Origin of the sequence: Streptomyces sp. NPDC050422, from assembly GCF_044458665.1 — a bacterium.
Taxonomy (GTDB): domain Bacteria; phylum Actinomycetota; class Actinomycetes; order Streptomycetales; family Streptomycetaceae; genus Streptomyces.
Map to the genome: position 1 here is coordinate 1 of NZ_JBITIE010000008.1, position 109,004 is coordinate 109,004.

At 71.5% G+C, this 109,004-nt stretch carries 95 protein-coding genes, 1 pseudogene and 1 riboswitch; of the genes and pseudogenes, 58 read left to right on the forward strand and 38 right to left on the reverse strand.

The window, feature by feature from the left end; all coding sequences use genetic code 11:
• Positions 1-409: 409 nt before the first annotated feature.
• From rplM to glmM, 3 genes are all read left to right on the forward strand, one after another.
• A complete protein-coding gene (gene rplM / locus ACIBJG_RS13560; RefSeq protein ID WP_136328420.1) occupies positions 410-853 on the forward strand; it encodes a 50S ribosomal protein L13 in 444 nt (147 codons plus the stop codon).
• A gap of 45 nt (positions 854-898) precedes the next feature.
• Positions 899-1,435 (forward strand): 30S ribosomal protein S9, encoded by a 537-nt coding sequence (gene rpsI / locus ACIBJG_RS13565; RefSeq protein ID WP_359078373.1) that lies wholly within the window; start codon positions 899-901, stop codon positions 1,433-1,435.
• Positions 1,436-1,610: 175 nt separating this feature from the next.
• A complete protein-coding gene (gene glmM / locus ACIBJG_RS13570; protein ID WP_399307656.1) occupies positions 1,611-2,969 on the forward strand; it encodes a phosphoglucosamine mutase in 1,359 nt (452 codons plus the stop codon).
• A 146-nt stretch (positions 2,970-3,115) separates the two neighbouring features.
• Here glmM and ACIBJG_RS13575 read toward each other — a convergent pair whose 3' ends face one another.
• The 4 genes from ACIBJG_RS13575 to ACIBJG_RS13590 form a co-directional block, all read right to left on the reverse strand.
• Positions 3,116-3,268 (reverse strand): hypothetical protein, encoded by a 153-nt coding sequence (locus ACIBJG_RS13575; RefSeq protein WP_399307657.1) that lies wholly within the window; start codon positions 3,266-3,268, stop codon positions 3,116-3,118.
• A gap of 113 nt (positions 3,269-3,381) precedes the next feature.
• Positions 3,382-4,356 carry a DUF389 domain-containing protein gene (locus ACIBJG_RS13580; RefSeq protein ID WP_399307658.1) on the reverse strand — a complete coding sequence of 325 codons (975 nt, stop codon included), beginning with the start codon at positions 4,354-4,356 and terminating at the stop codon, positions 3,382-3,384.
• Positions 4,357-4,374: 18 nt separating this feature from the next.
• Entirely contained in the window at positions 4,375-5,370 is a 996-nt protein-coding gene (gene coaA / locus ACIBJG_RS13585; RefSeq protein WP_219573703.1) for a type I pantothenate kinase, read from the reverse strand.
• A 107-nt stretch (positions 5,371-5,477) separates the two neighbouring features.
• Positions 5,478-6,941 (reverse strand): MFS transporter, encoded by a 1,464-nt coding sequence (locus ACIBJG_RS13590; RefSeq protein ID WP_399307659.1) that lies wholly within the window; start codon positions 6,939-6,941, stop codon positions 5,478-5,480.
• 179 nt (positions 6,942-7,120) lie between these two features.
• On the opposite strand from ACIBJG_RS13590, the gene ACIBJG_RS13595 reads away from it, so the two are divergent.
• Positions 7,121-7,768, forward strand: coding sequence for a TetR/AcrR family transcriptional regulator (locus ACIBJG_RS13595; protein WP_399307952.1), 648 nt, complete (start codon positions 7,121-7,123; stop codon positions 7,766-7,768).
• 235 nt (positions 7,769-8,003) lie between these two features.
• Here ACIBJG_RS13595 and argG read toward each other — a convergent pair whose 3' ends face one another.
• From argG to ACIBJG_RS13620, 5 genes are all read right to left on the reverse strand, one after another.
• A complete protein-coding gene (gene argG, locus ACIBJG_RS13600; RefSeq protein WP_327709375.1) occupies positions 8,004-9,449 on the reverse strand; it encodes an argininosuccinate synthase in 1,446 nt (481 codons plus the stop codon).
• A gap of 156 nt (positions 9,450-9,605) precedes the next feature.
• Positions 9,606-10,529: an RNA polymerase sigma-70 factor gene (locus ACIBJG_RS13605; RefSeq protein WP_399307660.1), complete on the reverse strand. Its 924-nt coding sequence runs from the start codon at positions 10,527-10,529 to the stop codon at positions 9,606-9,608.
• Between the two features lie 65 nt (positions 10,530-10,594).
• The gene (locus ACIBJG_RS13610; protein ID WP_399307661.1) at positions 10,595-11,068 is read right to left on the reverse strand and encodes a carboxymuconolactone decarboxylase family protein; all 474 of its coding nucleotides are present in this window, start codon (positions 11,066-11,068) and stop codon (positions 10,595-10,597) included.
• A gap of 224 nt (positions 11,069-11,292) precedes the next feature.
• The gene (locus ACIBJG_RS13615) at positions 11,293-12,219 is read right to left on the reverse strand and encodes a zinc-binding dehydrogenase (protein WP_399307662.1); all 927 of its coding nucleotides are present in this window, start codon (positions 12,217-12,219) and stop codon (positions 11,293-11,295) included.
• Positions 12,220-12,233: 14 nt separating this feature from the next.
• Positions 12,234-12,644, reverse strand: coding sequence for a nuclear transport factor 2 family protein (locus ACIBJG_RS13620; RefSeq protein WP_399307663.1), 411 nt, complete (start codon positions 12,642-12,644; stop codon positions 12,234-12,236).
• Between the two features lie 154 nt (positions 12,645-12,798).
• On the opposite strand from ACIBJG_RS13620, the gene ACIBJG_RS13625 reads away from it, so the two are divergent.
• Positions 12,799-13,722 (forward strand): LysR family transcriptional regulator, encoded by a 924-nt coding sequence (locus ACIBJG_RS13625; protein WP_399307664.1) that lies wholly within the window; start codon positions 12,799-12,801, stop codon positions 13,720-13,722.
• Here the strand turns inward: ACIBJG_RS13625 and ACIBJG_RS13630 are convergent.
• Together ACIBJG_RS13630 and ACIBJG_RS13635 are read right to left on the reverse strand one after the other, a co-directional pair.
• Complete coding sequence (locus ACIBJG_RS13630) at positions 13,712-14,674, reverse strand: helix-turn-helix domain-containing protein (protein ID WP_399307665.1); 963 nt, start codon at positions 14,672-14,674, stop codon at positions 13,712-13,714. The two genes, ACIBJG_RS13625 and ACIBJG_RS13630, sit on opposite strands and share 11 nt — an antisense overlap.
• Before the next feature lie 332 nt (positions 14,675-15,006).
• Positions 15,007-15,429 carry an ATP-binding protein gene (locus ACIBJG_RS13635; RefSeq protein WP_399307666.1) on the reverse strand — a complete coding sequence of 141 codons (423 nt, stop codon included), beginning with the start codon at positions 15,427-15,429 and terminating at the stop codon, positions 15,007-15,009.
• Between the two features lie 135 nt (positions 15,430-15,564).
• Between ACIBJG_RS13635 and ACIBJG_RS13640 the strand changes: the two genes are divergently transcribed.
• The 3 genes from ACIBJG_RS13640 (at position 15,565) to ACIBJG_RS13650 (ending at position 18,823) form a co-directional block, all read left to right on the forward strand.
• Entirely contained in the window at positions 15,565-16,416 is an 852-nt protein-coding gene (locus ACIBJG_RS13640) for a helix-turn-helix domain-containing protein (RefSeq protein WP_399307667.1), read from the forward strand.
• Positions 16,413-16,619, forward strand: a complete 207-nt coding sequence (locus ACIBJG_RS13645) for a DUF397 domain-containing protein (RefSeq protein ID WP_399307668.1) — start codon at positions 16,413-16,415, stop codon at positions 16,617-16,619. Before ACIBJG_RS13640 ends, ACIBJG_RS13645 begins: the two co-directional genes overlap by 4 nt.
• Before the next feature lie 320 nt (positions 16,620-16,939).
• A complete protein-coding gene (locus ACIBJG_RS13650) occupies positions 16,940-18,823 on the forward strand; it encodes an ATP-binding cassette domain-containing protein (RefSeq protein WP_399307953.1) in 1,884 nt (627 codons plus the stop codon).
• Between the two features lie 97 nt (positions 18,824-18,920).
• On the opposite strand, the gene ACIBJG_RS13655 is transcribed toward ACIBJG_RS13650, so the two are convergent.
• From ACIBJG_RS13655 to ACIBJG_RS13675, 5 genes and pseudogenes are all read right to left on the reverse strand, one after another.
• Positions 18,921-20,375, reverse strand: coding sequence for an ATP-binding protein (locus ACIBJG_RS13655; protein ID WP_399307669.1), 1,455 nt, complete (start codon positions 20,373-20,375; stop codon positions 18,921-18,923).
• Between the two features lie 67 nt (positions 20,376-20,442).
• Positions 20,443-20,592 (reverse strand): annotated as a pseudogene (locus tag ACIBJG_RS13660) (AsnC family protein); the annotation flags it as partial.
• Between the two features lie 105 nt (positions 20,593-20,697).
• Positions 20,698-21,057 (reverse strand): hypothetical protein, encoded by a 360-nt coding sequence (locus tag ACIBJG_RS13665; protein ID WP_399307670.1) that lies wholly within the window; start codon positions 21,055-21,057, stop codon positions 20,698-20,700.
• A complete protein-coding gene (locus tag ACIBJG_RS13670; RefSeq protein WP_399307671.1) occupies positions 21,054-21,728 on the reverse strand; it encodes a hypothetical protein in 675 nt (224 codons plus the stop codon). Before ACIBJG_RS13670 ends, ACIBJG_RS13665 begins: the two co-directional genes overlap by 4 nt.
• Positions 21,725-22,327, reverse strand: a complete 603-nt coding sequence (locus ACIBJG_RS13675) for an RNA polymerase sigma factor (protein ID WP_399307672.1) — start codon at positions 22,325-22,327, stop codon at positions 21,725-21,727. The genes ACIBJG_RS13670 and ACIBJG_RS13675 overlap by 4 nt, the downstream gene beginning before the upstream one ends.
• A 498-nt stretch (positions 22,328-22,825) precedes the next feature.
• Here ACIBJG_RS13675 and glmS point away from each other — a divergent pair, with 498 nt between their 5' ends.
• The 8 genes from glmS to ACIBJG_RS13715 all read left to right on the forward strand — a co-directional run bounded on the left by glmS (position 22,826) and on the right by ACIBJG_RS13715 (position 30,547).
• On the forward strand, positions 22,826-24,673 hold the full coding sequence (gene glmS, locus ACIBJG_RS13680) for a glutamine--fructose-6-phosphate transaminase (isomerizing) (protein ID WP_399307673.1): 1,848 nt from the start codon (positions 22,826-22,828) through the stop codon (positions 24,671-24,673).
• A gap of 28 nt (positions 24,674-24,701) precedes the next feature.
• The gene (locus ACIBJG_RS13685) at positions 24,702-25,070 is read left to right on the forward strand and encodes a holo-ACP synthase (RefSeq protein WP_399307674.1); all 369 of its coding nucleotides are present in this window, start codon (positions 24,702-24,704) and stop codon (positions 25,068-25,070) included.
• 29 nt (positions 25,071-25,099) lie between these two features.
• Positions 25,100-26,566 (forward strand): NAD(P)H-hydrate dehydratase, encoded by a 1,467-nt coding sequence (locus ACIBJG_RS13690; RefSeq protein WP_399307675.1) that lies wholly within the window; start codon positions 25,100-25,102, stop codon positions 26,564-26,566.
• A gap of 32 nt (positions 26,567-26,598) precedes the next feature.
• Complete coding sequence (locus ACIBJG_RS13695) at positions 26,599-26,985, forward strand: DUF488 domain-containing protein (RefSeq protein WP_399307676.1); 387 nt, start codon at positions 26,599-26,601, stop codon at positions 26,983-26,985.
• A gap of 82 nt (positions 26,986-27,067) precedes the next feature.
• A complete protein-coding gene (alr, locus tag ACIBJG_RS13700) occupies positions 27,068-28,237 on the forward strand; it encodes an alanine racemase (RefSeq protein ID WP_399307677.1) in 1,170 nt (389 codons plus the stop codon).
• Between the two features lie 135 nt (positions 28,238-28,372).
• Positions 28,373-29,593 (forward strand): alpha/beta fold hydrolase, encoded by a 1,221-nt coding sequence (locus ACIBJG_RS13705; RefSeq protein WP_399307678.1) that lies wholly within the window; start codon positions 28,373-28,375, stop codon positions 29,591-29,593.
• An 84-nt stretch (positions 29,594-29,677) separates the two neighbouring features.
• Positions 29,678-30,238: a tRNA (adenosine(37)-N6)-threonylcarbamoyltransferase complex ATPase subunit type 1 TsaE gene (gene tsaE, locus ACIBJG_RS13710; RefSeq protein ID WP_399307679.1), complete on the forward strand. Its 561-nt coding sequence runs from the start codon at positions 29,678-29,680 to the stop codon at positions 30,236-30,238.
• 141 nt (positions 30,239-30,379) lie between these two features.
• Positions 30,380-30,547, forward strand: coding sequence for a hypothetical protein (locus ACIBJG_RS13715; protein ID WP_399307680.1), 168 nt, complete (start codon positions 30,380-30,382; stop codon positions 30,545-30,547).
• Between the two features lie 155 nt (positions 30,548-30,702).
• Here ACIBJG_RS13715 and ACIBJG_RS13720 read toward each other — a convergent pair whose 3' ends face one another.
• Positions 30,703-31,245 carry a hypothetical protein gene (locus ACIBJG_RS13720; protein WP_399307954.1) on the reverse strand — a complete coding sequence of 181 codons (543 nt, stop codon included), beginning with the start codon at positions 31,243-31,245 and terminating at the stop codon, positions 30,703-30,705.
• A 183-nt stretch (positions 31,246-31,428) separates the two neighbouring features.
• On the opposite strand from ACIBJG_RS13720, the gene tsaB reads away from it, so the two are divergent.
• The 9 genes from tsaB (at position 31,429) to ACIBJG_RS13765 (ending at position 37,433) form a co-directional block, all read left to right on the forward strand.
• The gene (tsaB, locus tag ACIBJG_RS13725; RefSeq protein WP_399307955.1) at positions 31,429-32,076 is read left to right on the forward strand and encodes a tRNA (adenosine(37)-N6)-threonylcarbamoyltransferase complex dimerization subunit type 1 TsaB; all 648 of its coding nucleotides are present in this window, start codon (positions 31,429-31,431) and stop codon (positions 32,074-32,076) included.
• The gene (rimI, locus tag ACIBJG_RS13730; protein ID WP_399307681.1) at positions 32,073-32,576 is read left to right on the forward strand and encodes a ribosomal protein S18-alanine N-acetyltransferase; all 504 of its coding nucleotides are present in this window, start codon (positions 32,073-32,075) and stop codon (positions 32,574-32,576) included. Before tsaB ends, rimI begins: the two co-directional genes overlap by 4 nt.
• A complete protein-coding gene (gene tsaD / locus ACIBJG_RS13735) occupies positions 32,576-33,679 on the forward strand; it encodes a tRNA (adenosine(37)-N6)-threonylcarbamoyltransferase complex transferase subunit TsaD (RefSeq protein WP_399307682.1) in 1,104 nt (367 codons plus the stop codon). The genes rimI and tsaD overlap by 1 nt, the downstream gene beginning before the upstream one ends.
• Entirely contained in the window at positions 33,676-33,960 is a 285-nt protein-coding gene (locus ACIBJG_RS13740) for a hypothetical protein (RefSeq protein ID WP_399307683.1), read from the forward strand. The genes tsaD and ACIBJG_RS13740 overlap by 4 nt, the downstream gene beginning before the upstream one ends.
• Before the next feature lie 136 nt (positions 33,961-34,096).
• Positions 34,097-34,459 carry a YciI family protein gene (locus ACIBJG_RS13745; RefSeq protein WP_399307684.1) on the forward strand — a complete coding sequence of 121 codons (363 nt, stop codon included), beginning with the start codon at positions 34,097-34,099 and terminating at the stop codon, positions 34,457-34,459.
• Positions 34,460-34,510: 51 nt separating this feature from the next.
• Complete coding sequence (locus ACIBJG_RS13750; RefSeq protein ID WP_399307685.1) at positions 34,511-35,761, forward strand: RNA polymerase sigma factor; 1,251 nt, start codon at positions 34,511-34,513, stop codon at positions 35,759-35,761.
• A gap of 63 nt (positions 35,762-35,824) precedes the next feature.
• Entirely contained in the window at positions 35,825-36,295 is a 471-nt protein-coding gene (locus tag ACIBJG_RS13755; RefSeq protein ID WP_399307686.1) for a VOC family protein, read from the forward strand.
• 53 nt (positions 36,296-36,348) lie between these two features.
• The gene (locus tag ACIBJG_RS13760) at positions 36,349-37,014 is read left to right on the forward strand and encodes a hypothetical protein (RefSeq protein WP_399307687.1); all 666 of its coding nucleotides are present in this window, start codon (positions 36,349-36,351) and stop codon (positions 37,012-37,014) included.
• A gap of 53 nt (positions 37,015-37,067) precedes the next feature.
• Positions 37,068-37,433, forward strand: coding sequence for a hypothetical protein (locus ACIBJG_RS13765; RefSeq protein ID WP_399307688.1), 366 nt, complete (start codon positions 37,068-37,070; stop codon positions 37,431-37,433).
• 12 nt (positions 37,434-37,445) lie between these two features.
• On the opposite strand, the gene ACIBJG_RS13770 is transcribed toward ACIBJG_RS13765, so the two are convergent.
• Complete coding sequence (locus ACIBJG_RS13770) at positions 37,446-38,693, reverse strand: methyltransferase domain-containing protein (RefSeq protein WP_399307689.1); 1,248 nt, start codon at positions 38,691-38,693, stop codon at positions 37,446-37,448.
• 96 nt (positions 38,694-38,789) lie between these two features.
• On the opposite strand from ACIBJG_RS13770, the gene ACIBJG_RS13775 reads away from it, so the two are divergent.
• From ACIBJG_RS13775 to groL, 4 genes are all read left to right on the forward strand, one after another.
• Entirely contained in the window at positions 38,790-39,806 is a 1,017-nt protein-coding gene (locus ACIBJG_RS13775; protein WP_399307690.1) for a polysaccharide deacetylase family protein, read from the forward strand.
• On the forward strand, positions 39,803-40,135 hold the full coding sequence (locus ACIBJG_RS13780; protein ID WP_399307691.1) for a hypothetical protein: 333 nt from the start codon (positions 39,803-39,805) through the stop codon (positions 40,133-40,135). The genes ACIBJG_RS13775 and ACIBJG_RS13780 overlap by 4 nt, the downstream gene beginning before the upstream one ends.
• A 208-nt stretch (positions 40,136-40,343) precedes the next feature.
• Positions 40,344-40,652, forward strand: coding sequence for a co-chaperone GroES (groES, locus tag ACIBJG_RS13785; protein ID WP_024490209.1), 309 nt, complete (start codon positions 40,344-40,346; stop codon positions 40,650-40,652).
• A 104-nt stretch (positions 40,653-40,756) separates the two neighbouring features.
• The gene (groL, locus tag ACIBJG_RS13790; RefSeq protein WP_399307692.1) at positions 40,757-42,379 is read left to right on the forward strand and encodes a chaperonin GroEL; all 1,623 of its coding nucleotides are present in this window, start codon (positions 40,757-40,759) and stop codon (positions 42,377-42,379) included.
• Between the two features lie 83 nt (positions 42,380-42,462).
• Here the strand turns inward: groL and ACIBJG_RS13795 are convergent, their stop codons facing one another.
• The 5 genes from ACIBJG_RS13795 to ACIBJG_RS13815 form a co-directional block, all read right to left on the reverse strand.
• Positions 42,463-43,491: a hydroxyacid dehydrogenase gene (locus ACIBJG_RS13795; protein ID WP_399307693.1), complete on the reverse strand. Its 1,029-nt coding sequence runs from the start codon at positions 43,489-43,491 to the stop codon at positions 42,463-42,465.
• Between the two features lie 36 nt (positions 43,492-43,527).
• Complete coding sequence (locus tag ACIBJG_RS13800; RefSeq protein WP_399307694.1) at positions 43,528-44,382, reverse strand: carbohydrate ABC transporter permease; 855 nt, start codon at positions 44,380-44,382, stop codon at positions 43,528-43,530.
• The gene (locus ACIBJG_RS13805; RefSeq protein ID WP_399307695.1) at positions 44,379-45,272 is read right to left on the reverse strand and encodes a carbohydrate ABC transporter permease; all 894 of its coding nucleotides are present in this window, start codon (positions 45,270-45,272) and stop codon (positions 44,379-44,381) included. Before ACIBJG_RS13805 ends, ACIBJG_RS13800 begins: the two co-directional genes overlap by 4 nt.
• A complete protein-coding gene (locus ACIBJG_RS13810) occupies positions 45,272-46,600 on the reverse strand; it encodes an ABC transporter substrate-binding protein (RefSeq protein WP_399307696.1) in 1,329 nt (442 codons plus the stop codon). The genes ACIBJG_RS13805 and ACIBJG_RS13810 overlap by 1 nt, the downstream gene beginning before the upstream one ends.
• A 145-nt stretch (positions 46,601-46,745) precedes the next feature.
• Positions 46,746-47,834 (reverse strand): LacI family DNA-binding transcriptional regulator, encoded by a 1,089-nt coding sequence (locus ACIBJG_RS13815; RefSeq protein ID WP_399307697.1) that lies wholly within the window; start codon positions 47,832-47,834, stop codon positions 46,746-46,748.
• 230 nt (positions 47,835-48,064) lie between these two features.
• Here ACIBJG_RS13815 and ACIBJG_RS13820 point away from each other — a divergent pair, with 230 nt between their 5' ends.
• On the forward strand, positions 48,065-49,594 hold the full coding sequence (locus tag ACIBJG_RS13820) for a right-handed parallel beta-helix repeat-containing protein (RefSeq protein WP_399307698.1): 1,530 nt from the start codon (positions 48,065-48,067) through the stop codon (positions 49,592-49,594).
• Positions 49,595-49,618: 24 nt separating this feature from the next.
• Here ACIBJG_RS13820 and ACIBJG_RS13825 read toward each other — a convergent pair whose 3' ends face one another.
• The 3 genes from ACIBJG_RS13825 to ACIBJG_RS13835 all read right to left on the reverse strand — a co-directional run bounded on the left by ACIBJG_RS13825 (position 49,619) and on the right by ACIBJG_RS13835 (position 52,700).
• The gene (locus ACIBJG_RS13825) at positions 49,619-50,392 is read right to left on the reverse strand and encodes an SDR family NAD(P)-dependent oxidoreductase (RefSeq protein ID WP_399307699.1); all 774 of its coding nucleotides are present in this window, start codon (positions 50,390-50,392) and stop codon (positions 49,619-49,621) included.
• A 10-nt stretch (positions 50,393-50,402) separates the two neighbouring features.
• A complete protein-coding gene (locus tag ACIBJG_RS13830; RefSeq protein ID WP_399307700.1) occupies positions 50,403-51,923 on the reverse strand; it encodes a multicopper oxidase family protein in 1,521 nt (506 codons plus the stop codon).
• Between the two features lie 105 nt (positions 51,924-52,028).
• Positions 52,029-52,700: an MOSC domain-containing protein gene (locus ACIBJG_RS13835; RefSeq protein WP_399307956.1), complete on the reverse strand. Its 672-nt coding sequence runs from the start codon at positions 52,698-52,700 to the stop codon at positions 52,029-52,031.
• A gap of 116 nt (positions 52,701-52,816) precedes the next feature.
• Between ACIBJG_RS13835 and ACIBJG_RS13840 the strand changes: the two genes are divergently transcribed.
• Positions 52,817-53,707: a LysR family transcriptional regulator gene (locus tag ACIBJG_RS13840; RefSeq protein WP_359078427.1), complete on the forward strand. Its 891-nt coding sequence runs from the start codon at positions 52,817-52,819 to the stop codon at positions 53,705-53,707.
• 66 nt (positions 53,708-53,773) lie between these two features.
• On the opposite strand, the gene ACIBJG_RS13845 is transcribed toward ACIBJG_RS13840, so the two are convergent.
• Entirely contained in the window at positions 53,774-54,100 is a 327-nt protein-coding gene (locus ACIBJG_RS13845) for a WhiB family transcriptional regulator (RefSeq protein WP_018550557.1), read from the reverse strand.
• Between the two features lie 410 nt (positions 54,101-54,510).
• Between ACIBJG_RS13845 and ACIBJG_RS13850 the strand changes: the two genes are divergently transcribed.
• From ACIBJG_RS13850 to ACIBJG_RS13865, 4 genes are all read left to right on the forward strand, one after another.
• Entirely contained in the window at positions 54,511-55,122 is a 612-nt protein-coding gene (locus ACIBJG_RS13850; RefSeq protein WP_003948568.1) for a response regulator transcription factor, read from the forward strand.
• A gap of 316 nt (positions 55,123-55,438) precedes the next feature.
• Positions 55,439-56,014: a sigma-70 family RNA polymerase sigma factor gene (locus tag ACIBJG_RS13855; RefSeq protein ID WP_399307701.1), complete on the forward strand. Its 576-nt coding sequence runs from the start codon at positions 55,439-55,441 to the stop codon at positions 56,012-56,014.
• Between the two features lie 127 nt (positions 56,015-56,141).
• Entirely contained in the window at positions 56,142-57,644 is a 1,503-nt protein-coding gene (gene guaB / locus ACIBJG_RS13860; protein WP_399307702.1) for an IMP dehydrogenase, read from the forward strand.
• 104 nt (positions 57,645-57,748) lie between these two features.
• Positions 57,749-58,873 (forward strand): GuaB3 family IMP dehydrogenase-related protein, encoded by a 1,125-nt coding sequence (locus ACIBJG_RS13865; protein ID WP_173315126.1) that lies wholly within the window; start codon positions 57,749-57,751, stop codon positions 58,871-58,873.
• Positions 58,874-58,959: 86 nt separating this feature from the next.
• Here ACIBJG_RS13865 and ACIBJG_RS13870 read toward each other — a convergent pair whose 3' ends face one another.
• Together ACIBJG_RS13870 and ACIBJG_RS13875 are read right to left on the reverse strand one after the other, a co-directional pair.
• Positions 58,960-59,553 carry a hypothetical protein gene (locus ACIBJG_RS13870; protein WP_399307703.1) on the reverse strand — a complete coding sequence of 198 codons (594 nt, stop codon included), beginning with the start codon at positions 59,551-59,553 and terminating at the stop codon, positions 58,960-58,962.
• Positions 59,554-59,659: 106 nt separating this feature from the next.
• Complete coding sequence (locus ACIBJG_RS13875) at positions 59,660-60,922, reverse strand: nucleotide sugar dehydrogenase (protein WP_399307704.1); 1,263 nt, start codon at positions 60,920-60,922, stop codon at positions 59,660-59,662.
• A gap of 284 nt (positions 60,923-61,206) precedes the next feature.
• On the opposite strand from ACIBJG_RS13875, the gene ACIBJG_RS13880 reads away from it, so the two are divergent.
• The 7 genes from ACIBJG_RS13880 to ACIBJG_RS13910 all read left to right on the forward strand — a co-directional run bounded on the left by ACIBJG_RS13880 (position 61,207) and on the right by ACIBJG_RS13910 (position 75,636).
• Complete coding sequence (locus ACIBJG_RS13880) at positions 61,207-62,913, forward strand: glycerol-3-phosphate dehydrogenase/oxidase (protein ID WP_399307705.1); 1,707 nt, start codon at positions 61,207-61,209, stop codon at positions 62,911-62,913.
• Positions 62,914-63,244: 331 nt separating this feature from the next.
• On the forward strand, positions 63,245-65,194 hold the full coding sequence (locus ACIBJG_RS13885) for a protein kinase (protein WP_399307706.1): 1,950 nt from the start codon (positions 63,245-63,247) through the stop codon (positions 65,192-65,194).
• A gap of 179 nt (positions 65,195-65,373) precedes the next feature.
• Positions 65,374-68,082, forward strand: coding sequence for a protein kinase (locus ACIBJG_RS13890; RefSeq protein WP_399307707.1), 2,709 nt, complete (start codon positions 65,374-65,376; stop codon positions 68,080-68,082).
• Between the two features lie 134 nt (positions 68,083-68,216).
• Positions 68,217-69,890, forward strand: a complete 1,674-nt coding sequence (locus tag ACIBJG_RS13895) for a serine/threonine-protein kinase (RefSeq protein WP_399307708.1) — start codon at positions 68,217-68,219, stop codon at positions 69,888-69,890.
• A gap of 186 nt (positions 69,891-70,076) precedes the next feature.
• Positions 70,077-71,705 carry a succinic semialdehyde dehydrogenase gene (locus ACIBJG_RS13900; protein ID WP_399307709.1) on the forward strand — a complete coding sequence of 543 codons (1,629 nt, stop codon included), beginning with the start codon at positions 70,077-70,079 and terminating at the stop codon, positions 71,703-71,705.
• 48 nt (positions 71,706-71,753) lie between these two features.
• The gene (locus ACIBJG_RS13905) at positions 71,754-73,589 is read left to right on the forward strand and encodes a GMC oxidoreductase (RefSeq protein WP_399307710.1); all 1,836 of its coding nucleotides are present in this window, start codon (positions 71,754-71,756) and stop codon (positions 73,587-73,589) included.
• A 310-nt stretch (positions 73,590-73,899) separates the two neighbouring features.
• Positions 73,900-75,636, forward strand: coding sequence for a peptidase (locus ACIBJG_RS13910; protein WP_399307711.1), 1,737 nt, complete (start codon positions 73,900-73,902; stop codon positions 75,634-75,636).
• 396 nt (positions 75,637-76,032) lie between these two features.
• Here the strand turns inward: ACIBJG_RS13910 and ACIBJG_RS13915 are convergent, their stop codons facing one another.
• Positions 76,033-76,350: a chorismate mutase gene (locus tag ACIBJG_RS13915; protein WP_399307712.1), complete on the reverse strand. Its 318-nt coding sequence runs from the start codon at positions 76,348-76,350 to the stop codon at positions 76,033-76,035.
• Positions 76,351-76,682: 332 nt separating this feature from the next.
• Between ACIBJG_RS13915 and guaA the strand changes: the two genes are divergently transcribed.
• The 4 genes from guaA to ACIBJG_RS13935 all read left to right on the forward strand — a co-directional run bounded on the left by guaA (position 76,683) and on the right by ACIBJG_RS13935 (position 81,444).
• Positions 76,683-78,269: a glutamine-hydrolyzing GMP synthase gene (guaA, locus tag ACIBJG_RS13920; RefSeq protein WP_399307713.1), complete on the forward strand. Its 1,587-nt coding sequence runs from the start codon at positions 76,683-76,685 to the stop codon at positions 78,267-78,269.
• Positions 78,270-78,608: 339 nt separating this feature from the next.
• A complete protein-coding gene (locus ACIBJG_RS13925) occupies positions 78,609-79,391 on the forward strand; it encodes a class II aldolase/adducin family protein (protein WP_399307714.1) in 783 nt (260 codons plus the stop codon).
• 127 nt (positions 79,392-79,518) lie between these two features.
• Positions 79,519-80,784 carry a hypothetical protein gene (locus tag ACIBJG_RS13930; RefSeq protein WP_399307715.1) on the forward strand — a complete coding sequence of 422 codons (1,266 nt, stop codon included), beginning with the start codon at positions 79,519-79,521 and terminating at the stop codon, positions 80,782-80,784.
• A gap of 150 nt (positions 80,785-80,934) precedes the next feature.
• Positions 80,935-81,444, forward strand: a complete 510-nt coding sequence (locus ACIBJG_RS13935; protein ID WP_399307716.1) for a DoxX family protein — start codon at positions 80,935-80,937, stop codon at positions 81,442-81,444.
• Between the two features lie 156 nt (positions 81,445-81,600).
• Here the strand turns inward: ACIBJG_RS13935 and ACIBJG_RS13940 are convergent, their stop codons facing one another.
• Positions 81,601-82,920: a PspC domain-containing protein gene (locus ACIBJG_RS13940; RefSeq protein ID WP_399307717.1), complete on the reverse strand. Its 1,320-nt coding sequence runs from the start codon at positions 82,918-82,920 to the stop codon at positions 81,601-81,603.
• 339 nt (positions 82,921-83,259) lie between these two features.
• Here ACIBJG_RS13940 and ACIBJG_RS13945 point away from each other — a divergent pair, with 339 nt between their 5' ends.
• Entirely contained in the window at positions 83,260-84,558 is a 1,299-nt protein-coding gene (locus ACIBJG_RS13945; RefSeq protein ID WP_399307718.1) for a PspC domain-containing protein, read from the forward strand.
• Positions 84,542-85,246: a LuxR C-terminal-related transcriptional regulator gene (locus tag ACIBJG_RS13950; RefSeq protein WP_399307719.1), complete on the forward strand. Its 705-nt coding sequence runs from the start codon at positions 84,542-84,544 to the stop codon at positions 85,244-85,246. Before ACIBJG_RS13945 ends, ACIBJG_RS13950 begins: the two co-directional genes overlap by 17 nt.
• Positions 85,247-85,276: 30 nt before the next feature.
• Here ACIBJG_RS13950 and ACIBJG_RS13955 read toward each other — a convergent pair whose 3' ends face one another.
• Positions 85,277-86,056: a GNAT family N-acetyltransferase gene (locus tag ACIBJG_RS13955; protein ID WP_399307720.1), complete on the reverse strand. Its 780-nt coding sequence runs from the start codon at positions 86,054-86,056 to the stop codon at positions 85,277-85,279.
• 41 nt (positions 86,057-86,097) lie between these two features.
• Positions 86,098-87,144 carry an NlpC/P60 family protein gene (locus tag ACIBJG_RS13960; protein ID WP_399307721.1) on the reverse strand — a complete coding sequence of 349 codons (1,047 nt, stop codon included), beginning with the start codon at positions 87,142-87,144 and terminating at the stop codon, positions 86,098-86,100.
• Positions 87,145-87,498: 354 nt separating this feature from the next.
• On the opposite strand from ACIBJG_RS13960, the gene ACIBJG_RS13965 reads away from it, so the two are divergent.
• On the forward strand, positions 87,499-87,852 hold the full coding sequence (locus ACIBJG_RS13965) for a hypothetical protein (RefSeq protein ID WP_399307722.1): 354 nt from the start codon (positions 87,499-87,501) through the stop codon (positions 87,850-87,852).
• A 71-nt stretch (positions 87,853-87,923) separates the two neighbouring features.
• On the opposite strand, the gene ACIBJG_RS13970 is transcribed toward ACIBJG_RS13965, so the two are convergent.
• Entirely contained in the window at positions 87,924-89,093 is a 1,170-nt protein-coding gene (locus ACIBJG_RS13970) for an NlpC/P60 family protein (RefSeq protein ID WP_399307723.1), read from the reverse strand.
• A riboswitch (cyclic di-AMP (ydaO/yuaA leader) is annotated at positions 89,092-89,255 on the reverse strand. It overlaps the preceding gene by 2 nt.
• Positions 89,256-89,513: 258 nt before the next feature.
• Here ACIBJG_RS13970 and pcrA point away from each other — a divergent pair.
• Entirely contained in the window at positions 89,514-91,952 is a 2,439-nt protein-coding gene (gene pcrA / locus ACIBJG_RS13975) for a DNA helicase PcrA (protein ID WP_399307724.1), read from the forward strand.
• Between the two features lie 43 nt (positions 91,953-91,995).
• Here the strand turns inward: pcrA and ACIBJG_RS13980 are convergent, their stop codons facing one another.
• Both ACIBJG_RS13980 and ACIBJG_RS13985 read right to left on the reverse strand, forming a co-directional pair.
• Positions 91,996-93,648, reverse strand: coding sequence for a peptidoglycan DD-metalloendopeptidase family protein (locus ACIBJG_RS13980; RefSeq protein ID WP_399307725.1), 1,653 nt, complete (start codon positions 93,646-93,648; stop codon positions 91,996-91,998).
• Between the two features lie 295 nt (positions 93,649-93,943).
• Positions 93,944-94,879, reverse strand: coding sequence for an esterase/lipase family protein (locus ACIBJG_RS13985; protein ID WP_399307957.1), 936 nt, complete (start codon positions 94,877-94,879; stop codon positions 93,944-93,946).
• 540 nt (positions 94,880-95,419) lie between these two features.
• Between ACIBJG_RS13985 and ACIBJG_RS13990 the strand changes: the two genes are divergently transcribed.
• Positions 95,420-95,833 (forward strand): cobalamin B12-binding domain-containing protein, encoded by a 414-nt coding sequence (locus tag ACIBJG_RS13990; protein ID WP_399307726.1) that lies wholly within the window; start codon positions 95,420-95,422, stop codon positions 95,831-95,833.
• A gap of 82 nt (positions 95,834-95,915) precedes the next feature.
• Here the strand turns inward: ACIBJG_RS13990 and ACIBJG_RS13995 are convergent, their stop codons facing one another.
• Positions 95,916-97,655 (reverse strand): DUF5691 domain-containing protein, encoded by a 1,740-nt coding sequence (locus ACIBJG_RS13995; protein ID WP_399307727.1) that lies wholly within the window; start codon positions 97,653-97,655, stop codon positions 95,916-95,918.
• A gap of 16 nt (positions 97,656-97,671) precedes the next feature.
• Positions 97,672-99,111 carry an SWIM zinc finger family protein gene (locus tag ACIBJG_RS14000; RefSeq protein ID WP_399307728.1) on the reverse strand — a complete coding sequence of 480 codons (1,440 nt, stop codon included), beginning with the start codon at positions 99,109-99,111 and terminating at the stop codon, positions 97,672-97,674.
• 117 nt (positions 99,112-99,228) lie between these two features.
• Here ACIBJG_RS14000 and ACIBJG_RS14005 point away from each other — a divergent pair, with 117 nt between their 5' ends.
• From ACIBJG_RS14005 to sucD, 7 genes are all read left to right on the forward strand, one after another.
• Entirely contained in the window at positions 99,229-100,341 is a 1,113-nt protein-coding gene (locus ACIBJG_RS14005; RefSeq protein WP_399307729.1) for an AAA family ATPase, read from the forward strand.
• A complete protein-coding gene (locus ACIBJG_RS14010; RefSeq protein WP_399307730.1) occupies positions 100,338-102,734 on the forward strand; it encodes a DUF5682 family protein in 2,397 nt (798 codons plus the stop codon). Before ACIBJG_RS14005 ends, ACIBJG_RS14010 begins: the two co-directional genes overlap by 4 nt.
• A gap of 104 nt (positions 102,735-102,838) precedes the next feature.
• Positions 102,839-103,981 (forward strand): vWA domain-containing protein, encoded by a 1,143-nt coding sequence (locus ACIBJG_RS14015; protein WP_399307958.1) that lies wholly within the window; start codon positions 102,839-102,841, stop codon positions 103,979-103,981.
• A 103-nt stretch (positions 103,982-104,084) separates the two neighbouring features.
• The gene (locus ACIBJG_RS14020; RefSeq protein WP_399307731.1) at positions 104,085-105,014 is read left to right on the forward strand and encodes a hypothetical protein; all 930 of its coding nucleotides are present in this window, start codon (positions 104,085-104,087) and stop codon (positions 105,012-105,014) included.
• A gap of 108 nt (positions 105,015-105,122) precedes the next feature.
• Positions 105,123-106,409 carry a hypothetical protein gene (locus ACIBJG_RS14025; RefSeq protein ID WP_399307732.1) on the forward strand — a complete coding sequence of 429 codons (1,287 nt, stop codon included), beginning with the start codon at positions 105,123-105,125 and terminating at the stop codon, positions 106,407-106,409.
• A gap of 326 nt (positions 106,410-106,735) precedes the next feature.
• Positions 106,736-107,917, forward strand: a complete 1,182-nt coding sequence (sucC, locus tag ACIBJG_RS14030) for an ADP-forming succinate--CoA ligase subunit beta (RefSeq protein WP_399307733.1) — start codon at positions 106,736-106,738, stop codon at positions 107,915-107,917.
• Positions 107,918-107,938: 21 nt separating this feature from the next.
• On the forward strand, positions 107,939-108,823 hold the full coding sequence (sucD, locus tag ACIBJG_RS14035) for a succinate--CoA ligase subunit alpha (protein ID WP_399307734.1): 885 nt from the start codon (positions 107,939-107,941) through the stop codon (positions 108,821-108,823).
• The last annotated feature ends 181 nt before the right edge of the window (positions 108,824-109,004 follow it).

Sequence of the window (109,004 nt, forward strand, 5' to 3'; positions counted from 1 at the left end):
GAGTCCCCGCAGGACGACGAACACCGACCCGGGTCCGCTGCGTACCCGCCGAACGTTCGTCGTCCGAGGAGACGCCCCGGAGGGACCCCGGACCCGCACCCACCGGGGTAAGGCGCATCAGCAACGCGGAGCACCCGCACCAACCAGCCCGTCCGGCGCTTGAGGACGGAACCCCGCACCACGGACGACCCGTTTTGACCCGTCCGGGGCCAGGCGGGTAGTGTCGGGACCTGTTATACGTATTGGCTTCGTCGTTCTCACGCGAAGGGCCCTTACGTAGGTTCTCTGGAGCAGTTACCAGTGGCTCGCATACGGGCAGCGTCCCCGGCATTGTGAAGCCCCAGCTGCATATCGCTTCAGAGGTGCCATGTGTCTGGACCCCATCCACTGAAGAAGCGAAGGCGACAAGGTGCGTACGTACAGCCCCAAGCCCGGCGATGTCACTCGCCAGTGGCACATCATCGACGCCGAGGACATCGTCCTGGGCCGTCTGGCCACCACGGCTGCGAACCTCCTCCGAGGCAAGCACAAGGCGATCTACGCCCCCCACATGGACATGGGCGACTTCGTCATCATCATCAACGCCGACAAGGTTCACCTGTCCGGCAACAAGAAGACCCAGAAGATGGCGTACCGCCACTCCGGCTTCCCGGGTGGTCTCCGCTCGGTTCGTTACGACGAGCTGCTCGCGAAGAACCCCGAGAAGGCCGTCGAGAAGGCCATCAAGGGCATGATCCCCAAGAACACCCTGGGCCGTCAGATGATTTCGAAGCTGAAGGTCTACGCGGGTGACCAGCACCCGCACGCTGCGCAGCAGCCGGTCCCGTTCGAGATCACCCAGGTCGCGCAGTAGTTCCGGCCTCCCCCCAAAGACGTAAAGAAAGATCTGAGGAGAATCGTGGCCGAGACCACTGCAGAGACGCCCGTCGAGGGCACCGAGGTCACCGAGGGCGAAGAGACCTTCGCCGAGGTGACCACCTTCGAGTCGGAGGTCCCCGTCGAGGGTGAGTACACCTCCGAGTCGCTCGCGGGCCGCTTCGGCGACCCGCAGCCGGCGGCCGGCCTGGGTCGTCGCAAGAACGCCATCGCCCGCGTCCGGATCGTCCCGGGCACCGGCAAGTGGAAGATCAACGGTCGCACCCTTGAGGACTACTTCCCCAACAAGGTGCACCAGCAGGAAGTCAACGAGCCCTTCAAGATTCTCGAGCTCGACGGTCGCTACGACGTCGTGGCCCGCATCTCGGGTGGCGGTGTCTCCGGTCAGGCCGGTGCCCTGCGCCTCGGTGTGGCCCGCTCGCTGAACGAGGCGGACGTGGACAACAACCGCGCCACGCTGAAGAAGGCCGGCTTCCTCTCCCGCGACGACCGTGCGGTCGAGCGCAAGAAGGCCGGTCTGAAGAAGGCCCGTAAGGCCCCGCAGTACAGCAAGCGCTAAACCGCCTGCTCAACCGCGTTACTCGTTCGCCCCGGCGGCACACCTCGTGCTGCCGGGGCGTTCGTTTATTGACAGCCTCGGGCATATAACGGCATAAGGCGTTCATAGGCTTGATGTGCTTGTTGCTTGCTTAGTCTGATTTTTTTGCGTTTCGGAGCACCTTCGGAGGACACCAGTGGGACGACTCTTCGGCACGGACGGCGTGCGCGGTGTCGCCAATGCGGACCTGACGGCCGAGCTCGCGCTCGGTCTCTCGGTCGCGGCGGCACACGTACTGGCCGAGGCAGGCACCTTCGAGGGCCATCGGCCGACGGCCGTGGTCGGCCGCGACCCCCGCGCCTCCGGAGAGTTCCTGGAGGCGGCCGTGGTGGCCGGCCTGGCCAGCGCGGGCGTCGACGTCCTGCGCGTCGGCGTGCTGCCGACCCCGGCCGTGGCCTACCTCACCGGCTCCCTGGGCGCCGACATCGGTGTGATGCTCTCCGCCAGCCACAACGCCATGCCGGACAACGGTGTCAAGTTCTTCGCCCGCGGCGGCCACAAGCTCGCCGACGAGCTGGAGGACCGCATCGAGACGGTCTACGAGCAGCACCGCACGGGCGAGCCGTGGGCCCGTCCCACCGGTGCCGGAGTGGGCCGGATCAGCGACTACGCCGAGGGCTTCGACCGGTACGTCGCCCACCTCATCGGAGTGCTCCCCAACCGCCTCGACGGCCTGAAGGTCGTCCTGGACGAGGCGCACGGCGCCGCGGCCCACGTCTCGCCCGAGGCGTTCGCCCGGGCAGGGGCCGAGGTCATCACGATCGGTGCCGAGCCGGACGGCCTGAACATCAACGACGGCTGCGGCTCCACGCACCTGTCGCTGCTGCGCGCCGCCGTCGTCGAGCACGGGGCCGACCTCGGCATCGCGCACGACGGCGACGCCGACCGCTGCCTCGCGGTCGACGCCGCGGGCGAGGAGATCGACGGCGACCAGATCCTGGCCGTGCTGGCCCTCGCGATGCGCGAGGCCGGCCAGCTGCGCAAGGACACCGTGGTCGGCACCGTGATGTCGAACCTCGGCTTCAAGATCGCCATGGAGCGCGAGGGCATCCAGCTCGTCCAGACGGCCGTGGGCGACCGCTACGTCCTGGAGTCGATGAAGGCCGAGGGCTACGCGCTCGGCGGCGAGCAGTCCGGACACGTCATCGTCCTGGACCACGCCACGACCGGCGACGGCACGCTGACCGGCCTGATGCTGGCGGCCCGCGTCGCCGCCACGGGCCGCTCGCTCGCCGAGCTGGCCGGTGTGATGGAGCGCCTTCCGCAGGTCCTCGTCAACGTCCCGGACGTCGACAAGTCCCGCGTGAGCACCTCCCCGGAGCTGGCCGCGGCCGTCGCCGAGGCCGAGCGCGAACTGGGTGCCACCGGCCGGGTGCTGCTGCGCCAGTCGGGTACGGAGCCGCTGGTACGGGTCATGGTCGAGGCCGCCGACATCGAGCAGGCCCGCGCGGTGGCCGGACGGCTGGCCGATGTGGTGAAGTCCGCACTGGGCTGACCTGCCCTTGGTTTCCGTACGGGCCCGGCCTCACGGCCGGGCCCGTACGGCGTCCGTCGTCCGGCGGTCGCGCTCCAGCGCGTCGATGGGCACGAACCACGCGGCCAGGCCCGCGCCCGCTAGCAGCAGCACGCACAGGATCCAGGTCACGGCAGGAAAGCGCCCGGCGGAGCCGTACGCGATGACGGGGGTGTGGACCGCACCGCGGTCAGTCCCGCCCCGGCCACGCCGAGCGCGACGAGCCACCACAGGGTGCGCTTCCCCGCGGCGCGGCACGTCACTTCCCGGGCATCGGTCATGCCCGGAACCGTTGCACGGACAGGGCGGTTCCCGCATGTGCACTGTGCGGCAGCCTTCGAGCTCCGGCACTGCCGGACCGTCACCCGTCAGCGGGCCCGGAGCCGGGACCTTCCTACCGGTCGCCCTGCGCGTCCGCCGCCGGCGGCTTCGCACGGGCCCGCTGACGGTGGATGGCCGTCCGCCACAGGGCCTTCTGGCTCAGCAGCGTCAGCGTCCCCGCCAGGACGATCCCGCCGAGGTTCGCCAGCAGCTGCTGGATGGATCCCGTCATCTGGTTGAAGTCGTTGTAGCTGAACGCCACCGCCGCGTTGGCCGCGGCCGGCACCGTCGTCACAGAGATCGCGACACCGATGAGGGCGCCGGACTTCGCCGAGGTGAGCGAGAGCGTCCCGGCGATGCCTGCGAGAAGGGCCACCACGAAGGACATCCAGTCCGGCTGCCAGACGAATGCCGTGTTCGGCCGGGGTGCCTCGATCATCGAGGCGTTGAACAGGCCGAGGGCGTCCATCAGCCAGGCGAAGCCGGCCGTCAGCACCATGGCCACGGCGAAACCGCCGACCAGCGCCCACAGGGACCGCCACACCAGGCGCGGGGCGCGCTGCACCAGGGCCGTGGAGATCCCGGCCAGCGGCCCGAACTCCGGGCCCACCGCCATCGCGCCCACGATCAGGATCGCGTTGTCGAGCATCACACCGCAGGCGGCGAGCATCGTCGCGACCGCGAGGAACGCCACATAGGTGATGCTGAACGTCGACTCCTCGTGGGTGACGTCCGTCAGCTCCTCCCACAGCACCGCGTCCGCGCCCTCGCCCGGCGCCTCCTCCTCGGCCCGGTCGGCCCGGGCGGAGAGCGTCAGGTCCATGTTCTCGACGGTGATCGCCCCGTACTCAGCGACCCCGAGCTGCCGCAGCGCCCCGATCAGCTCGTCGCCCGCCTCGCGCGCCACGTCGCACAGCACCACGTCACCGACCGGGTCGCGCGCGACTCCCGGCAGCACCGCGAGATGGGCGGTGCCGACGGTCCCCTCCAGCAGGTCCGTCACCTCGCCCGTGCGGTCGGCCGGGACGATCAGGCGTAGATGCAGCACGGTGCACCCTTTCCGGAGTCAGAGCTTGCGCAGGGACAGCCGCTGGACCTTGTGGTCGGGGCCCTTGCGCAGCACCAGCGTGGCACGGCCACGGGTCGGCGCCACATTCTCCACCAGGTTGGGCTTGTTGATGGTCCGCCACATCGTGGCGGCGTACTCCATCGCCTCCGCCTCGGAGACCTGCGTGTACTTGCGGAAGTACGAGGACGGGTCCTGGAACGCGGTGGCGCGCAGCTTGCGGAAGCGGTTGAGGTACCAGGTCTCGATGTCCTCGGGCCGCGCGTCCACGTACACGCTGAAGTCGAAGTAGTCCGCGAGCCCGACCCTGGTCCGGCCGTCCTTGCCGGGCAGTGCGGGCTGCAGCACGTTCAGCCCCTCGACGATGAGGATGTCCGGCCGCCGTACGGTGAGCCGCTCGCCCGGCACGATGTCGTAGATCAGGTGCGAGTAGACGGGGGCCGTCACCTCGTCCTTGCCCGCCTTGATGTCGGCGACGAAGCGGGTCAGGGCGCGCCGGTCGTACGACTCCGGGAAGCCCTTGCGCGACATCAGGCCGCGCGCGTGGAGCTCCTTCATCGGCAGCAGGAACCCGTCCGTGGTCACCAGCTCCACCCGCGGGTGCTCCGGCCAGCGGGCAAGCAGCGCCTGGAGGATGCGGGCGCTGGTGGACTTGCCCACCGCGACACTGCCCGCGACCCCTATGACGAACGGCGTCCCGCGCTGTTCGCCGTGCCCGTTGCCCGCGTCGCCGAGGAAGGTGTTCAGTGCGCCGCGGAGGCCGGAGGTGGCCTGGACGTACAGATTCAGGAGGCGTGAGAGCGGCAGGTAGACGTCCCGCACCTCGTCGAGGTCGATGACGTCCCCGAGCCCCCGCAGCCGCTCCACCTCGTCGGCGGTCAGCGGCAGCGGCGTCTTGTCGCGCAGGGCGCTCCACTCCGCGCGGGAGAGGTCGACGTACGGCGTCGCGGCGGGCTCGGCGCGTCGGTTCGTGCTCCGTGTCGGCGAAGTGATCACGGGTTCATTGTTGCGGGAGTTCGACGTGAGTTCGAACGGAGTGGGGGGTGGGCTCGGTCACGTGGGGGACGGAGCCCGGCCCGCCCTTCGACCCTGCTGCGGACGTCCTAGGCGTGTTCTTCGGTGGCGTGGGAGTTGGTGAGGGTGAGTGCACCGCCTGCCGTGACCAGGCCGACGACGACCGCCAGCACGGCGTAGGTGATCCGCTCGCCGTGGAAGAACGACGCCACCAGAGCGTCGCTCCAGGTTCCTGCGGGCAGCTGTGTCGTGACCAGCGCGGCGATCAGGGTGCCGACCACGGCGGTGCCGATGCTGCTTCCGACCTCCTGGGCGGTGTCGTTGAGCGCCGTGCCGATCGAGGTGCGGTTGGCGGGCATCGCCTCGACAAGCGCGATGGCGCAGATCGTCATGACGGTGCGCAGGCCGACGGTCATCAGGACCATGCAGGCCGCGATCACGGCATACCCGTGGTCGACGCCCCAGGACAGACCGGCCAGCGAGCCGGCCATGCAGGCCGCGCCGACCAGGCAGGCGATGCGGTGGCCGAACTTCTTCACGAGCCACTCGGACAGGGGGGTCGCGGCGATCATGGTCAGGATGAGCGGCAGGTTCGCCAGTCCGGCCCGGACGGGGCTCCATCCGTAGGCGTACTGGAAGTGGAGGATCAGCCCGAACATCACGGCGGCCATCGCGATGGCCGTGCCGATCTGCGCGATGGCGGCGCCGCGGACGGTGCCGCTGGAGAAGAGGCGCAGGTCCAGCATGGGCGAGGGGCTGCGGCGCTCGTGCAGCACGAACGCGATGCCCGCGGCGATGGCGCCGAGCAGCGAGGTGAGAGTGATCGCGGAGAGCCAGCCGTGCTCGACGCCGCTCGTCAGCACGTAGCAGGCGAGGCCGATGGTGATGACGCTCAGCGCGGCGCCCGGCAGATCGAGCTTGTCCCGGGTCAGGTCCTGCGGCCGGTCGGCCGGGACACCGAGACGCACGCCGGTGGCGGCGATCAGGGCGATCGGGGCGTTGGCGATCAGGAGCCACTGCCACGACACGTGGGCCAGGGCGGTGCCGCCCAGCAGCGGGCCGAGGATGAAGCCGGACATGCCGACGACGATCATCAGGGTCATCGCGCGCATCCGTAGCGCCTGGTCGTCGAACAGCCGGAAGACCAGTGCGTTGGTGATGGGGGCCATCGCCGCTGCGGCTATGCCGAGGCCGGCCCGCAAGGTGATGAGCTCCCCTGCGGTGCTGACCGCGACGACGCCCAGGCTCAGCAGGCCGAACACCGCCAGGCCGACCAGCAGTACACGTCGGCGCCCGAGCCGGTCGGCCATCGATCCTGCCGTCAGCAGCAGCCCGCCGAACGTCAGTGAGTACGCGCCGGTGACCCACTGCAGCGAGGTCGTGCCGCTGCCGAGGTCCCGGCCGATCGTGGGCAGCGCGATCGAGAGCAGTGTGTTGTCGACCATCTCGACGAAGAAGGCCAGGCAGAGCGCGGCCAGGGGAATCCATGCGGCGCGCAGGGACGGATAGGTACGCGATGCGGCGGGCTCGGTGGAAGACGTGGTCGTGGTCATGGCGGGCCTCCTCTCGGAACGTTGCCGAACATCGAACGACGTTCGACAATGGAACGTGGTTCGACCATAGAACGTGGTTCGATAAATGCGCAAGCTGTGATTGGATGAGTGGCATGACAGGCCCGCGACCACGACCCGCCGATCGTCCTTCCCGGGGGCGTCAACGTGCCTCGCACTCCATCGAGGCCGTTCTCACCGCGGCCGTGGCGTTGCTCGACGAGGCGGGCGAGCAGGCGCTGACCCTCCGCGCCCTCGCGGCCCGGCTCGGTACCGGCGTCGGCAGCATCTACTGGTACGTCTCGGGCAAGGACGAGCTGCTCGAACGCGCCATCGACCATGTGCTCGGCGGGGTGCTGACCGCGGTCGAAGGGCAGGCCAGGAGCGACGACCCGATCGATGACCTGCGCTTGATGGCCGTCGCGCTGTTCGACGCGATCGTGGACCGGCCGTGGCTGGGTGCGCACTTCATGCGCAACATCGCCGAGTGGGGCAACGCGTTGCGGCTCTACGAGCAGCTGGGACAGCAGACGCTTCGGCTCGACCTCACTCCGCGGCAGCGGTTCCATGCCGTGTCGGCGGTCGTCGGTGTGGTGGTCGGGAGCGCCGCCGACCTGGGGCAGGAGCCGCCCGAGGAGGTGCTCGACGGCTCGGTGGGCCGCGAGGAGTTCCTCGGCCGCTACGCCCAGATGTGGCGTGAGCTCGACGCCGAGGAGTTTCCGTTCATGCATGACGTCGTCGACGAGTTCGACGGACACGACGACAAGGAGCAGTTCCTCGCCGCGCTGGAGCTGACTCTGACGGGCCTGCGCCTTCAGGCCGGGGCCTGAGGCCCGCGACCACCCGTGCCGGCCGGGTTCGTACGGTGCGCGCGGTGCCACACGCGATGAGGAGACCGCGGAGGGCCGAGGTCGTCGCCCTTCGCTCGAAGTCCCCGGTGGGACACCACGGGAAGCGCCGCGTCCGGCGACTACGTCGACGTGCGCTGGCCGGACAGCCGGTAGCGCGCAACGAAAAGGCCGGCCCGGCGCACAGGGCGCCGGGCCGGCCTTCCGCTCGCTGTACCTAGTCCGTGCCGGACTCCATCGCGGCGCGGTCCAGCATCTCGTCGGCCTCGGAGACCTCGCCGCGGGAGGCGATGGCCTGGGCGCCGCCCTCGGGCAGGGAGCCGATCAGGCCGGTCGCGGCGGCCTGGGCCGCGCCGATGGCCGGGTTGGCGGTGCCGATCAGGCCGAGGCCCGCGTACTGCTCCAGCTTGGCGCGGGAGTCGGCGATGTCGAGGTTGCGCATCGTGAGCTGGCCGATCCGGTCGACCGGGCCGAACGCGGAGTCCTCGGTGCGCTCCATGGACAGCTTGTCCGGGTGGTAGCTGAACGCCGGGCCCGTGGTGTCGAGGATCGAGTAGTCCTCGCCGCGCCGCAGCCGCAGCGTCACCTCGCCGGTGACGGCGGTGCCGACCCAGCGCTGGATCGACTCACGCACCATGAGCGCCTGCGGGTCCAGCCAGCGGCCCTCGTACATCAGACGGCCCAGGCGCCGGCCCTCGTTGTGGTACTGGGCGAGGGTGTCCTCGTTGTGGATCGCGTTGACCAGGCGCTCGTACGCGGCGTGCAGCAGGGCCATGCCGGGGGCCTCGTAGATGCCGCGGCTCTTGGCCTCGATGATCCGGTTCTCGATCTGGTCCGACATGCCCATGCCGTGACGGCCACCGATGGTGTTCGCCTTCATCACCAGGTCGACGGCGGAGTCGAACTTCTCGCCGTTGATCGTCACCGGGCGGCCCTGGTCGAAGCCGATCGTGACGTCCTCGGTCTCGATCTCGACCGACGGGTCCCAGAACTTCACGCCCATGATCGGGTCGACGGTCTCCACACCGGTGTTCAGGTGCTCCAGGGTCTTCGCCTCGTGGGTGGCGCCCCAGATGTTGGCGTCGGTGGAGTACGCCTTCTCCGTGCTGTCGCGGTACGGCAGGTCATGGGCGACCAGCCACTCCGACATCTCCTTGCGGCCGCCGAGCTCGGTCACGAAGTCCGCGTCGAGCCAGGGCTTGTAGATCCGCAGGTGCGGGTTGGCGAGCAGGCCGTAGCGGTAGAACCGCTCGATGTCGTTGCCCTTGTACGTGGAGCCGTCGCCCCAGATCTGTACGTCGTCCTCGAGCATCGCCCGCACCAGGAGCGTGCCGGTGACGGCGCGGCCGAGCGGCGTGGTGTTGAAGTACGCCCGCCCGCCCGAGCGGATGTGGAACGCCCCGCAGGTGAGCGCGGCCAGCCCCTCCTCGACGAGCGCCGCACGGCAGTCGACCAGACGCGCGAGCTCGGCGCCGTAGGCCTTGGCGCGGCCGGGCACGGAGGCGATGTCGGGCTCGTCGTACTGGCCGATGTCGGCGGTGTAGGTGCACGGGACAGCGCCCTTGTCGCGCATCCACGCGACCGCGACCGAGGTGTCGAGGCCGCCCGAGAAGGCGATGCCGACGCGCTCGCCGGTGGGCAGGGAGGTGAGGACCTTAGACATAGGAAGATTATGCATCACCTCGCATGATCATGCAACATGGGACGGATTCTGCGCTTCCGGCCCCGGGAGACCGTCATGCCCGGACCGCCCCGGAGTGGCCCGGGAGACCGTCATGCCCGGACCGCCCCGGAGTGGCAGGTCGGACCGGCCCGGCGGTCACTTCATCTGCCGGCGGGCCTCTTTCACCTCGGCATTGATGCTCCAGGCGTCGGCAACCTGGCCGAGATGGCCGAGCTTGTCGGGGTTGGACACCGAGCGGATGGCCTGGATCTGCCCGTCGAGCACGTCGAGGGCCAGGGTGTGGAGGATCCTGCCGTCCCTGTCCCGGAACACGGCACCGGGCTGCGCGTTGACCTGGTGCGGCTCGAACGTCACGGAGATCCGGGTCAGCAGCGGGTAGACGGACGCCAGCAGCCGGGCCACGTTCTCGGCGCCTACGACGGCCCTGGCCAGCTGCGGAGCCTTGCCGCCGCTGTCCCCGACCATCTGTACATCGGCGGCCAGCAGATCCCGCAGGCCGACGACGTCGCCCTCGCGGAGGGCGTCGAAGAACCGACTCGCCAGCTCCTCACGCTCCCGACGGTCCGCTTCGAACCGTGGCCGCCCGGCCTCCATGTGCCGCCGCGCCCGTACGAGCAGCTGCCGGCACGCCGCCTCCGAACGCCCCACCGTCGAGGCGATGTCGTCGAACCCGAAGCCGAACACCTCCCGCAGCACGAACACCGACCGTTCCAGCGGGCTGAGGCGCTCCAGCAGCAGCAACGCGGCCATCGAGACCGAGTCGGCCAGCTCCGCCGAGCGCGCCGGATCCTGATACGGGTCGCTCAGCAGCGGCTCGGGAAACCACGGGCCCACGTACTCCTCCCGCCGCACCCGGGCGGAGCGCAGCACATCGATCGAGATCCGCGTCACCGTGGTGGACAGAAACGCCTTGACCGACGTGGGAGAGGTCGCCGAGCCGTCGAAGCGCAGCCATGTCTCCTGCACCGCGTCCTCGGCCTCGCTCACGCTGCCCAGGATCCGGTAGGCGATCGAGAACAGCAGGGGGCGCAGCTCCTCGAACTCTCCGACCTTGTTCACGCCGTATCTCCCTCGATGTCTTCCGCCGCACCGGCCGTTGCCGGTGCGGGGTCATCTGCGTCCACTCAGTGGAACTGTCCTGCCTTGTAGTCGCCGGCCGGCTGCTGGGCGATGATGTTCAGCCGGTTCGCCGCGTTCATGAAGGAGATCATCAACGCCAGGGCGGTGAGCTGCTCCTCGTCGTAGTGCTTCGCGGCCCGCGCCCACACCTCGTCGCTGACCCCGTCGGCCGCGTCCGCGACCCTGGTCCCCTGCTCCGCCAGCTCCAGCGCGGCACGCTCGGCCTCGGTGAAGACGGTGGCCTCGCGCCACGCCGCCACCAGGTGCAGCCGCACCGGGGTCTCACCGGCGGCGGTGGCCTCCTTGGTGTGCATGTCGATGCACATGGCGCAGCCATTGATCTGACTCACCCGCAGCGCCACCAGCTCCTGCGTCGCGGCCGCCACCGGCGACTCCTTGAGCGCCTGGCCCGCGGCCATGAGGTGCTTGAGGGCCTTGGCGGCGGTGGGGTCGGCGAAGTAGTTCAGTCGCGCGTTCATGGTGTGCTCCTCCGTGCTCGTCGGTGGGTACATCCCTTAGGACGAGACAGCCCGACGCCCTGTGACACGGACAGGGGTGTTCCATGTCCTCCGGTCCCGGCATCCGGAGCGTTCCTGGCCGCTCCGGTCCCGGCATCCGGAGCGTTCCTGGCCGCTCCGGTCCCGGCATCCGGAGCGTTCCTGGCCGCGCCCGGCCCGGTCCTGCTGCTCGAAGGCGCGCACCCTCACCCCACCGTCAGTACCGCGTTGCCCCGCACCCGCCGCCCCCGGATGTCCGCGATGACCTCGGCCGTCCGGGACCAGTCCCGCACCGAGCCGATCTCCGGGTGCAGCCGCCCGCCCGCCACCAGCCGGACCAGCGTGGCGAGGTCGTCGGCGTACGTGGTGTCCGCGCGGGTGTAGTCGAAGTGGGCGATACGGGCCTGGGCCGGGCCCTTGAAGAAGTCGAAGAAGTCGAGCGTCACCGGGGTGCGGCTCGCCTGTCCGAACCAGACCAGCAGCCCGCCCGGGGCGAGCCGGGACAGGGCGGCGGGCAGGGAGTCTCCGCCCACCGACTCCAGGACGATGTCGTACGGGCCCCGCGCCTCCTCCGGTGACGTCACGACGGCGAAAGCGCCGAGGTCCAGCAGCCGGGCGCCCCGTTCCGGCGTCGCGCTGACCGCCGTCACGGCCGCGCCCGACGACGCCGCCAGTTCCGTGACGTAGTGGCCGACGCCCCCGCTCGCCCCGGTGATCAGCAGCCGCTTCCCCGCCACCGGGCCCGCCGCCCGGAGCAGGCGCAGCGCGGTGATGCCCGCCAGGGGGAGCGCGGCCGCCGTCACCGTGTCGACGCTGTCCGGGAGTTCGGCCACGCTGTGGACGGGGACCGCGACGCGCTCGGCCCAGCCGTACGCGGGCGGGTGCGCCACCACCCGGGTGCCCGCCGCCGGGCCCGTACCGTCGGCCGCTGCCCGTACGACCGTGCCCGCGACGTCCTTGCCCGGCCGCCAGCCCGCCCACCGCCGGTCCAGCTGCCCGTCGAGCTGGAACGTCTCGCCCCGGTTGACGGAGTACGCCTCCACCGCGATCAGCGTTTCGTCGGCAGCGGGGTCGGGCTCCGGTGCCTCGCCCAGGAGGACCAGGCCATCGGTCGTGGGGGTCACTGCTCTCATCGGATTCCCCTTCCTCACGCGAAGAAGACGGTCTGCGCGTGCAGCGTGTCGAAGTGCTCGCGGACGGAGGCGATGCGGCCGCCCCGAACCGTGAACACGGCCAGGCAGTGCTGGTCGTACCTGGCCCCCTTCCGGGTCAGCCCCCGCGTGTTCCACTCCGCCAGGACCCGCTCGCCCTCCGCGATCACACCCTCGAACTCGATCTCCACCGACTCCGGCACCAGCCGGGCGGTCATCTGCGCCACGAACTCGTCGAAGATCTCGTCCGGCCCGGTCCACGTGCCCAACGCCGGCAGGTCCCCGGCGAGCGTCCAGGTGACGTCGGCGTCGAAGAACGTGCGCAGCCGGTCCATGTCACCCGCGACGAGCGTGCGCATGTAGTCGAGGACGACGTCCTTGGGGGTGGGGGTGGGGGTGGTTTCCATGATCACGGGGGCCCTTCCTGAGGCTTCTGTGCTCTGACTCCTGAAGGTTAGGAAGAGGAGGCCCGGGGAGGGAAAGACCTGTTCTCGATCGGTCCAGAACCGACCGGCATCACCGCTGGTCGGCGCGGATCGCCCACCTCGTATGCTGCTGCGCATGTCAGAACTGCGGCGCCTGCGCTACTTCCTGGCCGTGGCCGGGGAACGCAACTTCACCCGCGCCGCCGAGCGCCTCCACATCGCCCAGCCCGCCCTCAGCCGGCAGATACGCGAACTGGAGAAGGAGTTGGGCGTCCAGCTCCTCGACCGCACCACCCACTCCGTCGAACCGACCGAAGCCGGACGGGTGTTGATGGAGCGGGGCGCCGCCCTGTGCGAGGACGCTGACCGGCTCTGGCGCGACGTACGGGGCTTCGCCGGGGGCGAGCACGGCACGCTGACCTTCGGGTACAGCACGAGTACGAGTTACGAGACGGCCCCCGCCCTCCTCGCCGCCCTGGCCGAACGGCTGCCGGGCCTCACCGCCACCACCCGGCTCCTCCCCACCGCCGAGATCCTCACCGGTGTCGCCGACGGCACCCTCGACGCGGGCCTCGTCCGCTGCCCGCCGCCCACGCCCGAGCTCGTGCGGACGCTCGTACGGCTGGAGCCGCAGGGAGTCCTCATGGCCGCCGGGCACCGCCTCGCCGCCCTCTCCGTCGTCGACCCCACCGCCCTCGCCGCCGAAACCCTCCTCGTTCACCCGCGCGAGGCCAACCCCGGCCACTACGACGCGATCATCGGCATCCTGGAGCGGGTGGGCGTCAGCCCGGCACTGATGCTGCGCCCGCTGTCGTTCGACGCCGGACACACCCCCGTGGCGCGCGGTGACGCCGTCTCCGTCGTCGGCCGGTCGGCCGCGTCGAGCCTGCCCGCAGGGCTGGTGTGGAGGCCGCTGGCCGGGGGAGCCGCCATCGAGCTGCACCTGCTGACGCGGGGGCGGGGCGCGCGGCCCGTCGTGGCCCAACTCCTGCGTACGGCAGGTGAGACCGCCCGGGCCGGTGGGTGGCTGCGAGCGCCGGACGCGGCGGTCACGCCGTAGCGGCGAGCTCCCGGCAGCACTCGGCGCAGTTGCCGGGTTCGGGTGCCCTGAACGCGCGGTCGCAGCCGTCACAGTTCTGCAGCGGGTCGTAGAGCGGGGGCCGGTCGGTGGGCGGGAGGGGCGGCGGGAGCCGTTTGGTCAGCCGACTCTCCAGGAACTTCACCGGGTACTTCAGGGGGACGGGCAGGTCCGTCGTGAGCGCGCGCCTGATGGCGGCGGGGGTGGCCTTGCGTTCGAGCCAGGCGGCGACGGCGGGGGTGAGGGCTTGGATGTCGTCCTCGGAGAGGTCGAACTCGGGAGCCCGTTCCGCGAGGTCGAGCAGAAGGACGGAAGCCGTACGGTCGAGTTCGGGGCGCGGCGTCTTTGGCCGGGGCGGCGTCGCCTTCGGTACGGGCGTCGTGTGCGGCCCTGCCGTCGGAGCAGGCTCGGCCTTCGCTGTCGCTGTCGCCGTCGCCACGGGCGTCGGAGCCGCCACGGGCGTCGCCTTCGGCCCGGTCGACGGCGGGTTGCGAGTGATGTGGGCGGTTTTCGGGGCGTGTTCCGGTGCCGAGGGTGCCCGATTCGCTCTCAACTCCCGGGCCGGAGCCTCCCGGTCCACGGTGCAGGGCTGGTTGTACGAGGTCGTGCGGGTGACGACGCGGCCGGACGGGAGGCGTTCGCGGGTGCGGTGGAGGTAGCCGTGCTTCTCCAGTTCCCGCAGGGCCCCTGCGATGCGGGCCTCGCTCTCCGGGAAGCGCTCGACCAGGCACTTGATGCCGACCTTCGCCCCGGTGGGCAGCGACTGGATGTGCGTGGCGAGGCCGATCGCGATGAGCGAGAGCTCGTGGTGCTGGGCGAGGTGGTTGCCGATGACCGTGAAGTGGCTGCTGTGGCGCACCTTCACGTGGACGACGCCGCCGGACGGGGCCCGGGAGGGCGCGCGGGAGGGGGAGATAACCTGCTGGGTATCCATCGGGAAGGGCTTCTTCTTCCTCGGCGGTCAGGCCCTCGCTCGGGATTGCCATCCCGGCGGGGGCCGTCACAGTTCTGAAGTTTGGTTTCGTGAGCATATGCCAGGCAACCAGGGCGAAACCTAGCCCACTTGGCGAACCTCACCCGTGCGAGTGACGGGCACTCGCGACGCGCTCGCGGGCGCGCGGCGGGCCTGCTGAGGTCCACCCGGGTGGGTCGGGTTTGGTTAATTTCTTCTTCCCAAAGGACTTAAAAGCCTTTTACGTCGTGGACTGCCGCGTCGTGGCCCACCGCGTCGTACTCCATCGCGTCGCGGCCCACCGGGTCGTGGTTTCAGGAACCGGTCAGCGCGAGCTCCGCCCAGACGGTCTTGCGCGGGAACGGTCCGTGCTCGACACCCCAGCGGGTGGCGAGCGCCTCGACGAGCAGCAGCCCGCGACCGGACTCGGACGGGGCGGTCCGGAGGTCCTGTACGCGGGGCAGCCGATCGCCGCGTGCGTCCGCGACCTCGATACGCAGCGTGTCCCCGTCAACCGTCAGCAGGACGCGGAAGTCCCGCCCGGATACGTATCCGTGGAGCGCCGCGTTGGCCGCCAGTTCGGCGACGACGTGGCTCGCGTCTTCCAGCGGAAGTCCCCAGGAACGGAGCTGCTCGGTGGCCAGCAGCCGGGCGAGCCGGGCGCCCCGGCGGGTGGCGGAGAGCTGTACGGCGAACTGGCCGGTCCGGGCACGCGGTTGGGTGATTTCTCGGTTCACGTCACTCAGCGTGGCCGCCCGTGGCTACGCTGAACAGCATCGACGCGTGTACGGACGGTGACTGTCCAGCGGTTGTCCGGACCTGTCCCACGCGTACACGGTCAGGGGCCGTTCACGGGTGGAGGCGGGTGGCGTATGGGAGTCAACGACGGTACGGACGGGCCCGAATGGGACGTCGAACCCGAGGACGATTCGGGTGCGGTGATCGCGGCGGTCGGCCGGCAGATCCGGCTCTGGCGCGAGGCGGCGGGGTTACGTGCGGCGGAGTTGGGTGAGGTGATCGGGTACGGGGAGAACCTCGTCTACAAGGTGGAGGCCGGGACACGGATCCCGAAGCCGGAGTTCCTGGACCGTACGGACGAGGCGGTCGGCGCGGGCGGCAAGATCGCCGCGATGAAACAGGATGTGGCGGAGGCGCGGTACCCGCGCAAAGTCCGCGACCTGGCCAAGTTGGAAGCCGATGCGGTGGAGCTCGGTTCGTATGCCGGTGTCGTCATTGACGGATTGCTTCAGACGGAGGCGTATGCGCGGGCGCTGTACGGGGAACGTCGCCCGGCGTACACGGAAGAGCAGGTCGACCGGCTCGTCGCCGCCCGCATGGCCCGCCAGTCCATCTTCGAGCGGCGGCCTGCGCCCCTGCTGACGTTCGTCCAGGAGGAGGCGACGCTCCGGAGGCCTACGGGCGGGAAAAACGTGTTGCGGGGGCAGCTCGAACACCTGCTAGAACTGAGCTCGTTGAGGCACGTCGAAATCCAGGTGATGCCGACGGAGACAGAGGAGCACGCAGGCTTGGGCGGCTCGCACGAGGTGCTCAAGTTGAGTGACGGCTCGGCTGTGGGACATAACGAGGTCCAGCTCATCAGCCGACTGATCAGTGATCCCAAGGAAGTCCAGATCCTTGAGATGCGGTACGGCATGATCAGGGCACAAGCGCTCACGCCTCGGCTGTCGCGGACCTTCATCGAAAAACTGCTGGGAGAGACATGAGTGCCAAGCCCTCGGCCGGAAACCCTTCAGACCTGAGCTGGTTCAAGAGCAGCTACAGCACCAATGACGGCCCACAGTGCGTCGAGGTAGCCACCGCCCCCACCACCATCCACGTCCGCGACTCGAAGAACATCCCCGGCCCCGAACTCGGCTTCACCCCGGCCGCCTGGGCAGACTTCGTCTCGTACGCATCGGCCAACTGACCGCTCGATACGTAGCCTCCGCACGCCCCCGAGGACCTGCCGCGCCCGCCCGCGCCGCAGGTCCTCGTCGCGTGACGGGTCCTGCCGGTCCGCGCCGGGAAACCCACCCGTCACAGCCGTTTCAAGCGTCGGCGATTCGGCCATGATCCGTCGCTTCACGACTTGCCCCAGCACACGGAACGAGCCCGCGACCCCTTGCCGTTGCTGAGGTCGCACACGTCCGGAATCGAGCGCGTTCGATTCTCCATGGGCGTCGTTATGCCGTGCACCGCCGAGCCATCCAGGTGCGGCACCGAGTCCCAGGAGGGACGCAGGTGACTGTGACTGACGCCTTGACCGCGCACTCGGATACACCGCCACCCCCACCCCCGGCCGTCCTCGACTTCCAGGGCAAGCATGGCAAGAACCCGCTGGCAGAGGCCGGTTTCCGCACCATGTGCGGGCGCCTTCCCGCCGTCCTGAAGCACACGGTCCGACTTGCCTGGGCGGTGGACCGGACCGCCGTCCTGGTTCTTCTGCTCTGCCAGCTCCTCACCGGCACCGCAGCTGCCCTCACGCTCGCCTTCACCGCCAGGGCGATGACGTACCTGTTTGCTGCAGGTCCCGTCTCCGAACGCCTGCACGGCGCCCTGCCCGCCCTCGTCGTGGTGACCGTGGCCGCCGGTGCGGGCCGCCTCGGCATGGCGCTCGCCTCGTACGCCGAACGCCGCGTCACGCCGCTGCTGATGACCGAGGCGGACGTGGCGCTGGTCGCCGCCGTGTGCCGGGTCGAGGTGGCCGCGTACGGCGAGGACGGTTTCGCGGACCGGCAGGAAGCCGCCGAAGTGGGGGTCACCCGCACCACGACCCTGGTCAACGACGCACAGCGGTTCATGGCCGCCGGTGTCCGGATGGTTGCCGCGGGCGGCGTCATCACCGTCCTGCACTGGGCCATGCTCCCCGCCCTGCTGCTCGCCGTCCTCCCGGCCGGGCTCGGGGCGATCCTCCGGGCCCGCGTGGACTACGAGACCCACTACCTCAACGTCGGCGACCGCAACGTGCGCGGCATGACGCGCTGGTGGGCCACCTCCGCCCGGTACGGCGACGAGGTCCGCGCCAACGGCATGACCGGCTACCTCCTGTACTGGTACCGGGCGCTGTCCGAGCGCATCGACCGGCGCACCCTGACGGCCGCGCCCCGGCAACTGCGCATCGACGTGTCCACCAGCGCGGTGAGCGGTGTCTTCCTGACGGGCACCTGGGCCCTCCTCGCCTGGCTCGCCACCACGGGCGCCGTCCCGCTGCCGGTCGCGGCGACCGCCGTCCTCGCCGTGCAGACCACCCTTGCCGCGCTCTCCCAACTCGTGATCCAGGGCGCCGCGCTGTTTCACACCTCGCTCTATCTCGTCGACATGCGCGCGTTCCTCTACATGGCCGACGCGCGCGCCCCGAAGCGCGGCGAGCTGACGATTCCGGAGCAGGTGGACGAGATCCGGCTCGACGAGGTGGTCTACCGGTACCCGGGGAAGGAACAGCCGGCCGTGAACGGCGTCTCCCTGAGCCTGCGGCGGGGCGAGATCCTGGCCGTGGTCGGTGAGAACGGCTCCGGCAAGTCCACGCTCACCAAGCTCATCACCGGCCTCCTCCTCGCCGACAAGGGCCGCGTGCTGTGGGACGGCACCGACCTGGCGCAGGCCGACGCCGAGGCCGTGTGGAAGCGGACCGCGCTCGTACCGCAGAACTTCGCCACCTGGCCGCTGCGGGCCCGGGAGAACATCACCCTCGGCCAGCCCAAGTCGTGGGACGACGAGCTGGTGTGGAAGGCCGTCGACGCCGTGGGCATGCGCGAGGCCGTCGAGGAACTGCCGAACCGGCTCGACACCCTGCTGGCGCGTGAACTGTTCGGCGGAGCGGAGCTTTCCGGCGGGCAGTGGCAGCGGCTCGCGTGCGGCCGTGCGCTGTACCGGCGGACCCCGCTGCTGATCCTGGACGAGCCGACCTCACAGATGGACGCCCGCGGCGAGCACCAGATCTTCCTGGAGATCAAGCGGCTGGCCGCCGACTGCATGACGATCGTCGTGACGCATCAGCTGGAGAACACGCGTCTGGCCGACCGGATCATCGTCATGGAACACGGCCGGGTGACCGAGCACGGTACGTACGACGACCTGATCCACGCCGGGGGTCTGTTCGCCGAACTCGTCGCCCTGGCCCAGGACCGGTGACGGCCGGCCCGGTCCGCTGACGGAGCCGGAGCGAGCCCCGAGGGCCTGCCGGGTGCACCGCCCGCAGGACCTCGACGGGATGGTGGGCCGGAGGGCGTCAGCGCCACGCGGCGATGACGTCCTCCGGCCCCCAGTGCGCCGCCAGCCCCTCAGCAGCCGCACCCGTCGGGGGGCGGCGGCTGACCGCGACCAGAGCCGCGCCCTCCGCTCCCGGCACGTGCTGTGCGGAGGTGACGAGTTCGGCGAGGTCACGTGCCCCGAACGGGGTCTCGTCGCGCCACTTCACCGATCCCACGAAGGTGACGTGACGTGCCACGGGATGGGTGTCCGCGCCGATGAGGTCGACCTCGGGGTTGTTCTGCCGGTTCCACCAGCCGCCGACCTCGACGGCCTCGGGGAAGAGGCCGTCGGGGATCCGGCGGGCGAGTGACTCCCTGATCACCGGCTCCACCGCGCGTCCCCGCCACGACGGCCAGGAACGCTGAATGCGGGCGGCCGAGATCTCGCCCCTGCCCCTCTCCGCCTGCGCGACCGCGTCCTCCAGATGTGCGAGCCAGAAGCGCAGATAGGTGTCCGCGATGCGGTAGCGCTTGAGCTTGGGGGCCGCCTGTGTGGACAGGGGGAGATCGGCGGCCACGATCCGTTTCGCCTCGGTGAGTTCGGTCAGTATCGGGGCGAGCGTGCCGTGTGCCAGGGCGCGCCCGTCGGCGCCCCCCGTGCTTGCCGCGATGCCGGAGAACGTCCGCTCGCCGGAGCCGATCGCCCGGAGCACCCGGCCTGCCTGGAGGCGAGCGGGAAACTCCGCCGCGAGGGATCGCTCACCCGTCGTGAGCAGGACCGATGAGGGGTCCTCCACCTGGCGGTCCAGATATCCGGCGACTGATTCCCCGGTCCGCCAGCCGGTCACGACTTCGGGGAAGCCCCCGGTGACGAGATAGGCGTCGAGTGCTGCCGCGGCATCCAGCCCCGTGGAGTCCTGTACGTCGGCAGGACTGAGCGGCCCCACCGTGTACTGGCCGGCCCGACCGTAGAACGGATGGTCGTACGACGTCAGCCGGTCCATCATCGCCATATCGGATCCGAGCAGCAGCAGGAGCACCGGTTTCGTGGACAGGTGCATGTCCCACGCCGTCTTGAGTGCCGCGTCGAACCCCGGGTCCGACTCCGACAGCCAGGGGACTTCGTCCAGTACGAGAATCACCGGCTCGTCCGCGGGCAGGGCGGCTGCGACGGCAGCCAGCGTCCGGACCCAGTCCTCGGGGGCGGCGGCGTGTTCCAGCGCCGACCCGTGGTCCCGCATCCCCTGGCCACCGGCGACGGCGTCGAACAGTGCACGCCGTGCGAGGGGAGCAGGCTGACTTCGGGTCGCCTGGAAGAAGACGTACGGCTGCCCGGACCGTGCGCAGAACTCCTGTACGAGCCGTGTCTTGCCGATCCGCCGTCGGCCCTTGATCACCAGCGCCTGCCCGGCGCTGCCGCCGGTCGCCGAGACGACGCGCTCCAGCCATGCTCCGAGGATGCGCAGCTCACGGGTGCGTCCGGTGAAGGCCACGGGCTCTCCTGAAGTAGGAATGGCTCAAAGTATGAGCCATTCCTACTTTACTGCTCGACGCGTCGGACTACCCCCGGAACGGCTGGTACGTCAGCTGTTTCACGCGTCGCAGGAACGGCATCGATTCCACGTGCTCCACGCCCTCCAGCTGCCCCAGGTGCTCGCTCGGGTAGCGGTACAGGTGGCCCGGGTCGCGGGTGATCACCACCGCCACGAGGGGTGGCCAGGAAGCGTCGGACAGAGGGGGCCCGCGTCCAGGACCGTGATCCAGGACGCGGCCCAAGCCGGGTTCGGAATCAAGCGGCGGGTGAGGCGGCGATCCTCATCCGCCGTTGCCGCGGACCAGGCCGTAGATCGTGCTGCCGAGCATCACGATCGCCAGGGTCGTTTCGGCTCCCAGCTTGATCCACGTCAGCCACGATGTGGCACCGCGATCGGGCTCCTCCGGCCTGTCCGGACCCGAATCGATATGGTCCTGGACCGCGCCGCCCGTGGTACCGACCGGGTTGTGCGGATCCGGAACCTCCTCGTTCCGTCCCTTCGGCCATGCGGAGTCGGCCATCCGAATCGTGCTCCCTTCCGTGAAGAGTCCGGCGTACTTGAAAGGCAACTGCTCACAACCCCTGCCGATATGGCCGCACTTGGGCCATTGGCCTGCGATCCTCCGTGCCGCGATCGTCACGAGCGTTCCGTGAACTCATGCAGCTGCTTCACCAGCTGCCGGTCGGGCCGACGCACTATTCCGCCGCTACAGGTGTGACTGGACGCGAGGCGGTCGACCTCGCTCTCCAATCGGCCGGTTGGAGCGCTGGCTCCGGACCCCGTGGTACGGACGTAGCGGGCGAAGATCTCCAGCCCCTCGATGAACGTGGCGTCAGGAGGAGCTGTCTCGGAGGTGGACTCCATCAACTGGTGGTACCAGTGCCGTGCTTCGCGGGCTTCCCCGAGACGGAGGTGATGGAGGTGCAGGCAGTACATCGAGGCGCGGCTGCCCGCACCGGCGGCAAGCTGCCACCAGAACTGGGCCGACTCGGGATGCCCGGTCAGATGGAGCAGGCAGGCGAATACGAGTGCCCCGTCGACGTCGAGGTGCGCGGCGGTCTCGAAGGCGCCGTGGTCGGAATCCTCCGCGATCCGCCCCATCCGCTCGGGGGCGTCCGGTTCGTTGAGTACCCATTGCGAGATCACGCTCAGCCGCTGGCCGGCCTGTGCACTGCGGGTGATCTCGGGAGTCGGGGCCGTCTGTGCGGCGTCCGCGGCCAGGCGGCACAGCGCGGCTGCGACGTCGAAGTCGCGCGAGCCGGAGAGGGGCATGGCCGCGTTGGCCAGCATGGTGTCGATGGCGGAGGTCACGTGCCTGTTCCCTTTCTGCGGGGTTCGGCGGGAAGTCCGAGCTTGACCCTGAGCCGCTCCCGTCCCCGTCTGATGTGATGGTCGACGGTGCGTTCGTCGAGCCCGACGAACCAGGCGACCTTCGTCGTGGGATATCCGAGTATGTAGCGGAGCACGATCACCTCGAACTGGCGGCCGGGCAGCTCCGCGATCTCCGCGTACAGACCGGAGGCGCTCTCCATGATCTGCAGCTTGTCCCGGGCCGAACGCAGTGTCTGGGCGATCGGCCCGTTGATGACGAACGCGGGCGCCCGGTCGTCCTTGTCCAGCTGCGCGCTCACCGCCCGGCGCACGATGGCCCAGGCGCCCTGGTCCACGTTCCCGGTCCGCAACAGCTGGTCCCAGCCGCCCAGGATCTCCAGGAACACGTTGTGTACGACATCCTCGGCGGCCTTGCGGCTGCCGAAGTGGACCTCGGCGTAGGCGTGGAAGGACTCCTGGTGTCCCAGATAGAACGCTTCGAAGTCGAGCGGGAGATCAAGCGGCACATGGGTCATCGCCCCAGCTCGTTCATGACCCCTCTCGGGGGACGCGCCCTCGCGGACGTCCTTGTCGCTCACACGGGTCTCCCGGTCTCGCGGGCCATCGCAGTTCCTCGTCATTGAGGGAGGCTCAACTTTCCTACGGGGAGGGCCGGTTGCCCTCAAGAGCCACCTAAGCGATCTGACGCGCGAATCACTCACGCATTTTCGAAGAAAATCACGCTGTGCATATATCCAGCCACGAACGGCAAGATCGTCGGGTTGTGGACGCATCTGTTCCGCCGCTGTGAACTGCATTGATCCGGTGCGGTCGGCGCATCGCGCCGACCTCGACGGGCAAGGGGGGTGCCGCAGGTCACATGCGCCCCGCACGGCGGGGTTGCCGCCTGCCTGCCGGTGGGCCGCCCCCCTGTGGTCCTCGCCCCGGCCCGTATCCGCCGGACAGCGACCGGCACGTCTGGGCACCCGCGCTTTTGCCCGCACGGGCGGGCCTGCCCGGCGCCGTCCTTCCTGACACCTCCCGCACCTTCTGCGACTATGCGAAGAACAGGGGCTGGTGACCAGGAAAGGACCACTATGTGCGGAATCGTGGGTTACGTCGGTGGGCAGTCGGCGCAGGACGTCGTCGTCGCCGGTCTCAAGCGGCTGGAGTACCGGGGGTACGACTCCGCCGGCATCGCGGTCCTCGCCGACGGGGGACTGGCCGCCGCCAAGAAGGCCGGGAAGCTCGTCAACCTGGAGAAGGTGCTGGTCGAGAAGCCGCTGCCGGCCGGCAGCGCCGGGATCGGGCACACCCGGTGGGCCACCCACGGAGGCCCCACCGACGTCAACGCCCACCCGCACCTCGACAACGCCGGACGCGTCGCCGTCGTCCACAACGGGATCATCGAGAACTTCGCCGCCCTGCGCGCCGAGCTCGGCAAGCGCGGCCACGACCTGGTCTCGGAGACCGACACCGAGGTCGTCGCCCACCTCCTCGCCGAGGCGTTCTCGCAGAGCGCGGACCCGGCGGAGGCGATGCGGCAGGTGTGCCGGCGCCTCGAAGGGGCGTTCACGCTCGTCGCCGTGTTCGCGGACGCGCCCGACGTGGTGGTCGGGGCCCGGCGGAACTCGCCGCTCGTCGTCGGGGTGGGGGACGGGGAGGCCTTCCTCGCCTCCGACGTCGCCGCGTTCATCGCCCACACCCGCTCCGCGATCGAGCTCGGCCAGGACCAGGTGGTCGAGCTGCGGCGGGAGGGGGTCGTCGTCACCGGGTTCGACGGGGAGCCCGCCGAGGTGCGCTCGTACCACGTGGACTGGGACGCCTCCGCCGCCGAGAAGGGCGGCTACGCCTCCTTCATGCTCAAGGAGATCGCCGAGCAGCCCAAGGCCGTCACCGACACCCTGCTCGGCCGGATCGACCGGGAGGGCACGCTCCACCTCGACGAGGTGCGGATCACCCGGGGTGAGCTGCGCGAGGTCGACAAGGTGGTGATCGTCGCCTGCGGGACCGCGTTCCACGCCGGGATGATCGCCAAGTACGCCATCGAGCACTGGACCCGGATCCCGTGCGAGACCGAGCTCGCCAGCGAGTTCCGCTACCGTGACCCGATCCTTGACCCGCACACCCTCGTCATCGCCATCTCGCAGTCCGGCGAGACGATGGACACCCTGATGGCGGTGCGGCACGCCCGCGAGCAGGGCGCGAAGGTCCTCGCCATCTGCAACACGAACGGGTCGACCATCCCCCGCGAGTCCGACGCCGTGCTCTACACGCACGCCGGTCCCGAGGTCGCCGTCGCCTCCACCAAGGCGTTCCTGACCCAGCTCGTCGCCTGCTATCTCGTCGCCCTCTACCTCGGCCAGGTGCGCGGGACCAAGTGGGGCGACGAGATCCGTACCGTCATCCGACAGCTCTCCGAGATCTCCGGCTCCGTCGACCGGGTCCTGTCGACCATGGAGCCGGTCCGGGAGCTGGCCCGGTCGCTCGCCTCGCACGACACCGTGCTCTTCCTCGGCCGGCACGTCGGTTATCCGGTCGCCCTGGAAGGCGCGTTGAAGCTCAAGGAGCTCGCGTACATGCACGCCGAGGGGTTCGCCGCCGGTGAGCTCAAGCACGGGCCGATCGCGCTGATCGAGGAGGGCCTGCCGGTGGTCGTCGTGGTGCCGTCACCCGCCGGCCGCTCGGTCCTGCACGGCAAGGTCGTGTCGAACATCCAGGAGATCCGGGCCCGCGGCGCGCTCACCGTCGTCATCGCGGAGGAAGGCGACGAGGAGGTCGTCCCGTACGCCGACCACCTCATCCGGATTCCCGCAACGCCTACGCTGCTTCAGCCGCTGGTCGCGACGGTGCCGTTGCAGGTCTTCGCCTGCGAGCTGGCGACGGCCCGCGGCAACGAGGTGGACCAGCCGCGCAACCTGGCGAAGTCCGTCACGGTGGAGTGAGCCATCAGCCAACAGTGAGGGTGCGTACGTGATCATCGGGGTCGGGATCGATGTGGCGGAGATCGAGCGGTTCGACGCGGCGCTGGAGCGTACGCCGCAGCTCGCCCAACGCCTTTTCATCGAAAGTGAGTTGCTGCTTCCCGGTGGTGAGCGGCGCGGGATCGCCTCGCTGGCGGCCCGGTTCGCCGCCAAGGAGGCCCTCGCCAAGGCGCTCGGTGCGCCCGGCGGGCTGCTCTGGACGGACGCCGAGGTGTACGTCGAGGAGAGCGGGCAGCCCCGGCTGCGGGTCCGGGGCACCGTCGCCGCACGCGCGGCCGAGCTGGGCGTGCGGCACTGGCACGTGTCGCTCAGCCATGACGCGGGGATTGCCTCGGCGGTCGTGATCGCGGAGGGGTAGGATCGGCCGATCCTGCGTACGTTGGAGCCATGCGTACCGCTTACAGCGTCTCGACCGTACGGGCCGCCGAACAGGCCCTCATGGCACGGCTCCCGGAGGGCACGCTGATGCAGCGCGCCGCCGCCGGGCTTGCCGCCGCCTGCGCCGATCTGCTGCGGCGTGGCGGCCGCGTCTACGGTTCCCGGGTCGTCCTCCTCGTCGGCAGCGGCGACAACGGCGGCGACGCGCTGTACGCGGGGGCCCGGCTGGCCCGGCGGGGCGCGGGTGTCGTGGCCGTGCGCGTGTCACCCGGCCGGGCCCACGAGGGCGGCGTCGCGGCCCTGCTGGCGGCCGGCGGGCGTGTGATGGACGGCGGCGATGTGGCCCCGCACCGCGACTGGGGCGGGCACATCGACCTCGTCGTCGACGGCATCACCGGCATCGGCGGGCGCGGCGGACTGCGGCCGGACACCGCCGCCGTGGTGGAGCACTACGCGGCCCACGGGGTGCCCGTGGTCGCCGTCGATCTGCCGAGCGGCGTCGAGGCCGACACCGGCGAGGTGCGGGGGGCCGCCGTGCGAGCCGACGCCACCGTCACCTTCGGGGCGTACAAAGCGGGACTGCTCGTCGATCCGGCCGCCGAACGGGCCGGTGCCCTGCTCCTCGTCGACATCGGGCTCGGCGCCGAACTCCCCGACGTACCCGACCTGGAGGCGCTCCAGTACGCGGATGTCGCCGCCCTGCTGCCCGTGCCCGCCGCGGAGAGCGACAAGTACCGGCGCGGTGTCGTCGGCATCGTCGCCGGATCGGCGCGCTACCCGGGGGCCGCGGTGCTCGCCGTCTCCGGGGCGCTGCGCGGCGGTGCGGGGGCCGTGCGCTACGTCGGGCCGGGCGGCGACGCCGTGATCGCGCGGCATCCGGAGACCCTGGTCCACGCCGGTCCGCCGTCGAAGGCCGGGCGCGTGCAGGCCTGGGTGGTCGGGCCGGGGCTCGGCGACGGCACGGACGCCGTCGAAGCCGTCTCCGACGTGCTGGCAACGGACGTGCCGGTGCTCGTCGACGCGGACGGGCTGCGGCTGCTGGACGCCGACGTCGTACGGGCACGCACCGCGCCCACCGTCCTGACCCCGCACGCCGGGGAGGCCGCGGCGCTGCTCGGCGTACCGCGCGAGGAGGTCGAGGCGGGGCGGCTCGCCGCCGTACGCGAACTCGCCTCCCGGTTCAGCGCCACGGTCCTGCTCAAGGGCTCGACGACTCTGATCGCCACCGACGCCCCGCACTCGCCCGTGCGGGTCAATCCGACCGGCACCTCGTGGCTCGCCACGGCCGGCAGCGGCGACGTGCTCTCCGGGCTGACCGGTTCACTGCTCGCCGCGGGTCTCGCCCCGCGCGACGCCGCGTCCGTCGGCGCCCACCTCCACGGGCTCGCCGCCCGGCACGCCTCCGACGGCTCCCCGGTCGCCGCGCAGGACGTCGCGGAGGCGATCGCGGAGGCATGGCGGGACGTACGGGCCTGAGTGATGCTGGGAGCGGCGAGAGGAGAATGCCAGTGACCGCCGACAGTGACCTGCGCGTACGCAGGGTGTACGACCCCGAGGAGGACGGCGACGGGACCCGCGTCCTCGTCGACCGGCTGTGGCCGCGCGGTGTCTCCAAGGAGCGGGCCGCGATCGACAAGTGGCTCAAGGACGTCACCCCGTCGGACGAACTGCGCTCCTGGTACCACGAGGACCGTTCCGAGAACCGGTACGACACCTTCGTGGACCGCTACCGGGCCGAGCTCGCCGACCCCGTGCACACGCCGGCCGTGGACGAGCTGAAGGCGCTGGTCCGCGAGGGCGGCCCGGTGACGCTCGTCACGGCCGTCAAGGACGTCCCGCACAGCCACGTCCCGGTCCTCGTCGACCACGTGGAACACGAGTTGCACCGCCGCTGACGTGCGCGTCCACCGGCGCGCCGCGCCCTGCCACGGCCGACGCCCCGGGGCCCCGTCGTGCGCCAGTGAGACACTGGGCGCGATGAACGAGACAGCGTCCTTGAGAGCCCGTGCCGAGATCGACCTCGCCGCACTCCGCGCCAACGTGCGCGTTCTGCGTGCCCGGGCGGCGGGCGCGCAACTCATGGCCGTCGTCAAATCCGACGCCTACGGGCACGGGGCGGAGCGCTGCGCCCGCGCCGCGCTCGAAGCGGGCGCCACCTGGCTGGGCACCGCCACCCCGCACGAGGCGCTCGCCCTGCGCGCGGCCGGGCTCGGCGGCCGGGTGATGTGCTGGCTGTGGACGCCGGGCGGGCCCTGGCGCGAGGCGATCGAGGCCGACATCGACGTGTCGGTGAGCGGCATGTGGGCGCTGCGCGAGGTCACCGCGGCGGCGACGGAGGCGGGCCGGCCCGCCCGAGTCCAGCTCAAGGCCGACACGGGCCTCGGCCGCAACGGCTGCCAGCCCGCCGACTGGGCCGAACTGGTCTCCGCCGCCCGCACCGCCGAACAGGCGGGCACCGTCCGTGTCACCGGCCTCTGGTCCCACTTCGCCTGCGCCGACGAACCCGGACACCCTTCGATCGCCGCCCAGCTCGACACCTTCCGCGACATGGTGGCCTACGCGGAGAAGGCCGGTGTCGAGCCCGAGGTGCGGCACATCGCGAACTCCCCGGCGACGCTGACGGTCCCCGAGTCGCACTTCGACCTCGTACGCACCGGGATCGCCATGTACGGCATCTCGCCCAGCCCCGAGCTCGGCACCCCCGCCGACTTCGGGCTGCGGCCCGTGATGACGCTCGCCGCGTCCATCGCCCTGGTCAAGCGGGTGCCGGCCGGTCACGGCATCAGCTACGGGCACCACTACACGACGTCCGGGGAGACCACGCTCGGCCTGGTGCCGGTGGGGTACGCGGACGGCATCCCGCGCCACGCGTCGGGCCGCGGCCCGGTCCTCGTCGGCGGCGTCCGGCGGACGATCGCGGGACGAATCGCCATGGACCAGTTCGTCGTCGACCTCCACGGGGACGAGCCGGCGGTGGGCAGCGACGCCGTGCTGTTCGGCCCGGGGGACCGGGGCGAGCCGAGCGCCGAGGACTGGGCGCGGGCGGCCGACACGATCGCGTACGAGATCGTCACCCGGATCGGCGGCCGGGTGCCGCGCGTCTACCGGGACGACGAAACGCCGGAGGACCCCTCGGCCGGGTCCTGACCGAACAGGCGCCTCTGACCAGGCACGATCTGAGCATGTCCTGGGACGGCCGGACGAGATCGCAGGGATCGCGGGAGACCGGCCGGCCCTGACCGACCCGACGGACACGACACGACCGACGAGGAGCGCGGCACGGTGAGCGAGATCAGCGCGGGGGACGCGGTGGTGACGGCCGCTTCGGCGGCCGGCTGGCGCCGGGCGGGGATCGCCGGGGCCGCCATAGGTGTGATCGCCGCAGGTGCGGCGGCCGGGGTCGCGGTCGAGCGGCTGACGGTCGGCCGCGGCATGCGCAAGCGGGCCAGGCTGGCACTGGACGCCACCGGACCGTACGGCTCGCTGCGCGGGCTGCCGGGCCGGGCCACGGCCGACGACGGCACCGAGCTGTACTACGAGATCGACGAGGTCGACCCGGGCAGCGGAACGGGGACGGACGGCACGCCCACCGGCTCCGCCGCCGGTCCGCGCAGGCTCCGTCTCTTCGGACGCAAGGCGCCCGCCCCGGTGACGGTCGTCTTCAGCCACGGCTACTGCCTCAGCCAGGACTCCTGGCACTTCCAGCGGGCGGCCCTGCGCGGCCTCGTGCGCACCGTCCACTGGGACCAGCGCAGCCACGGCCGCTCCGAGCGCGGCCGGGCGCAGGCACAGGGCGTGCACGTCGGCATCGACCAGCTCGGCCGCGACCTCAAGGCCGTGATCGACGCGGCCGCCCCCGAGGGGCCCCTGGTGCTGGTCGGGCACTCGATGGGCGGCATGACGATGATGGCGTTCGCCGACCAGTACCCGGCCCTGATGCGGGACCGGGTCGCCGCCGTCGCCTTCGTCGGCACGTCGAGCGGGAAGCTCGGCGAGGTCAACTTCGGGCTGCCCGTGGCGGGAGTGAACGCGGTGCGGCGGGTGCTGCCCGGCGTACTGAAGGCGCTCGGCTCGCAGGCGGAGCTGGTGGAGCGGGGGAGGCGGGCGACCGCGGACCTGTTCGCCGGGCTGATCAAGCGGTACTCGTTCGGCTCGCGGGACGTGGACCCGGCGGTCGAGCGATTCGCCGAGCGGCTCATCGAGTCCACGCCGATCGACGTCGTCGCGGAGTTCTACCCCGCCTTCGCCGAGCACGACAAGAGCAACGCCCTGCCGCTGTTCCGGGACGTCCCGGTACTGATCCTGGCGGGCGACAAGGACCTGGTGACGCCCAGTTCGCACAGCGAGGCGATCGCGGACGAGCTGCCCGACGCGGAGCTGGTGATCGTCCCGGACGCCGGACACCTGGTGATGCTGGAGCACCCGGAGACGGTGACGGACCGGCTGGCGGACCTGCTGGTGCGGGCCGGGGCCGTACCGGAGTCCTCCGAGGCCCGTGGGTGAGGGCGGCAGTTCCTCGTACCGGAGCCTCCGAGGACCGTGGGTGAGGGCCGGGGCCGAACCGGAAATCCTCTAACGTTGGCGGGCATGGAAGCACCGCAGAACAGCCCGGCGGCCGAGCGCGCCGGAGCCACCCCGACGGGCGCCGTCACCGTGACGCTGGCCGTCGAGTCCCCCGAACAGATGCAGGCCCTGGGCCGCCGGATCTCCGGTGTGCTGCGCCCCGGCGACCTGGTGATGCTCAGCGGCGAGCTCGGCGCCGGGAAGACGACACTGACCCGCGGTCTCGGCGAGGGCCTCGGCGTACGCGGCGCCGTCACCTCCCCCACCTTCGTGATCGCCCGCGTCCACCCCCCGCTCGGCGCCGGCCCGGCGCTGGTCCACGTCGACGCGTACCGCCTGGGCGGCGGGCTCGACGAGATGGAGGACCTGGACCTCGACGTGTCGCTGCCGGACTCGGTGGTCGTCGTCGAATGGGGCGACGGCAAGGTCGAGGAGCTCTCCGAGGACCGGCTCCAGGTGCTGATCGACCGCGCGGTCGGCGACACGGACGACGAACGGCGCGAGGTGACGCTCGTGGGCGTCGGCGCACGCTGGGCGGGGCTGCGGGTGGAGTCCTGGGCCCCGTGGGACACGGCCGGGGCCTGAGAGACGTCACCCCCGGGGCTTGTTTCCGACATGGTGTCGGCAAATTGTTGCGCGGGGCGGTGCGGGCGTGGTGACATGGAGGGCGAGAGCAGGTTAGGTCTGCCTAACCGTGCCTTCCACCGGAGCTCAAGGAGGCGTCCCATGCCGACATCCGAGCGTGACGTGCAGCCGCCGCGGGCGGTATCGATGAGAGACCTGCTCGCCGCCGGGGCGGCCGCCGACGCGGTCTCCACCCCGCCCGGCCCGCGCCCGCACGGTGCGGCGCCCGTGCCGCGCGAGGGCTCGGGAGCGAACGCGAAGCGGGCCTGAGCCCCACGGACGGGGGCTCGGCAGGGCTGACGGGCTCGGCGGAGCTACGGGACGACCGTTTCGGCAGGACTGCGGGACGGCGTTCCCGGCAGGGCTGTCGAAAGAGTTGTCGGCAGAACCAGCAGAGTTGTCGGCAGAACTGAGAGACGACGTTACTAAGAGACGACGTTGACCTTCACGCCCACCGCGGCGAACGTCCACACCGCGTTCCCGTCCTCGCGGGACATCCGTACGCCGCCCGCCTTCAGCGTCGGGTCCGGGCTCTCCATCGAGCCGTCCTGCGCGGCGCTGAAGCCGATGGCCACGTCGTTGTTCGTCGCGAACCGGACCACGTGCTCGATCGGCACCCCGTCGGAGCCCGTGACGCTGCCGGAGCGCGAGGTCACCTGGTAGACGCCAGGAGCGGCCTGCACCGCGCTCGGCATCACCTTGAAGGTCCGCGTCGACTTGTTCTTCGCGTCCACCAGCCACACCCGGCGGTCGCCCAGCGCGTACACCACGCGCATGCCGGAACCGGACGCCAGGGGAACGGCCAGAGGGTCCTTCTTCGGCTTCGGCTTCGGCTTGGCGTGGCCGCCCGTGGCCGGTGCGCTGCTGGACGCCTTCGGCTTGGCGGCGAGGTTGTCCGGGACGTCCGCCGATGCCTGGTAGGCCAGGAAGCCGACCGCGGCGACGGCCGCCGCGGTGAGCGCGGCCACGATTCCCGAGCTGCCCCTAGCCACCGTGCGCCTCTTTCGCCGTCGTATGTCGTACAAGCGTTTACACGTACTCCGCGTATACCCGGTGACGGTAGCACCGGAGCACCCCCGTCCCGGGACGCCGTACGGGGCGCCGTACCGCCCGCGGCGGAGCCGTAGGCTGTTTGCGTGCTCTTGCTCGCTATGGATACCGCCACCCCCGCTGTCACCGTCGCTCTGCACGACGGGACCCGCGTCGTCGCCGAGTCCGGTCAGGTCGACGCCCGACGGCACGGGGAGCTGCTGCTGCCCGCCGTCGACCGGGTCCTCACCGAGGCCGGCGTGACGCTCGACGCCGTGACGGACGTGGCCGTGGGCGTCGGCCCCGGCCCGTACACCGGACTGCGGGTCGGTCTGGTGACGGCCGCGACCTTCGGCTCGGCCCTGTCCGTGCCCGTGCACGGGGTCTGCACCCTGGACGCCCTCGCGTACGCCGCGGGGCAGGCCGGGGTGGAGGGCCCGTTCGCCGTCGCGACGGACGCCCGCCGCAAGGAGGTCTACTGGGCGCGGTACGAGGACGCCCTCACCCGGACCGGTGAACCTGCCGTGGACCGGCCCGCCGACATCGCGGAGCAGCTCGCCGGCCTCCCAGTCGTCGGGGCGGGCGCGGTGCTCTACCCCGACGCGTTCCCGGTCGCGCGCGGGCCCGAGCACGTCGCGGCCGGCGCGCTGGCCGCCCTCGCCGCCGCACGCCTCGCCGCGGGGGCGGAGCTGCTGCCGCCGCAGCCGCTCTACCTGCGCAGGCCCGACGCGCAGGTCCCGAAGAACTACAAGGTGGTCACCCCCAAGTGACCGCCACGACCGCAGTGCTGCGCGAGATGCGCTGGTGGGACATCGACCCCGTGCTCGACCTGGAGCACGAGCTGTTCCCGGACGACGCCTGGTCGGCCGGCATGTTCTGGTCCGAACTGGCGCACGCCCGCGGCCCGCAGGCCACCCGCCGCTACGTGGTCGCCGAGGACCCGGTCTCCGGCCGGATCGTCGGATACGCGGGCCTCGCGGCGGCCGGTGACCTCGCCGACGTACAGACGATCGGCGTCAGCCGCGGCCACTGGGGCGGCGGGCTCGGCTCCGAGCTCCTGACCGACCTGCTGAAGCACGCCACGGCCTTCGAGTGCGCCGAGGTGCTGCTGGAGGTCCGGGTCGACAACACCCGGGCGCAGAAGCTGTACGAGCGCTTCGGCTTCGAACCGATCGGCTTCCGCCGCGGCTACTACCAGCCGGGCAACATCGACGCACTCGTCATGCGCCTCCACGTACAAGAGCACGTACAAGAAAACGAGACTGACTGATGGCTGACGAACCGCTCGTACTCGGCATCGAGACCTCCTGCGACGAGACCGGCGTCGGCATCGTCCGCGGGACGACGCTGCTCGCCGACGCCGTCGCGTCCAGCGTCGACACACACGCCCGCTTCGGCGGCGTCGTCCCCGAGATCGCCTCCCGTGCGCACCTGGAGGCGATGGTCCCCACGATCGAGCGCGCGCTGAAGGAAGCCGGCGTCACCGGCCGCGACCTCGACGGCATCTCCGTCACCGCGGGCCCCGGACTCGCCGGCGCCCTGCTCGTCGGCGTCTCGGCGGCCAAGGCGTACGCGTACGCGCTGAACAAGCCGCTGTACGGCGTGAACCACCTCGCCTCGCACATCTGCGTCGACCAGCTGGAGCACGGCCCGCTGCCCGAGCCGACGATGGCGCTGCTGGTCAGCGGCGGCCACTCCTCGCTGCTGCTCGCCCCCGACATCACCAACGACGTACGGCCGCTCGGCGCGACCATCGACGACGCGGCGGGCGAGGCCTTCGACAAGATCGCCCGCGTGCTGCACCTCGGCTTCCCCGGCGGCCCGGTCATCGACCGCCTCGCCAAGGAGGGCGACCCGAAGGCCATCGCGTTCCCGCGCGGCCTCAGCGGCTCGCGCGACCCCGCGTACGACTTCTCCTTCTCCGGCCTGAAGACCTCCGTCGCCCGCTGGATCGAGGCGAAGCGCGCCGCCGGCGAGGAGGTGCCGGTACGGGACGTGGCCGCGTCCTTCCAGGAGGCCGTGGTGGACGTGCTCACGCGCAAGGCCGTCCGGGCCTGCAAGGACGAGGGCGTCGACCACCTGATGATCGGCGGCGGCGTCGCGGCCAACTCGCGGCTGCGGGCGCTCGCCCAGGAGCGGTGCGAGCGGGCCGGCATCCGGCTGCGCGTGCCCCGCCCCGGCCTGTGCACCGACAACGGGGCCATGGTCGCCGCGCTGGGCGCGGAGATGGTGGCCCGCAACCGCCCCGCCTCCGACCTGGAGCTCTCGGCCGACTCCTCGCTGCCGGTCACCGAGACCCACGTACCGGGCGCGGACCACACCCACACGCACGATCACGTGCACGAGATCAGCAAGGACAACCTGTACTCATGAGCGGGCACGGCGGGACCGTCGCGCTGATGTGGGAGGCCCGGGCCGCCGAGGGCCGGGGCGCGGAACTCCTGGAGTGGGCCCGCGCCCGCGCCGGCGAGCTGGCCCGGCCCCCGCTGCGCAGCGAACTGCTGCGGGCCCCACAGGACCGCGTCCTGGTCCTCACGTGGTGGGACGGCGCGTACGGCGACGAGCTGCCCGAGCTGCCCGAGCCGGACGCGGGGATCGTCACCCGGCCGGTGCACCGCTGGCGCTTCGAGTCCCTCGGGCCGGCGGACCGCTGACGAGCGTGACCACCCCGGTGGCCGGTCCGGAGATTTCTCAGAAGAATACCGGGGGAGCTGTCGATCCGGCCGTGTCCCGTTCGACGCAGAGGTGAGAGGCAGGGAAAGCCCCCGCCCTCCCGACCGAGGAGTCACCATGCCGCGCTTCATGTCGCTCATCCGCATCGACGAGCAGGCCGCCGCCGCTTTCGAGCCCGACCCCGACTTCGAGAAGCGCATGGGCGCCCTGTTCGAGGAGATCAACAAGGCGGGCGTGATGCTGGAGACGGCCGGCCTCACCCCGACCGCTCAGGCCACCCGGGTCCACTGGTCCGGCGGAAAGCTCAGCTACACCGACGGGCCCTTCACCGAGACCAAGGAGGTTGTCGGTGGGTACGCCATCCTCCAGTGCAAGGACAAGGAGGAGGCCCTGGAGTGGACCAGGCGGTTCCTGCAGTGCCACCCGGAGAGCTGGAGCGTCACCTCCGAGCTCCGGGCCATCGACGAAGCGACCGGCTGACCGGCCTGCCGCGCTTGCCCGGGTCCCGCACGGCTGCTCTGATGGGTGGCCGTGACGGAAGCGAGCGCGGTCGAGACGGTGTTCAGGATCGAGTCCGCGCGGATCATCGCCGGTGTCGCCCGGATCGTACGGGACGTGGGCATCGCCGAGGAGCTCGCGCAGGACGCCCTGGTCGCCGCGCTGGAGCAGTGGCCCGAGTCGGGCGTCCCGGACAACCCGGGTGCCTGGCTCATGGCCACGGCCAGGAACCGCGCCATCGATCTCGTACGCCGCCGCGAGACGTACGCCCGCAAGCTGGCCGAGATGGGCCGCGACCTGGACACCCTCTCCGGCGAACCGGATCCCGGCGACGCGGACCCCGACGCCATCGACGACGACCTGCTGCGGCTGATCTTCACCTCCTGCCATCCGGTGCTCTCCACCGACGCCCGGATCGCGCTCACCCTGCGGCTCCTGGGCGGCCTCACCACCGGGGAGATCGCCCGCGCCTTCCTCACCACCGAGCCGGCCGTCGCCCAGAGGATCGTCCGGGCCAAGCGGGTGCTCGGCCGGGCCCAGGTCCCCTTCGAGGTGCCGTACGGCCCCGAGCGCGCCGCCCGGCTCGGATCGGTGCTCGAAGTCATCTACCTGGTCTTCAACGAGGGCTACGCCGCGACCGCCGGCGACGACTGGCTGCGCCCGGCGCTCTGCGAGGACGCGCTGCGCCTGGCCCGGGTGCTGGCCGGGCTGGTGCCGGACGAACCCGAGGTGCACGGGCTGGCCGCCCTGCTGGAGCTCCAGGCCTCGCGCACCGCCGCCAGGACCGGGCCGGAGGGTGCCGTGGTGCTGCTCGCCGACCAGAACCGGGCCCGCTGGGACCGGCTGCTGATCCGCCGCGGCTTCGCCGCCCTCATCCGGGCGAGCGAGACGGCTACGGAGGCGGGGCAGGCGCTGGGGCCGTACGCCCTCCAGGGCGCCATCGCCGCCTGCCACGCGCGGGCGGCGCACTACGAGGACACGGACTGGGCCGCCATCACCGCGCTGTACGACCGGCTCGCCGCACTGACCCCGTCCCCGGTCGTCGAGCTCAACCGTGCCGTCGCCGTCTCCATGTCGGAGGGCCCGGCCGCCGGTCTCGTCCTGGTCGACGCGCTGGCCGCCGACCCCGCGCTCAAGGCGTACCACTTGCTCCCGAGCGTCCGCGGGGATCTGCTGGAGCGGATGGGGCGTACGGACGAGGCGCGTGCCGAGTTCGTACGGGCGGCGGAGCTCACCCGCAACGAACGGGAACGGGCCCTGCTCCTGGGCCGGGCGGGCCGATGAGTTCCGGGCCCGCGACCGGTCTACCTTGCACGGCATCCAGTACTACCGCGTGAGGAGAAGACCATGCAGAAGGTCACCACGTTCCTGTGGTTCGACAACAACCAGGCCGAGGAGGCGGCGGACCACTACATCTCCGTCATCGGCGGCGACTCGCGCGTCCTGGACGTGACCCGCTGGACCGCGGCGTCGCCGGGCGAGGGAGGAGCGGTGATGACGGTCCGCTTCCAGCTGGAGGGCGCCGAGTACATCGCGTTCAACGGCGGACCCGAGTTCCCCTTCAGCCCGGCGGTCTCCCTCTCCGTCGAGTGCGCCTCGCAGGAGGAGGCGGACGAGCTGTGGGACAAGCTCACCGCGGACGGCGGACAGGAGAGCCAGTGCGGCTGGCTCAAGGACAGGTTCGGTGTCTCGTGGCAGATCATCCCGCCCGGCCTCGGCGAGGCACTGACCGACCCGGACCCGGACAAGGCGGCCCGCGCCATGAAGGCGATGCTCGGTATGAAGCGCCTCGACATCGAGGCGCTGCGCAACGCCTGACGTGTGATCACTCCGGCGTCGGACGGTGACCCGCGCTCGGTAGGGTCTGGCCCATGTTCGCCCGCTCGGCGCTGCCGCCGCCCCCGCCGCCCGTGGAGATACGCACCTGGCCCGACCGGGGGGCGCTGCTCGCCGACCGGGCCTTCATCCTGGGCGCGTTGGTGAAGACGCACATCGGCCCCGGCCGGCTCGGACTGCTGTGGATGTGGGGCGCGGTCGGTGCGCTCGGCTGGGCGCTGATCGGCACCGCGTTCGTCACCTTCGAGCAGTCGTCCGACGTCTTCAGCGCCGGGGTCGGCATGATCATGCTGGTCATGGGCGCCTGCTGTCTGGTGCCGGCCGTCATCCTCGTCGTCATCGGCCTGCGCCGGGACCGGGAACTGCGCCGACTCCTCGCGCAGTGGGGGGCGTTGGACCGTGACCCGGCGAGCGAGGCGGCGTACCGGCTGCCGGGCGTGAGCCTGGCCTGGCTCCTCGGCTCCTTCGCGCTCTGCGCCTGCGGGCTGTACGCCTGCTTCGCGGTCCCGGCGGGCGCCGTCAGGGGCGACGACACCTACGGCCTGATGGCCCTGGTCATGGGCCTCGGGTTCATCGCCTGGCTGATCGGCCTCATCGGCATCACCAAGGCCTTCTGGCACCGGCGTTGGGTTTTGCGGACCGTGCTCGGCGCACCCGCCCCCCAGCCCCTGATCTCCTCAGGCGGTGGCGCCCACCGCTGACCCCGCCCCTATCCTTGTCGCATGCACGGGCGACTCAGGGGGAGGGCGTTCTCATGGAGTGGTACTGGTGGGTGCTGATCATCTTCTGGACGGGCGGATTCGGCTGGGTGGTCGACAACGTCCGTACGGCGATGCGCAATCGGCACACCCGCAAGCTGGAACTGCTGGAGGCCGGCAAGCAGGAGCGGCTGGCGGTCGAGGCGGCGAACCGGCCGCCGGAACCGGTCTGCGGCTGTACGCACCACCTCGCCAAGCACGACAAGCAGGGCAAGTGCCACGAGCGGGTCGAGGTGCCGACCGCGTGGGACGAGCAGAAGAAGCCGGTACGCTTCGAGTCGGGGCAGTGCAACTGCCAGCAGTACGTGGGTCCGCAGCCGCTCTCGCAGGTGTACGCGGAGGACCTGACCGACCTCGCCTGAGGCCGGCCGCGGTCACCCGAGACCGGCCTCCGGGCCGGTCACGGGACGGCCGATCAGCATCGTCGGCGCGTCCGCGACCCTGGTCAGGAAGACCGTGGCCGCGTTCGGGCCCCGGAGCTTCATCTTCCTTCGCAGTTCCTCCGGTTCGACCGGCGAGCCGCGCTTCTTGACCGTCAGGACGCCGACCTCCCGCTCCCGCAGCAGCGCCTTCAGCCGCTTCATGTTGAAGGGAAGCCGATCGGTGATCTCGTAGCCGGCGGTGTACGGGGAGTCGTACAGCTCGTCGCTCGTGACGTACGCGATCATCTCGTCGAACAGCCGGCCGTGGCACCGCTCCACGATCGAGGCGACCAGATGCGCCCGGATCACCGCGCCGTCCGGCTCGTACAGATAGCGCCCCACCGGGCCGACCGGCGGGGCGGCTAGCGCGGCCGGGGCGGACAGGGTGGCGCCCGACGGGAGCAGGGTCGCGCGGAAGGAGCCCGCCTCGAAGCCCTCGCCGAACCAGAGCACCGCCTCCTTCACGTCGCCGCCGTCCGAGATCCACTCGGCCTCGGCCTGCGGCCCGATCGCCTCGTGCGGGACACCCGGGGCGATCTTGAGTGCGGCCCTGGGCGCCTTCAGCGCGGCCTCGGTCGCCCAGGACAGGGGCGGGGAGTACGCCTCCGGGTCGAAGATCCGGCCGCGCCCGCCCCGGCGGGCCGGGTCGACGAACACCGCGTCGTAGGGCGAGGTGTCGATCTCCGTGACGTCGGCGCACCGCACCTCGATCAGTGCGTCCAGGCCGAGCGCGGCGGCGTTGGCCCGGGCCACCTCGGCGGTCAGCGGGTCGCGGTCCACGGCGAGGACGGAGATCCCGGCCCGGGCCAGGGCGATCGCGTCGCCGCCGATCCCGCAGCAGAGGTCGGCGACGCTGCGCACCCCGGCGTCCGCGAACCGCCGGGCGCGGTAGCCGGCCACCGAGGTGCGGGTCGCCTGCTCGACCCCGTTCGGCGTGAAGAACATCCGGTGCGCGTCCTCGGCGCCGAACTTCGCCACCGCCCGCTGCCGCAGCCGGGCCTGGCCCAGCGCCGCCGAGACGAGGGCGGCCGGGTGGGTGCGGCGCAAGCGGGTGGCGGTGGCCAGTTCCGTGGCGGGGTCGTACGACCGCAGCCCGGCCAGCAGTGCGGCGCCCTCGGGGGTGCGCAGGGCCAGGAAGTCGGCGAGGGGGCCGGGGACGTCGGACGGGCCGGTCGGGGCGAGAGCGTTCACCCGCCCCATTGTGGGCCAGTCGGCTGCGCGCCAGCCGGGGGACCGTGCGGGGCGGGCGCTGTGTCGGCCCGGATGCCCGGTTCCGGGCTGGCAGGATGCGGCGCCATGCAGCCAGTACGACAAAAGGAAGAATTCATCATGAAGCGGCGCAGACCAGGTGCGGAGTCGGGCGGGCAGGGCGGCGGGAAGCGCGGGCGGGGCCACCTGCGGCGCCGGCCGGGCTACGCGGTCCTCGCCGCTCTCCTGGTGGCCGCGGTCGGCTCGGGCTGCGCGGCCGAGACCGGCGACCGGGCCCCGGCCGACCCCGGACGCGCGGCCGCGGCGCAGGCGGGAGCGCCGGGCGGCCCCCCGGCGGGAGCGGCGGGTTCCGTCGCGGGGCAGGCCGAGAAGGCGCGCCGCGCCCAGGCCGCACGCGTCGTCGCCGCCAAGAAGTGGGGCCTCGCGAACACCCCGCTGGCCCCGCCGGCGCCGCCCGCCGTGAAGCCGCACATCACCACCCGCAAGGGCTTCGAGGTCGAGGGCGGTGACGCCTCGCTGCCGCCGGTCTTCACCACGGTCCCCACCAAGGACAAGATCGTCTTCCTGACGATGGACGACGGGGACGACAAGGACCCCGAGCTGCTGCGGATGATGTCGGACCTGAACATCCCGTACAGCGCCTTCCTCAGCGACTACCTGGTGCGCGACGACTACGCGTACTTCAAGGAGGCCCAGGTCCGCGGTGTCGTCCTCGGCAACCACACGCTGAACCACCGCTACATGCCCGGTCTTTCCCGCGACGAGCAGAAGCACGAGATCTGCGACCAGCAGGACATCCTCGAGAAGGAGTACGGCGAGCGCCCCCGGCTCTTCCGGCCGCCGTACGGCAACTACAACGGTGACACCCTGCGGATCGCCAAGTCCTGCGGCATCACGGCCGTGCCGCTGTGGGCGGCGGAGGCGTTCCCCGACCACATGGAGTGGCGCGAGGAGGACCAGGACCTGCATCCCGGCGACATCATCCTCACGCACTTCCGGGGCAAGAAGGACTGGAAGGGCAGCATGCCCGACCTGATCCGGTCCGTCATGAAGGTCATCACGGACAAGGGTTACGCCGTGGCCCGCCTGGAGGACTACGTATGAGAAGGGCGCACCGGCTGCTGGCCGGGCTGCTGACCGCCGGTGCGCTCCTGACCGTCACCGCCGGCTGCGCGCAGTCGGTGGACCCGATCGAGCGGCTGGGCCGGAAGGCGGCGCGGCGGGTGAACCCGCCGCCGGGCGATCACGAGGCGCGGCCCGCGGCAGTGCGCGGTGACCACGGGGCGCCGGGGACGATGGTCGTCGTCGCCTGCGGCCGCCCCGCGGCGGCCGGGGGCTCCCGGGGCCGCCCTCCGGTCCACTGGTGGCCGGATCGGCCGGGGCCGCGCGACGGTACGGCCGCGGCCGGAGCCGCGGGGTGCGCGAGGTCGTAGCCCCGCCCCTTCCGACGCCACGAGGAGCTGAATTGGCACTCCGCTTGACCGAGTGCTAATCGCGGTCATAGTCTCAGTGCTGGCACTCCCCACTGGAGAGTGCCAGCAGTACTGTGCGACCGGCAGGTCCGGCACCCGCGACGACGGGCCCACCTGGTCGCCACCCAAAGACTGATAACCCCGTGAGATCTCCGAAGGGGGAGACCGGATCGTGTCGACCAGCACCAAGGTTGCGATCAAGCCGCTCGAGGACCGCATTGTGGTCCAGCCGCTCGACGCCGAGCAGACCACGGCCTCCGGCCTGGTCATTCCCGACACCGCCAAGGAGAAGCCCCAGGAGGGCGTCGTCCTGGCCGTGGGCCCGGGCCGCTTCGAGAACGGCGAGCGCCTTCCGCTCGACGTCAAGACCGGCGATGTCGTGCTGTACAGCAAGTACGGCGGCACCGAGGTGAAGTACAACGGCGAGGAGTACCTCGTCCTCTCGGCTCGCGACGTGCTCGCGATCATCGAGAAGTAATTCACCCCACGCTTGCTTCTGTTCTGCGCCCCTGGCCCCCTGCGAAATAACTAGCCGGGCGGCGAGGGGCGCAGTTCTTGTTTTTGAGAGGACAGTTCAGCTCCATGGCGAAGATCCTGAAGTTCGACGAGGACGCCCGTCGCGCCCTCGAGCGCGGCGTCAACAAGCTTGCCGACACGGTGAAGGTGACGATCGGTCCGAAGGGCCGCAACGTCGTCATCGACAAGAAGTTCGGTGCGCCCACCATCACCAACGACGGTGTCACCATCGCGCGCGAGGTCGAGCTCGACGACCCGTACGAGAACCTCGGTGCCCAGCTGGTGAAGGAGGTGGCGACCAAGACCAACGACGTAGCCGGTGACGGTACGACCACCGCCACCGTCCTGGCCCAGGCGCTCGTCCGCGAGGGCCTGCGCAACGTGGCCGCGGGCGCGTCCCCGGCCGCCCTGAAGAAGGGCATCGACGCCGCGGTCAAGGCCGTGTCCGAGGAGCTCCTCGCGACCGCCCGCCCGATCGAGGACAAGTCCGACATCGCCGCCGTGGCCGCGCTCTCCGCGCAGGACGCCCAGGTCGGCGACCTCATCGCGGACGCGATGGACAAGGTCGGCAAGGACGGTGTCATCACTGTCGAGGAGTCCAACACCTTCGGTCTGGACCTCGAGTTCACCGAGGGCATGGCCTTCGACAAGGGCTACCTGTCCCCGTACATGGTGACCGACCAGGAGCGTATGGAGGCCGTCCTCGACGACCCGTACATCCTGATCCACCAGGGCAAGATCGGCTCGATCCAGGAGCTGCTGCCGCTCCTGGAGAAGGTCATCCAGGCCGGTGCCTCCAAGCCGCTGCTGATCATCGCCGAGGACGTCGAGGGCGAGGCCCTGTCGACCCTGGTCGTCAACAAGATCCGTGGCACCTTCAACGCCGTCGCGGTGAAGGCCCCGGGCTTCGGTGACCGCCGCAAGGCCATGCTCGGCGACATCGCCACCCTCACCGGTGCGACCGTCATCGCCGAGGAGGTCGGCCTCAAGCTCGACCAGGCCGGCCTGGACGTGCTGGGCACCGCCCGCCGCGTGACCGTCTCCAAGGACGACACCACCATCGTCGACGGTGGCGGCAAGTCCGACGAGGTCTCCGGCCGCGTCAACCAGATCAAGGCCGAGATCGAGTCCACGGACTCCGACTGGGACCGCGAGAAGCTCCAGGAGCGCCTGGCGAAGCTGGCCGGCGGTGTCTGCGTGATCCGCGTCGGTGCGGCCACCGAGGTGGAGCTCAAGGAGAAGAAGCACCGTCTGGAGGACGCCATCTCCGCGACCCGCGCCGCGGTCGAGGAGGGCATCGTCTCCGGTGGTGGCTCCGCTCTGGTCCACGCCGTCAAGGTCCTCGAGGGCAACCTCGGCAAGACCGGCGACGAGGCCACCGGTGTCGCGGTCGTGCGCCGCGCCGCCGTCGAGCCGCTCCGCTGGATCGCGGAGAACGCCGGCCTCGAGGGCTACGTCATCACCTCGAAGGTCTCCGAGCTCGACAAGGGTCAGGGCTTCAACGCCGCGACCGGCGAGTACGGCGACCTGGTGAAGGCCGGCGTCATCGACCCGGTCAAGGTCACCCGCTCCGCCCTGGAGAACGCCGCGTCCATCGCGTCGCTGCTGCTCACGACCGAGACCCTGGTCGTCGAGAAGCCGGCCGAGGAAGAGGCCGACGCCGGTCACGGCCACGGTCACTCGCACTAGCGTGTAGCTGCCCGCGCAAGCGGTGAGGCCCGGTACTCCGCGAGGGGTGCCGGGCCTTTTGCGTGTCCGGGCTCCGAGGAGGGTCACGCCGAGCGGGACAGCCCCTCCCCGTACACCGGGTCCGCGAACGGCCGGCCGGCCGCGAAGCGTTCAAGTTCGTCCAGCGCGTGGTCCGCCATCCGGTGCAACTCGTTGCCCAGTGATCCGGCGATGTGCGGCGTCAGCAGGACGTTCGGCAGGTCGTAGAGCGGCGAGGCCGCCCGGGGGAGGTCGGGTTCCGTCACATCCAGGACCGCGTGCAGCCGGCCGCTCGTCAGCTCGGGAAGCAGCGCGTCCTCGTCGACCAGCGACCCGCGCGCCGTGTTGATCAGCGTCGCGCCCGCCGGCATCGCCGCCAGCTGGGCGGCACCGATGAGATGGTGCGTCTCGGGCAGTTGCGGGGCGTGCACCGAGACGACGGAGCTGCTCGCGCACAGGTCGTCCAGCGTGGTGAGACGGACACCCAGCCGCGCCGCCTCCTCCTCGCCGGCATACGGGTCGTACAGCAGGACGTCCAGGTCGAAGGGGCGCAGCAGATCGATGACGCGCCGGCCGATACGGGAAGCGCCGACGATGCCCACCGTGCGGCGGTAGTTGCCGGTGCCGTCCAGGTCGTCGAGCCAGTCGTGGCCGGTGCGCAGGACGCGGTAGCGCTGGGCGGAACGCAGGACCTGCTTGCCCGCAAAGAGGATCGCGGCCACGGTGAACTCGGCGACCGGCAGCGCGTTGGCGCCGGCCGCGGAGGTGACGGCGATGCCCCGTTCCCAGCAGGCGTCGGTGATGTGGTGCTTCACGGACCCGGCCGCGTGCACCACCGCGCGCAGCCGTGGGGCGGCGGCCAGCACCGGCTCGGTGAGCGGCGTCGCGCCCCAGCAGGTGAAGAGCACCTCGGCCTCGGCGAGTGCGGCCGCCACCTCGGGTGACGGGTCGGCCAGGTCGTGGGCGACGAGCCGGGTGTCCGTGCGGGTGAGGGCGGCCAGCCGGATGTGGTGGCGTTCGGCGAGGAGTCGTCCGGCGATGCCGGGAGCCATCGCGAGCAGGGCCCGGGGCCGGTTGTCAGTGGCGTGCTGCATGGTGGAACTCGTACTCCTCGGGGCTCGCGTGGACGGTCACTTGACGCTTCCGGCGGTCAGTCCCGCCTTCCAGTGCCGTTGCAGGGAGACGAAGGCGACGATCAGCGGGATGACGGCCAGGAGGGAGCCGGTGACCACGAGGGGGTAGAAGCTCGGCTCGCCATGGGTGTTGGTGTTCCACGAGTACAGACCGAGGCTCAGGGGGAAGAGCTTGCGGTCCGAGAGCATCACGAGGGGGAGGAAGAAGTTGTTCCAGATCGCGGTGAACTGGAAGAGGAAGACGGTCACGAAGCCCGGCATCACCATGGGCAGACCGACGGACCAGAAGATGCGCAGCTCGCCCGCCCCGTCGATACGGGCTGCCTCCAGGGCCTCGTCCGGTATGTAGCCCGAGCTGAACACCCGGGCGAGATACACGCCGAACGGGTTGACCAGCACCGGGATCAGCACCGACCAGTAGGTGTTCACCAGACCGACCTCGGACGCCAGCAGATACATCGGCAGGGCGAGCGCGGTGGTGGGGACGAGCACACCCATCAGCACCAGGCCGAACAGCTGGTCCTTGCCGCGGAACGCGTACTTGTCGAAGGCGTACCCCGCGGCGACACAGATCAGCGAGCAGACGATCGCCCCGCCGCCCGCGTACAGCAGGCTGTTGAGGTACCAGCGGAAGTAAATGCCGTCGCCGTAGGCGGCCAGGTTCGAGAGGTTCTCGCCGAGGTTGAAGCCGTCGAAGGAGAACGCGTTGCCCGCGAGCAGGCCACCGGTGTCCTTCGTGGCCGCGGTGACCAGCCAGACGAGCGGGAAGAGCATGTAGACGACGGCGAGCAGCAGGAAGCCGTTGACCGCGGTCTTCGACATCCAGCGGCCGCGGGAGGCGGGGGAACTCATGCTTTCTTGCCCTTCCGGCCGGTGAAGCGGGTGATGACGAAGGACAACAGCGCGGCAGTGAGCGCCAGCAGGATGGAGGCGGCCGCGGCGAGCCCGTAGTCGTTGCGCTCGAAGGCCGCGGTGTACGCGTACATGTTCGGCGTCCAGGTGGAGGAGACGGCGGAGCCGGTCCCCTTGTTGAGGATCAGCGGCTCGGTGAACAGTTGGAGCGAGCCGATGACGGTGAACAGCGCGACCATCACGACGGACGCGCGGATCAGCGGGACCTTGATGCCGATCGCGATCCGCCAGGCGCCGGCCCCGTCGACGGTGGCCGCTTCGAGTACGGAGCGGTCGATGGCCTGCAACGCGGCGTAGAAGATCACCATGTTGTAGCCGAGCCACTCCCACAGGGCGATGTTGACGACCGAGGGCAGGGCCCCGTCGGGGGAGAAGAAGTCGAAGCCGATGCCGCCGGACTCCATGGCGCTGACCACCGGGCTGAGCTGCGGTGTGTAGAGGTACACCCAGATCAGCGCGGCGATGATGCCGGGCACGGCATGCGGCAGGAACAGTGCGAGCTGGAAGAACCGGCGGGCGCGGGCCAGCGTGGAGTCCAGCAGCAGGGCGAGGGCGAGGGCTCCGACGAGGAGCAGCGGGATGTAGAAGAGGCAGTATCCGAGGAGTACGCCGAAGCCCTCGCGGAACGCCCGGTCGCCCAGGGCCGCCGTGTAGTTGTCGAGTCCGCTGAAGACGGTCTCGGTGCCGCCGAAGCCCAGGCCGGACTGCTTCTCGGTGAACAGGCTGAGCCAGACCGCGTAGCCGATCGGCAGCACCATCGCCAGCGTGAACAGTACGAAGAAGGGCCCCAGCAGGATGGCGGCGGCTCTGGTCGTCCGGGCGCGCTTCATCAGCCTGCGTCCTCGACCTTCAGACCGCGCTTCTTCAGCTCGGCGACCGTGGCGTCGTGCCCGGCCTTCACAGCCTCCTTGACGGTGGTTCCGCCGCTCGCGACCTTGCCGAACTGGTCCTTCATCGTGGTGTTCGTGGTGCCGGTCGTCGGGCCCCAGGTCCAGTTGGGTCCGATGGACGTCGCGGCGTCCCCGAAGACCTGGTAGATGTCCTCGCCGCCGTAGAAGTCGGCGTCGAAGGCCTTCTTCGCGACCGGGCGCAGGGATGCCGCGGCCGGGAAGGCGCTCGACGTGCCGGACTCGATGCGGGCCTTGATGCCTTCCTCCGTGGTCGACATCCAGGTGGCGAACTCGACCGCGGCCTCGGCCTTCTTGCTGTCCTTCGTCACCGCGAAGGTCGAGCCGCCGAGCATGCCGCTGGCCGGCTTCCCGTCCCAGCTGGGCAGCGGGGCGACGGCCCACTTTCCGCTCTGCTCGGGCAGGGTGCCCTTGAGGACACCCGCGCCCCAGGCCGCGCCGAGGTATCCGACGGTGCCGCCGTTCTTCAGGGAGTTGGTCCACTCCGGGCTGAAGGAGGCGTTGGCGCGGATCAGGTCGTCGTCGAGCAGCCCCTGCCAGTAGTCGGCGACCTTGTTGGTGGCCGCGTCGGTGGTGTTCACCTTCCAGGTGTCGCCCTCGGGCTTGTACCACTGGGCGCCGGCCTGCCAGGCCATCGCCTGGAAGGTGGTCGGGTCGTCCGGGAAGAACGTGCCGATCCGGGCCTTCTTGTCGGCCTTCTTGACCTTCTCCGCGGCCTTGCGGAAGTCGTCCCAGGTCTTGGGGACCTCGACGCCGTACTTCTCGAACAGGTCCTTGCGGTAGTAGAACGACTGCGGCGAGGCGTCGAAGGGGACGGCCCAGTTCTTGCCGCCGAGCGTCGTCAGCTCCACCGCCTGGGGCAGCAGCTTCTTCCTGATGTCCTCGGTGAAGTACTGGCCGATGTCCTGGAGCGCGCCCTGGCTGACGTACTCCGGGAGCTGCGGGTACTCGATGGACACGAGATCGGGGGCGTTGCCCGCCTTCACGGCGTTGGAGATCTTGGCGTAGCCGCCCGCGTTGCCGGACGGGATCTCCTCGTACACCACCTTGATGTCCGTGTGTGAGGCGTTGAACGCGTCAACGACCTCCTTGGACCCCTTGGCCCAGCCCCAGAAAGTGATGCTGACGGGCTTGCCGTCACTTCCGGCGGCGGATGTGCCGTCACCGCTGCCGCCACAGGCCGTGAGAACGGCGAGGGCGGTGGCGGTGCCGATTACGGCGAGGGACGTTCTGCTCGAACTGCGGCTCACAGCGAGGCTCCTGAACAGGCGGCGACATTGGCGTTGGCCGTGATCCTTGGACCAGCCGTGACCGAAGTCAAGAGCGAAAGAGCGATTGATCGAAAAAAGATCAGAAGAGTTGCGTACGGAACCCGAAGGAGCGTCCGGATGGCGTCTACGGAAGCGGTGCTCCACAGGAGTCCCTGACCCGCAGCTGGGGGAGCAGCGTCAGGTGCCGGCGTGGGGTGTCGGTGCCGCCCCGGCCTAGCCGTTCCACCAGCAGTTCCGTCGCATGGCGGCCCACCTCGCGCTTGGGCGGGGCCACGGCGGTGAGCGGGGTGTCCGCGAGCGCCGCCACCTCGTCGTCGTACGCGATCAGCGCAAGGTCCTCGGGTACCCGGACGCCCAGCTCGGCCAGGCGTTGGACCACCTGGATCGCGTCCACGTCGTTGTGGATCAGGGCCGCCGTCGCCACCCCTGTCAGGACCGCGTCGCGCAGCGCCTGCACGGCCTCCTCGAACGCCTCCGGGGCCAGTTCCGCCGGTACGGAATCGATCACGTCCTGCGGTGCGCGCAGCCCGAGCACGGTCAGCGCCTCCGCGTATCCGGAGCGCACCGCGAGCGCGGTCGGGGAGTCGGCGCGGGCCATCAGCAGCGGCGCCCCGTGCCCGAGGTCCACCAGGTGGCGCACGGCCAGCAGTACCCCGTGCGCATGGTCCGAGCAGACCCGGTCCAGGCCGTCCAGGGGTGACCCGGCGGTGGGCCTTCGCTCCAGCAGGACCGTCGGTACGGGCAGCGAGCCGATCCAGTCACCGAATGCGGAAGGGTCGCCCGGATGCTGCCAGCCGGGCGCGACCAGCAGCCCCTCGGCCCCCGCGGACAGCAGCCCCTCGGTGCGGGCCTGGTCCTCCTGCGGCCGGTAGTCGGAGATCCGCAGGATCAGCCGGGCGCCCGCCCGGGCGGCAGCCTCGTGAGCGCCGCGGATGACTTCGGCGAAGTAGTAGGTCGCCGAGGGCGCGAGCATGCCGAGCACCAGACCGTGGCCGGCGGAGGCGGGCCCTGTCGCGGGAGCTGTGTCCTCGGGCCAGGACACCGAACCGTGGACCCGTTCGAGCAGGCCGCGGCCGGCCAGGTCCTCGACGTCCCGGCGCACCGTGACGGGTGACACCCCCAGCTGCGACGCCAGGTCCGACACCCGGGCGGAGCCCCGGTCGCGTACCAGCCCGAGCAGGCGGTCATGACGTTCAGCAGCACTTTCGCGCACGGCGGCAGTCCCCTCGCAGTGTGTGGCCCGGCTCCCGGGCCCGACCGTTTCCGGAGTCGATGTCCGACCCTAGACCAACGTGATCGAACGATGGGAGTTTCGATCATTCAAACGCAATCCATTGACGTTCGATCAATCCGAGTCCAGGATTCCCGGCGATGCCGACCCGGCCGTTCCCGGCCCGTTACGCCCCTGACTGTTCCGACCCTGACTGTTCGTACGGAGGAATTGTGAGACATCGCGTCACCGCAGCGGCGCTCGCGGCCCTGGCCGCTGCCGCCGGTCTGACCGTCGCAGGCCCGAACGCCGCCCAGGCCGCACCCGCCGGCCGCACCCTTCACGTCGACTGCTCCGCCGACCCGGACGGGGCCACCGGCAGCAGACAGCACCCCTGGACCACGCTCGCCGAGGCCAACGCGCACACCTACGGGCCCGGCGACCGGCTCCTCTTCAAGCGCGGCGCCACCTGCACCGGGACCCTCGCCCCCACGGGCACCGGCTCCGCCCGGGCGCCGTTCACCATCGCCGACTACGGCAACGGTCCGGACCGCGCCCGGCTCGACGGCGCGGGCGCGCACGACACCGTCCTGCTCTCCAACACGCAGTATGTGCACCTCAGGGACCTGGAGATCACCAACGCCGACAACCCGGGCAGCGAACGCAACGGCGTCCGCCTCCGCCTCACCGACTACGGCGTCGCCCGCGGCTTCGACATCAGCGGCCTCTACATCCACGACGTCCGCGGCGGCGACTACAAGACCGTGTCCGGCTCCAGCGCCATCCACATCGCGGTCGAGGGCACGGCGAAGGCCAGTTGGTACGACGGCCTGGACATCGGCCACAACCGCATCGAGGACGTCGACCGCGAAGGCGTCTACTTCAAGTCGACCTTCTCCAAGCGCGACCTGGTCGGTGGCCAGCAGGACCCGAACGTCTATCCGGGGGAGTGGGCGCCCAGCACCGGCGTCCGCATCCACCACAACACGCTGAAGTCCCTGGCCGGCGACGGCATGAAGCTCGACACCACCAGCGGCGCCCGCGTCGACCACAACCGGGTCGACGGCTTCCAGCTCCGCTCGCCCTCCGCCAACGCGGGCATCTGGACGTTCAACACCGACGACACGACCGTCGAGTACAACGAGGCCTCCGGCGGCGGCAACACCCACGACGGCATGTCCTTCGACGCCGACGGCGCCTCGCAGAACACCGTCTTCCAGTACAACCACAGCCACGACAACAAGGGCGGCTTCCTGCTGATCTGCCCCTACAGCGGCGCGAAGACCATCGGGACGGTCGCCCGCTACAACGTCAGCCGCAACGACGGCGCCCGCCTGATCCAGAACTGCTGGGGTCCGATCCTCGGCACCGAGATCTACAACAACACCTTCCACAACAAGGAGCAGATCCCCGGCTTCCTCGTCCAGGACGACGCCGGCAGCCCCGCCACGACCCAGCACGAACTGTCCATCCGCAACAACGTCTTCGTGAGCGAGGGCACCGGCGGCTATGCCTTCAAGAACCCGACCCCCGGGCTCTCCTTCGACCACAACGCCTTCTACGGCATCGGCATGACGCGCCCGGACCCCGGCGGCATCACGGCCGACCCGAAGCTCCGGGACGACTTCCGGCTCGGCGCGGGCTCGCCCGCCCTCGCCGCCGGAGCCGTCGTCGAGGACAACGGCGGCAAGGACTACTTCGGCAACCGTCTCAAGCCCGGCGCCCCCAATATCGGCGCCTACGCGGGCCGCGGCGTGCGGTAACGAGCTCACCCGCGCAACCACCTCTCACTGAGGTCCGTACTTGCGGCCTGTCTTGGAGGTGACCCCTCCGAGCAGGCCGCGCGGCGTCACCTTCACCAGCCCCATCAACGCCTTGTACCGGGGGTCGGGGATCGAGAGCGACTTCCCGCGCGCCAGGTCCGCCAGCGCCGTCGCCACCAGCTTGTCGGCGTCGAGCCACATCCAGCCCGGGATGTTGCCGGTGCCCATCCCGGCCCGCTGATGGAACTCCGTCCGTACGAAGCCGGGGCAGAGCGCCATCATCCGCACCCCCGAACCGGCCAGGTCCTTCGCCGCGCCCTGGGTGAACTGCACGACCCACGCCTTGGACGCCCCGTACGTACCGCGCGGCACGAACGCGGCCACGGAGGCCACGTTCACGATGCCGCCCCTGCCCCGCTCCTTCATGCCGGCCGCGGCCGCCGAGGTCAGCCGCAGGACCGCCTCGCAGTGCACCTTCAGCATCGCCAGTTCGTCGGCCATGGGGACGTCGAGAAAATGCCCCTTGTTGCCGAACCCGGCGTTGTTGACCAGCAGATCGACCGACTGCTTACGGTCGGCCAGCCTGCTCTCGACCGCTGCGATCCCGCCGTCCGCGGACAGGTCCGCCGTCAGCACCTCGGCCTCGATGCCGTGCCGGTCGTGCAGTTCGGTGGCCTGTTCCCGCAGCCGGTCGGTGTCGCGGGCCACCAGCACGAGGTTGTGCCCCTCGGCCGCGAGCCGCCGCGCGAAGGCGGCGCCGATGCCCGCGGTCGCGCCCGTAATCAGTGCAGTCGTCATACGCGGCACGTTAGTGCCCCGCGTGGGCCTTCGGACGACCCGCCCGCTGCCCCGGCTCCACCACCACGAACTGCCCCATCATTCCGTGGTCCTCATGGGCCAGCAGATGGCAGTGGTACATGTACGGAGTGTCCGGTTCGGCGGGCCCGTCGAACCGGAGCGCGATCTTCATCGTGGTGCCCACCGGGATCGCGACGGTGTCCTTCCGGCCCCGCAGAGCGGGCTCCGGCTCCCGCCCGTTCACCTCCAGCACCCTGAACTGCACGTCGTGGACATGGAAGTTGTGCGTCATGTCGCCGCCGTTGCGGAGCGTCCACGTCCCCGTCGTGCCCCGTACCACCGTCTCGTCGATCCGGTCCATGGCCATCGGCGTTCCGTTGATGCCCGACTTGCGCAGCTCGAAGAAGCGCCCGTGCACCGCGTCCGTGCCGTCGGGCAGCTCCAGTTCGCCCAGCTTCGCGGGAAGCGCGGGCGACGGGCGCAGCCGGTGCGCCGCGCGCAGTTCCAGTACGTCGAAGGAGTCGTCTCCCCCGTCGAACCGCTTCTCCCAGCCGTTGCCGCTGCGCCACGGGTAGCTGCGCAGCACGGTCCGCTCGTCCGGCCGCATCCGGACGACGACCTCGGCGCGCTCGCCGGGGGAGAGCTGGATCCGGTTCATCGCCGCCGGCCTTTCCAACAGTCCGCCGTCGGTCCCGATCAGGTCGAACGCGCGGTCGTCGTCGAAGCCGAAGGTGTAGATGCGGGCGGTGGACGCGTTCAGCAGCCGCAGCCGGACGAGTTCGTCGCCGACCTCCCGGTACGGGTCGAGCGTGCCGTTCACCATCGTCCGCTTGCCGAGGAAACCGGTTTTGGCCAGGAAGGAGTGGCCGTGGTCGAACCGTGCCCCGTCGAAGGTCACGTCCTGCACGATGACCGGAAGGTCGTCCACGCCGTACTTCTTCGGCAGCGCCAGCTGCCGCGAGCGCGCGTCGTCGAGCAGGAACATCCCGGCCAGGCCGCGCTGCACGTGCTGTTCGGTCGCCCCGTGCGGGTGCGGGTGGTACCAGAGCGTGGCGGCCGGCTGATCGACCTTCCAGTGCGGGGCCCACTCGCCGCCCGCCGCCACCATCTGGTGCGGGCCGCCGTCCATCGCGGCGGGCAGGTGCATGCCGTGCCAGTGCACGGTGGAGGCCTCGTCGAGGGCGTTGCGCACCCGCACCTTCACCTGCTCGCCCCGCTCCGCGCGCAGCGTCGGGCCCAGATAGCTGCCGTTGAAGCCCCAGGTGGGCGTCGGCCGGCCGTCCTGGAACTCCGTCTCGCCCGACTGCATCCGCAGATCGAAGACCCTGGTGCCGTCCTTGTCCACGGTGGACTCAGCCAACGGCGGCACGGCCATCCGATGGCTGAACCCGGCCTTCCCCACGGTGCTGACATCGGCCCCGGTCCACAGCCAGGCGAACCCGCCGCCGATCGCCGCCACCAGCACGCCCAGCACCACTGCCGACGTGATGAGCACCCGCCTCAACCGCCGCCGTCCCCTGTTCTTCTCCATGCCCACCAGGGTTTAGCCGGGGACGGGCCCGGCACATGGGGCGGATCCCTGACGGGCCCTGACCGTTTCCCTAGGCGGTCGGAGGATCGTCAGTACGCCGCACGGTCAGGACGCCGTGAGCTTCTCGTCGTACGCACGCGCCTTCCGCAACGCCGAGGGGTGCAGGGCCTCGCCTGCCGCGAGCAGTCGCGGGAGCAGCTCGCGCCGGGTCGTCACGGCGCGGAACTGCAGTTCCACCGTCACCTCGTGGTCCGGCCGGTGGACGATCTCGATGGGGTCGCCGGCCCGGATGCTGCCCGGCGTGATCACCCGGAAGTACGCCCCGGGGGCCGCGGCCTGCGTGAACCGCTTGACCCAGCGCGCCTCGTCGAGGTGGCCCGCGAACGTACGGCACGGAATCCGGCCGGAGGTGACCTCCAGGACCAGTTCGCCGCCGATCCGCCAGCGCTCGCCGATCAGCGCGCCGCTGACCGCGATCCCGCTCGTGGTCAGGTTCTCGCCGAACGAGCCGTTGGCCAGCGGGCGCCCCAGCTCCCGCTCCCAGCCGTCGAGCTCCTCGCGGGCGAAGGCGTAGACGGCCTGGTGCGAGCCCCCGTGGTAGCGCAGGTCGCAGACCGCGTCCCCGGCCACGCCGCTGGCGCCCTCACCCTCGGGACCGGGGTCGCAGACCCGTATCAGCCCCTCGACGGGGCGCTTGTCGATCCCGGTCACGCCGCTCGGGGCGTCGGTGTAGGAAGCCGCCTCGGGACGCCCGGCGTTCACGGTCAGCACATGCATGGAAGTCACCGAAGCCATCGAGGTCGTCGCAGTCATGCCCGAACGCTAGCGAGTCCCGGCCCAAAGGTGCACGCCAATAATTCGCAGGTGGCCCAAGAATCCCTTATATTCGAAGGGTGATCGAAGCCCGTCATCTCCGAGTCCTGCGCGCCGTGGCCGGTACCGGCTCCTTCTCCGCCGCCGCCCGCGAGCTGGGCTGCACCCAGCCCGCCGTGAGTCAGCAGATGAAGGCCCTGGAGTCCTCGGCGGGTACCACGCTGCTCATCCGCACCGGACGCGAGATGCGGCTGACGCAGGCCGGTGAGGCGCTCGTGCGCCACGCCTCGGGCATCCTCGCCGGGCTCACCGCCGCGGAGGAGGAGGTCGCCGCGATCGCCGGGCTGCGGGCGGGCCGGGTCCGGCTGGTCTCCTTCCCCAGCGGCAGCTCCACCCTGGTCCCTGGAGCCCTCGCGGCGCTCCGGGCCGCCCATCCCGGCACCCGGGTCTCCCTCGTCGAGGCCGAGCCGCCCCGCTCGGTGGAGATGCTGCGCGACGGCGACTGCGACATCGCCCTGGCCTTCCGGTACGGCACGCAGGGCGCCGAGTGGGACGACCTGGTGGTGCGGCCCCTGCTCACCGACCGGCTGATCGGGCTGGTCCCCGAGGGCCACGGGCTCGCGGACCGGGACGAGGTGGGCATCGGCGAACTCGCCGGGGAGCCGTGGATCGCCGGCTGCCCGCGCTGCCGCCGGCAGCTGGTGGAGGTCTGCGAGGCGTCCGGCTTCACCCCGCGGATCGACTTCGCCACCGACGACTACCCGGCGGTGATCGGCCTGGTCGGCGCGGGTCTCGGGGTGGCCGTGCTGCCGGCTCTGGCGATCGAGTCGGTACGCCCCAGGGGAGCCAGGACCGTCACGGTGGAGCCGGCCATCGAGCGCGAGATCGTCGCGCTGACCCTGCCCGACCTGGCGCAGGTGCCGGCCGTGGCGGCCACCCTGGACCAGCTGTCGCTTGCGGCCGCCCGCTGAGCGGTCGGCCCCAGGGGCTCCGGCCTTGAGTGAAGAAACGTTTCTGCCCTGATGGGGCGGGCGGGGTCAGCCGTGCCCGGGCGGGGACGAGGGTGCTGCCGCGCTGATCAGCCGGTTGCGGGCCCGTCCCATGAGCTCTTCGCGCTCGTCCTCGGTCAGTCCTCCCCACACCCCGTAGGGCTCGCGTACCGCCAGCGCGTGGGCCGCGCACTCGGCGCGTACCGGGCATCGCATGCAGACCTCTTTCGCGGAGGTCTCGCGGGCGCTCCTGGCGGCTCCGCGTTCCCCCTCGGGGTGGAAGAACAGTGAGCTGTCGACCCCTCGGCAGGCCGCCAGCAGCTGCCAGTCCCACAGATCGGCGTTGGGTCCGGGAAGGCGGGAGAAATCTGCCATTGCTTGTCCCCTCGAAACCATGCTGAGTCGGAAACGTCGTGGTCGTCCGTCGTACCGTGCCCATGACCGTACATCTACGGTGTTAGTAGATGTAAATATGACTGATTGCGAATCTAGTCACAGACACCAGCAAAAGGGAAGAAAACCCGCTAAATGGGGCATAAGTTCACGACAAGTTTCGGTTGACGGCTGGACGACCCGCGGCGCTCTCCTCCGTGCTCGGCCCCTCACGTAGAGTGCCGAACTCGGTTGTCCGACCCGTAACTCTTTCGAGTGACCATCGTTGAGAGTGCGGAGGCGGTTGACAGAGAAAGTGATCGGGCAGATGTCCGAGAGCGTCAACCGCACAGGTGACGACTTGTAACAGCCTGGAGGCACAAGGTGACGCGCATTAGCTGCGGAGGGCGGTCATGACATCCGTTCTCGTCTGCGACGATTCCCCGCTTGCCCGAGAAGCGCTCCGCCGCGCGGTCGCGACCGTGCCCGGCGTCGAGCGTGTGACGACGGCGGCCAACGGGGAGGAAGTCCTCCGCCGCTGGGGTGCCGACCGTTCGGATCTGATTCTGATGGACGTACGCATGCCCGGTCTGGGGGGTGTGGAGACCGTCCGGCGGCTGCTCTCCGCCGACCCCGGGGCGCGGATCATCATGCTGACCGTCGCCGAGGACCTGGACGGGGTCGCTCTCGCGGTCGCCGCCGGGGCCCGCGGGTATCTGCACAAGGACGCCTCCCGGGCGGAGCTCCGGGCGACCGTCACCCAGGCCCTGGCCGATCCGACGTGGCGGCTCGCCCCGCGCCGGCTGCGGTCGGCGGAGATGGGTGCGGCGCCCACGCTCACGGCGCGGGAGATCCAGGTGCTCGAAGGGATGAGCCACGGCCGCTCCAACGCGGAGATCGGCCGTGAGCTGTTCCTCTCCGAGGACACGGTGAAGACGCACGCCAGGCGCCTGTTCAAGAAGCTCGGCGCCTCGGACCGCGCGCACGCGGTGGCGCTCGGTTTCCGCTGGGGGCTGGTCCGCTGAGAGTCGGCCGTGACCGGCCGCCGATCGATTCCCCGTCCGCTCACGGGCGGACGGGGCGACCCCAGGGGTGCGGAGCCGGGTCGTTTCCCCGGATGCGACCCGTCCGCACCCCGCCCGTGCAGCCCGCCGCCCGGCGGCATGTGACGCTTCCCGGCCGATGACGCATCCTTGAGACGTGGAGTTCCTCGGGAACGATTCGGTCGAGCGGAAGGGGAGGGCGCAGGACATGACTTCCGGCGCACCCGCTCATAACGCTTCAGTGCACAACTACGGACGCGGTGCCGCGGATGACGCGGCGCCGGGGCACCATGGTTCGATGCGCGAGGACGGAACGACGGTGATCGGTGCTCTGGTGCATCGCGCCGTCGAGGGCGACGCGCAGGCCACCCATGATCTGCTGGCCCACGTCCACCCCCTCGCGCTGCGCTACTGCAGGTCCCGGCTCAACCGGCTGCCCGGTGATGCCCGTCACTTCGTGGAGGACCTGGCGCAGGAGGTCTGTGTCGCGGTGCTGATGGCGCTGCCGCGCTACAAGGACACCGGCAGGCCCTTCGAAGCCTTCGTCTTCGCCATCGCCGGCCACAAGGTGGCCGACCTCCAGCGGGCGGCGATGCGGCACCCGGGATCGACGGCGGTGCCCTCCGACGAGATGCCGGAGCGGCCGGACGACTCGCTCGGACCCGAGGAGCGGGCGCTGCTCAGCAGCGATGCCGCCTGGGCCAAGAAGCTCCTCGCCAACCTTCCGGAGAACCAGCGCGAGCTGCTGGTCCTGCGGGTCGCCGTCGGGCTCACCGCCGAGGAGACCGGACAGATGCTCGGCATGTCACCGGGTGCCGTCCGGGTCGCCCAGCATCGTGCGCTGAGCCGGCTGCGGGCGCTCGCGGGACAGTGACCACGAGCCCTGCCCGGGCCGTAGAAAGCTACAGAACCTGTTGGTGATCTTGCCCGTGGAATGAGACACCTCCAGAGGCCGTTAGCATGGACATCCGCACCGATCAAGGCCATTTGGGGAAGGTGTCATGACTGCAAACGTCGACGGAGTGCCCGAGAAGTTCGCGACGCTCGGGCTGACATACGACGACGTGCTGCTGCTGCCGGGCGCGTCCGAGGTGCTGCCGAACGCGGTCGACACCTCGACGCTCATCTCGCGGAACGTACGCGTGAACATCCCGCTGCTCTCCGCCGCGATGGACAAGGTGACCGAGGCCCGCATGGCCATCGCCATGGCCCGTCAGGGCGGCGTCGGCGTACTGCACCGCAACCTCTCGGTCGAGGACCAGGTCAACCAGGTCGACCTGGTGAAGCGGTCCGAGTCCGGCATGGTCACCGACCCGATCACGGTCAGCCCGGACGCCACGCTCGGCGAGGCCGACGCGCTCTGTGCCAAGTTCCGCATCAGCGGCGTCCCGGTCACCGACCCGGCGGGCAAGCTGCTCGGCATCGTCACCAACCGTGACATGGCCTTCGAGTCGGACCGCTCGCGCCAGGTGCGCGAGGTCATGACGCCGATGCCGCTGGTCACGGGCCGCGTCGGTATCTCCGGCGTGGACGCCATGGAGCTGCTGCGCCGCCACAAGATCGAGAAGCTGCCGCTGGTCGACGAGGCGGGCATCCTCAAGGGCCTCATCACGGTCAAGGACTTCAAGAAGGCCGAGCAGTACCCGGGTGCGGCCAAGGATGCCGAGGGCCGTCTGCTCGTCGGCGCAGCCGTCGGTGCCAGCCCGGAGGCGCTGGACCGCGCCCAGGCGCTGGCCGGTGCCGGGGTGGACTTCCTGATCGTCGACACCTCGCACGGCCACAACAGCAACGCCCTCAACTGGATGGCGAAGATCAAGTCGGCCGTGAACGTGGACGTCATCGGCGGCAACGTCGCGACCCGCGACGGCGCCCAAGCCCTGATCGACGCCGGCGTGGACGGCGTGAAGGTGGGCGTCGGACCCGGTTCGATCTGCACCACCCGGGTGGTCGCCGGCATCGGCGTCCCGCAGGTCACCGCGATCTACGAGGCCGCGCTGGCCGCCCGTGCCGCGGGCATCCCGGTCATCGGCGACGGCGGCCTCCAGTACTCCGGCGACATCGGCAAGGCGCTCGCCGCCGGCGCCGACAGTGTGATGCTGGGCTCCCTGCTCGCCGGCTGCGAGGAGTCGCCGGGCGAGCTGCTCTTCATCAACGGCAAGCAGTTCAAGTCGTACCGCGGCATGGGTTCGCTGGGCGCGATGCAGTCACGCGGACAGGGCCGCTCCTACTCGAAGGACCGCTACTTCCAGGCCGAGGTGTCCTCCGACGAGAAGCTGATCGCCGAGGGCATCGAGGGCCAGGTGCCCTACCGCGGCCCGCTGGCCAACGTGCTGCACCAGCTCATCGGCGGTCTCCGCCAGACGATGGGGTACGTGGGCGCGGTGTCCATCGACGAGATGGAGAGCAAGGGCCGTTTCGTGCGGATCACCTCCGCGGGTCTCAAGGAGAGCCACCCGCACGACATCCAGATGACGGTCGAAGCACCGAACTACAGCAAGAAGTAACGCGACAGCGCAGGTGAGGGGCGGTCCAGGGTTCCCGGGACCGCCCCTCACCCATGTGTCGGGGATACTGGACACGCAGACGTAGAGGGAAAGGCCACACCATCGTGACTGAGATCGAGATCGGGCGCGGCAAGCGCGGCCGCCGGGCATACGCATTCGACGACATCGCCGTCGTCCCGAGCCGCCGGACCCGCGACCCGAAGGAGGTCTCGATCGCCTGGCAGATCGACGCCTACCGCTTCGAGCTGCCGTTCCTGGCCGCTCCCATGGACTCCGTGGTCTCCCCGCAGCACGCCATCCGCATCGGTGAGCTCGGCGGCCTCGGCGTGCTCAACCTGGAAGGCCTGTGGACCCGGCACGCCGACCCGCAGCCGCTCCTCGACGAGATCGCCGAGATGCCCGTCGAGTCCGCGACCCGCCGGCTCCAGGAGATCTACTCCGCCCCCATCCAGGAGGAGCTGATCGGGCAGCGCATCAAGGAGGTGCGTGACTCCGGTGTCGTCACCGCCGCCGCGCTCTCCCCGCAGCGCACCGCCCAGTTCTCCAAGGCCGTCGTCGACGCGGGCGTGGACATCTTCGTCATCCGCGGTACGACGGTCTCCGCCGAGCACGTCTCGGGTGCGGCCGAGCCGCTCAACCTGAAGCAGTTCATCTACGAGCTGGACGTTCCGGTGATCGTCGGCGGCTGTGCCACGTACACCGCGGCCCTGCACCTCATGCGTACGGGCGCGGCCGGTGTCCTCGTCGGCTTCGGCGGCGGCGCCGCGCACACCACGCGCAACGTCTTCGGCATCCAGGTCCCGATGGCGACCGCGGTCGCGGACGTGGCCGGTGCCCGCCGTGACTACATGGACGAGTCCGGCGGCCGCTACGTGCACGTGATCGCGGACGGCGGGGTCGGCTGGTCCGGCGACATCCCGAAGGCCGTCGCCTGTGGCGCGGACGCCGTGATGATGGGCTCCCCGCTCGCCCGCGCGACGGACGCGCCGGGCCGCGGCCGTCACTGGGGCATGGAGGCCGTCCACGAGGACGTGCCGCGCGGCAAGCTGGTCGACCTCGGCTCCGTCGGCACGACGGAGGAGGTCCTCACCGGTCCTTCGCACACGCCCGACGGCTCGATGAACATCTTCGGCGCCCTGCGCCGGGCGATGGCGACGACGGGGTACAGCGACCTCAAGGAGTTCCAGCGCGTCGAGGTGACGGTGGCGGACTCGCAGCACCGCCGCTGAGCGCCAGGAGTATGACGGGAGGGCCCGGACCGCGATCGTGTGATCGCCGTCCGGGCCCTCCCGTGTGTCCTGCGTGCGGGCCGCGACTAGTCGGACGTCTTCTTGGCCGTGGAGAACGCCACCGCGGCGGCGACCAGGAAGAAGATGACGCTGATGAAGTCGGAGTCGGCCTTCCACACCGTGTTCAGGTCGCTGAAGTGCTCCAGGAAGATCTCCGAGACGGAGTACGGGGCCTGCTTGCTGATGATGATCGCCTCACCGAGCAGCTGCCCGCCGTAGACACCGATCAGCGCGAAGAGACCACTGATGACCGGCAGTGCGGGGTTGCGGCCGCCGAGCTTGCCCGCGGCGAAGCCGACGATGGCGCCGACGCCCACGGCCGCGTAGCCGATCTCGTGCTTCGTGGCGCCGATGATCGCACCGTAGATGCCGGCGGCGACGATGGCGGCGACGAACGCCACGAGTATGCCGAGACCCACGTTGTTGCGCGCCGGTGCCACCGGGGCGAACGGCGCGCCGCCGCCGAAGGGGGCGCCGACGGGCTGCTGGCCCGCGAACGGGTTGCCGGTCGGGGCGCCGGGCTGCGGCTGCCCGGGGTGGGCGGCGTACGGGTTGCCCGGCTGCGGCTGACCGGGCTGGGCGTCGTACGGCTGGTTCGGCGGTGGTACGGGCGTGCTCATGGTGGGTTCCCCCTGGGACGGCTGCGCACGAGTGTGCGATGAGTGACGCCGCAGGCTAGCAGCCGGTTCCGACAATGACCCACCGGAATCCTTGGGAGAACTGCGATCAGAGCCGGTGCGCGGCCCCCGCCGGAGTCGCGCCACGGGTGTCGAGGAGGAGCTGCGCCTTCACCGCCAGGCCCTGGAGGTCGTAGGTGCGGTGATGCTGGAGCAGCACCGTCAGATCGGCGCTGGAGGCCGCCTCGTACAGCGAATCGGCACGCGGGACCGGGAGTTCGCGTACGCGCCAGTCCAGGACGTGCGGATCGTGGTAGCCGATCTGGGCCCCCATGTCCATGAGCCGGGTGGCGATCTCGCGGGCGGGGGAGGCCTCCTGGTCGGCGAGGTCGGGCTTGTAGGTGACGCCGAGGAGGAGGATCCGGGCGCCCCGCACGGACTTCCCGTGCTCGTTGAGGAGGGTGGCGCAGCGCTGGATCACGTACTGCGGCATCCGGTCGTTGATCTCCTGGGCGAGCGAGACCATCCGCAGCGGGTGTCCTGGGGTGCGGCTGTTGTACGGGAGGTAGCCCGGGTCGACCGGGGCGCCGTGGCCGCCGACGCCGGGGCCGGGGCGGAAGGGCTGGAAGCCGAAGGGCTTGGTCTCGGCGCACCGGATGACGTCCCACAGGTCGACGCCGAGGTCGTGGCAGAGCACGGCCATCTCGTTGACCAGCGCGATGTTGACGTGTCGGAAGTTGGTCTCCAGGACCTTTGTCATCTCGGCCTCGCGCGGGCCGCGGGCGCGGACGACCTTGTCGGTGAGCCGGCTGTAGAAGGCGGCGGCCGATTCGGTGCAGGCGGGGGTGAGGCCGCCGATGACCTTGGGGGTGTTGGCGTAGACGTGGGCGCGGTTGCCGGGGTCGAGGCGGCTGGGGGAGTGGGCGAGGTGGAAGTCGCGTCCGCCGCGCAGCCCGGAGCCCTCTTCGAGCAGGGGGAGCAGGTAGTTCTCGGTGGTGCCCGGGGGTACGGCCGATTCCAGCAGCACGGTGGTGTGCGGGCGCAGCCGGGCCGCCAGGGCGCGGGCCGCGTCGCCCACGCCGGTGAGGTCGAGGGCGCGGTCGGGGCCCAGGGGGGTGGGCGCGCAGATCACGGCGGTACGGACCCGGCCCAGCTCGGCCTGGTTGGTGGTGGGGCGGAATCCGCCCGAGAGCATCCGGCGGACGTCGGAGGCGGTGAGCGAACCCTCGACGGGGGTACGGCCCGCGGAGAGCTCCGCGAAGGCCCGGGGGTCGGTGTCGTAGCCGATGGTCTGGATACCGGCGGCGACTGCGGCTTGGGCGAGGGGCAGGCCGAGGTGACCGAGTCCGATGACGGCGAGGTCTGCAGGCACGTGGGTGGCCGTCCTTCCCTGAGACCGACCGGCACATGAGGGGTGGCGGTCGGCCTATGACCATGAGGAGAGAAAGCGCAACTGCTGGGGACAGCGCAATGTCAGACTAGGCGTAAATATGACCTATATGTCGCATTGTGGGGCCGTGATCGTCCGGGTGTTGTCCACAGGCGGTGGCTGAAGTCGCCGAGCGCGGACAGAATCGAGAGGTGGGCACGGGCATCCGACCCCGCGGTCGGACCGCATCCCCGTGCCGGACCACCCCGATCTACCGGGAGGCAGCAGTGAGGACAGCGACACTGGGACCTGCGGAGCGCGCTCAGGCGCTCGCCGCGATGGCCGAGCGCGAACTGGACGTGCTGGTCGTGGGGGCGGGCGTGGTCGGCGCCGGGACGGCGCTGGACGCGGTGACGAGAGGGCTCTCGACCGGCCTGGTCGAGGCGCGCGACTGGGCGTCCGGCACGTCGAGCCGGTCGAGCAAGCTGATCCATGGCGGGCTGCGCTATCTGGAGATGCTCGACTTCGCGCTCGTCCGCGAGGCACTGAAGGAGCGCGGGCTGCTGCTGGAGCGGCTCGCCCCGCACCTGGTGAAGCCGGTGCCGTTCCTCTACCCGTTGCAGCACAAGGGCTGGGAGCGGCTGTACGCCGGTTCGGGCGTCGCGCTGTACGACGCGATGTCGGTGTCGTCCGGGCACGGCAGGGGGTTGCCCACACACCGGCACCTCTCCCGCCGCCACGCCCTGCGGGTCGCGCCCGCGCTGAAGAAGGACGCCCTGGTGGGGGCCCTGCAGTACTACGACGCCCAGATGGACGATGCCCGCTATGTCGCCACGCTGGTGCGCACCGCCGCCGGGTACGGCGCGCAGGTGGCGAACCACGCACGGGTGACCGGCTTCCTCCGGGAGGGCGAGCGCGTCGTCGGCGCCCGGGTGGAGGACGTCGAGGGGGGCGGCGAGTACGAGGTCAGGGCCAAACAGGTGGTCAATGCCACGGGAGTCTGGACGGATGACACCCAGGCGCTGATCGGCGAGCGCGGCCAGTTCCACGTACGGGCCTCCAAGGGCATCCACCTGGTCGTCCCGAAGGACCGCATCCACTCCTCCACGGGCCTGATCCTGCGGACGGAGAAGTCCGTGCTCTTCGTCATCCCGTGGGGACGGCACTGGATCGTCGGGACGACGGACACGGACTGGGACCTGGACAAGGCGCACCCTGCCGCGTCCAGTGCGGACATCGACTATCTGCTCGAACACGTCAACTCGGTCCTGTCCACCCCGCTGACCAGGGACGACGTCCAGGGCGTCTACGCGGGGCTGCGCCCGCTGCTGGCCGGTGAGTCGGACGCGACCAGCAAGCTGTCGCGCGAGCACACGGTGGCGCACCCGGTGCCGGGCCTCGTCGTCGTCGCGGGCGGGAAGTACACGACGTACCGGGTGATGGCCAAGGACGCCGTCGACGAGGCGGTGCACGGCCTCGACCAGCGCGTCGCGGAGTGCGTCACGGAGGACATCCCGCTGCTGGGCGCCGAGGGCTACCGGGCCCTGTGGAACGCACGGGCCAGGATCGCCGCCCGGACCGGCCTCCACGTCGCCCGGGTGGAGCATCTGCTGAACCGGTACGGCTCCATGACCGAGGAGATCCTGGAGCTGATCGTCGCCGACCCGGTACTGGGCGAACCACTGCCGGCAGCCGACGACTACCTGAAGGCCGAGATCGTGTACGCGGCCTCGCACGAGGGGGCCCGCCATCTCGACGACGTACTGACCCGGCGCACCCGGATCTCCATCGAGACCTTCGACCGGGGCACACGCTCCGCACGGCTGTGCGCGGAGCTGATGGCGCAGGTCCTCGGCTGGGACAAGGGCAGGATCGAGCGCGAGGTCGCGTACTACGAGAAGCGGGTGGAGGCGGAACGGGAGTCGCAGCGTCAGCCCGACGACCTGACGGCGGACGCGGCACGGCTGGGAGCGCCGGACATCGTGCCGATCTAGGGGCGTGCGGAAATCGCAGAGGGGGGGCGTCCAACTGCCCTCCGTCGTGCGACAGGCCGGCGGATCGCCCCGGGAATACAGCGGTTCGGAACGTCGCTGTGCACGACGAGCCGTGGTAGGCAGGGGGATGCCCGCGTGAGATGTGGTTCGCTGGGCAGGGGTTCGCAGGGGTTCGCGTGCGTGGCGCGGCAGCGGTCCGCCCGGTACGGGCAGGCCGCGAATCCCTTCCGCCGGCCCTGTCATGACGGTCCCCGGACCCGGCACCAGGACCGGTCCCGGGGTGAGGGACAATGAACGCTCTGCCAGGGCGGGTTGATCGCAGAGGGGACGCATGTCGGAGGCGGAGCAGGCACGGGAGCCCCAACGGGACAAGGACGGACGTCTTCTCGCGGGGCGGTACCGGCTCGGAGAGGTGCTCGGCCGGGGTGGAATGGGCACGGTCCACCGAGCCGTCGACGAGACGCTGGGCCGCACGGTCGCGGTCAAGGAACTGCGGTTCCCCTCGGCCATCGACGACGACGAGAAGCGCCGGCTCATCACGCGCACACTGCGCGAGGCGAAGGCGATCGCCCGGATCCGCAACAACGGCGCGGTCACCGTCTACGACGTGGTCGACGAGGACGACCGGCCGTGGATCGTCATGGAACTCATCGAGGGCAAGTCGCTGGCCGAGGCGGTGCGCGAGGACGGCGTCCTGACGCCGAAGCGGGCGGCCGAGGTCGGCCTCGCCATCCTCGACGTGCTGCGCTCGGCGCACCGCGAGGGCATCCTGCACCGCGACGTGAAGCCGTCCAACGTGCTCATCGCCGAGGACGGCCGGGTCGTGCTGACGGACTTCGGCATCGCCCAGGTCGAGGGCGACCCGTCGGTCACCTCCACCGGCATGCTCGTCGGGGCTCCCTCGTACATCTCGCCGGAGCGGGCCCGTGGGCACAAGCCCGGCCCGCCCGCCGACCTGTGGTCGCTCGGCGGACTGCTGTACGCGAGCGTCGAGGGCTGCCCGCCGTACGACAAGGGGTCCGCGATCGCGACCCTGACCGCTGTGATGACCGAGCCGCTGGACCCGCCGAAGAACGCGGGACCGCTGGAGGAGGTCATCTACGGGCTGCTGGCCCGGGACCCCGAGCAGCGGCTCGACGACGCGGGCGCGCGCGCCCTGCTCAACGACGTGATCGACGCCCCGGAGCAGCCGAAGGTCCCGGTGCCGCCGCCGGCCGACGCCACCCAGGTGATGGCGCTCCCCAAGAACGTGGCCGACGCCCCGCCCAAGGCGGCGCAGAAGTCCGGTGAGACGGGTGAGGGAGCCAGGGACCGGCTGCGCGGGGCACTGCGCTCCGCACGGAACGCGAAGGCGGCACCCGTCGCGGCCGCCGGTGCCGGCGCCGTGGCCTCCGTTCCGGCCCGGCCGGCCACGGCCCCCGTGACCGCCACGGCCTCCCCCTCGGGGGCCGTACCGCCGCCGCGTCCGGCCACCTCGCCGGTCACCCCGCCCCGCGCGTCCCTCACGGACGTGGTGCCGCGCCGCACGCTGGCGATCATCGCGGCCGTCATCGTGCTCGCCGTGCTCGGCACGGTCCTCGCGCTCACGCTCGGCGGGGACGACAAGGGCTCCGACAACGCCGGCAAGGCCAAGGGCGGTGCGTCCGCCTCGGCCGGATCCTCCGCGGGCAGCGGCTCCGGCGGATCGGCCGGCACGGAACAGGGCAGCGGCAAGGAGCAGGACAAGGGCACGGACGACGGCGGGAAGAGCGGCACTCAGGGTACGGACGACGACCCGGGCACGGGATCGGACGGCTCGAAGGGTGACGAGGCCGGTGACGCCGTGCCCGCCGGGTTCCGGCTGGTGGAGAACAAGAAGTACCACTTCTCCATGGCGATGCCCGAGGACTTCCGCTTCGACCAGACGGCGGGCGCCAACTCCGGTGCCATCTACAACGCCGGCGGCGGCTTCCCCCGGATTCAGGTCGACTACACCGGCTCGCCCGGCGGCGACGCCGCCGCTGCGTGGAACGCCGCCAGGGCCGCTGTCGCGGGCACCAGCAACAACTACCACCACGTCGGCATAAACAAGGTGCAGTACAACGGCTACCCGACCGTCGCCGACTGGCAGTTCGAGCGTACGCAGCAGGGACAGCGGGTCCGGGTGCTCAACCGGGGATTCAAGGTCGACGTCGGTCATGGGTACGCGATCATGATCAGTTGCAAGGCCGGTGAGTGGGACAGCGCGGAGTGCCGGACCATGCGCAAGACGGCGTTCGACACGTTCAAGCCGCTCGACTGAGGGAAGCCGTGCGGCCGGGTTGCGCCGACCCTGCCGCGCGGTCGCCTCTTGCCACGTATTGTGAGAGCTCGAAGACCGTGCGCAGCCGAAGCCGCAAGTCAATTGCACAGTAAGTGACCGCAATTGACGGTTTCGTGCGGTCTACGTGACCGGGGGACAGCGCGCTCTGGGGAGGCGTCGTGGACGACTATGCGGGTCGGGTACTTGCCGACCGCTACCGCCTTCCGCTGCCTCCGTCCGACGAGTACGAACTGGTCGAGACCCGGGCGTTCGACACGTACAGCGGCCAGGAGGTACTGGTCCGTCAGGTGCCGTTGCCCGAGGTCGTGGACGCCGAGGTGCTCGACGCGGACGGGCTGCCCACGGCGGCGCGGCGCGCCGGCGGGCGCACGGTGCGGCGGTCCAGCGATCCGGCGGTGCGGCGCGCCATCGAGGCCGCCCAGGCGGCGGCCCAGGTGCCCGACCACCCACGCCTGGACCAGGTCTTCGACGTGTTCGCCGAGGCGGGTTCGCTCTGGATAGTGAGCGAACTGGTCGCGGCCCGGCCGCTGGCGGCCCTTCTTGCGGAGCGCCCGCTCAATCCGTACCGGGCCGCCGAGATCGGCTCCGACGTCCTGACCGCGCTGCGCGTCCTGCACGCGCACGGCTGGACCCACCGCAACATCACCGTGCGCACGGTGCTCATCTGCGACGACGGACGCGTCGTGCTGACCGGCCTGGCGGCCGGGGCGGCCGAGGAGGCGCTCTGTGGATACGTACCGGTGCCGCGTGCCGACGACGACGGCGACGGTGAGGGCGGCTACGGCGGCCCCGCGGTCGAGTCGGGCGGCACCGATCCGTACGGCCCTCCCGCCGTTGAGTCCGAGCCCGACGATCCGTACGGCCCGCCCGCCGTCGAGCCCGGGCGCGACGATCCGTACGGCCCGCCCGCCGTGCCCGGTTCCCGTGGGCCCGCGGCCATCGAGGCGGGGGCCGGGGACGGTCCCGCGCAGCCCTACGGAGCCGACGAGCCGGCATCCGTGCGGCAGCCGTCGCTCACGCCGCCCGCCACCGTGCCCGTCCCCGCCTCCGAGGCCGCAGGCAGCGCTCAGGCGCGGGCCGCGCGGGCGGGTGCCATCGCCGCGTACCGTGCGGGCGCCCGCGCTGCCGCCCGCCTCGGCGAGGAGCGCCGGGCCGCTTCGGGCGAGGCCCAGGACACCGGCACCCTTCCGGTCCAGCGCCCCGCCCACCCGCACCAGCCTCTCAGCCGCCCCGGCGCCCCGGACGCGTACGACGAGGACCTGTACGACGACGAGGATCCGTACGACGACGAGGGTGACGACGGCCCGCCGCCCCGGCGGCTCCATCTGACCGGTTCCTGGGACGACGGCCCCGGCCGTGGGCGCCCGGTGCCCGCCGGGGGCTCCAACGAGGACGCCCTGCGCGCCGACTCCCGGCGCCTCGGCGCCACCCCGGACGTCCACCCGCGGCTGCCGGCCACCACCAGGGAGGCCTCCCCGGGCCGCTGGGACGAGATCGTCGCCGGAAGCCGTGACACGTCCGCCTACCGCGGCCCCGCCACCACCCTCGCCGCCGAGCGCGCCCGGCAGGCCCGGATCGCCGTCGTCGGCGCGGTCACCGAGCGCTGGGCGCCCGAGCAGGCAGGACCGGTCCACGAGAACTGGCAGCTGGCACCGCCCATCGGCCCGTCCACCGACCTCTGGGCGCTGGGCGCGCTGCTCTACCGCGCCGTACAGGGCCACGCCCCGTACCCGGAGGAGAACGCCGCCGAGCTCGTCCAGATGGTCTGCGGTGAGCCGCCCGCCTTCGCCGAGGAGTGCGGCGCGCTGCGGCCCGTAGTCGAGTCGCTGCTGCGCCAGGACCCCTCCGAGCGACCGGACTTCGAGGAACTGCGCGGCTGGCTGCGCTCCCTCGTGCGGTCGGCGCCCGAGCCGGAGGCCGGTCTCGACGTCGTGACGCTGCCCTCCGCCGACGCCACCCGGCTGCCCGTCGTCCGCCGCCGTGGTGAACTCGTCCGCAAGCGCCGCGGCCGCCGGGGCGGGGCCGCGCACGGCCGGCACCGCCACACCAAGGAACGGCTGGAACCCGCGGAGCGGCCCACGCTCCAGCCGCACGAGCCCAGGGTGCCCAGGCCGCCCCGTGAGCCCAAGGGCCCCAAGGCGCTGCGCACCCCGCCCCGCCCGCAGCAGGGCGGGGAACGCGCACCGCGCAGGCTGGGCCGGCTGCTGCTCGTCCTGGTCCTGCTGCTCCTGGTCGCGGCGGTCGCGTACGCGGTGATGTTCATGCCCAAGTCCGGTACGGAGTCCGGGACAGGCGCCACGCCCTCCCGCACCGCGTCCGGAGCGCCGGAGCCGGGCGGCCAGGACTCCGGGGAGCCGTCCCCCTCGGGCTCCTCCGGCGCGCAGCAGCCGCAGACCAGCCGTTCCGCCGTCGCACTCGCACCCGGCTACGCCCTGCGCAAGGACGCCGAGGGCTTCGAGGTCGGGGCGCCCAAGGGCTGGCAGCGCAGCCCCGCCAACGCGGACCGTCAGATCCGTTACGGCAGCGACGGCTTCAGCCTCCTCGTCGTCCCGGGACGCGACACGGTGAAGGAGAACGGCGGCGACCCGCTCGACTACCAGCGGAACAAGGAGCCGGAGTTGAAGCAGTTCCGCGACTCCAGCTGGGCGTCGGCGAGCGGGCTGCGCCGGATCGACGTCGGCCGGCAGGCCATGGCGGAGGGCCAGTTCACCTGGCAGGAGGCCGGCGGCCGCGAGGTCTACGTGCGCAACCTCGTGATGATCGTCAAGGGTCGCTACCACATTCTCCAGGTCGTCGGCCCGGAGGACCAGCGCGACAAGGTGACCGAGATCTACCAACAGGCCACCGCCTCCTACCGTGTGACGTAGTGAAGTGCGGCGGTTGCACAGGGGCGCGGTCCGGGAGCGACAAGCATCACAGTGCGATCTCGTGAGCGGTGCGAGGTTCCGTGGCCGTACTTCCCCTCCGTAACCTGTCATCCGAAGGAACGGGGCGGGGACACGTGGATCGATCACAGGGCACGGAAGCGGGACTGCTGCTGGCCGGGAGGTACCGGCTCGGCGAAGTCCTGGGACGCGGCGGCATGGGCAAGGTCTGGCGCGCCCACGACGAGGTGCTGCACCGCACCGTCGCGGTCAAGGAGCTGACCGCCGGGCTGTACGTGGCCGAGGCCGACCGGATCGTGCTGCACGCGCGTACCCAGAAGGAGGCCCGCGCCGCCGCCCGCATCACGCACCCCGCCGTGGTCACCGTCCATGACGTGATCGAGTACGACCACCGGCCGTGGATCGTCATGCAGTACGTCGACGGCCCGTCACTTGCCGACCAGGCCAAGGAATCCGGCGAGATCGACCCGCGCGAGGCCGCCAGGATCGGACTCCACGTGCTGGGCGCCCTGCGCGCCGCGCACAGTGCCGGGGTGCTGCACCGCGATGTGAAGCCGGGCAACGTCCTGCTCGCCCGGGACGGCCGGGTGCTGCTCACCGACTTCGGGATCGCGGCGATAGAAGGCGACTCGACCATCACCAGGACCGGTGAACTGGTCGGCTCCATCGACTACCTGGCACCGGAACGGGTCCGCGGCGGCGACCCGGGCCCCGCATCCGACCTGTGGTCGCTGGGCGCCACGCTGTACACCGCGGTCGAGGGACGCTCGCCGTTCCGCCGCACCTCGCCGATCTCCACGATGCAGGCCGTCGTCACCGAGGAACCGCCGCTGCCTGCCCGGGCCGGGGCGCTCGCCCACGTCATCACGGCGCTGCTCCGCAAGGAACCCGAGGAGCGGCCCTCGGCCGCTGAGGCCGAGCGGATGCTGCTGGAGGCCATGGAGGGGCGGGAGCCCCGGTCGGCCCAGGCATACGTCCCCACCCAGCGGGTCCCCGAGGAGGCCCTGCACGCGATGGGCGCCGACGGCGCCTCCGGTGGCGGGATACCGAACGGCGGCACGGCCCGGCTGCCCTACCCCGGGCCCCTCCCCGCCCCCGGCTCCGCGCCGGTGGCCCGGCGCAGCCGCTGGCGCACCACGGTCGTGGTCATCGCGCTGGCGGCCCTGGTGGGCGGCGGCGCGGGCATCGCCGCGATGATGTACGCGAACCGTACGGACGAGGGCAGCGGCGGCAAGGCATCGCACGGCACCCGGTCGCCGGGCCCGGTCACCCCCAGTACCAAGCCGACGCCCACGCCCACTCCCACCACCGAGTCGGACCCGGCGAAGGAGGGCGTACCGGACGGCTGGCGGCGGGTGCAGGACCCCGCCGGGTTCAGCATCCTCATGCCGATCGGATGGGAGCGCCGGGTGGAGGGCACCAACATCGACTACACCCCGGACGACGGCGTGCACTACCTCCGCGTCAGCGTGGACCCGGCGCCCGACTTCGAGGACTCGTACACGCACATGCAGAACCTGGAGACGAGCCTGAGCAAGCGGCTGCCGGAGTACCGGAGCGTGGAGATGAACTCCAACGTCTACCGGGACTGCCCCGGATCCATCTGGGAGTTCACCTGGACCGAGAAGGACGGCTCCCAGCGGCACGCCATCGACCAGATGTACTACGCGCAGGAGGGCGGCCCGGAGTACGCGCTGTACATGACGGGGCCGGAGGCCGACTGGGACATCACCCGGGACCGGTTCGCCACGATGCTGCGCAGCTGGCGCGCGCCGGCCGATTCCGACTGAGAGGGTCCGGCTCCGGCGGGGCCTTCCCGGCCGGTGATACCGAGGGAGATACCACCTGATCAGCGGTTATGCCGCCAGTGATCACTGGCTCGATCGGTGGGCGGTCGTCGAGGGGTGTTGTGGGGAGTGTGAAAAGCTGTTACCCACGGGTACCCAAAGCATCCGGCTCGACGTACTCTCGCCCTCATGACGGACTCGCAGGCCTCCACGCCCACCTCCGCCGCGGTTGCCGGCACCAACCCGGTGGCCGTCGCGCCCGCGGGCGTGCGCACGGCCGCCGATGTCGTGACGCCCGAGGTGATCGCCCAGCTGACCCGCGGCGTCGTCGGCTCCGGCCGTACGGCCAACCACACCCCCTTCACCGGCGAGAAGCTGGCCGACCTGCCCGAGTCCACCCCCGAGGACGTGGCCACCGCCTTCGAGCGTGCCCGCGCCGCCCAGCCCGCCTGGGCCGCGATGCCCGTGCGCGCCAGGGCCGCCGTGCTGCTGCGCTTCCACGACCTCGTCCTCGACCGCCAGTCGGAGGTCCTCGACCTCATCCAGCTGGAGACCGGCAAGGCCCGGCTGCACGCCCACGAGGAGGTGCTGGCCGTCTCCGTCGCCGCCCGGCACTACGGCCGCAGGGCGAGCGCCTATCTGAAGCCGAAGCGGCACACCGGAGTCGTACCGACCCTCACCAAGGTCACCGAGCTGCGCCAGCCGCGCGGCGTCATCGGCCAGATCGCACCGTGGAACTACCCCCTCGAACTCTCCGTCGGCGACGCGCTGCCCGCCTTCGTCGCCGGCAACGCCGTCGTGATGAAGCCCGACACGGAGACCGCGCTGACCGCGCTGTGGGCCCGTGACCTGCTCATCGAGGCCGGGCTTCCGGCCGAGGTGTTCCAGGTCGTCCTCGGTGACGGCCCCGTCGTCGGCCCCGAGGTCGTCAAGCACGCCGACTACGTCTCGTTCACCGGCTCCACCCGCACCGGCCGCGAGGTCGCCCAGGGCGCCGCGGCCCGGCTCGTCGGCGTCTCGCTGGAGCTCGGCGGCAAGAACGCCATGCTCGTCCTGAAGGACGCCGACGTGGAGAAGGCCGCCGCCGGCGCCGTCCGCGCCTGCTTCTCCTCCGCCGGCCAGCTCTGCATCTCCATCGAGCGGCTGTACGTCCACGAGTCCGTCGCCGACGACTTCGTGGCCCGGTTCGCCGCCCGTACGAAGGCGATGCGGCTCGGCAACTCCCTCGCGTACGGCGCCGACATGGGCTCGCTCGTCGGCGAGCGCCAGCTGGAGACCGTCAGCCGGCACGTCGCCGAGGCCGTCGAGAAGGGCGCCAAGCTCGTCGCGGGCGGTGTCGCCCGCCCCGACATCGGCCCGCTGTTCTACGAGCCGACCATCCTCGACGGCGTCGAGGCCCCGATGGCCGTCTGCACCGAGGAGACCTTCGGACCGGTCGTGTCCGTCTACCGCTTCAGCGACGAGGACGAAGTCGTCGCCCTGGCCAACGCCACCCCGTACGGCCTCAACTCGAGCGTCTGGACCAAGGACGGCAGGCGCGGCCACCAGGTCGCCGCCCGGCTGCGGACCGGCACGGTCAACATCAACGAGGGGTACGCCCCCGCGTACGGCAGCGTGCAGTCCCCGATGGGCGGCATGAAGGACTCCGGCCTCGGCCGCCGTCACGGCTCCGAGGGCATCCTCAAGTACACCGAGGCCCAGACGGTCGCCCAGCAGCGGCTGATCCCGCTGGCCCCGTCCTTCGGAATGGACGACGCGAAGTACGCGGCGTTCATGAGCACCAGTCTCAAGGCGATGAAGGCCTTCCGCCTGCGCTGAGCCCAGCACCACCGCAGCATTCCTGTCCTTTTCGTACCGAGGAGAGCCATGTCCCAGGACAGCCCTGCCCAGAATCAGGCCGGACCGGCCGGCTCGGCCGACGACGACGCCGCGTACGACTACGACGTCCTGATCGTCGGTTCGGGCTTCGGTGGCGCGGTGTCGGCGCTGCGGCTTTCCGAGAAGGGATACCGGGTCGGCGTCCTGGAAGCGGGCCGCCGCTTCACCCCCGGCACGCTGCCCAAGAACTCCTGGGACCTGAAGAACTACCTCTGGGCCCCCGCCCTCGGCCTCTTCGGCATCCAGCGCGTGCACCTGCTCGGCAGCGTGATGGTGCTGGCCGGCGCCGGTGTCGGCGGCGGCTCGCTCAACTACGCCAACACGCTGTACGTGCCCCCGGCACCGTTCTTCGAGGACCGGCAGTGGGCGCACATCACCGACTGGCAGGACGAGCTGAAGCCGTACTACGACCAGGCCACGCGGATGCTCGGGGTCCGGCTCAACCCGACGATGACACCCTCGGACGTCCACCTGAAGGCGACCGCCGAGGCCATGGGTGTCGGCGACACCTTCCACCTCGCCCCGGTCGGCGTCTTCTTCGGCGACGGCAAGGACGCCGACGGCACGGCGAAGGCGAAGCCCGGCGGCACCGTCGCCGACCCGTACTTCGGCGGCGCGGGACCGGCCCGCAAGGCCTGCACCGAATGCGGCGAGTGCATGACCGGCTGCCGGCACGGTGCGAAGAACACCCTCAACGAGAACTACCTCCACCTCGCGGAGAAGGCCGGGGCGGTCATCCACCCGATGACGTCCGTCGTCGCGATCAGGGACGACCCCGAGGGCGGCTACCACGTCTCCACCGTCCCGACCGACCGGCGCAGGAAGGCGAAGCCCACCCTGCTGCGCGCACGCAAGGTGGTCGTGGCGGCGGGCACGTACGGCACCCAGACCCTGCTGCACACCATGAAGGACCAGGGACTGCTGCCCCTGATCTCGGCCCGCCTCGGCGAGCTGACCCGGACCAACTCCGAAGGCCTCGTCGGCGCGCAGACCTCCGACCGCCGCTACCGCAAGAAGCACGGCACCAAGGCCGACTTCACCAAGGGCGTCGCCATCACCTCGTCGATCCACCCCGACGAGAGCACCCACATCGAACCGGTCCGCTACGGCAAGGGATCGAACGCGATGGGCGGCCTGACCATCCTCCAGGTCCCCTACAGCACCCATCGGGTGCTGGCCTGGCTCGGCAACATCGCCAAGCACCCGACGCTCGCCGTGCGCTCGCTCTCCAACCGGCACTGGTCGGAGCGGACCATCATCGGCCTCGTCATGCAGTCGCTGGACAACTCCCTGACCGCGTACCGCAAGCCCGGCGGTATCGGGAAGGGGCTACTCACCGCCCGTCAGGGCCACGGAGCGCCCAACCCGACGCAGATCGCCGAGGCGACGCAGAGCGCGTCGCTGCTCGCCGACGAGATCAACGGCTTCCCGGGCTCCAACATCGGCGAGCTGATGGGCACCCCGCTCACCGCGCACTTCCTCGGCGGCTGCGCGATCGGCGCGAGTGCCGAGGAGGGCGTCATCGACCCGTACCACCGGCTGTTCGGCCACCCGGGCATCTCGGTCGTCGACGGGTCGGCGGTCTCCGCCAACCTCGGCGTCAACCCGTCGCTGACGATCACCGCGCAGGCGGAGCGGGCCATGTCCTTCTGGCCCAACAAGGGGGAGCAGGACCCGCGCCCGGCACAGGGTGAGGGGTACGAACGGCTGGCGGCGGTCGAGCCCCAGGCGCCGGCCGTCCCGAAGGAGGCGTTCGGCGCGCTCAGGCTGCCGTTCCTGGGGATGCCGGCGGTGCCGCCGAAGAAGGCCACGAAGAGGGAGTAGGGGGCGGATCCGGACAGCAGAAGGGGCTGCACCCCCCTCCGAGTGCAGCCCCTCACGCTCTACCGGTGAAGCCGAGTTACGGATGTGACCGGTGGTTCCGCATGCATGACCTGCAAGGTGCCTTGATGGTTGTCCCCGGATTCACATATTCCTTATGTGACGCCCCTCACATGCGACCCGGAGCCTGTCCCTGACGTGCTCAATCCGTGACCTGGACCCGCGCAACTGTTCGTATGGTCCCGGGGTCGAACTCGTGTCGCTGCCACGGCAGCCGCGCAGTTCCCACCGACCCCCCCCAGAAGGTCCCGCGATGAGAAGCACGACTCCGAGAGCCGCTCTGCGCCGCGCCGTGGGCACTCTCGCCGCCGCCGGTCTGCTGGCCGCCGGATCGCTCGCATTGAGCGTCCCGGCCCGCGCCGCCGGTCCGGTCATGGGCTTCGGTGGCCCGGCCGAGACCGCGCTGTATCCGTACCCGTACCCGGCGAGCGGCGGCCCGCGGCAGGCCTCCGTCGCGATCACCGTCGACAACCCGTCCCGGGACGAGGAGCACGGCCGCTTCGAGGGCGAGTACACCGTGACCTTCGACCTCGGCGGGATCGCGGGCGTCGCCGATGCCGCCTTCGCCACGGAGGGCGGGGCGGACTGCGAGATCACCGGCACGACCGGCGTCTGCCGCGGTGCGGGCCTCTCGCCCGGGACGAACCCGCTGCCCGAACTCCGCGTCGGCGCCGCCGCGGGCAGCGAGGACGGGGACTCCGGCACGATCCGGATCACCGGTACGGCGGACGGCGCGGCGTTCACCCCGTTCACCACCAGGATCGCGATCGGCGGCCCCGACCTGGTGATGGAGCGGGCCCCGCTGGAGCAGGAGCTCGTACCCGGCCGGGCCCAGCCGTTCCCGCTCGCCTTCGCCAACCACGGCACCCGCGCAGCCGACGGTGTCGTGCTCACGCTGATGTACACGCGCGGCATCGAGTTCACCGAGCGGTACGAGAACTGCGTGTACAGCGAGGGCGACGCCGGCCAGGGCGTCCCCGTGTGGACCACCGCGCTCTGCTCCGTCGAGGGCAGCTACGAGGCGGGGGCCGTCTACGAGCCGGCCGAGCCCCTGATGCTCAGGGCCACGCAGCGCGCCTACCGCGACACCCTGGTCTACCGCATCAACGAGGCCGGGCCGGCGGTACGCGGCACCGAGGGGGCGCCCGGAACGCGGTCCACCCCGGGCAGCAGGGGGAACGTGCTCACGCTCAAGGAGACCCCCGCCGTCCGCTCCGGTGATCTCAACCCCGGGGACAACCAGCAGGAGATCGACTTCCGCACCGCGAACACCGCCGACTTCGCCGCGTACGGGGACACGGCATCCGGCCCCCCGGGCAGCACGGTCGGCGCCGACATCGGCTTCCGTAACGAAGGACCGGCCTGGATCGGCAACCTCCGCTCGGGCGAGCCCGTCGCCACGGTCGACTTCACCGTCCCCGAGGGCGCCTCGGCCACCGCATGGCCCGGCAGGTGCCGGGGTGTGACGGCCGACGGGCAGTACCGCGAGGAGCAGGCGGGCGCACCCCGCTATGTGTGCGACACGTCGATGGCCGTCCGCGAGGACGCCGACGTCGCACTGCACTTCGACCTGGAGATCGTCGAGGCCGTGACGGGGGCCTCCGGGGCGGTCGAGGTGCGGAACGCGCGGTCGCGGGACCCGCTGCTGCCGTTCGACCCGGACCGGGGCAACAACACCGCCGCCCTCGTTCTGAACCCGGCCGGCACCGGGGACTCCGGTGCCACCGCCTCGGGCTCCACGGCGGGCTCGTCCACCGGCAGCGGCTCGGCGGGCGGCAGCGGCTCGGCGGGCGGCTCCACGGACGGTGGTGCCGCGTCGGGCGGCTCCGGCTCCACGGGCGCCACCGGCCCGACGGGCCCGCAGCACGGCACCGGCGGCCGTCTCGCCGCCACCGGGACCGGCGCCCGGACCGCCGCGGGTGCCGCGGCGGCCGCGCTGCTGGCGGGCGGTGTGCTGTACGTGACGGCCAGGCGGCGACTCGGTCACTGAGGGCGCTGCCGCCACCGGTGTACCGGTGTCACTGAGGTCACGGACCGGGAACGCACAAGGGCCCGTGGACCGGAAGTCCGGTCCACGGGCCCTTGGACACGGCAGGCTTCAGGCGTCCCCGAAGCCTGCCGCTTTCTGAGGTGACCGGGCTGCTGTCCCCTGCCGACCGGTCACGCACGCCGGTGCGCGGTCCCACGGCGTACGTGCAGTACGCCACACGCCCCGGCGGAGCCACGCGTGGTTTCTTCTTACCGAAGCCGCCCCTGGCTGGCGCGGACACCGGGACCAACGAAGCCGCGTGGGGCCCGGTCACGCGCCGTACGGGTGAGAGTCCGCCCGAACTGGGATACGCCCGTACAGCCCTGCCGGCCCTTGGGGCGCCTGACCTGCGGCGTGTCACACACGGCCGCGGCACAGCTCCAGCAGTGTCATCGCGAGGGAGGTGCCGGGCTTGCCCAGCGCGTCCCGGTACTGGCCGAGGATCTCCATCTCGCGGGAGAGGCTGACCCGGCGGCCCCCCGAGGTGATCCGGGCCTCCTGGATGACCGTGGAGACGGCCATCCGTTCCTGGACGAGGCCGATGATCCGGTCGTCGAGGGCGTCGATGCGCGTCCGGGCGTCCGCGATCAGGGACGCTGCCTCGTCGGTGTGCGCGCCGGTCACCTCGGCGGCGGTCCTGGCGGGGGCGGTCCTGGCGGTTGCGGTGCTGCTCATGGCGGGTCTCCCGGTGGGGTGCGGCTCCCCGGGGCCGACCGGGCCCGGAACGCCAGAGCGCCCCGGGCCTGTCGGCCCGGGGCGCCTGGAACGTTGCTTGTCAGTTGCTCAAGCAGCACGACCATGGCAGCCGGCGGGCCGGGTGCCATAGGTAAAGACGAAGATCGTGTGCTGACGCATGGCAGACAGTATGGGCCCACCGGCGGGCCCGGCCCAACGCCCGGCCCGGATGGTGAGACGGCCGCGCCCCTCCCCGTGCGACGAGGCTCGCTCCCGGCCGCCGGTAGAATCGGAAGAACCGACCCCCTCTCCACCGCCGGAAGGCCGCCCCCGTGCCAGCAGCACCCCCCGCCGCCCCCGACACCACCACCGACGTGGTCCTCGTTGTCGACTTCGGCGCGCAGTACGCCCAGCTCATCGCCCGACGCGTCCGTGAGGCCCGGGTCTACAGCGAGATCGTGCCGTCCACGATGCCGGTGGCCGAGATGCTGGCCAAGAACCCCCGGGCGATCATCCTGTCCGGCGGACCCTCCTCGGTGTACGCCGAGGGCGCGCCCTCGCTCGACCGCGCGCTGTTCGAGGCCGGGGTCCCCGTCTTCGGCATGTGCTACGGCTTCCAGCTGATGGCCACCACGCTCGGCGGCACCGTCGACGACAACGGTGCCCGCGAGTACGGCCGTACCGCGCTCGCCGTCTCCAAGACCGGCTCGACCCTCTTCGAGGGCACCCCGGCCGACCAGTCGGTGTGGATGTCGCACGGCGACGCCTGCTCCGCCGCCCCCGAGGGCTTCACCGTCACCGCGTCCACGGACGTCGTCCCGGTCGCCGCCTTCGAGAACGACGAGAAGAAGCTCTACGGCGTCCAGTACCACCCGGAGGTCCTGCACTCCACGCACGGCCAGCAGGTCCTGGAGCACTTCCTCTACCGCGGCGCCGGCATCGAGCCGAGCTGGACGACGACCAACGTCGTCGAGGAGCAGATCGCCCTCATCCGCGAGCAGGTCGGTGACAAGCGCGCCATCTGCGGTCTGTCCGGCGGGGTGGACTCGGCGGTCGCCGCGGCCCTCGTACAGAAGGCCATCGGCTCCCAGCTGACCTGTGTGTACGTCGACCACGGTCTGATGCGCAAGGGCGAGACCGAGCAGGTCGAGAAGGACTTCGTCGCCGCGACCGGGGCGAAGCTGAAGGTGGTCGACGCGGAGAAGCGCTTCCTCGACGCCCTGGCCGGTGTGTCCGACCCGGAGCAGAAGCGGAAGATCATCGGCCGCGAGTTCATCCGCGTCTTCGAGCAGGCCCAGCTGGAGATCCTCCAGGAGGACGGCCCCGAGGTCGCCTTCCTCGTGCAGGGCACGCTCTACCCGGACGTCGTCGAGTCCGGCGGCGGCACCGGCACCGCCAACATCAAGTCCCACCACAACGTGGGCGGGCTCCCCGACGACATCGAGTTCCAGCTCGTCGAGCCGCTGCGCCAGCTGTTCAAGGACGAGGTCCGGATGGTCGGCCAGGAGCTCGGCCTGCCGGAGGAGATCGTCCAGCGCCAGCCCTTCCCCGGCCCCGGCCTCGGCATCCGGATCGTCGGCGAGGTCACCAAGGAGCGGCTCGACCTGCTGCGCGACGCCGACGCCATCGCCCGCGAGGAGCTGACCAAGGCCGGCCTGGACCGCGACATCTGGCAGTGCCCGGTGGTCCTGCTCGCGGACGTCCGCAGCGTCGGCGTCCAGGGCGACGGCCGCACCTACGGCCACCCGATCGTGCTGCGCCCGGTCTCCTCCGAGGACGCCATGACGGCGGACTGGTCGCGACTGCCCTACGAGACCCTCGCCAAGATCTCCACCCGCATCACCAACGAGGTCGCCGACGTCAACCGCGTCGTGCTCGACGTCACGAGCAAGCCCCCGGGCACCATCGAGTGGGAGTAGGAGCGGCCGGCACAGGGGGGCGGCGTCGCGGGGCTGGGCACGCGCATCTGCGGCGTTGTCGTCAATCACCATGGCTCCGGCCATGGCTCAATCCTCCGCCTTGCAGCTGCACGCACCCAGCCCCGCTCCTTCTTCCACCCCCCATGTGCCGGCCGCTCCCTCCCCGCGTTCCCGTGCCGATGCCGCCGTCCGTTCCCACGGGCGGCGGCATCGCCGCGTTCCCGGCCCCGGACGGCTGCACAATCGATGGCCGATGCCTCTGGTCACCTGCGGCGACCGGCGGTAACTTCCGATCCCGTACGCCTGATCCCGTACGCCCGGGAGCACCGAGGAGTCGCCATGCCCGAGCCCACACCCGTACCCACACCCGTACCCGTGGACCAGCTCCACTTCGCCATGCCGCCCGTCCACACCTCCGTGGAGGAGGAGCGTGCCCACCGCAAGGAACGGCTGGCCGGGGCGCTGCGCCTGTTCGGGGAGTACGGGTACGAGGACGGCGTCTCCGGGCACATCACGGCGCGCGACCCGGAGTTCGGCGACTGCTACTGGGTCAACCCCTTCGGTGCCCCCTTCGACGGGCTGCGGCCCGACGAGCTGATCCTGGTCAACGGTGAGGGCCAGGTAGTCGAGGGGAGCCGGCACGTCAACCAGGCCGCGTTCGCCGTCCACGCGCAGGTGCACCGGGCCCGCCCGGACGTCATCGCCGTCGCGCACACCCACTCCGTGCACGGCAGGGCGCTGGCCGCGCTGGGCGAGCTCGTCGAGCCGATCACCCAGGAGTCCTGCGCCTTCTACGAGGACCACGCGCTCTACGACGCGTACACGGGGGTCGTCGTGGACGAGGACGAGGGGCGCCGGATCGCGGCCGCGCTCGGGCCCCGCAAGGCCATCGTGCTGCGCAACCACGGGCTGCTGACGGTGGGCGACTCGGTGGACGCGGCGGCCTGGTGGTTCCTCGCGCTGGAGCGGTCCTGCCAGGTCCAGCTGGCCGCGCGGGCGGCCGGGAAACCCGTGCTGATCGAGCACCGGGACGCGGTCACCACCCGCGAACAGCTCGGCAGCGACCTGGTGGCCTGGATCAACTACCAGCCGCTGTGGACCCGGATCTCTCGAACATTCTGACGATCCCGCCCGCCCGGAGTGCCCCGATGCGGGAACCTCCCGCCCCGTACGGCACAATTCGCAGCAATCACAGCCGAGTTGGGTTTGATCAAGGGCTGTACCGGGGCGGGAAAGGGCGGCGTTCTCCGTGGCGTTGGACGAGGCAAGACAAAGCGCGCACGGCGGTGGCTGCACGTGCGGCGACTGCCCGCACGGAGCACGCCAGGGGCACCGGCGCGCGGTGGCCGCCTTCCTGGCCAAGCGGGACGAACTCGCCGCGGGCCAGGGGCTTCCCGCCGGGGTCGCCCAGTCCGCGTCCGCGACCCGGCAGTGGGTCTCGGACGAGCTGACCCAGTCCGCGCGCACCGTCGCCGACCGGGGCCGGGAAGCCGGTGACGCCTGGCTGTACCGGGTGTGGCGGCGCACCCTGGTCATCGTCTGGGGCGCCGTCGCCGTGCTGGCCGTCGCCGAGGCCGCCACCGCCATCGGGGCCGGCTGGACCCACGCCCGTACCGCGGGCCTGGTCGCCGGACTCGTCACCGCCGGGCTGCTCACCGCGGCCGCGCACGTCCACCGGGCACGCGGCGGCCTCCTCGCCCCGCTGATCGGCGAGGACAACCGGCTCTCGACCTCCCGTGCGGTCGCCGCGTCCTGGGTGCTGCTCGCCGTCTTCTCCGTCCTCGTCCTAGCCCTCCAGCTGGCGGTCGCCTCCGGCCACGCGCAGCGCGACGCGCTGATCGAGGGCCTCGATCTGGCGCGCGGCGCCGGTGTGGTGAGCGTGCTGGCGCTGGTGTGCGCCATCGCGGTGGTCGTGCGGCGGGTGGTGAGCGTACGGGTGCTGTCCGGGCGGCTGCAGAAGCTGCGCGCCGACCGGCCGCGCGCCGCCGACCTGCTGACCGACGACTCGGGGCGCGGCGCGTTCACGGACGTGAGTTACGTGCTGGTGTCCACCGTCGCCGTGGTGTTCGCCGCGGTCCGCCTCGCCCGCCGGCCCGAGCAGCTGCCCGACCTGCCGTGGGGGCTCGCGCTCCTGGTGGCCGTCTCGGCGGCGGCCTACTTCGCCGGGAAGTACGCGGAGGGCGGCCGGCCCGTGGTGCTGTCGGTGGTTCGGGCCCGTGAGGCCGGCGATCTGGACGCGCCGATCCGTACCGGCGACGACATCGAGATCCGTGGCGCGGGGTTCGTGCCGCCCGGCGCCGGGGCCCCGGACCGGCTGGCCCGCATGGTCGTGCGGATCGGCCCCGTCCACGTACACGTACCCATGGTCCCGGTCACCGGCGGCTTCGCGAACCCGACCGACACCGTGCTGACCGTGCCGGTGCCGGTGGAGGTGGAGCCCGGGGTGGTCGAGGTGCAGGTGGTGACCGCGTCCGGGGCGGAGTCGAACCGCGTCGCCATCGACGTGACGGACTGAGAGGTTCCCGAGAACCCGGCCGCGCACCTGGTGAGCCGCCCGTGCGGGGCGTACGTATGGTCTGGTGACGGATCGAACGGTCCGGCGAGGGTCGAACGGCCCTGTTGACGGACCCCGGTCCGGCGGCGGGCCGCGGGAGGCGGGAGAACCATGCACGGGTACGGCACGAACGGGCGCGTTCCGGGCGAGGCCAAGGGGCTGGGAGAACTGGCGCGGGAGCATGCCCTGCTGCCCCTGCGGATCTTCCTCGGCGTCACCTTCATCTACGCGGCGCTCGACAAACTGACCGACAGCGCCTTCTTCCATGCCTCCGGCGCGGGATCGATCGGCGAGCAGATGTCCGCCGTCCGTGACTCCGCCGCGATCCCGGCCCTCGTCGACCTCGCACTGAAGAGCCCCTCCGGTTTCGGCTACGCCATCGCCTTCGGGGAGCTCGCCGTCGGCATCGGCACGCTGCTGGGCCTGTGGACCCGGCTCGCGGCACTCGGAGGGGCGCTGATCTCGCTCAGCCTGTGGCTGACCGTCAGCTGGCAGGTCTCGCCGTACTACCTCGGCAACGACCTGATCTACCTCATGGCCTGGCTGCCGCTGCTGCTCGGCGGGGCCACGTCGTTCTCCGTGGACACCTTCCTCGCGACGCGGCGGCGACGGATGCGGTAGGCCACCCAGGTCACCACGGCGGACACCCACAACCCGCCGACCAGGAGGGGGATGAAGAAGCCCCAGGGGGGATCCCACGCGTCGGCCGCTTCCGCCGCGTATCCGGCGGCCAGCGCCAGCATCACCACACCCGCGACGGCCCGTCCGGGCCGGAACTCATGACGCAGCACGGGTGACCTCCACCTGTCCGATGCCGACTTCCAGATCGAGCGAGAGAGTGCCCGCCGGCTTGCTGCCCTCGGGCGGCGGCAGCGTCCGGCGCTCGTTCTGCGAGGGGCGGATGTCCACGTCGCCCCGGCGTGGTTCGCCCGGCAGATTGATCTCGCCGAGGCCGGTCCGTGCGCGCAGCTTCACCGTGACGTCCTTCGGCACCCTTACGACGACCCGGCCCGCGCCGACCTCCAGGCGGGTGCTGAGGGTGTCGCCCTTCGGCACCGCGACCCGGGTGAGGTCGAGGTCCGCCACCCCGGAGCCCACCTCGTAACGCGGTTGTACGGCGGTGACCGAGGCCGGCCGCCACTCCTTGCGCTCCCAGTGCGCGGTGATCTCCTCGGGGAGCGCCGCCGCGCCCGCCAGCAGGAGCGCCGTGATCACCGCGAGCAGCAGCGTGCCGAAACCGGTCCGGCCGACGAAGGAAGTGACCAGCAACCCGACCGCGAACACCGCGAGCGCGGCGGCCAGCCCGATCTGCAGACTGGTGCCGAACGGCTGGGAGTCCCAGCGCAGCCGCGCGCCCAGAACGCCCGCCAGTACCGCGAGCAGGAAGACCGCACCGGCGATCGAGGTCGGCTCCGCGCTCCTGAGCGACCGCTCGGGCCCGCGGAACGGGCTGTCGGCCGTAGCCCCGCGCGGCCGCGCCGTCGACCGGCCGTCGAGCACCGTGTCCGCCGGCCCCCACAGATAGCCCGCACCGGCCGGCCCCGTGGTCCCGTCCTTGACGATCGGGTCGCGCCACCAGGACGGGCCGGACGGCTTCGGCGGTGCCTTCACCTCGGGCGGCGCGTCGGACACCGCCCGGTCGGCCGCCGGATGCGTCCGCTCCTGCGGATCGGCCGTCCTGCGGTGCTGCGTCCAGACCGTGAAGCCGATGACGGCGACCGAGAGCATCGCGGAGAACGCCAGCGTGCCGCTGTTGCCCAGCATGGACAGGAACAGACCACAGCCGATCAGCGCGCACAACACCGCGATCAGCGACGACCCCTCGACCCGGCCCGACAGCAGCCGGCGCGCCTCGTTCTCCTCCTCGCCCTCCAGCGGGATCAGCAGCCACGCGAAGCCGTAGAAGATCAGCCCGAGCCCGCCGGTCACGGAGAGCACACCGAGCACGATCCGGAAGATCACCGGATCGACGTTGCAGTACCGGCCGAGCCCGCCGCACACCCCTGCCACCACCTTCTGCCGCGAGCTGCGGTGCAGCTGCGGTACGGGCCCGGGGGGCGGTACGACGCCGGGCGGCGCATCCTGGGGAACGGTCATGGCTCCATGGTGACGGGCGCCGGTCCCTTCCGGCACCCGCCCCGACCCTGGCCGGTCCCTGATATTGGCCGGGCCGGACCCTGAGAGGCAGTCGGGTGACCTGAGATCGGAGAGCGGACGCGGTCCGGTGCGTGCGGTTCCAAGGCGACGGGATGTCCTGGTAGCGGAGCTACTCGGGCATTTCGGTAACGCGGGAAGCGTGCGTGCCAGGGCGTGGCCGCCCGGTCGCAGGTCACCCGACAGCCTCTGAGACGCCCTCGCGCCGTCCGTTGCGTCTCAGGGGCGATGTGGGGGCCGACCCTGATGCCATCACCCGCACAGACGTGTGACGATCGGGTCATGCCAGCCGCCACGCCCCGAGCCGCAAGCTCCCTCGCCGCCGACCCGGAGGAGCCGCCCCAGCGCAAGCTGTACCGCAGCGCCGACGGACGGCTGCTCGGCGGCGTCGCACGCGGCCTCGCCGGACACCTCGGGCTGCCGGTCGCCTGGGTGCGGTTCGTCTTCCTCGGGCTGTTCTTCGCGGACGGACTCGGCGCACTCCTGTACGCCGTGTTCTGGATCGTCGTCCCGCTCGGCGTCGGCGGCGTGGACGGCCCGCGCTCCCTCTTCGAGACCGCCCCCGACGGCACCCGCAGACTCCGCAAGCCCGACAAAGGCCAGGTCTTCGCCCTCATCGCGCTGTTGTTCGGTGCCCTGATCTTCGTCGGCAACGTCGACATGGGCAGCAACGCCGACCGCTACATCTGGCCCACCCTGCTGATCGGCGCCGGCTCCGTCCTGGTGTGGCGCCAGGCCGACAACGCCCGCCGCGCCCGCTGGATGGAGGTCGGCAGCCGCCGCCGGGTCCTGCACCTGGCCCGCGGACTCGCCGGGGTCGCCCTGGTGGGCCTCGGGCTCGCCGGTTTCATGGTCGTACGCGGCTCCGCCGCCCAGCTCGGCAACGTCCTCACCGCGGCTATTGCCGTGCTCACCGGCATCGCCCTGCTGGCCGGACCCTGGCTCGTCCGCATGACCCAGGACCTCTCCGAGGAACGCCTGATGCGCATCAGGGCCCAGGAACGCGCCGAGGTCGCCGCCCACGTCCACGACTCGGTGCTGCACACCCTCACCCTGATCCAGCGCAACGCCGAGGACGCGGGCGAGGTCCGCAGGCTGGCTCGCGCCCAGGAACGCGAGCTGCGCAACTGGCTGTACAACCCCGAGGGCACAGGCAAGGACGAGGGCGACGAGCCCGAGACACTCGCCGAGGCCGTCAAACGCGCCGCGGCCGAGGTCGAGGACAAGCACGGCGTCCCGCTGGAGGTCGTCGTCGTCGGCGACTGCCCGCTCGACGAGAAGGTGACCGCACAGATGCAGGCCGCACGCGAGGCGATGGTCAACGCCGCCAAGTACGGTGGCGAGGGCGGCGCCGTCCAGGTCTACGCGGAGGTCGAGGGCCGCACGGTCTTCGTCTCGGTGCGTGACCGGGGTCCGGGATTCGACCTGGATTCCGTACCGGGGGACAGAATGGGCGTACGAGAATCAATCATCGGCCGGATGCAGCGCAACGGCGGCACCGCACGGCTGCGTTCGGTGCCCGGCGGGGGCACGGAAGTCGAGCTGGAGATGGAGAGGACGAGCGATGAACGGGACCACTGAGGCGACCGGGGGCCACGAGGGCCCGGAGCGCCGGGTACGAGTCGTGCTCGTCGACGACCACCGGATGTTCCGCACCGGAGTACAGGCCGAGATCGGCCGCACCGAGGAGACCGGCGTCGAGGTCGTCGGCGAGGCCGCCGACGTCGACCAGGCGGTCAACGTCATCACGGCGACCCGCCCCGAGGTCGTCCTCCTCGACGTCCACCTCCCGGGCGGCGGCGGTGTCGAGGTGCTGCGCCGCTGCGCCCCGTTCATGGGCGCGGTCGAGAACCCGGTGCGCTTCCTGGCGCTGTCCGTCTCGGACGCCGCCGAGGACGTCATCGGCGTCATCCGCGGCGGCGCCCGCGGCTACGTCACCAAGACCATCACCGGCGCCGACCTGGTCGACTCGGTCTTCCGGGTCCAGGAGGGCGACGCGGTGTTCTCGCCCCGGCTGGCCGGCTTCGTCCTGGACGCCTTCGCCTCGACGGACGCCCCGCCGATCGACGAGGACCTCGACCGGCTGACGCAGCGCGAGCGCGAGGTGCTGCGGCTGATCGCCCGCGGCTACGCGTACAAGGAGATCGCCAAGCAGCTGTTCATCTCGGTGAAGACGGTCGAGTCGCACGTCTCGGCGGTGCTGCGCAAGCTCCAGCTCTCCAACCGGCACGAGCTCACGCGGTGGGCGACGGCGCGACGGCTGGTCTGAGCCGGAGGCGTTCGCCGTTCGGCCGCCGCGTCAGACGCCTTCGGCCTCGCGTTCCGGGTCGAGCGAGATGTTCAGCTTCTCGCCGACCCGGAGGTAGCCGATGCCCGCGTAGATCCGCTCCACCTCGGCGTCGCCCGGCTCCAGCCACACCACCCGGCAGCCCCGCGCGAACGCGGTCTCCGTCAGATGGACGGAGAGGGCGGCCCCGATGCCGCGGCGGCGGAAGTCCGCCGCGACCGCGAGCCCGGCCAGCTCGCTGAGACCGTCGACCGGGACCGAGCAGCCGCCCGCGCCCGCCGGGACACCGTCGACGGTCGCGAGCGCGGCGACCCCGCCGTCCTTCGCGGCGGTGCGCAGCCAGTCGGCCGTGCCGGCCTCGGGCTCACCGCTCCCGCCGTAGCCCAGGTGCTGGACGAGGGCCGCGGCGGCGAACTCCGCGTCCGTGGCGGGCTCGGCCATCACCAGGCCGTCCACCGGCTTCGGCGGCAGCAGACCGCCGGGGGCGATGGCCAGGAGCGGGGCCCGGTTCTCCTCGGTGAACCCGGCGGCCAGCAGAGCGGGTTCGACCGCCGGTGCCCAGGTCGGCAGGAACTCCAGGCGCGGCATCCGGTCAAGTTCGCGGAAGGCCGCGATCAGCGCGTCGAGTTCGGCGGGTGTCGGCTCGGCGCCCTGGTCGGGGATCGCGTAGTTGGCGTACTTCAGGGACCAGTCCGGGTTGTAGCGGATCGCGAACGGGCCCACCCGGACATGGTTCGGGGAGCGGAGCGTGAGCGTGCGGGCGTGGATCTGGACGTCGAGGTCCAACGACATGTGCGGGTGTCCTCAAGGCAGTTGGGCTCGGAACCGGGAGCCTATGCCACCCGGGTCGCTCCCGCGAAGGGCATCTGGTCGATCGGCGCGACGCGGACCGGGGCTCCCGGGCGCGGGGCGTGGATCATCCGGCCGTTGCCGATGTAGAGGCCGACGTGGCTGATGCCCGAGTAGAAGAACACCAGGTCCCCGGGGGCGAGTTCGGAGCGCGAGATGCGTCGGCCGGCGTCGATCTGGGTGTACGTGGTCCGGGGGAGCGAGACGCCCGCGGAGCGGTAGGCGGCCTGGGTGAGACCGGAGCAGTCGAACGACGAGGGGCCGGTGGCGCCCCAGACGTACGGCTTGCCCAGCGCTGTGTACGCGAAGGCGACCGCGGCGGCGGCGCGGGCGTTGGGGGCCTGGTCGGAGCCGCGCGGGGCGCTGCGGTCGGCGTGGGCGCCGCCCCGCCCGTCCTCGGAGGCGTCGTAGGCGGCGCGGTCGGCGGGGGAGAGGCGGGCGAGCAGCTGCCGGGCCTCGGCGAGCTTGGTGCGGACCGTGGCCTTGTGCTTCTTCAGGGCGGCCTCGCGGCTCGCGAGCTCGGTCAGCCGCCCGGCGGCCTCGGCGCGGACCTGGGCCACGTCCGCGACCTGGCGCTGCACGGCGCGGACCTCGGTGGCGCGCCGCTCGCCGGCCCGTTCCACGTACGAGGCGCGCTGGAGGTACTGGTCGGGGTCCGAGGAGAGCGCCAGCTGCACGGCCGGGTCGAGGCCGCCGGAGCGGTACTGCGCGGCGGCGTACGAACCCAGGGCGTCGCGTGCGGTGTTGAGCCGCTCGGTCCTGCGGGCGGCCTCGTCGCGCAGGGCGTCCACGGACTTCTCGGTGGCGGCGGCCTTCACCTTGGCGCCGTTGTACTGCTCGGTGGCGACCTCCGCCTCCCGGTACAGCCGGTCCACCTCGGCCTTCACCTGGGCGGGGGTCGGCGCCGGATCGGCGTGCGCGGATCCCGGCAACGCGGCAGCGGTCGCGGCCCCGGCGAGGGCGAGGGTCGCTGCGGTGCGGGCAGCAGAGCCGGTGTACGGGCGCTGCTTGGGTTTCCGGTGCGCTGCCACGAGGGCGGGCGTCCTTCCTGTCGACGGCCCGCCGGGGTCTACCGACGGGCCCGCCCGGCCCGGTGGCGGGCCGCCAACAGGGGGAGCGGCCCGCCGCCGGAACCTCGGCGGGGTGACCGGAACGCCGCCCGGGTGCGGATCGGCGGTGTGCGGGTCACCTGGCAGGGACGCTAAACCCGGGACACGGGGAAGAGTTGTAATGACGCCTATTGTGTGAATTTGGCGTTGCGTTGTCGCCGAACGATCGGAAAAATTGCATCAGAGTCAGGCAATTGGTGCATCTCGCGGTCAAGTGGTCGCTAAGGCCCACCTGGCTGCGGAGTGCTGATATGGCCGCGGCTAGGCTGCGGAACCATGCGTGTACTCATTGATGTCTTCGTCGCCCTGCACATCATCGGCATCGCCTGCCTGCTGGGCGGTTTCCTCACCCAGATGAAGGCGATGGGGGCGGGCACGGCACGCTTCGTCCCGGCCATGCTGCACGGCGCGCTGACCATGCTGGTCACGGGAATCGCCCTGGTCGGGCTCGACCAGGCCGACGACCACCCCGTGAACAACATCAAGATCGGCATCAAGCTGCTGATCCTGGTCGTGATCCTTGGAATCGTCTACGTCAAGCGCGACGACGAGAAGGCCGACAAGGGCCTCTTCGCGGCGGTCGGCGGACTGACGATCGTCAACATCTTCATCGCCACGCTCTGGACCTGAGCCGACGGCAACGCCGCTGCCCGGACCCCCCGAGGGTCCGGGCAGCGGCGTTTTCGTCGCCCGAAGCCGCTCTAGCCCGGCCGCACGCTCCCGTAGATCGGCATGTAGTAGATCGACTCCTCGCGCACGTTCGCCCCCGGCTTCGGCGCGTGGATCATCATGCCGTCGCCCTTGTAGATGCCGACGTGGCTGATGTCGTCGTAGAAGAAGACCAGGTCCCCGGGCTGAAGATCCGCCGTGGCGACCCGGGTGCCGACGTTCACCTGGTCCCAGGTGGTCCGCGGTATGTCGACGCCGGCCGCCTTCCAGGCCGCCTGGGTGAGCCCCGAGCAGTCGTACGAGGCCGGGCCGGTCGCCCCCCAGACGTACGGCTTGCCGATCTGCGCCCTGGCGAACGCCATGACCTTCTCCGCCTTGGTCGAGGCATCGGTGTCCGAACCGGAACCCGAGCCGGTACCGGTTCCGGTGCCCGTCCCCGTACCGCTGCCGGACTCCTTCGCGGCCTCATCGGCCTTGCGGTCGGCCTCGGCCTTCGCGGCAGCCTGCTTCTTCGCCAGCTCCCCCGCCTTGCGCTTGGCCTCCGCCTCCTTCTTGCGCTCCAGCTCCGCCAGCCGCGCCTTCTCCTCGGCGGTCAGCTTCGACAGCAGGCCGCGGGCCTCGGACAGCTTCGTCTGGACGTCTCGCTTGCTGGTGCGCAGCGTCGTCTGCGACTCGGTGAGCGTCTCCAGGCTCGCCACGGCCTCGGCCCGCTGCTTGGACGCCTTCTCCTGCTGCGTACGGAAGTCCGACACGGCGCGCGTCTGGCGCTCGGTCATCCGGTCCATGAGGTGGGTCTGGTCGAAGAACGACTGCGGGTCGTCGGCCAGGAAGAAAGTGGCGGTCGGGGCGAGGGCGCCGCCGCGGTACTGGGCGGCGGCGTACGTGCCGAGCGTCCTGCGTGCCTCGTTCACTTTCTCGGTGCGCTGGGCGACGTCGTCCAGCAGCGTGTCCACCTTGGAACGCTGCTTGGTCGTCGCCTCCTTCGCCTGGTTGTACTGCTGGGTCGCGGTGCCCGCCTGCCGGTAGAGGTCGTCGACCTTCTTCTGTACGTCCTCGATGCTGGGCTTGGGGGCCGGGGCGGCCAGTGCGCTCTGCGTGGACAGCAGGGTCACCGATGCCAGCGCGGCCGTCGTGAGCCCGACGGCGGGGCCGGTGCTGCGCACCAGGGTGCGCGGTTTGCGATGCGACGCCAAGGCCGGCATCTCCTTCCGTGGACCGCCTACCGGGTTAGCTGTCGGGTTCGGGCGGAACGGAAGGCTGCCCTACGGTCCTGGGGGGATTCGGACCGATTCACCCCGGTGATGCGTGTGGGTCCCCGGTTCCTGACTCCCGTACGGGAAGCCCGGATTCGGCGTGGACGCCCGCTCGGCGTGGATCGCCTCTGGGGGTACGGGCCGCCCGAACGAGCACGCTAGCCAACTCATGGTGCCGCTGTGAAGGTTGATGTTCGATATGCCCGATACATTTTCGTGACCTCTGCGGATCGGGGTGCTGCGGGGCAGGCGGGGCCGGAATCCCCGCACTCTGTGCGGTCCGCCGCTTGCTCTGTGTGTCCCCCTGTGAGTGCGTGGTTGGTCACTCGGGCCCGGAGTGTCAGTGCGCACGCCTAGACTCGGGAGGCGATGAGCAGCCTCTTTGACGACAGTTTCCTGGCCGGCCTCCAGCACACGGAGGAAGGGCCCCCGCCGCCCCCCGAGGACTCCGCACCCGAAGCGGTGCCGGAGGGCCTGTTCGCGGGCGTTTTCGAGGGGCCCCCGCCGCCCCGCGACGCGTACTACCGCGACGGGGCCCACCGCCCCGTCCTCGACGCGGCCGCGCTGCTCGACGGGCTGAACACCGAGCAGCGCGCAGCCGTCGTGCACGCCGGGTCCCCGCTGCTCATCGTCGCCGGCGCCGGTTCGGGCAAGACCCGCGTGCTGACCCACCGCATCGCCCACCTGCTGGCCGAGCGGGGGGTGCACCCGGGCCAGATCCTGGCGATCACCTTCACCAACAAGGCCGCCGGCGAGATGAAGGAGCGCGTCGAGCAGCTCGTCGGACCGCGGGCCAACGCCATGTGGGTCATGACCTTCCACAGCGCGTGCGTACGGATCCTGCGCCGTGAGTCGAAGCGGCTCGGCTTCACCTCCTCGTTCTCGATCTACGACGCCGCCGACTCCAAGCGCCTCATGGCCCTGGTCTGCCGCGATCTCGACCTCGACCCGAAGCGCTTCCCGCCGAAGTCGTTCACGGCGAAGGTGTCGAACCTGAAGAACGAGCTGATCGACGAGGAGACCTTCGCCGGACAGGCCGCCGACGGTTTCGAGAAGACGCTCGCCCAGGCCTACGCGCTGTACCAGTCCCGGCTGCGCGAGGCCAACGCGCTGGACTTCGACGACATCATCATGACGACGGTGCACCTGCTCCAGGCGTTCCCCGACGTCGCCGAGCACTACCGCCGCCGCTTCCGGCACGTCCTCGTCGACGAGTACCAGGACACCAACCATGCCCAGTACACCCTCGTACGGGAACTGGTCGGCCCGGCCGGCCCCGAGGACGCCCCCGCCGAGCTGTGCGTCGTGGGGGACGCGGACCAGTCGATCTACGCCTTCCGGGGCGCGACCATCCGTAACATCCTCCAGTTCGAGGAGGACTACCCGAACGCGACCACGATCATGCTGGAGCAGAACTACCGCTCCACGCAGACGATCCTGTCCGCGGCCAACGCGGTCATCGAGCGCAACGAGAGCCGCCGCCCGAAGAACCTCTGGACCAACGCCGGCACGGGCGCCCGCATCACCGGATACGTCGCGGACACCGAGCACGACGAGGCGCAGTTCGTCGCCGACGAGATCGACCGGCTGACCGACGCGGGCGACGCCAAGGCCGGCGACGTGGCGATCTTCTACCGGACGAACGCACAGTCCCGTGTCTTCGAAGAGATCTTCATCCGCGTCGGTCTGCCCTACAAGGTCGTCGGCGGCGTGCGCTTCTACGAGCGCAAGGAGGTCAGGGACGTCCTGGCCTACCTCCGCGTCCTCTCCAACCCCGAGGACACCGTCCCGCTGCGGCGCATCCTGAACGTGCCCAAGCGGGGTATCGGCGACCGGGCCGAGGCGATGATCGACGCCCTGTCGATGCGCGAGAAGATCTCCTTCCCGCAGGCGCTGCGCCGTGTCGACGAGGCGTACGGCATGGCGGCCCGCTCGGCGAACGCGGTGAAGCGGTTCAACACGCTGATGGAGGAGCTCCGCACGGTCGTGGAGTCCGGCGCGGGTCCGGCCGTCGTGGTGGAGGCCGTCATGGAGCGGACCGGCTATCTCGCCGAGCTCCAGGCGTCCACCGACCCGCAGGACGAGACCCGGATCGAGAACCTTCAGGAACTCGCCTCCGTCGCCCTCGAGTTCGAGCAGGAGCGGGCGGAGGACGAGGGTGCGGGCACCCTCGCCGAGTTCCTGGAGAAGGTCGCGCTCGTCGCCGACGCCGACCAGATCCCCGACGAGGACGAGGACGGCTCCGGTGTCGTCACGTTGATGACGCTGCACACCGCGAAGGGCCTCGAATTCCCGGTGGTCTTCCTGACCGGCATGGAGGACGGCGTCTTCCCGCACATGCGGGCGCTCGGCCAGACCAAGGAGCTGGAGGAGGAGCGGCGGCTCGCCTACGTCGGCATCACGCGCGCCCGCGAGCGGCTCTACCTCACCCGGGCGGCGATGCGCAGCGCCTGGGGCCAGCCCTCGTACAACCCGCCGTCGCGGTTCCTGGAGGAGATCCCGGACCAGCACCTCGAGTGGAAGCGCAAGGGACCGATGGCGGCCCCGGCGGGACCGACGTCCGGCATCACCTCGTCGCTCTCCGCCTCCCGCGCACGCTCCGGCCCCGCAGGCTTCGCGACCCGGCGGACCTCGGACAAGCCGACGATCACGCTGGTGGCCGGTGACCGCGTCACCCACGACCAGTTCGGTCTGGGCACGGTGACGGCGGTCGAGGGTATCGGCGACCAGGCGAAGGCCACGGTCGACTTCGGCGACGAGCGCCCGAAGAAGCTGCTGCTGCGGTACGCACCGGTCCAGAAGCTGTAGCGCCGCTCGGCCCGCGGATGGGCGGCCGTGGCCGCCCATCCGGTCAGTTCGGGTTGATGTTGTGGCTGCGGAGCCAGGGCAGCGGGTCGATCGCCGCGCCGCCGCCGGGGCGTACCTCGAAGTGCAGGTGCGGGCCCGTCGAGTTGCCGGAGTCGCCGGAGTGCGCGATGACGTCACCGGCCTTGACCGAGCCCGAGCGGATCCGGGTGCTGCTGAGGTGGCAGTACCAGGTCTCGGTGCCGTCGGCCGCGGTGACGATGGCCATGTTCCCGTAGGCGGTGTTGAACTGCGTACGGACGGTGCCGTCGGTCGCCGACATCACCGGCGTGCCGTAGTCGACGGGGAAGTCGATGCCCGTGTGCACGGACATCCAGTTGACGCCCGCCTGGCCGAAGTACGCGCTGAGGCCGTGCTGTTTGACCGGCATGACGAACTTCGGGCGCAGGGCCTCCTTGCGGGCGGCCTCGTCCGCACGCTTCTTCTTCTCGGCGACCTGCCGCGCCTTGAGGTCGATGCGCTCCTGGGTGCGGCTGGCGCGATCGGCGAAGTTCTCCGCGTCGGCGCTGAGGTTGGCCAGCTGGGTGTCCAGCTTGTTGTTGGCCGCGACGGGCTTGACCGTGCCGGGGTCGGCGGCCGCCATGGTCGTGGTCTCGTCCTTCTTCTCCTCGCCGCCACCCATTCCGCCCACGGAGGCCGCGGCGATGCCCGCCACGCTCATCACGCAGGCGGACGGAACGGCGACGGTGAGGAGTGCGGAACGCTTCGCAGGGGAGCGCCTGCGGCTGCGGCTTCCGCCGCCACTGCGGGTGACGGGGCGGCCTGCGGGGCGGTGGTTCCCGGCCGGTGCGGAGTCCGGGGCGGCGGCTTCGTGGCCGCGGGCGTGCTCGTCGGACGGTGACGGGGCCGGGGACGGGGCGTCGAACCCGGACTCGGTGCCCTCGGTGGCTTCCGTGCCGAGGCCCGTCTCCGGGAGGCTGAACTCGGCGGTCCGGTAGGGCTCGTACGGGTCGTAGGAAGCGTAGGAGGCCTGATGCTCGTACGCCTCGTCGGTTCCGTACGCGTACGGGGCCGTCTGTTCGGCTCCGTTCGGAACCGTCGCGGTATGCGAGGTTTGCGCGGTTTGCTGTTCGTGCTCGGGCGTGGCGCCCGTGCCGGCGCCCGTGTTCCATGCGGTGGCGTCGTAGGCGCCGGTGTCGTACGTGCCCGTGTCGTACGTGCCGGTGTCGTACGCGCCGATCTCGTACGCACCGGTGTCGTGACCCGTCGTGCCGGTGTCGGCCCACTGGCCGTTCTGCTGCCAGGTGGTGGTGTCCCACTGGCCGGAGGAGTCGGGGTCGCCGTGCTGGGCCGGGATCGTGTGGCCGTAGCCGCCGTCCGTCGGGATCCAGGTCGCGCCGGTGTCGTACTGCTGCCCTGCGTCGTACGGCTGTGGCTGCGGCTGCCCGGTGTAGGCCGTGTAGTCGGCGGTGTGGCCGTACTCGGCCGTGCGGTGCGCGCCCGTGTCCCACTGGGAGGAGTCGTACGTGCCGCTGTGGCCGGCCTGGCCGCTGTCGTACGGGGCGGCGTAGCCGGACGTGGTGTCGTACGAGGCGTCGTAGCCGCCGGGAAGGGAGCCGAAGAGCGGGTCGCTGTCGAAGCCGCCCGTGGAGTGGCCGTCGTATCCGGCGTACCCGGCGTGGGGGTGCTGGTCGTTCACCAACTTCTCTCTCGCCTCGGCAGCAGGACCAGTGTCCGGGGTCCGGTGGGGACTCCGGGGGGAAGCAGTGGCCGCGACTGTACCCGGCGGTATGCGACGCCGACAATCTTCGACGGCTTCCCGGCGCTCAGGAAACGGGCAATCGGCCGTCTTTCGACGGGCTGCTCACACAGCCTTGGCTCTATGTTCGAGGTTCGTTCTATTTATGGGTGGGGTGCGGCGTTGACCGGACGGGGTGCGGCTTCCGGATTCCGGCAGATTCAGGCCGACCGGCCCCCCCATATGCCGGTCGTCCTCAGGCCACGGAGGCGGTGCCGGGGGACGGCTGGGCCGGTTCGTGGGCGTCGAGCGCCTGGCGGATGCAGGCGGCCACGGCGGGGTGCACGGGCAGGGCGAGGTGGCCGACGCCGGTCACCCGGACGTTCACCGCGTCGAGGTCCGGGTGGTCGATGCAGGCCGCCTCGGCCGGGACGATCACCTGGTCCAGCTCGCTCCAGAAGCTGACGAAGCGGGTGCGGCAGCCGGGTGCGGGCAACCGCAGCTCCTCGATCGGCGCCGAGCCGCTGCGCATCTGGCGCACGATGGGGTGGGCGCCGGCCAGCGGAGCCACGGCGGTGCCGCCGTGCGGCGTGCCGAGGGTGACGAGGGTGCGGACCCGTCGGTCGCCGCCCAGCCGCTGGACGTAGTAGCGCGCTATGAGGCCGCCGAGGCTGTGCCCGACGATGTCGACCTCGCGATGGCCGGTGCGGGCGCAGATCTCCTCGACGTGCCGGCCGAGCAGCTCGGCGGCCGTGCGGATGTCGCAGGTCAGCGGGGAGTAGTTGAGCGACTCCAGGTGACGCCAGCCGTGCCGGGCCAGCGAGCGGCGCAGTAGTACGAAGACGGAGCGGTTGTCGATGAAGCCGTGCAGCAGCACAACGGGTGGCCGCTCGTCCTGCCCGGTGGGCAGGGCGGTGGTCCCTGCGGGGGCGGTCGTGGACGCGGCGGCCCGGCCGGCTCGCCCCGGCGCGCCGGTCGCCGTTCCTGCCTGGGCATCCGTCGCCGGGTGCCGCTCGCCGGTGATGCCGGTGGGGTAGAGGAGCACGTGCCCTGCGAGCACCACCAGCTCGAGCGCGGTCGCCCTCAGCAGGGCCGCGGACGCCCAGGTGGATCGTGTGGGGACGGAGGGCAGCCGGGCGGCGCCCGTACACAGCCGGCGCAGGAGCAGGGGAAGAGACGGCAGGGTCTGCAGGGTCCTCACGGTCTGCAGGGCCGTCACGGTCTGCAGGGCCGTTATGACCTGCAGGGCCTGCAGGGTCGTCTTGGCCTGCAGAGTCGTCCTGGTCTGCAGGGTTTTCGCGGTCCGCAGGGTCTTCATGGTCGACCTCCTGCTCCGGCCCCCGGGAGAAGCGGCTCGCTGTCCCGTTTGCCCTAAGGCCTTTCGTGTGGCGCCATACCGGAGGTCCGGGCCGGCGGTCGCCGTCCGGGACTCGCCGCCCGCCGTGTCTTCCGGATCACCTTCGGTGACCGGCGAACGGGCAGGTGGTGAGCCGTACCACCGTGCCGTGCGGCTGACGGCGCGGTGGTACGGCGACCTCGTCGCGGCTCCCCTGGCGGCCGGTCCCGCACGGCAGGACTGCCGCGTGCTGCGGGAACGGTGCCCGGTGAACATGTCCCACGTGTGATTTCCCCCTCCCCGTCCACCGCGAAACGGCGGCTTGCGGGATGCTGGCGATAACGTTCGTTCACATCCCTGGCCCTTCAGGCACGGGAGACGCATGTGGAGGCAGTGATGGGTGTGACCGGTCCGATCCGTGTGGTGGTGGCCAAGCCGGGCCTCGACGGCCATGACCGCGGGGCCAAGGTGATCGCGCGAGCGCTGCGCGACGCCGGTATGGAGGTCATCTACACGGGGCTCCACCAGACGCCTGAGCAGATCGTGGACACCGCGATCCAGGAGGACGCCGACGCGATCGGCCTCTCGATCCTCTCCGGCGCGCACAACACGCTCTTCGCGAAAGTGATCGAGCTGCTGAAGGAGCGCGACGCGGCGGACATCAAGGTCTTCGGCGGCGGCATCATCCCGGAGGCGGACATCGCACCGCTGAAGGAGCAGGGCGTCGCGGAGATCTTCACGCCGGGCGCGACGACGGTCGCGATCGTCGACTGGGTCAACGCGAACGTCCGCCAGCCGGCCGGGGCCTGAGTCCAAGGGTGACGGTGGCGGGCCATGGACTGCTGCGGCGTGCGGGCCCCGGGCCGGGCACCGCACCCCGCCGCCCACCGCCTCAGCCGCCCGGTATCAGCTCCTTGTCCATCGCCGCGCGCAGCCGCAACGTGGAGACCAGGCGCCGGAACGCCTCCGACCAGTAGCCGTTCGCACCCGGTGAGGCGTCCTCGGGCTCGTCGGGCGTCGTGGTGAGGACCTCCAGCCGGTCCGCCTCGGCCGGGTCGAGACAGCGCTCGGCGAGGCCCATCACCCCGCTGAAACTCCAGGGGTAGCTGCCCGCGTCCCGGGCGATGTCGAGGGCGTCCACGACGGACCGCCCGAGCGGCTCCGCCCACGGCGTCGGGCAGACCCCCAGCAGCTGGAACGCCTCCGACAGGCCGTGGGCCGCGATGAAACCGGCCACCCAGCCGGCCCGTTCGCCGGCGGGCAGAACCGCCAGGAGCTTCGACCGCTCGGCGAGCGACGCCGTGCCGGGGCCGTTCGACGGAGGCGTCGAGGGGGCGCCGAGCAGCGCCCGCGCCCAGTCCGGATCGCGCTGCCGCACCGCCGCCCGGCACCAGGCCGCGTGCAGTTCCTCGCCCCAGCCGTCGGCCACCGGCAGCGCGACGATCTCCCGTGCGGCGCGGCCGCCGAACCGGGCCGGCCATACGGACAGCGGCGACGACTCCACCAACTGGCCCAGCCACCAAGACCGTTCGCCCCGCCCCGACGGCGGGAGCGCCACCACCCCGTCCCGCTGCATCGCCGCATCGCATTCGTGGGGGGCTTCCACGGCCACGGACGGCCCGGTGCCGGTGAGCCCAGGGCTCACGCAGGACAGGGCGCGGGCCGCCATCCGGCGGGCCAGCGCCGACCCGGGCAGCGCGGACAGCAGCTCGGCGGCCGTGGCGCGGACATTGCGGCTGCGGTCGGCGAGGGCCTGCTCCAGGAACCCCTCGTCGGCCCCGGACAGTCCCGTACGCAGGGAGTCGACGAACATCAGGCGGTCCTCGGCCCGTTCCGTGGACCAGGTGGTGGCCAGCAGGGCGAGGGCGGCGCCCGCGTCATGTGCCCGTACGGCGGACAGCAGAGCGACGCGCTCGGCGAACAGGCCCTCCTCCCACAGGCGGCGCACCGCCTCCGGGTCCGTCACCTCGGGCAGCAGGGCGCTGCCGGACGCGCCGCGCAGCGCGAACTTCCAGTCGGGGTTCAGCCCGGCCAGCCACAGCCCGCGCGGCCCGGCGAACACCAGCGCCGGGGGCCGCAGATCGGTCCGCGCCCGGGCGGCGTCCAGCAGGAGCGGCAGTGCGGCGTCCGGGGCCCGGTACCCGTGCAGATTGGCGGTGGCCAGCCACTGAGGGATCAGCTCCGTGAGATCGGGGGCCGTGCCGCGCCTCCCACCCGAACCGCTGGGCGCCGCCCGGTCCGCGAGCAGTTGTGCCAGCCTGTTCCGGGCGGCCTCCGGAAGTGCCGGCCGCGGGTCGGCGGGCGCGGGATCGGGCCGGGGCGCCGCAGGGGCGGGCAGCAGGCCCGCCCGCCGCCGGACGGTGTGCAGCGCGGCGGCGTCCAGCAGCGCTGCTGCCGCGCCGTCCGGGCCGGAGCCGGACGCGGCCCCGGGTGGGCGGCGGTCGGTGCCGAGCAGCGCCGAGGTGACGAGCTCCTCCCAGGGCAGGGGCACCGGCCGCCCGGTGGGCGTGGTGGCCGAAGTGCCGGTCCGGGGTGTGGCGGTTGGAGACCCCGGCTCGGGTGCGGTCGGGCGTGCGGCCGTGTGTGCGGCCGTGTTCGCGGTCGTGGCTACGGTTGTGGTGGTGCGGGGCATCGCTCCTCCTCCAGGGTCAGATGAGCGGTACGGTCTCGGCGGCTTCCGGCCGGACGCGTGACGACGGATCCGCCGACGCGGTGCCGTCGCCCTCGTCCTCGCCGTCGTCCTCGCGTCCGGGCGCCCATGCCGCGAGTGGGTCGAAGCCGCGGTGGCCGCACTCCCCGAAGACGGTGACCGGACCACCGCCGGAGAGGGCGACGAGCTTCCACAACGCCGGACGGGACAGCGCGGCAGCGGCCACGGGCAGGGCCGCATCGCCCTGCGCGTCCGCCAGTTGCCAGCCGTCCGCGGACGGCACGGGTATGACATCGCGCAGCGTCACCGGCCAGGAGTCCAGCCACGGGTCGTCGCGCAGAGCCCTGCCATAGGCGGCGATCGCCCCGCCGACCGGGACGCCCGGCGGCGGTGATCCGGCCGGCACGGGCAGGCCGAACTGCTCGCCCAGCTCCGCCCTCAGCTGTCCCGACCCCGGATAGGGCGTGACCTCGGCGTCGAGCGTGACGCCCACCGGCAGGGCCTGCGCCGGGGAACGCCCGGCCGCCCCGAAGGACAGCAGCAGCGCGATGCGGCCCGAGTCCCTGCCGTACAGCCAGATGCGGCGCGTGACGATCTTGCCCTCGGGTGTGTCGTACTGCGCGAGGACCAGCCAGTGGTCACGGACCGGCGGCCCCTCCGCAGGGGCCGTGAGACCCACACGGGTGCGGACCGTCGCCGCCAGCGGAGGTGGGAGCCGGTCGATGCCCAGCCACGCGGTGTCCAGCAGATGGAGCAGCGCGCACTCCTCCAGCAGCCGCACCGGCCAGCCGGGCCCGGAGGCCGGGATCGCGCCCAACTCCCTCACCCGGCCCGCCAGGCCCGGTGCCTGCGCGTCGACCATGCGGGCGGCCGTCTCCTCCCACAGCCCGTACCCCGACTGCTCGGCCGCGGCCAGCCCGCCGCGCAGCAGGTCGGTCAGGCGCTGCTCCAGCTCCTGCGCGCCGCCGCCGATCCGCTCCGCCCGGCGCTCGGCACGGCGTCGGGCCGCCTCGGGGTCGGCCGGACCGCCGCCCGGAGCCTGTTCCTTTATTCGGGCGCGGGTGCGACGGCCCGCCAGCCACTCGCCCGCCCAGTCGGGCGGCTCGCCGGCGGGCAGGGCCGACGCGTCGGACGCGAGGAGCAGCAGGAGGCCCAGCGCGTGCTTGCACGGGAACTTGCGACTGGGGCAACTGCACTTGTACGCGGGGCCCGTGGTGTCGATCACCGTCCGGTAGGGCTTGCTCCCGCTTCCCCGGCACAGCCCCCACACCGCGCCCGAACCATCCTCTCCGGTGTCCGACCACGGACCGGCCGAACCCAGCTTGTTGCCCGCCTTGCGTGAAGCGTCGTCAGGAGCCAGGGCCAGGACCTGCTCCACCGTCCGGCGCGCCGCCGGAGCAGCGGCGCCCAAGGGTTCTCCCCCGTCAGTCAGCAGCATGGGAACGACGGTAGGCCGCACCACTGACAACGGGCCCTGACCTGCGGGAAGGCCGATTGTCAGTGCCATGGTGCACGGTGGGAACCACACCAGGCCGACCGATCTGGAGGGGGATCCATGACCGTGTCCGAAACCACCGCAGCCATCGGCGCCGACGTCCTGCGCCCGCATGCCGAGGACGCTTTCGCCGACGAGCTGAAGGCTCTAGCGGCCGCCGACGACCGTCCGCGGCCCGAGCGTTGGCGGCTGTCGCCGTGGGCTGTCGCCACGTATCTTCTCGGCGGCACCCTGTCCGACGGCACGGTGATCACACCCAAGTACGTGGGCCCGCGCCGCCTCGTCGAAGTCGCCGTCACCACGCTCGCCACCGACCGCGCGCTGCTGCTCCTCGGCGTGCCCGGCACTGCCAAGACCTGGGTGTCCGAGCACCTCGCGGCCGCCGTCAGCGGCGACTCGACGCTCCTCGTCCAGGGCACGGCGGGCACACCGGAGGAAGCCGTCCGCTACGGGTGGAACTACGCCCAACTGCTCGCGCACGGCCCCAGCCGTGACGCGCTGGTGCCCAGCCCGCTGATGCGCGCCATGTCCGAAGGCATGACCGCCCGGATCGAGGAACTCACCCGCATCCCCGCCGATGTGCAGGACGCACTGATCACGATCCTGTCGGAGAAGACCCTGCCGCTGCCCGAACTGGGCCAGGAGGTCCAGGCCGTCCGCGGCTTCAACGTCATCGCCACGGCCAACGACCGCGACCGCGGGGTCAACGAGCTGTCCAGCGCGCTGCGCCGCCGCTTCAACACCGTGGTGTTGCCCCTGCCGGCCACCCCGGAGGCGGAGGTCGACATCGTCTCGCGCCGCGTCGACCAGGTCGGGCGCTCGCTCGACCTGCCGTCCGCGCCCGACGGCCTCGCGGAGATCCGCCGCGTGGTCACGGTCTTCCGCGAGCTGCGCGACGGGGTCACGACCGACGGCCGCACCAAGCTCAAGTCCCCCTCGGGGACGCTGTCCACGGCCGAGGCCATCTCCGTCGTCACCAATGGTCTGGCCCTCGCCGCCCACTTCGGCGACGGCGTGCTGCGCCCCGGGGACGTCGCCGCCGGCATCCTCGGCGCGGTGGTCCGCGATCCGGCGGCCGACCGTGTGGTCTGGCAGGAGTACCTGGAGACCGTGGTGCGCGAGCGGGACGGCTGGAAGGACTTCTACCGCGCCTGCCGTGAGGTCTCCGTATGACCGGCGCGCGCCCGCCGGGGCCCCTGCTGCTCGGGGTGCGGCACCACGGCCCCGGGTCCGCCCGCGCCGTCCTGGCCGCCCTGGACGCGGTCCGCCCGCAGGCGGTGCTCATCGAGGGTCCGCCCGAGGGCGACGCGCTGCTGCCGCTCGCCGCCGACGAACAGATGCGGCCGCCCGTCGCGCTGCTCGCCCATGCGGTGGACGACCCGGGGCGGGCCGCGTTCTGGCCGTTCGCGGCGTTCTCGCCCGAATGGGTCGCGATCCGCTGGGCCCTGGCGCACGGCGTCCCGGTCCGCTTCATCGACCTGCCCGCGGCGCACTCCCTCGCGATGACGGAGGAGGCAGAGCAGGACGGCGGCCCGGAACAGGACGACGCGCCCCGGCCCGTTCCCGTCGACCCGATCCGGGTGCTGGCCGAGACGGCGGGCTACGACGACCCGGAGCGCTGGTGGGAGGACGTCGTCGAACACCGCACTCCGGGTGAGCCAGGAGCCGCAGCCGCCGACCCGCTGGCCGCCTTCGCCGCGCTCGGCGAGGCGATGACCGCCCTGCGCGAGGTGTACGGGGACGGCGGACACCCCAGGGACGCGGTCCGGGAGGCGTATATGCGCATCCAACTACGCGCCGCGCGCAAGGAGTTCGGCGGCGCCTTCGCCGTGGTCTGCGGTGCCTGGCATATCCCCGCACTCGAAGCGAGGACGACGCAGACCGCCGACCGGGCACTCCTCAAGGGCCTTCCCAAGGTCAAGGCCGAGCTGACCTGGGTGCCCTGGACCCATCAGCGGCTCGCCCGGCACAGCGGATACGGGGCGGGGATCGACTCGCCCGGCTGGTACGAGCACCTTTTCGCCTCCCCGGACCGCCCGGTCGAGCGCTGGATGACCAAGGTCGCCGGACTCCTGCGCGACGAGGACCGGTTCGTGTCCTCCGCCCATGTCATCGAGGCGGTCCGGCTCGCCGACACGCTCGCGGCCATGCGGGGCCGGCCGCTGGCCGGACTGGGCGAGACGACGGACGCCGTCCGGGCCGTGATGTGCGAGGGCTCCGACGTGCCGCTCGCCCTCGTCCGGGACCGGCTGGTCGTCGGCGTGACACTCGGCGAAGTGCCGGACACCGCCCCCGCCGTGCCGCTCCAGCGCGACCTCAGCCGGCAGCAGCGCACCCTCCGGCTCAAACCGGAGGCGGCGGAGCGGGAGCTGGACCTCGACCTGCGCAAGGACACCGACGCCGCGCGCAGCAGGCTGCTGCACCGCCTGCGCCTCCTCGGCATCGGCTGGGGCGAACCGGCCGCAGGCCGGGGGAGCACCGGCACCTTCCGGGAGAGCTGGCGGCTGCACTGGGAGCCCGAGCTGTACGTACGGGTCGCGGAGGCGGGCGTCTGGGGCACCACCGTGCTCTCCGCCTCCACCGCACGCGTCGGGTCGGACGCCCTGGCGGCCACCTCGCTCGCCGAGGTGACGGCCCTGGCCGAGCGCTGCCTGCTCGCGGGACTGCCCGAGGCGCTTCCCGTCGTGATGCGGGTCCTCGCCGACCGTGCGGCCCTCGACGCCGATGTCGGCCACCTCGCCGACGCCCTGCCGGCCCTGGCCCGCACCCTGCGCTACGGAGACGTCCGCGCCACGGACACCGCCGCGCTCGGAGAGGTCGCGGCCGGGCTCGCGGAGCGGATCTGTGTCGGGCTGCCGCCCGCCTGCACCGGACTCGACGCGGACGGGGCCGCCGCCCTGCGCCGTCAGGTGGACGGCGTCCACACGGCGATCGGGCTGCTCGCCGGTGCCGTACCGGCGACCGCGGACGGGCTGCGCGAGCGATGGAGAACCGTGCTGCACCGGCTCGCCGTCCGGGACACGGTCGCCGGTGTGATCCGTGGGCGGGCCGCGCGGCTGCTGCTCGACGACGGACACCTCGCGCAGGACGAGGCCGCCCGGCTGATGGGCCTCGCCCTCTCGCCCGGGACGCCTCCCGCCGACGCCGCCGCGTGGATCGAGGGCTTCGTCGGCGGCGCGGCCGGCGGCGGCATGCTCCTGGTCCACGACGAGCGGTTGCTCGCCCTGGTCGACTCCTGGCTCACCGGCGTCCCCGCGGACACCTTCACCGACGTACTGCCGCTGCTGCGCCGCACCTTCTCGGCGTACGAGGCGGGCGTGCGGCGCACGTTGGGGGAACTCGTCCGGCGCGGCCCGGGCATCGGCACGGTCGCGGGCGCGGGAGCGGGTCCGGGCCGCGAGTCCACGGCGCCCGGATTCGGACCCGTCCTCGACGGGGAGCGTGCGGACGCGGTGGTGCCCGTGCTCCGCCTTCTGCTGGGCCCAGGGCCCGCACAGGACCTGGACGCCGGGGCGGCGGCGCAGACACCCGGACACCACGAGGAACGGCTGGGGGCCACGGGATGACGACGGGAACCGGAACGCACGCGGTGGACGCGGCAGCGACGGCAGGGGCAGCGGGAGCGCCAAAGACCTCCCCGGGCGACGGGGAACGGCTGAGGCGGTGGCGCATGGTGCTCGGCGCGGACAGCGCGGAGAGCACCGGCTGCACCCTCACCGGCCGCGACGCCGCGATGGACGGTGCGCTGACCGCGCTCTACGAGAACGGGGGCCGGCCCGGCGGCCGGGGCGGCAGCGGACGGTCGGCCGGACTCGGGGCCTCGGCCCCGTCCGTGGCCCGCTGGCTGGGTGACATCCGTACGTACTTCCCCACGTCCGTCGTCCAGGTCATGCAGCGCGATGCCATCGACCGGCTGGGCCTCTCCGCGCTCCTGCTGGAACCGGAGATGCTGGAGGCCGTCGAGGCCGACGTCCATCTCGTCGGCACGCTGCTCTCGCTCAACAAGGTCATGCCCGAGCCGACGAAGGAGACGGCAAGAGCCGTCGTACGCAAGGTCGTCGAGAAGCTGGAGAGGCAACTCTCCACCCGCACCCGGGCCACGCTCACGGGGGCTCTGGACCGTTCCGCGAAGGTCACGCGGCCCCGGCACCACGACATCGACTGGGACCGCACCATCCGGGCCAACCTCAAGAACTACCTCACCCTCCCCGGCGAGGACGGGGCCGGCACGATCGTCCCCGAGCGGCTCATCGGCTACGGGCGGGCCGTGCAGTCCGTGAAGAAGGACGTCATCCTCTGTATCGACCAGTCGGGTTCGATGGCGGCCTCCGTCGTGTACGCGTCGGTCTTCGGCGCCGTCCTCGCCTCCATGCGCTCGCTGCGGACCAGGCTGGTCGTCTTCGACACGGCGGTCGTCGACCTCACCGACCAGCTCGACGACCCCGTCGACGTGCTTTTCGGCACCCAGCTCGGCGGGGGCACCGACATCAACCGGGCGCTCGCCTACTGCCAGTCCAGGATCAACCGCCCCGCCGACACCGTCGTGGTGCTCATCAGCGACCTCTACGAGGGCGGCATCCGCAACGAGATGCTGAAGCGGGTCGCCGCGATGAAGGCGTCCGGAGTGCAGTTCGTGACCCTGCTCGCCCTGTCGGACGAGGGCGCCCCCGCCTACGACCGTGACCACGCGGCGGCGCTCTCCGCACTGGGCGCCCCCGCCTTCGCCTGCACGCCGGACCTCTTCCCTGACGTGATGGCGGCCGCGATCGAGAAGCGGCCCCTGCCCATACCGGACAAGGAGACCCATCAGTAACAGGGGACTTGCGCGACCCCGGGCGCCTCGTGCAAGCATCGTCCCGACGTCCGCGGAGGATCGCATTCCGCGGTCCACGCCATCCTGAGAGGCTCGCTCCCACGTGACCACCGCAGTTGCCGGTCCCGCGACCGCCCCGCGCCCCCGGCGCGGAGCGGCGGGCCGGCGCGCGCTGCAGGTGGTGCTCTTCCTCGGTGGACTGCTGGCACTGGGCCTGCTCTTCGGCGCGCGTGCGCAGGCGGACCAGCAGCCGGATCAGCAGCCCGTCCGGGCGGTGGCAGAGGCGGCAACGGATGCGGTGATACCGGAAGCCGCCACACCTCCCGTACCGGAGAGGGAGATGGAGAGGGAGAAGCGGGGCGAGGATGCCGTTCCGGCCACCCGGCCCGCGCCCAGGCCCTTGCCGTCGCCCCGGGGCGACGCAGCCCGTACGGCGCCGCACCCGGTCGCCGAGCCCGTACGGAACACCGTCCGGCAGGCGACCCGGCCCGTCAGCGAGGCCGTCGGGGCCGGCGGGGCCAGCGAGGTCGTCGAGGTCGTCGAGAGGACCGTCGGCACGGCCGTCAGCGGCTTCCACGGCATCACGGCGGACCTCCCGGTCCCGGGCGAATGGCCCCTGCCGGTCCCGTCGTTGCCGGCCGTGCCGGAGGCGCCGCAGACCGGTCCCGTGCCGGTATCCGACGCACCCGGCAGCGCTGCACCGGGCCCCTCGGCCGCGCCGCGTCCCGTCAGCGCGTCCGTCCCCCACATCACTGCGGCACCGGCCGCGTTCCCCGCGTCGAGCGAGGCAGCGGCAGCCCCTCACCGGGAGGTCGCGGCGGACCACCGTCCGGCGCCCCGGGGGCCCTTCGTGCCCGACGGCGGGCAGAGCCACTCCGCGCCCGCCGAGGCCCACCCGCCCCGTGGCGGTGACCAGCAGGCCGGCCCCCTGGCGGACGGCACCTCCTTCGGACTCGTTCGCGGCGCCGGTCTTCCGGCGACCGTCGCACCCGTCCGTGACAGATCAGGCGACATCCTCGAATTCCCCGGCTAGGGCAGGCCTTTCCCCCGCCCCGACCTGCCGCGCGGGGGCGGAACAGGTCTGCCCGCCGTCCGGACGTACTCCGGACCGCCGAACACATTCGAAGGATCTGACACACACATGCACAAGAACATCCGCCGTTCCATAGCCGTCGCTGCCACGGCCACCGGTATGTGGGCCCTCGGCACCGCAGCCGCAAGCGCGGACGAACTGCCCGTCTCCCTCCCGCTGTCCACCCCCGACCACGCGGCCGACGTCGCCGATGTGGCCGACGTGATCGGAGGCGTCGACGGTGTGGACGCCGTCGGCAAGGCCGGAGGTCTCCAGGACACCACCCGGGCGAAGGCGGCCGACGTGACGTCCGCCGCCCGCAGCGCGGAAGCCCGCAGCGCGGAAGCCCGCACCACGGAAGCCCGCACCACGGAAGCCCGAAGCGCCGAAGCCCGAAGCGCCGAAGCCCGCGGCGCCGTCGCCGGTCACGCCTCCCAGGTCCGTGACCAGGTCGCCGAAACCGTCGGGAAGGCCACGAGCAGCACGGTCGACACCCCCGACACCCCCGCCATCCCCGCCATCCCCGCAACCTCCGTCCCCGAGGCGCCCGTCGACTACCTCTTCGGCCCCATCGAACAGCTCCCTGGTTACGGGCACGACACCGGGCAGCACATCGGCCAGGGCATTGGCCAGAACATCGGTCAGAACGTCGGGCAGCACATCGGCCAGAACTACAGCCAGACCGCGGCGCCCCACGCACTCGACACTGCCGGGACCACCGCCGGGACCACCGCCGGGACCACCGCCGGGACCACGGCCGAAGGCACCCTCGCCCAGGCCGCCCCGGTCGTCGGGCAGACATCCGACGCCGTGCTGCCGCCCCTCGTCGCCGACGCCGTCTCCTCGGTGCTGCCCGTCGTCGGGCAGGCCCTCGGTGATGTCTCCACCCTCGCTCAGGGCGTCACCGGTGAGGTCACACCGTTCGCCGACGGAGTGGTGACGCAGGCTGCCGTGCCCTTCGTGCAGGGGGTGACGACCGAGGTCCAGCCCCTGGCGTACGGCGTGACCGGCGCGGTCCAGCCGTTCGCCGAGGGCGTCGTCTCCGAGGCTCAGCCGCTGGCCCAGGGCCTGACCGGCGACGCCGTGGCCCCCTTCGCGCAGGGGGTCACCGGCCAGGTGATGCCGCTCGCCCAGGGCGTCGGCTCCGAGGCCCGTCCCTTCGCGGGCGGTCTCGTGTCCACCGTCGGTGACGACGCCCGCCCGGCCGTGGCGCACGCCGCGTACGGCACCGAAGGGCTGACCTCGGTCACGCCCGCCTACGTCTCCGACACCGTGTCGTCGGCCTCGGCGACCGTCTCGTCGCTGAACCCGGCGCACTCCGTCACCGCTCCGGCGTACCCGCTCCAGGGGATCTGAGAGTGCCGGGCGGTCTCCCGCACGGTCCGGACCCGGCGTGGTCCGGACCGGGGGGACCGCCCGGTCCGCGGGGCGGCGGCCCCGCCGCCCCGAGTCGATTTGTCCACTCCGACCCGGCCACCAGCGCGATCTGTGACCGTAATCACCGCCCAGGTGCGATCTGCGATTTAGGGTCCTGCGGGGCTCGGGGATAACCTGCGAGACGGACATGCCGCGTATTCGGTCACCGTGTGCGCCTTCCTTGTGACAGAGCAGTCACGTTGCCCCTCGCGGCACGCCCACGCAGAAAACCAACCGCGAGACCATTTGATAAGGGACGGACGCGCGTGGACCTGTTCGAGTACCAGGCGAGGGACCTCTTCGCCAAGCACGGTGTACCGGTGCTGGCCGGTGAAGTGATCGAGACGCCTGAGGCAGCCCGCGAGGCGACCGAGCGGCTGGGCGGCAAGTCTGTCGTCAAGGCACAGGTGAAGGTCGGTGGCCGAGGCAAGGCCGGCGGCGTGAAGCTGGCCGCCGACCCCGACGAGGCGGTCGCCAGGGCGACCGACATCCTCGGCATGGACATCAAGGGCCACACGGTCCACAAGGTGATGATCGCCGAGCTGTCCCCGGAGATCGAGGCGGAGTACTACGTCTCGTACCTCCTCGACCGCACCAACCGCACCTTCCTGGCCATGGCCTCGGTGCAGGGCGGCATGGACATCGAGGAGGTCGCGGAGAAGACTCCCGAGGCCCTCGCGAAGGTCCCGGTCAACGCCGTTGACGGCGTGGACATCGTCAAGGCCCGCGAGATCGTGGCCCAGGCGAAGTTCCCGGCCGACGTGGCCGAGGGTGTCGCCGAGGCCATGGTGACCCTGTGGGACACCTTCGTCGCGGAGGACGCCCTCCTCGTCGAGGTCAACCCGCTGGTGAAGACCAAGGACGGCCGGATCCTGGCGCTGGACGGAAAGGTGTCTCTCGACGAGAACGCCGACTTCCGTCAGCCGGGTCACGAGGCGCTCGAGGACAAGGCCGCAGCCAACCCGCTCGAGGCTGCCGCCAAGGCCAAGAACCTCAACTACGTCAAGCTCGACGGCGAGGTCGGCATCATCGGTAACGGTGCCGGTCTGGTCATGTCGACCCTGGACGTCGTCGCGTACGCCGGTGAGAACCACGGCAACGTGAAGCCCGCCAACTTCCTCGACATCGGTGGCGGCGCCTCCGCAGAGGTCATGGCGAACGGCCTGGAGATCATTCTCGGCGACCCGGACGTCAAGTCCGTGTTCGTCAACGTCTTCGGTGGCATCACCGCCTGTGACGAGGTCGCCAACGGCATCGTCCAGGCGCTCGAGCTGCTCAAGTCCAAGGGCGAAGCGGTCACCAAGCCGCTCGTCGTGCGCCTTGACGGCAACAACGCGGAGCTGGGTCGCAAGATCCTTTCCGACGCCAACCACCCGCTGGTCCAGCGCGTGGACACCATGGACGGCGCGGCCGACAAGGCCGCCGAGCTCGCCGCGGCTGCGAAGTAAGGAAGAGGGACTCAGACCACCATGGCTATCTTCCTCACCAAGGACAGCAAGGTCATCGTCCAGGGGATGACCGGCTCGACGGGCATGAAGCACACCAAGCTCATGCTCACCGACGGCACCAACATCGTCGGCGGCGTGAACCCGCGCAAGGCCGGCACGACCGTCGAGTTCGACGGCACCGAGGTACCGGTCTTCGGCTCCGTCGCCGAGGCGATGGAGAAGACCGGCGCGAACGTGTCCGTCCTCTTCGTGCCGCCGGCCTTCTCGAAGGCCGCCGTCATCGAGGCGATCGACGCCGAGATCCCGCTCGCCGTCGTGATCACCGAGGGCATCGCCGTCCACGACTCGGCCGCCTTCTGGGCGTACGCCGGCGCGAAGGGCAACAAGACCCGGATCATCGGCCCGAACTGCCCGGGTCTCATCACCCCCGGCCAGTCCAACGCCGGCATCATCCCGGGCGACATCACCAAGCCCGGCCGCATCGGTCTCGTGTCGAAGTCCGGCACGCTGACCTACCAGATGATGTACGAGCTCCGTGACATCGGCTTCTCGTCGGCCGTCGGCATCGGTGGCGACCCGGTCATCGGTACGACGCACATCGACGCCCTCGAGGCGTTCGAGGCCGACCCCGACACCGACCTGATCGTCATGATCGGCGAGATCGGCGGCGACGCCGAGGAGCGTGCGGCGGACTTCATCGCGAAGAACGTCACCAAGCCGGTCGTCGGTTACGTCGCGGGCTTCACCGCCCCCGAGGGCAAGACCATGGGCCACGCCGGCGCCATCGTCTCCGGCTCCTCCGGCACCGCGCAGGCCAAGAAGGAGGCCCTCGAGGCCGCCGGCGTCAAGGTCGGCAAGACGCCGACCGAGACCGCCAAGCTGGCTCGCGAGATCCTCGGCGCCTGACGCTCACCGCGTCGGAGCACCACCGCAGGAACGCGTCACCGCACAGAGACGCGGGGGCCGGCCCCCCCCGCGGGGGGGGGGCCCCCCGCGGGGGGGGGGGGGGGGGGGGGGGGGGGGGGCCCCCCCCCCCCCCGGGGGCCCCCCGGCCCCCCCCCGGCCCCCCACCGCCCCCCCCATCATA

Excerpts from the sequence above, each read along its gene's own strand:
- ACIBJG_RS13855 (WP_399307701.1), top strand. The coding sequence starts at position 55,439 with ATGCGCGAGGACGGAACGACGGTGATCGGTGCTCTGGTGCATCGCGCC.
- ACIBJG_RS13640 (WP_399307667.1), top strand. The coding sequence starts at position 15,565 with ATGGGAGTCAACGACGGTACGGACGGGCCCGAATGGGACGTCGAACCC.
- ACIBJG_RS14025 (WP_399307732.1), top strand. The coding sequence starts at position 105,123 with ATGCACAAGAACATCCGCCGTTCCATAGCCGTCGCTGCCACGGCCACC.
- ACIBJG_RS13590 (WP_399307659.1), bottom strand. The coding sequence starts at position 6,941 with ATGACCACGACCACGTCTTCCACCGAGCCCGCCGCATCGCGTACCTAT.
- ACIBJG_RS13740 (WP_399307683.1), top strand. The coding sequence starts at position 33,676 with ATGAGCGGGCACGGCGGGACCGTCGCGCTGATGTGGGAGGCCCGGGCC.
- ACIBJG_RS13760 (WP_399307687.1), top strand. The coding sequence starts at position 36,349 with ATGTTCGCCCGCTCGGCGCTGCCGCCGCCCCCGCCGCCCGTGGAGATA.
- ACIBJG_RS13620 (WP_399307663.1), bottom strand. The coding sequence starts at position 12,644 with ATGGAAACCACCCCCACCCCCACCCCCAAGGACGTCGTCCTCGACTAC.
- ACIBJG_RS13625 (WP_399307664.1), top strand. The coding sequence starts at position 12,799 with ATGTCAGAACTGCGGCGCCTGCGCTACTTCCTGGCCGTGGCCGGGGAA.
- ACIBJG_RS13800 (WP_399307694.1), bottom strand. The coding sequence starts at position 44,382 with ATGAGTTCCCCCGCCTCCCGCGGCCGCTGGATGTCGAAGACCGCGGTC.
- ACIBJG_RS14015 (WP_399307958.1), top strand. The coding sequence starts at position 102,839 with ATGGTGCTCGGCGCGGACAGCGCGGAGAGCACCGGCTGCACCCTCACC.
- ACIBJG_RS13690 (WP_399307675.1), top strand. The coding sequence starts at position 25,100 with ATGCGTACCGCTTACAGCGTCTCGACCGTACGGGCCGCCGAACAGGCC.
- tsaB (WP_399307955.1), top strand. The coding sequence starts at position 31,429 with ATGGATACCGCCACCCCCGCTGTCACCGTCGCTCTGCACGACGGGACC.
- ACIBJG_RS13905 (WP_399307710.1), top strand. The coding sequence starts at position 71,754 with ATGTCCCAGGACAGCCCTGCCCAGAATCAGGCCGGACCGGCCGGCTCG.
- ACIBJG_RS13645 (WP_399307668.1), top strand. The coding sequence starts at position 16,413 with ATGAGTGCCAAGCCCTCGGCCGGAAACCCTTCAGACCTGAGCTGGTTC.
- guaB (WP_399307702.1), top strand. The coding sequence starts at position 56,142 with ATGACTGCAAACGTCGACGGAGTGCCCGAGAAGTTCGCGACGCTCGGG.
- ACIBJG_RS13945 (WP_399307718.1), top strand. The coding sequence starts at position 83,260 with ATGCCAGCCGCCACGCCCCGAGCCGCAAGCTCCCTCGCCGCCGACCCG.
- pcrA (WP_399307724.1), top strand. The coding sequence starts at position 89,514 with ATGAGCAGCCTCTTTGACGACAGTTTCCTGGCCGGCCTCCAGCACACG.
- glmS (WP_399307673.1), top strand. The coding sequence starts at position 22,826 with ATGTGCGGAATCGTGGGTTACGTCGGTGGGCAGTCGGCGCAGGACGTC.
- ACIBJG_RS13990 (WP_399307726.1), top strand. The coding sequence starts at position 95,420 with ATGGGTGTGACCGGTCCGATCCGTGTGGTGGTGGCCAAGCCGGGCCTC.
- ACIBJG_RS13915 (WP_399307712.1), bottom strand. The coding sequence starts at position 76,350 with ATGAGCAGCACCGCAACCGCCAGGACCGCCCCCGCCAGGACCGCCGCC.
- ACIBJG_RS13630 (WP_399307665.1), bottom strand. The coding sequence starts at position 14,674 with ATGGATACCCAGCAGGTTATCTCCCCCTCCCGCGCGCCCTCCCGGGCC.
- ACIBJG_RS13780 (WP_399307691.1), top strand. The coding sequence starts at position 39,803 with ATGAGAAGGGCGCACCGGCTGCTGGCCGGGCTGCTGACCGCCGGTGCG.
- ACIBJG_RS13910 (WP_399307711.1), top strand. The coding sequence starts at position 73,900 with ATGAGAAGCACGACTCCGAGAGCCGCTCTGCGCCGCGCCGTGGGCACT.
- ACIBJG_RS13850 (WP_003948568.1), top strand. The coding sequence starts at position 54,511 with ATGACATCCGTTCTCGTCTGCGACGATTCCCCGCTTGCCCGAGAAGCG.
- tsaD (WP_399307682.1), top strand. The coding sequence starts at position 32,576 with ATGGCTGACGAACCGCTCGTACTCGGCATCGAGACCTCCTGCGACGAG.
- ACIBJG_RS13845 (WP_018550557.1), bottom strand. The coding sequence starts at position 54,100 with ATGGCAGATTTCTCCCGCCTTCCCGGACCCAACGCCGATCTGTGGGAC.
- ACIBJG_RS13615 (WP_399307662.1), bottom strand. The coding sequence starts at position 12,219 with ATGAGAGCAGTGACCCCCACGACCGATGGCCTGGTCCTCCTGGGCGAG.
- ACIBJG_RS13885 (WP_399307706.1), top strand. The coding sequence starts at position 63,245 with ATGTCGGAGGCGGAGCAGGCACGGGAGCCCCAACGGGACAAGGACGGA.
- ACIBJG_RS13765 (WP_399307688.1), top strand. The coding sequence starts at position 37,068 with ATGGAGTGGTACTGGTGGGTGCTGATCATCTTCTGGACGGGCGGATTC.
- ACIBJG_RS13925 (WP_399307714.1), top strand. The coding sequence starts at position 78,609 with ATGCCCGAGCCCACACCCGTACCCACACCCGTACCCGTGGACCAGCTC.
- ACIBJG_RS13825 (WP_399307699.1), bottom strand. The coding sequence starts at position 50,392 with ATGACGACTGCACTGATTACGGGCGCGACCGCGGGCATCGGCGCCGCC.
- ACIBJG_RS13995 (WP_399307727.1), bottom strand. The coding sequence starts at position 97,655 with ATGCCCCGCACCACCACAACCGTAGCCACGACCGCGAACACGGCCGCA.
- ACIBJG_RS13965 (WP_399307722.1), top strand. The coding sequence starts at position 87,499 with ATGCGTGTACTCATTGATGTCTTCGTCGCCCTGCACATCATCGGCATC.
- argG (WP_327709375.1), bottom strand. The coding sequence starts at position 9,449 with ATGTCTAAGGTCCTCACCTCCCTGCCCACCGGCGAGCGCGTCGGCATC.
- ACIBJG_RS13830 (WP_399307700.1), bottom strand. The coding sequence starts at position 51,923 with ATGGAGAAGAACAGGGGACGGCGGCGGTTGAGGCGGGTGCTCATCACG.
- ACIBJG_RS13835 (WP_399307956.1), bottom strand. The coding sequence starts at position 52,700 with ATGCATGTGCTGACCGTGAACGCCGGGCGTCCCGAGGCGGCTTCCTAC.
- ACIBJG_RS13805 (WP_399307695.1), bottom strand. The coding sequence starts at position 45,272 with ATGAAGCGCGCCCGGACGACCAGAGCCGCCGCCATCCTGCTGGGGCCC.
- ACIBJG_RS13970 (WP_399307723.1), bottom strand. The coding sequence starts at position 89,093 with ATGCCGGCCTTGGCGTCGCATCGCAAACCGCGCACCCTGGTGCGCAGC.
- ACIBJG_RS13950 (WP_399307719.1), top strand. The coding sequence starts at position 84,542 with ATGAACGGGACCACTGAGGCGACCGGGGGCCACGAGGGCCCGGAGCGC.
- tsaE (WP_399307679.1), top strand. The coding sequence starts at position 29,678 with ATGGAAGCACCGCAGAACAGCCCGGCGGCCGAGCGCGCCGGAGCCACC.
- ACIBJG_RS14000 (WP_399307728.1), bottom strand. The coding sequence starts at position 99,111 with ATGCTGCTGACTGACGGGGGAGAACCCTTGGGCGCCGCTGCTCCGGCG.
- groL (WP_399307692.1), top strand. The coding sequence starts at position 40,757 with ATGGCGAAGATCCTGAAGTTCGACGAGGACGCCCGTCGCGCCCTCGAG.
- ACIBJG_RS13745 (WP_399307684.1), top strand. The coding sequence starts at position 34,097 with ATGCCGCGCTTCATGTCGCTCATCCGCATCGACGAGCAGGCCGCCGCC.
- ACIBJG_RS13775 (WP_399307690.1), top strand. The coding sequence starts at position 38,790 with ATGCAGCCAGTACGACAAAAGGAAGAATTCATCATGAAGCGGCGCAGA.
- ACIBJG_RS13935 (WP_399307716.1), top strand. The coding sequence starts at position 80,935 with ATGCACGGGTACGGCACGAACGGGCGCGTTCCGGGCGAGGCCAAGGGG.
- ACIBJG_RS13610 (WP_399307661.1), bottom strand. The coding sequence starts at position 11,068 with ATGAACGCGCGACTGAACTACTTCGCCGACCCCACCGCCGCCAAGGCC.
- ACIBJG_RS13755 (WP_399307686.1), top strand. The coding sequence starts at position 35,825 with ATGCAGAAGGTCACCACGTTCCTGTGGTTCGACAACAACCAGGCCGAG.
- ACIBJG_RS13770 (WP_399307689.1), bottom strand. The coding sequence starts at position 38,693 with ATGGGGCGGGTGAACGCTCTCGCCCCGACCGGCCCGTCCGACGTCCCC.
- ACIBJG_RS13715 (WP_399307680.1), top strand. The coding sequence starts at position 30,380 with ATGCCGACATCCGAGCGTGACGTGCAGCCGCCGCGGGCGGTATCGATG.
- alr (WP_399307677.1), top strand. The coding sequence starts at position 27,068 with ATGAACGAGACAGCGTCCTTGAGAGCCCGTGCCGAGATCGACCTCGCC.
- ACIBJG_RS13575 (WP_399307657.1), bottom strand. The coding sequence starts at position 3,268 with ATGACCGATGCCCGGGAAGTGACGTGCCGCGCCGCGGGGAAGCGCACC.
- ACIBJG_RS14005 (WP_399307729.1), top strand. The coding sequence starts at position 99,229 with ATGACCGTGTCCGAAACCACCGCAGCCATCGGCGCCGACGTCCTGCGC.
- ACIBJG_RS14010 (WP_399307730.1), top strand. The coding sequence starts at position 100,338 with ATGACCGGCGCGCGCCCGCCGGGGCCCCTGCTGCTCGGGGTGCGGCAC.
- sucD (WP_399307734.1), top strand. The coding sequence starts at position 107,939 with ATGGCTATCTTCCTCACCAAGGACAGCAAGGTCATCGTCCAGGGGATG.
- ACIBJG_RS13940 (WP_399307717.1), bottom strand. The coding sequence starts at position 82,920 with ATGACCGTTCCCCAGGATGCGCCGCCCGGCGTCGTACCGCCCCCCGGG.
- ACIBJG_RS13955 (WP_399307720.1), bottom strand. The coding sequence starts at position 86,056 with ATGTCGTTGGACCTCGACGTCCAGATCCACGCCCGCACGCTCACGCTC.
- ACIBJG_RS13900 (WP_399307709.1), top strand. The coding sequence starts at position 70,077 with ATGACGGACTCGCAGGCCTCCACGCCCACCTCCGCCGCGGTTGCCGGC.
- ACIBJG_RS13870 (WP_399307703.1), bottom strand. The coding sequence starts at position 59,553 with ATGAGCACGCCCGTACCACCGCCGAACCAGCCGTACGACGCCCAGCCC.
- ACIBJG_RS13795 (WP_399307693.1), bottom strand. The coding sequence starts at position 43,491 with ATGCAGCACGCCACTGACAACCGGCCCCGGGCCCTGCTCGCGATGGCT.